119 protein-coding genes, 1 riboswitch and 3 other annotated features (2 of these 123 running past the window's edge) are annotated in these 115,343 nt (G+C 38.5%); of the genes, 94 read left to right on the top strand and 25 right to left on the bottom strand.

Translation table 11 applies throughout. The annotated features are described in order from the left end of the window. The 12 genes from kdpB to U9R83_RS15215 form a co-directional block, all read left to right on the top strand. On the top strand, positions 1–495 hold the 3' end of the coding sequence (kdpB, locus tag U9R83_RS15270) for a potassium-transporting ATPase subunit KdpB (RefSeq protein ID WP_014459429.1). 1,581 nt of this gene lie to the left of the window's left edge; the window shows 495 of its 2,076 coding nt (coding positions 1,582–2,076); its start codon lies off the left edge, out of view; its stop codon occupies positions 493–495. Positions 496–508: 13 nt separating this feature from the next. After that, positions 509–1,075: a potassium-transporting ATPase subunit KdpC gene (kdpC, locus tag U9R83_RS15265; protein WP_014459430.1), complete on the top strand. Its 567-nt coding sequence runs from the start codon at positions 509–511 to the stop codon at positions 1,073–1,075. A gap of 53 nt (positions 1,076–1,128) precedes the next feature. Continuing rightward, positions 1,129–2,277, top strand: a complete 1,149-nt coding sequence (gene kdpDN, locus U9R83_RS15260; protein ID WP_014459431.1) for a KdpD-like non-kinase potassium sensor — start codon at positions 1,129–1,131, stop codon at positions 2,275–2,277. 29 nt (positions 2,278–2,306) lie between these two features. Further along, positions 2,307–2,741: a CBS domain-containing protein gene (locus tag U9R83_RS15255; RefSeq protein ID WP_014459432.1), complete on the top strand. Its 435-nt coding sequence runs from the start codon at positions 2,307–2,309 to the stop codon at positions 2,739–2,741. Between the two features lie 254 nt (positions 2,742–2,995). Then, positions 2,996–3,550 (top strand): signal peptidase I, encoded by a 555-nt coding sequence (gene lepB, locus U9R83_RS15250; RefSeq protein ID WP_014459433.1) that lies wholly within the window; start codon positions 2,996–2,998, stop codon positions 3,548–3,550. A gap of 90 nt (positions 3,551–3,640) precedes the next feature. Next, positions 3,641–4,735 (top strand): oxidoreductase, encoded by a 1,095-nt coding sequence (locus U9R83_RS15245; RefSeq protein ID WP_243549494.1) that lies wholly within the window; start codon positions 3,641–3,643, stop codon positions 4,733–4,735. A 246-nt stretch (positions 4,736–4,981) separates the two neighbouring features. Continuing rightward, a complete protein-coding gene (locus tag U9R83_RS15240; RefSeq protein ID WP_243549493.1) occupies positions 4,982–5,869 on the top strand; it encodes a sulfite exporter TauE/SafE family protein in 888 nt (295 codons plus the stop codon). A 374-nt stretch (positions 5,870–6,243) separates the two neighbouring features. Further along, positions 6,244–6,705 (top strand): hypothetical protein, encoded by a 462-nt coding sequence (locus U9R83_RS15235; protein ID WP_013057717.1) that lies wholly within the window; start codon positions 6,244–6,246, stop codon positions 6,703–6,705. 115 nt (positions 6,706–6,820) lie between these two features. Further along, positions 6,821–7,279: a hypothetical protein gene (locus U9R83_RS15230; protein WP_115654282.1), complete on the top strand. Its 459-nt coding sequence runs from the start codon at positions 6,821–6,823 to the stop codon at positions 7,277–7,279. Further along, positions 7,279–7,599 carry a hypothetical protein gene (locus U9R83_RS15225; RefSeq protein ID WP_013057715.1) on the top strand — a complete coding sequence of 107 codons (321 nt, stop codon included), beginning with the start codon at positions 7,279–7,281 and terminating at the stop codon, positions 7,597–7,599. The genes U9R83_RS15230 and U9R83_RS15225 overlap by 1 nt, the downstream gene beginning before the upstream one ends. After that, positions 7,599–8,858 carry a glutathionylspermidine synthase family protein gene (locus tag U9R83_RS15220; protein WP_115654281.1) on the top strand — a complete coding sequence of 420 codons (1,260 nt, stop codon included), beginning with the start codon at positions 7,599–7,601 and terminating at the stop codon, positions 8,856–8,858. Before U9R83_RS15225 ends, U9R83_RS15220 begins: the two co-directional genes overlap by 1 nt. 14 nt (positions 8,859–8,872) lie before the next feature. Further along, the gene (locus tag U9R83_RS15215; protein WP_013057713.1) at positions 8,873–9,289 is read left to right on the top strand and encodes a DUF350 domain-containing protein; all 417 of its coding nucleotides are present in this window, start codon (positions 8,873–8,875) and stop codon (positions 9,287–9,289) included. A gap of 18 nt (positions 9,290–9,307) precedes the next feature. Here the strand turns inward: U9R83_RS15215 and U9R83_RS15210 are convergent, their stop codons facing one another. Beyond that, positions 9,308–9,454, bottom strand: a complete 147-nt coding sequence (locus U9R83_RS15210) for a hypothetical protein (protein WP_014459440.1) — start codon at positions 9,452–9,454, stop codon at positions 9,308–9,310. Positions 9,455–9,643: 189 nt separating this feature from the next. On the opposite strand from U9R83_RS15210, the gene U9R83_RS15205 reads away from it, so the two are divergent. Continuing rightward, complete coding sequence (locus U9R83_RS15205) at positions 9,644–10,069, top strand: DUF6843 domain-containing protein (protein ID WP_014459441.1); 426 nt, start codon at positions 9,644–9,646, stop codon at positions 10,067–10,069. A gap of 42 nt (positions 10,070–10,111) precedes the next feature. Here U9R83_RS15205 and U9R83_RS15200 read toward each other — a convergent pair whose 3' ends face one another. Continuing rightward, positions 10,112–10,564 carry a hypothetical protein gene (locus U9R83_RS15200; protein ID WP_013057711.1) on the bottom strand — a complete coding sequence of 151 codons (453 nt, stop codon included), beginning with the start codon at positions 10,562–10,564 and terminating at the stop codon, positions 10,112–10,114. Between the two features lie 172 nt (positions 10,565–10,736). Here U9R83_RS15200 and U9R83_RS15195 point away from each other — a divergent pair, with 172 nt between their 5' ends. Next, positions 10,737–12,074, top strand: coding sequence for a sodium-dependent transporter (locus tag U9R83_RS15195; RefSeq protein ID WP_014459442.1), 1,338 nt, complete (start codon positions 10,737–10,739; stop codon positions 12,072–12,074). Positions 12,075–12,379: 305 nt separating this feature from the next. After that, positions 12,380–12,781 carry a hypothetical protein gene (locus tag U9R83_RS15190; RefSeq protein WP_013057709.1) on the top strand — a complete coding sequence of 134 codons (402 nt, stop codon included), beginning with the start codon at positions 12,380–12,382 and terminating at the stop codon, positions 12,779–12,781. Between the two features lie 47 nt (positions 12,782–12,828). On the opposite strand, the gene U9R83_RS15185 is transcribed toward U9R83_RS15190, so the two are convergent. After that, the gene (locus U9R83_RS15185; RefSeq protein ID WP_243549492.1) at positions 12,829–14,523 is read right to left on the bottom strand and encodes a catalase; all 1,695 of its coding nucleotides are present in this window, start codon (positions 14,521–14,523) and stop codon (positions 12,829–12,831) included. A gap of 452 nt (positions 14,524–14,975) precedes the next feature. On the opposite strand from U9R83_RS15185, the gene U9R83_RS15180 reads away from it, so the two are divergent. Continuing rightward, entirely contained in the window at positions 14,976–16,151 is a 1,176-nt protein-coding gene (locus tag U9R83_RS15180) for a C40 family peptidase (protein WP_182420928.1), read from the top strand. A 124-nt stretch (positions 16,152–16,275) separates the two neighbouring features. Next, positions 16,276–16,590 (top strand): MTH1187 family thiamine-binding protein, encoded by a 315-nt coding sequence (locus tag U9R83_RS15175; RefSeq protein ID WP_014459445.1) that lies wholly within the window; start codon positions 16,276–16,278, stop codon positions 16,588–16,590. A gap of 65 nt (positions 16,591–16,655) precedes the next feature. Here U9R83_RS15175 and U9R83_RS15170 read toward each other — a convergent pair whose 3' ends face one another. After that, positions 16,656–18,239 (bottom strand): PucR family transcriptional regulator, encoded by a 1,584-nt coding sequence (locus U9R83_RS15170; protein WP_014459446.1) that lies wholly within the window; start codon positions 18,237–18,239, stop codon positions 16,656–16,658. A 306-nt stretch (positions 18,240–18,545) separates the two neighbouring features. Here U9R83_RS15170 and allC point away from each other — a divergent pair, with 306 nt between their 5' ends. The 11 genes from allC (at position 18,546) to U9R83_RS15115 (ending at position 30,216) form a co-directional block, all read left to right on the top strand. Further along, a complete protein-coding gene (gene allC / locus U9R83_RS15165; RefSeq protein ID WP_226555592.1) occupies positions 18,546–19,787 on the top strand; it encodes an allantoate deiminase in 1,242 nt (413 codons plus the stop codon). A 12-nt stretch (positions 19,788–19,799) separates the two neighbouring features. Then, entirely contained in the window at positions 19,800–21,050 is a 1,251-nt protein-coding gene (locus U9R83_RS15160) for a pyridoxal-phosphate-dependent aminotransferase family protein (RefSeq protein ID WP_014459448.1), read from the top strand. Between the two features lie 43 nt (positions 21,051–21,093). After that, the gene (gene ggt, locus U9R83_RS15155; protein WP_115654275.1) at positions 21,094–22,704 is read left to right on the top strand and encodes a gamma-glutamyltransferase; all 1,611 of its coding nucleotides are present in this window, start codon (positions 21,094–21,096) and stop codon (positions 22,702–22,704) included. A 24-nt stretch (positions 22,705–22,728) separates the two neighbouring features. Beyond that, positions 22,729–23,313 carry a chromate transporter gene (locus tag U9R83_RS15150; protein WP_014459450.1) on the top strand — a complete coding sequence of 195 codons (585 nt, stop codon included), beginning with the start codon at positions 22,729–22,731 and terminating at the stop codon, positions 23,311–23,313. Next, entirely contained in the window at positions 23,310–23,840 is a 531-nt protein-coding gene (locus tag U9R83_RS15145) for a chromate transporter (protein WP_243549490.1), read from the top strand. Before U9R83_RS15150 ends, U9R83_RS15145 begins: the two co-directional genes overlap by 4 nt. Positions 23,841–23,899: 59 nt before the next feature. Next, a complete protein-coding gene (locus U9R83_RS15140; protein ID WP_115654273.1) occupies positions 23,900–24,358 on the top strand; it encodes a GNAT family N-acetyltransferase in 459 nt (152 codons plus the stop codon). A gap of 200 nt (positions 24,359–24,558) precedes the next feature. Beyond that, positions 24,559–24,764: a binding site (T-box leader), on the top strand. Between the two features lie 70 nt (positions 24,765–24,834). Then, positions 24,835–25,041: a binding site (T-box leader), on the top strand. A gap of 126 nt (positions 25,042–25,167) precedes the next feature. Continuing rightward, a complete protein-coding gene (locus U9R83_RS15135; RefSeq protein ID WP_013057698.1) occupies positions 25,168–26,241 on the top strand; it encodes a bifunctional 3-deoxy-7-phosphoheptulonate synthase/chorismate mutase in 1,074 nt (357 codons plus the stop codon). Between the two features lie 6 nt (positions 26,242–26,247). Next, positions 26,248–26,448, top strand: a binding site (T-box leader). 49 nt (positions 26,449–26,497) lie between these two features. Further along, positions 26,498–27,664, top strand: a complete 1,167-nt coding sequence (gene aroC / locus U9R83_RS15130; RefSeq protein ID WP_013057697.1) for a chorismate synthase — start codon at positions 26,498–26,500, stop codon at positions 27,662–27,664. Positions 27,665–27,684: 20 nt separating this feature from the next. Further along, positions 27,685–28,542 carry a prephenate dehydrogenase gene (locus U9R83_RS15125; RefSeq protein ID WP_098625859.1) on the top strand — a complete coding sequence of 286 codons (858 nt, stop codon included), beginning with the start codon at positions 27,685–27,687 and terminating at the stop codon, positions 28,540–28,542. Positions 28,543–28,557: 15 nt separating this feature from the next. Then, complete coding sequence (gene aroA / locus U9R83_RS15120) at positions 28,558–29,829, top strand: 3-phosphoshikimate 1-carboxyvinyltransferase (protein ID WP_328575324.1); 1,272 nt, start codon at positions 28,558–28,560, stop codon at positions 29,827–29,829. A gap of 141 nt (positions 29,830–29,970) precedes the next feature. Further along, on the top strand, positions 29,971–30,216 hold the full coding sequence (locus U9R83_RS15115) for a hypothetical protein (protein ID WP_013057694.1): 246 nt from the start codon (positions 29,971–29,973) through the stop codon (positions 30,214–30,216). Between the two features lie 42 nt (positions 30,217–30,258). On the opposite strand, the gene U9R83_RS15110 is transcribed toward U9R83_RS15115, so the two are convergent. Beyond that, positions 30,259–31,803 carry an FAD-dependent oxidoreductase gene (locus U9R83_RS15110; RefSeq protein WP_182420924.1) on the bottom strand — a complete coding sequence of 515 codons (1,545 nt, stop codon included), beginning with the start codon at positions 31,801–31,803 and terminating at the stop codon, positions 30,259–30,261. A 127-nt stretch (positions 31,804–31,930) separates the two neighbouring features. On the opposite strand from U9R83_RS15110, the gene U9R83_RS15105 reads away from it, so the two are divergent. The 5 genes from U9R83_RS15105 to U9R83_RS15085 all read left to right on the top strand — a co-directional run bounded on the left by U9R83_RS15105 (position 31,931) and on the right by U9R83_RS15085 (position 35,819). Further along, on the top strand, positions 31,931–32,089 hold the full coding sequence (locus tag U9R83_RS15105) for a hypothetical protein (protein WP_189645016.1): 159 nt from the start codon (positions 31,931–31,933) through the stop codon (positions 32,087–32,089). 366 nt (positions 32,090–32,455) lie between these two features. Then, entirely contained in the window at positions 32,456–33,427 is a 972-nt protein-coding gene (locus U9R83_RS15100; RefSeq protein WP_016764703.1) for an extracellular catalytic domain type 1 short-chain-length polyhydroxyalkanoate depolymerase, read from the top strand. A gap of 340 nt (positions 33,428–33,767) precedes the next feature. Further along, positions 33,768–34,187, top strand: coding sequence for a CBS domain-containing protein (locus U9R83_RS15095; RefSeq protein WP_013057690.1), 420 nt, complete (start codon positions 33,768–33,770; stop codon positions 34,185–34,187). 263 nt (positions 34,188–34,450) lie between these two features. Further along, complete coding sequence (locus tag U9R83_RS15090) at positions 34,451–34,807, top strand: hypothetical protein (protein WP_162470339.1); 357 nt, start codon at positions 34,451–34,453, stop codon at positions 34,805–34,807. 58 nt (positions 34,808–34,865) lie between these two features. Beyond that, positions 34,866–35,819: a sporulation protein gene (locus U9R83_RS15085; RefSeq protein WP_226555304.1), complete on the top strand. Its 954-nt coding sequence runs from the start codon at positions 34,866–34,868 to the stop codon at positions 35,817–35,819. Positions 35,820–35,848: 29 nt separating this feature from the next. Here U9R83_RS15085 and U9R83_RS15080 read toward each other — a convergent pair whose 3' ends face one another. Together U9R83_RS15080 and U9R83_RS15075 are read right to left on the bottom strand one after the other, a co-directional pair. Continuing rightward, positions 35,849–37,174 (bottom strand): hemolysin family protein, encoded by a 1,326-nt coding sequence (locus U9R83_RS15080; RefSeq protein WP_014459462.1) that lies wholly within the window; start codon positions 37,172–37,174, stop codon positions 35,849–35,851. A gap of 677 nt (positions 37,175–37,851) precedes the next feature. Further along, a complete protein-coding gene (locus U9R83_RS15075; protein WP_182420922.1) occupies positions 37,852–38,484 on the bottom strand; it encodes a spore coat protein in 633 nt (210 codons plus the stop codon). A 208-nt stretch (positions 38,485–38,692) separates the two neighbouring features. Here U9R83_RS15075 and U9R83_RS15070 point away from each other — a divergent pair, with 208 nt between their 5' ends. Beyond that, positions 38,693–39,244 (top strand): hypothetical protein, encoded by a 552-nt coding sequence (locus tag U9R83_RS15070; RefSeq protein ID WP_140451414.1) that lies wholly within the window; start codon positions 38,693–38,695, stop codon positions 39,242–39,244. A 22-nt stretch (positions 39,245–39,266) separates the two neighbouring features. Here U9R83_RS15070 and U9R83_RS15065 read toward each other — a convergent pair whose 3' ends face one another. Next, positions 39,267–39,719, bottom strand: a complete 453-nt coding sequence (locus U9R83_RS15065) for a Dps family protein (RefSeq protein WP_182420921.1) — start codon at positions 39,717–39,719, stop codon at positions 39,267–39,269. Between the two features lie 192 nt (positions 39,720–39,911). On the opposite strand from U9R83_RS15065, the gene U9R83_RS15060 reads away from it, so the two are divergent. The 3 genes from U9R83_RS15060 to U9R83_RS15050 all read left to right on the top strand — a co-directional run bounded on the left by U9R83_RS15060 (position 39,912) and on the right by U9R83_RS15050 (position 41,716). Further along, positions 39,912–40,193 (top strand): hesB-like domain-containing protein, encoded by a 282-nt coding sequence (locus tag U9R83_RS15060; RefSeq protein ID WP_014459466.1) that lies wholly within the window; start codon positions 39,912–39,914, stop codon positions 40,191–40,193. A 93-nt stretch (positions 40,194–40,286) separates the two neighbouring features. Then, positions 40,287–40,460: a hypothetical protein gene (locus tag U9R83_RS15055; RefSeq protein ID WP_013057683.1), complete on the top strand. Its 174-nt coding sequence runs from the start codon at positions 40,287–40,289 to the stop codon at positions 40,458–40,460. Between the two features lie 554 nt (positions 40,461–41,014). Then, entirely contained in the window at positions 41,015–41,716 is a 702-nt protein-coding gene (locus U9R83_RS15050) for a poly-gamma-glutamate hydrolase family protein (protein WP_116739022.1), read from the top strand. Positions 41,717–41,767: 51 nt separating this feature from the next. On the opposite strand, the gene U9R83_RS15045 is transcribed toward U9R83_RS15050, so the two are convergent. After that, the gene (locus tag U9R83_RS15045) at positions 41,768–42,037 is read right to left on the bottom strand and encodes a CPCC family cysteine-rich protein (RefSeq protein WP_014459468.1); all 270 of its coding nucleotides are present in this window, start codon (positions 42,035–42,037) and stop codon (positions 41,768–41,770) included. A gap of 282 nt (positions 42,038–42,319) precedes the next feature. Here U9R83_RS15045 and U9R83_RS15040 point away from each other — a divergent pair, with 282 nt between their 5' ends. Together U9R83_RS15040 and U9R83_RS15035 are read left to right on the top strand one after the other, a co-directional pair. Continuing rightward, positions 42,320–42,880 (top strand): copper resistance CopC family protein, encoded by a 561-nt coding sequence (locus tag U9R83_RS15040; protein ID WP_014459469.1) that lies wholly within the window; start codon positions 42,320–42,322, stop codon positions 42,878–42,880. Positions 42,881–42,884: 4 nt separating this feature from the next. Then, on the top strand, positions 42,885–43,946 hold the full coding sequence (locus tag U9R83_RS15035; RefSeq protein ID WP_226701353.1) for a copper resistance D family protein: 1,062 nt from the start codon (positions 42,885–42,887) through the stop codon (positions 43,944–43,946). Positions 43,947–43,977: 31 nt separating this feature from the next. Here U9R83_RS15035 and U9R83_RS15030 read toward each other — a convergent pair whose 3' ends face one another. Further along, positions 43,978–44,190, bottom strand: coding sequence for a hypothetical protein (locus U9R83_RS15030; RefSeq protein WP_243549488.1), 213 nt, complete (start codon positions 44,188–44,190; stop codon positions 43,978–43,980). Between the two features lie 219 nt (positions 44,191–44,409). On the opposite strand from U9R83_RS15030, the gene U9R83_RS15025 reads away from it, so the two are divergent. Beyond that, entirely contained in the window at positions 44,410–46,137 is a 1,728-nt protein-coding gene (locus tag U9R83_RS15025) for an ABC transporter ATP-binding protein (protein ID WP_014459472.1), read from the top strand. A gap of 41 nt (positions 46,138–46,178) precedes the next feature. Here the strand turns inward: U9R83_RS15025 and U9R83_RS15020 are convergent, their stop codons facing one another. Together U9R83_RS15020 and U9R83_RS15015 are read right to left on the bottom strand one after the other, a co-directional pair. After that, the gene (locus U9R83_RS15020) at positions 46,179–46,844 is read right to left on the bottom strand and encodes a type 1 glutamine amidotransferase domain-containing protein (protein WP_098625848.1); all 666 of its coding nucleotides are present in this window, start codon (positions 46,842–46,844) and stop codon (positions 46,179–46,181) included. Positions 46,845–46,940: 96 nt separating this feature from the next. Beyond that, on the bottom strand, positions 46,941–47,519 hold the full coding sequence (locus tag U9R83_RS15015) for a hypothetical protein (protein WP_098625846.1): 579 nt from the start codon (positions 47,517–47,519) through the stop codon (positions 46,941–46,943). Between the two features lie 150 nt (positions 47,520–47,669). Here U9R83_RS15015 and U9R83_RS15010 point away from each other — a divergent pair, with 150 nt between their 5' ends. Beyond that, entirely contained in the window at positions 47,670–48,068 is a 399-nt protein-coding gene (locus U9R83_RS15010) for a FixH family protein (RefSeq protein ID WP_098625844.1), read from the top strand. Between the two features lie 63 nt (positions 48,069–48,131). Here U9R83_RS15010 and U9R83_RS15005 read toward each other — a convergent pair whose 3' ends face one another. Further along, entirely contained in the window at positions 48,132–49,508 is a 1,377-nt protein-coding gene (locus U9R83_RS15005; RefSeq protein WP_243549485.1) for an aminotransferase-like domain-containing protein, read from the bottom strand. 150 nt (positions 49,509–49,658) lie between these two features. Between U9R83_RS15005 and U9R83_RS15000 the strand changes: the two genes are divergently transcribed. Together U9R83_RS15000 and U9R83_RS14995 are read left to right on the top strand one after the other, a co-directional pair. Next, positions 49,659–50,576 carry a DMT family transporter gene (locus U9R83_RS15000; RefSeq protein WP_115654261.1) on the top strand — a complete coding sequence of 306 codons (918 nt, stop codon included), beginning with the start codon at positions 49,659–49,661 and terminating at the stop codon, positions 50,574–50,576. A gap of 294 nt (positions 50,577–50,870) precedes the next feature. Beyond that, on the top strand, positions 50,871–52,202 hold the full coding sequence (locus tag U9R83_RS14995; RefSeq protein ID WP_013057669.1) for a polysaccharide biosynthesis protein: 1,332 nt from the start codon (positions 50,871–50,873) through the stop codon (positions 52,200–52,202). A 35-nt stretch (positions 52,203–52,237) separates the two neighbouring features. Here the strand turns inward: U9R83_RS14995 and U9R83_RS14990 are convergent, their stop codons facing one another. Then, positions 52,238–54,028 carry a transglycosylase domain-containing protein gene (locus tag U9R83_RS14990; RefSeq protein ID WP_243549483.1) on the bottom strand — a complete coding sequence of 597 codons (1,791 nt, stop codon included), beginning with the start codon at positions 54,026–54,028 and terminating at the stop codon, positions 52,238–52,240. A gap of 822 nt (positions 54,029–54,850) precedes the next feature. On the opposite strand from U9R83_RS14990, the gene U9R83_RS14985 reads away from it, so the two are divergent. The 6 genes from U9R83_RS14985 to U9R83_RS14960 all read left to right on the top strand — a co-directional run bounded on the left by U9R83_RS14985 (position 54,851) and on the right by U9R83_RS14960 (position 60,521). Continuing rightward, the gene (locus U9R83_RS14985) at positions 54,851–55,453 is read left to right on the top strand and encodes an alpha/beta hydrolase (RefSeq protein ID WP_014459479.1); all 603 of its coding nucleotides are present in this window, start codon (positions 54,851–54,853) and stop codon (positions 55,451–55,453) included. A gap of 290 nt (positions 55,454–55,743) precedes the next feature. After that, a complete protein-coding gene (locus U9R83_RS14980) occupies positions 55,744–56,454 on the top strand; it encodes a polysaccharide deacetylase family protein (RefSeq protein ID WP_014459481.1) in 711 nt (236 codons plus the stop codon). A 15-nt stretch (positions 56,455–56,469) separates the two neighbouring features. Further along, positions 56,470–57,063, top strand: a complete 594-nt coding sequence (locus U9R83_RS14975; RefSeq protein WP_013083764.1) for a DedA family protein — start codon at positions 56,470–56,472, stop codon at positions 57,061–57,063. Further along, positions 57,060–58,193: an MGDG synthase family glycosyltransferase gene (locus U9R83_RS14970; protein WP_014459482.1), complete on the top strand. Its 1,134-nt coding sequence runs from the start codon at positions 57,060–57,062 to the stop codon at positions 58,191–58,193. The genes U9R83_RS14975 and U9R83_RS14970 overlap by 4 nt, the downstream gene beginning before the upstream one ends. A gap of 92 nt (positions 58,194–58,285) precedes the next feature. Next, positions 58,286–59,035: an oxygen-insensitive NADPH nitroreductase gene (nfsA, locus tag U9R83_RS14965; RefSeq protein ID WP_014459483.1), complete on the top strand. Its 750-nt coding sequence runs from the start codon at positions 58,286–58,288 to the stop codon at positions 59,033–59,035. A 553-nt stretch (positions 59,036–59,588) separates the two neighbouring features. Then, positions 59,589–60,521: a 3D domain-containing protein gene (locus tag U9R83_RS14960; protein WP_328575323.1), complete on the top strand. Its 933-nt coding sequence runs from the start codon at positions 59,589–59,591 to the stop codon at positions 60,519–60,521. A gap of 80 nt (positions 60,522–60,601) precedes the next feature. Here the strand turns inward: U9R83_RS14960 and U9R83_RS14955 are convergent, their stop codons facing one another. After that, entirely contained in the window at positions 60,602–61,750 is a 1,149-nt protein-coding gene (locus tag U9R83_RS14955) for a C40 family peptidase (protein ID WP_243549478.1), read from the bottom strand. Between the two features lie 194 nt (positions 61,751–61,944). On the opposite strand from U9R83_RS14955, the gene U9R83_RS14950 reads away from it, so the two are divergent. From U9R83_RS14950 to U9R83_RS14915, 8 genes are all read left to right on the top strand, one after another. Beyond that, positions 61,945–62,994: an anthranilate phosphoribosyltransferase gene (locus tag U9R83_RS14950; RefSeq protein WP_243549476.1), complete on the top strand. Its 1,050-nt coding sequence runs from the start codon at positions 61,945–61,947 to the stop codon at positions 62,992–62,994. Between the two features lie 152 nt (positions 62,995–63,146). After that, positions 63,147–63,449: an urease subunit gamma gene (locus U9R83_RS14945; protein ID WP_013057659.1), complete on the top strand. Its 303-nt coding sequence runs from the start codon at positions 63,147–63,149 to the stop codon at positions 63,447–63,449. Positions 63,450–63,463: 14 nt separating this feature from the next. Then, the gene (locus U9R83_RS14940) at positions 63,464–63,790 is read left to right on the top strand and encodes an urease subunit beta (protein ID WP_140451420.1); all 327 of its coding nucleotides are present in this window, start codon (positions 63,464–63,466) and stop codon (positions 63,788–63,790) included. 1 nt (position 63,791) lies between these two features. Further along, on the top strand, positions 63,792–65,501 hold the full coding sequence (gene ureC / locus U9R83_RS14935) for an urease subunit alpha (RefSeq protein WP_014459489.1): 1,710 nt from the start codon (positions 63,792–63,794) through the stop codon (positions 65,499–65,501). Between the two features lie 10 nt (positions 65,502–65,511). After that, positions 65,512–65,958 (top strand): urease accessory protein UreE, encoded by a 447-nt coding sequence (ureE, locus tag U9R83_RS14930; RefSeq protein WP_115654253.1) that lies wholly within the window; start codon positions 65,512–65,514, stop codon positions 65,956–65,958. Next, positions 65,951–66,637, top strand: a complete 687-nt coding sequence (locus tag U9R83_RS14925; RefSeq protein WP_243549474.1) for an urease accessory protein UreF — start codon at positions 65,951–65,953, stop codon at positions 66,635–66,637. Before ureE ends, U9R83_RS14925 begins: the two co-directional genes overlap by 8 nt. A gap of 39 nt (positions 66,638–66,676) precedes the next feature. After that, positions 66,677–67,291: an urease accessory protein UreG gene (gene ureG / locus U9R83_RS14920; protein ID WP_014459492.1), complete on the top strand. Its 615-nt coding sequence runs from the start codon at positions 66,677–66,679 to the stop codon at positions 67,289–67,291. Beyond that, positions 67,288–68,097: an urease accessory protein UreD gene (locus U9R83_RS14915; RefSeq protein ID WP_115654251.1), complete on the top strand. Its 810-nt coding sequence runs from the start codon at positions 67,288–67,290 to the stop codon at positions 68,095–68,097. The genes ureG and U9R83_RS14915 overlap by 4 nt, the downstream gene beginning before the upstream one ends. 255 nt (positions 68,098–68,352) lie before the next feature. Here the strand turns inward: U9R83_RS14915 and U9R83_RS14910 are convergent, their stop codons facing one another. After that, positions 68,353–68,991 carry a HoxN/HupN/NixA family nickel/cobalt transporter gene (locus U9R83_RS14910; protein WP_014459494.1) on the bottom strand — a complete coding sequence of 213 codons (639 nt, stop codon included), beginning with the start codon at positions 68,989–68,991 and terminating at the stop codon, positions 68,353–68,355. 272 nt (positions 68,992–69,263) lie between these two features. Between U9R83_RS14910 and U9R83_RS14905 the strand changes: the two genes are divergently transcribed. From U9R83_RS14905 to U9R83_RS14825, 17 genes are all read left to right on the top strand, one after another. Then, positions 69,264–69,725 carry a hypothetical protein gene (locus tag U9R83_RS14905; RefSeq protein WP_223260185.1) on the top strand — a complete coding sequence of 154 codons (462 nt, stop codon included), beginning with the start codon at positions 69,264–69,266 and terminating at the stop codon, positions 69,723–69,725. Between the two features lie 236 nt (positions 69,726–69,961). Further along, positions 69,962–70,729, top strand: a complete 768-nt coding sequence (locus U9R83_RS14900) for a carotenoid biosynthesis protein (protein WP_243549472.1) — start codon at positions 69,962–69,964, stop codon at positions 70,727–70,729. Continuing rightward, positions 70,726–71,436 (top strand): lysophospholipid acyltransferase family protein, encoded by a 711-nt coding sequence (locus tag U9R83_RS14895; RefSeq protein WP_140451423.1) that lies wholly within the window; start codon positions 70,726–70,728, stop codon positions 71,434–71,436. Before U9R83_RS14900 ends, U9R83_RS14895 begins: the two co-directional genes overlap by 4 nt. Then, positions 71,436–72,542 (top strand): glycosyltransferase, encoded by a 1,107-nt coding sequence (locus U9R83_RS14890; protein WP_014459499.1) that lies wholly within the window; start codon positions 71,436–71,438, stop codon positions 72,540–72,542. The genes U9R83_RS14895 and U9R83_RS14890 overlap by 1 nt, the downstream gene beginning before the upstream one ends. Continuing rightward, on the top strand, positions 72,539–73,999 hold the full coding sequence (locus U9R83_RS14885) for a phytoene desaturase family protein (RefSeq protein ID WP_140451424.1): 1,461 nt from the start codon (positions 72,539–72,541) through the stop codon (positions 73,997–73,999). The genes U9R83_RS14890 and U9R83_RS14885 overlap by 4 nt, the downstream gene beginning before the upstream one ends. 131 nt (positions 74,000–74,130) lie before the next feature. Then, on the top strand, positions 74,131–74,859 hold the full coding sequence (locus U9R83_RS14880) for a hypothetical protein (protein ID WP_014459501.1): 729 nt from the start codon (positions 74,131–74,133) through the stop codon (positions 74,857–74,859). A 157-nt stretch (positions 74,860–75,016) separates the two neighbouring features. Then, complete coding sequence (locus U9R83_RS14875) at positions 75,017–75,760, top strand: sugar phosphate isomerase/epimerase family protein (RefSeq protein WP_140451425.1); 744 nt, start codon at positions 75,017–75,019, stop codon at positions 75,758–75,760. After that, positions 75,757–76,716, top strand: coding sequence for a sugar kinase (locus U9R83_RS14870; protein WP_042992058.1), 960 nt, complete (start codon positions 75,757–75,759; stop codon positions 76,714–76,716). Before U9R83_RS14875 ends, U9R83_RS14870 begins: the two co-directional genes overlap by 4 nt. A gap of 2 nt (positions 76,717–76,718) precedes the next feature. Beyond that, positions 76,719–77,999, top strand: coding sequence for an MFS transporter (locus tag U9R83_RS14865; protein WP_013083743.1), 1,281 nt, complete (start codon positions 76,719–76,721; stop codon positions 77,997–77,999). 26 nt (positions 78,000–78,025) lie between these two features. Then, positions 78,026–78,670: a bifunctional 4-hydroxy-2-oxoglutarate aldolase/2-dehydro-3-deoxy-phosphogluconate aldolase gene (locus U9R83_RS14860; RefSeq protein WP_014459503.1), complete on the top strand. Its 645-nt coding sequence runs from the start codon at positions 78,026–78,028 to the stop codon at positions 78,668–78,670. A gap of 101 nt (positions 78,671–78,771) precedes the next feature. Further along, on the top strand, positions 78,772–79,782 hold the full coding sequence (locus tag U9R83_RS14855) for a LacI family DNA-binding transcriptional regulator (RefSeq protein ID WP_042992060.1): 1,011 nt from the start codon (positions 78,772–78,774) through the stop codon (positions 79,780–79,782). A gap of 102 nt (positions 79,783–79,884) precedes the next feature. Next, complete coding sequence (hxlA, locus tag U9R83_RS14850) at positions 79,885–80,520, top strand: 3-hexulose-6-phosphate synthase (protein WP_042992061.1); 636 nt, start codon at positions 79,885–79,887, stop codon at positions 80,518–80,520. Beyond that, a complete protein-coding gene (gene hxlB / locus U9R83_RS14845) occupies positions 80,520–81,068 on the top strand; it encodes a 6-phospho-3-hexuloisomerase (protein WP_042992062.1) in 549 nt (182 codons plus the stop codon). The genes hxlA and hxlB overlap by 1 nt, the downstream gene beginning before the upstream one ends. A 342-nt stretch (positions 81,069–81,410) precedes the next feature. After that, complete coding sequence (locus U9R83_RS14840; protein ID WP_014459504.1) at positions 81,411–82,382, top strand: DHH family phosphoesterase; 972 nt, start codon at positions 81,411–81,413, stop codon at positions 82,380–82,382. Between the two features lie 21 nt (positions 82,383–82,403). Continuing rightward, complete coding sequence (locus tag U9R83_RS14835) at positions 82,404–83,153, top strand: glucose 1-dehydrogenase (RefSeq protein WP_014459505.1); 750 nt, start codon at positions 82,404–82,406, stop codon at positions 83,151–83,153. A 468-nt stretch (positions 83,154–83,621) separates the two neighbouring features. Beyond that, the gene (locus U9R83_RS14830; RefSeq protein WP_099000308.1) at positions 83,622–84,269 is read left to right on the top strand and encodes a nitroreductase family protein; all 648 of its coding nucleotides are present in this window, start codon (positions 83,622–83,624) and stop codon (positions 84,267–84,269) included. A gap of 421 nt (positions 84,270–84,690) precedes the next feature. After that, on the top strand, positions 84,691–86,262 hold the full coding sequence (locus U9R83_RS14825) for an APC family permease (protein WP_014459507.1): 1,572 nt from the start codon (positions 84,691–84,693) through the stop codon (positions 86,260–86,262). A gap of 58 nt (positions 86,263–86,320) precedes the next feature. Here U9R83_RS14825 and U9R83_RS14820 read toward each other — a convergent pair whose 3' ends face one another. Beyond that, positions 86,321–86,884: a YdcF family protein gene (locus tag U9R83_RS14820; RefSeq protein ID WP_140451427.1), complete on the bottom strand. Its 564-nt coding sequence runs from the start codon at positions 86,882–86,884 to the stop codon at positions 86,321–86,323. 147 nt (positions 86,885–87,031) lie between these two features. Next, positions 87,032–87,211, top strand: a riboswitch (cobalamin riboswitch). A gap of 92 nt (positions 87,212–87,303) precedes the next feature. Here U9R83_RS14820 and U9R83_RS14815 point away from each other — a divergent pair. From U9R83_RS14815 to U9R83_RS14805, 3 genes are all read left to right on the top strand, one after another. Then, positions 87,304–88,830, top strand: a complete 1,527-nt coding sequence (locus U9R83_RS14815) for a cobyric acid synthase (protein ID WP_014459509.1) — start codon at positions 87,304–87,306, stop codon at positions 88,828–88,830. 205 nt (positions 88,831–89,035) lie between these two features. Next, positions 89,036–90,094 (top strand): FecCD family ABC transporter permease, encoded by a 1,059-nt coding sequence (locus U9R83_RS14810; RefSeq protein ID WP_115654245.1) that lies wholly within the window; start codon positions 89,036–89,038, stop codon positions 90,092–90,094. Further along, positions 90,091–91,374: an ABC transporter ATP-binding protein gene (locus U9R83_RS14805; protein ID WP_140451429.1), complete on the top strand. Its 1,284-nt coding sequence runs from the start codon at positions 90,091–90,093 to the stop codon at positions 91,372–91,374. The genes U9R83_RS14810 and U9R83_RS14805 overlap by 4 nt, the downstream gene beginning before the upstream one ends. Before the next feature lie 17 nt (positions 91,375–91,391). On the opposite strand, the gene U9R83_RS14800 is transcribed toward U9R83_RS14805, so the two are convergent. The 7 genes from U9R83_RS14800 to U9R83_RS14770 all read right to left on the bottom strand — a co-directional run bounded on the left by U9R83_RS14800 (position 91,392) and on the right by U9R83_RS14770 (position 96,233). Continuing rightward, on the bottom strand, positions 91,392–92,213 hold the full coding sequence (locus U9R83_RS14800; protein WP_243549470.1) for a hypothetical protein: 822 nt from the start codon (positions 92,211–92,213) through the stop codon (positions 91,392–91,394). Between the two features lie 44 nt (positions 92,214–92,257). Next, positions 92,258–92,683, bottom strand: a complete 426-nt coding sequence (locus U9R83_RS14795; protein WP_025751247.1) for an Hsp20/alpha crystallin family protein — start codon at positions 92,681–92,683, stop codon at positions 92,258–92,260. A gap of 90 nt (positions 92,684–92,773) precedes the next feature. Beyond that, complete coding sequence (locus tag U9R83_RS14790; protein ID WP_014459514.1) at positions 92,774–93,277, bottom strand: Hsp20/alpha crystallin family protein; 504 nt, start codon at positions 93,275–93,277, stop codon at positions 92,774–92,776. Positions 93,278–93,328: 51 nt separating this feature from the next. Next, the gene (locus U9R83_RS14785; protein ID WP_013057626.1) at positions 93,329–93,571 is read right to left on the bottom strand and encodes a spore germination protein; all 243 of its coding nucleotides are present in this window, start codon (positions 93,569–93,571) and stop codon (positions 93,329–93,331) included. Positions 93,572–93,678: 107 nt separating this feature from the next. Next, positions 93,679–93,921: a spore germination protein gene (locus U9R83_RS14780; protein WP_013057625.1), complete on the bottom strand. Its 243-nt coding sequence runs from the start codon at positions 93,919–93,921 to the stop codon at positions 93,679–93,681. A gap of 143 nt (positions 93,922–94,064) precedes the next feature. Then, positions 94,065–94,844 (bottom strand): STAS domain-containing protein, encoded by a 780-nt coding sequence (locus U9R83_RS14775; protein WP_116739091.1) that lies wholly within the window; start codon positions 94,842–94,844, stop codon positions 94,065–94,067. Between the two features lie 183 nt (positions 94,845–95,027). Then, on the bottom strand, positions 95,028–96,233 hold the full coding sequence (locus U9R83_RS14770; protein ID WP_014459516.1) for a TcaA 3rd/4th domain-containing protein: 1,206 nt from the start codon (positions 96,231–96,233) through the stop codon (positions 95,028–95,030). A 198-nt stretch (positions 96,234–96,431) separates the two neighbouring features. Here U9R83_RS14770 and U9R83_RS14765 point away from each other — a divergent pair, with 198 nt between their 5' ends. The 3 genes from U9R83_RS14765 (at position 96,432) to U9R83_RS14755 (ending at position 99,170) form a co-directional block, all read left to right on the top strand. Then, positions 96,432–97,577 carry an acyl-CoA dehydrogenase family protein gene (locus tag U9R83_RS14765; protein WP_208733325.1) on the top strand — a complete coding sequence of 382 codons (1,146 nt, stop codon included), beginning with the start codon at positions 96,432–96,434 and terminating at the stop codon, positions 97,575–97,577. 90 nt (positions 97,578–97,667) lie between these two features. Beyond that, positions 97,668–98,222, top strand: coding sequence for a GrpB family protein (locus U9R83_RS14760; protein WP_243549468.1), 555 nt, complete (start codon positions 97,668–97,670; stop codon positions 98,220–98,222). Between the two features lie 15 nt (positions 98,223–98,237). Further along, entirely contained in the window at positions 98,238–99,170 is a 933-nt protein-coding gene (locus U9R83_RS14755; protein WP_243549466.1) for an alpha/beta hydrolase, read from the top strand. A 122-nt stretch (positions 99,171–99,292) separates the two neighbouring features. Here U9R83_RS14755 and U9R83_RS14750 read toward each other — a convergent pair whose 3' ends face one another. Next, complete coding sequence (locus U9R83_RS14750) at positions 99,293–99,445, bottom strand: YflJ family protein (RefSeq protein WP_014459520.1); 153 nt, start codon at positions 99,443–99,445, stop codon at positions 99,293–99,295. 150 nt (positions 99,446–99,595) lie between these two features. Here U9R83_RS14750 and U9R83_RS14745 point away from each other — a divergent pair, with 150 nt between their 5' ends. The 14 genes from U9R83_RS14745 to U9R83_RS14680 all read left to right on the top strand — a co-directional run. Further along, entirely contained in the window at positions 99,596–100,459 is an 864-nt protein-coding gene (locus tag U9R83_RS14745) for an alpha/beta fold hydrolase (protein ID WP_115654238.1), read from the top strand. A 345-nt stretch (positions 100,460–100,804) separates the two neighbouring features. After that, entirely contained in the window at positions 100,805–102,148 is a 1,344-nt protein-coding gene (locus U9R83_RS14740; protein ID WP_243549464.1) for a copper amine oxidase, read from the top strand. Positions 102,149–102,255: 107 nt separating this feature from the next. Then, positions 102,256–103,218, top strand: coding sequence for a class F sortase (locus tag U9R83_RS14735; RefSeq protein WP_182421508.1), 963 nt, complete (start codon positions 102,256–102,258; stop codon positions 103,216–103,218). 209 nt (positions 103,219–103,427) lie between these two features. Further along, positions 103,428–104,966 (top strand): AbgT family transporter, encoded by a 1,539-nt coding sequence (locus U9R83_RS14730; protein ID WP_217027449.1) that lies wholly within the window; start codon positions 103,428–103,430, stop codon positions 104,964–104,966. 267 nt (positions 104,967–105,233) lie between these two features. Continuing rightward, entirely contained in the window at positions 105,234–106,460 is a 1,227-nt protein-coding gene (locus U9R83_RS14725; protein WP_013057612.1) for an ammonium transporter, read from the top strand. Positions 106,461–106,474: 14 nt separating this feature from the next. Further along, the gene (locus tag U9R83_RS14720) at positions 106,475–106,837 is read left to right on the top strand and encodes a P-II family nitrogen regulator (RefSeq protein WP_013057611.1); all 363 of its coding nucleotides are present in this window, start codon (positions 106,475–106,477) and stop codon (positions 106,835–106,837) included. A 477-nt stretch (positions 106,838–107,314) separates the two neighbouring features. Continuing rightward, positions 107,315–108,490, top strand: coding sequence for a branched-chain amino acid ABC transporter substrate-binding protein (locus U9R83_RS14715; protein WP_014459526.1), 1,176 nt, complete (start codon positions 107,315–107,317; stop codon positions 108,488–108,490). 81 nt (positions 108,491–108,571) lie between these two features. Continuing rightward, positions 108,572–109,558 carry a branched-chain amino acid ABC transporter permease gene (locus tag U9R83_RS14710; protein ID WP_209366877.1) on the top strand — a complete coding sequence of 329 codons (987 nt, stop codon included), beginning with the start codon at positions 108,572–108,574 and terminating at the stop codon, positions 109,556–109,558. A gap of 9 nt (positions 109,559–109,567) precedes the next feature. Further along, entirely contained in the window at positions 109,568–110,854 is a 1,287-nt protein-coding gene (locus tag U9R83_RS14705) for a branched-chain amino acid ABC transporter permease (RefSeq protein WP_243549462.1), read from the top strand. Positions 110,855–110,866: 12 nt separating this feature from the next. Beyond that, positions 110,867–111,664 carry an ABC transporter ATP-binding protein gene (locus U9R83_RS14700; RefSeq protein ID WP_243549460.1) on the top strand — a complete coding sequence of 266 codons (798 nt, stop codon included), beginning with the start codon at positions 110,867–110,869 and terminating at the stop codon, positions 111,662–111,664. Further along, positions 111,661–112,368: an ABC transporter ATP-binding protein gene (locus U9R83_RS14695; protein WP_042992066.1), complete on the top strand. Its 708-nt coding sequence runs from the start codon at positions 111,661–111,663 to the stop codon at positions 112,366–112,368. The genes U9R83_RS14700 and U9R83_RS14695 overlap by 4 nt, the downstream gene beginning before the upstream one ends. A gap of 528 nt (positions 112,369–112,896) precedes the next feature. Next, complete coding sequence (locus tag U9R83_RS14690; protein WP_223260186.1) at positions 112,897–113,577, top strand: hypothetical protein; 681 nt, start codon at positions 112,897–112,899, stop codon at positions 113,575–113,577. 216 nt (positions 113,578–113,793) lie between these two features. Continuing rightward, on the top strand, positions 113,794–114,891 hold the full coding sequence (locus U9R83_RS14685; RefSeq protein ID WP_243549457.1) for an acyltransferase: 1,098 nt from the start codon (positions 113,794–113,796) through the stop codon (positions 114,889–114,891). Positions 114,892–115,012: 121 nt separating this feature from the next. Further along, on the top strand, positions 115,013–115,343 hold the 5' portion of the coding sequence (locus U9R83_RS14680; protein WP_102813042.1) for a sigma-70 family RNA polymerase sigma factor. Its footprint extends 206 nt past the window's final position; only the first 331 of its 537 coding nucleotides appear in the window; the start codon lies at positions 115,013–115,015; the stop codon falls past the right edge of the window.

The raw sequence follows: 115,343 nt of genomic DNA, 5'->3' as shown, positions 1-115,343 counted from the left end.
GGTGACGGGACAAACGATGCCCCTGCACTTGCTCAAGCTGATGTTGGCTTAGCAATGAACAGCGGAACCTCAGCTGCTAAAGAAGCAGCAAATATGGTCGACTTGGATTCTGATCCCACTAAAATCATTGAAGTCGTTTCAATTGGAAAACAGCTATTAATGACAAGGGGTGCCTTAACTACATTCAGCATCGCAAACGATATTGCTAAGTATTTCGCGATTATTCCAGCGATGTTTACCCTGGCGATTCCGCAAATGGAGGCTCTTAACGTAATGAAGCTTCATTCACCTCTATCTGCCGTGTTGTCAGCGCTCATTTTTAATGCGGTCATTATCCCGCTTCTAATTCCCTTAGCCATGAAGGGTATTGCGTATAAGCCGATGAGTTCGAACGCCCTGCTGCGAAAAAATTTGTTCATTTACGGGTTAGGTGGAGTATTGGTTCCATTCATTGGGATTAAAGGGATTGACTTTATACTTTCATTTGTAATGTAGAGGAGAAGAAACGATGATACAAACAGAACGAACGGGAAGCATTATTGTTCGCTTAACGATTATGATGATGATACTTTGTGGTCTTATTTATCCTGTTGTGATGACAGGTATTGCTCAAACAGCTGTTCCAAGTAAAGCAAACGGCAGCCTAATCTATTCAAACAATCATCAAGTTATCGGTTCTAAGCTGGTTGGGCAGCAGTTTACAAGCAATGCATTTTTTCACGGCAGAGTCTCTAGTATTGATTATAACGGAGCAGGGTCTGGCTCGTTGAATTTAGCACCTTCAAATAAAGATCTTACGAATCGTATCGAGAAATCCGTAGCGGTTTGGAAAAAAGAAAACGAGGTACCAAAGGAAGGGATTCCAATTGATGCCGTCACGAATTCGGCTTCTGGACTCGATCCGGATATTACGCCACAAGCTGCATATGCACAAGTAGAGCGCGTGGCAAAAGCAGCCCATATTAAAACCCAGACGCTAAAAGAGCTAATCAAAAAACATACTCAGCAAGGGGCTTTTGGTGCAAAACGCGTAAATGTAGTAGAGCTAAATTTAGCTGTTCAACGAGAACGCTAATTACACGCACTCGCTTCATGCACTGAAGCGAGTGTGATAAAGGAGCCCGAACAATGAAAGAAAAAGAAGCTCATCCATACTTTCGAAGAAAAACTCCGGAAGAACTATTGCGTGAACTTCATGATCATAAGCGTGGAAAGCTTAAACTCTACATCGGTGCCGCACCGGGAGTAGGAAAGACTTATAAAATGCTTCAAGATGCCCATGACTTAGTCAAAGAAGGCGTAGATGTCGTAATTGGATATGTAGAAACACACGGCAGGAATGAGACTAAGGAAATGATCGGAAATCTAGAAGTGATCCAAAGAGAAACCGTTTTTTATAAAGGAAAAGAATTACAAGAGCTTGATTTACTGGCGATTGTAAGAAGGCGACCAAAAGTTGTCCTTATCGATGAACTCGCTCATACAAATGTACCGACAAGCCGCCATAAAAAACGTTTTGAAGATGTTTCTTACCTGCTCAACCAAGGTATTTCAGTTATGTCAGCAATGAACATTCAGCATATGGAAAGCGTACATGACCTCGTATATGCTGTTACCCAGGTAAAAGTTCGTGAAACGGTGCCGGATTTATTTATTCAGCAAGCAGATGAAATTCAGCTTGTCGACGTTACACCGGAACAGCTGCAAAAGCGTCTTCGTGAAGGCAAAATATACGAAGTCCATAAAATTGAACAAAGCCTGCAGTCTTTTTTTAAGCTAGCAAATCTCCATGCCCTTCGTGAATTAACGCTCAGAGAAATAGCGGATGAAGTGGACGGCAAGCTCATTCATTCCCATGAAATTGGTGTAACAGGTATTTGCGAACGTATTTTAGTGTGCATTCAATACAGTGAAACAGCTGAAAAACTGATTCGAAGAGGCTGGAGAATGGCGAACCGATTGAAAGCAGATTTGCTGCTGCTCCATGTTTTTAAAGGCGAGCAGACTGAGAGGCAGAAAACACAAATCAAACAGTGGCAGGCATTCGCTGACCGCTTTCACGCATCGTTAATTGTAGAAGAAGCTAAAAAGCAAAAACCAGCCGCAGTGATTGTGAACGTAGCCAAGCAGTATCGCGTTACTCAAATCTTACTAGGGCAATCAGCGAGGACAAGATGGGAAGAGATTCGAAAAGGCTCTATTGTAAATACAATTATGCGACAGACTCATGACATCGATATTCATATTGTTTCAGATTCAGCAAAACAACAAAAATAAAATGCATATATAACAAAAGGAGAATATGAGTGAATATTGCGTTCTTTTTACTTCCTAAAAAAGAAGTGGTTACCCTATCGACACGGTCAACAATCCGTCAAGCATTGGAGAAAATGGAGTATCATCGCTACTCTTCTGTACCGCTTATTAATCAAAAAGGAGAATATGTAGGGACTTTGACAGAAGGAGACTTGCTATGGAAGCTAAAAAGCCTAGAGCATATAGAACTCCATGAGCTAGAACATCTACGAATTGAAGAAGTCCCAAGGCATCGCGATTATGAAGCTATTACAATTAATGATGAAATGGAAAGTATTTTATCACGCGCGTCTGAACAAAATTTTGTGCCGGTTGTAGATGATCAAAACATTTTTATTGGACTCGTGCGGCGAAGAGAGATTATAGAGTATTGCATCTCCCAATTTTTTATACATGAAGAAGCCCCTTTAAATGTGAAGATTTAGTTAAGTTTGCGTAAAAAACATAATTTTTACATAAAAGGTAGTCTCTTTTTATATAATTAATGTTATAATAAGAGATGTAAAGACGAAACTTGCGTAATGTAAGCCTCTAACATTTGTTAGAGGTTCTTTTTTTACATAACATAAAACATTTGATTTCAGTTCTTTCTATGGTTAAGTTAGAATAAGTGTTAAAGTAAGAGGTTTCTTGCTTTTTTACATAAGAAAAGTGAGCTGTACAAAGGAGACAAAGTATATTGACTACGGAAAAAACAAAAAGCGATCAATTACGCAGCATATTCAAAACTATTATCTTCGCTATCGCTCTAGTATTTATGATTCGCGCATTTTTATTTTCTCCGTATATTGTAGAAGGCGCTTCAATGAACCCAACGCTGCATAACGGAGAGCGTTTGTTTGTGAATAAACTGTCGTATTCGCTCCATGATCTTCGCCGCGGAGATATTGTGATTATTAAAGATGAGGCTAAGAATAAGCATTATGTAAAAAGAGTAATCGGTCTGCCAGGTGAAAAAATCGAAATGAAAAAAGATCAGCTTTATATTGATGATAAAAAAGTAAGTGAACCTTATTTAAAAACCAATCGTCAAATTGCCAATAACATGGATATGGAGCTAACAGGAGATTTTGAACCCGTTCAAATACCCAAAAACGAAGTATTTGTAATGGGTGATAACCGTCTGTACAGTATGGATAGCCGCAACGGTCTAGGTCTCATTGATGAAAAACGGATTGTCGGAAAAAGCGAATTTGTATTTTACCCCGTCAAAAAAATAAGAAAAACGACGTAAAAAGAAATGCCGGCGAAGGTATTTCTTTTTTTGTGCCTATGTCTACTCGGCTTCTAGATGGGCAAGCTAAGGAAAAAAGGTGTGAATTAATTGAAGACAGCCTATGAAAAGTTATTTAAACATTTTAAATTTGTTGATGCTCTTGAGATGAAAAACCGATTAGCAATGGGACCTATCCTCACATACGCTTCACGGGAAAACGGGGAAATATCCGATATCGATCTGACTTTTTACGAAAAACGAGTAGGGGGCGTCAGTACGGTAATTATCGGCCCCGCGTTTATCACAGAAAATGGCCAAGTAGCACCTGGTCAAATCGGAATTCATCGTGATCAGGTCATACGAAAGCTTCATCAACTAACCCAAATGATTCATAGAAGAGGAGCTAAAGCGATTCTTCAACTATCGCACGGGGGAAGAAAGTGTGTAGAAATGGAAAATAAATGGGAAGCCATTAGCCCGAGTGAAAAGCCTCACAAACGTAAAGGCAAAAAGCCTGTTCAAATGACCGAGCGCGGTATAACTTATATTGTTCAAGCGTTTGGCGAAGCTACCACAAGAGCTATGGAAGCAGGGTTTGATGGAGTAGAAATTGACGGAGGAAATGAATGTTTACTGCAGCAGTTTATATCAAGGCAAGCCAATGAACGAAGTGATTCTTATGGTGGAAGCGCAGAAAACCGCTTCACTTTTGCACTTGAAGTTATTCGTGAAGTGACGCGTCGAGCAGCACATGCGGGCAAACCATTTATTGTGGGGTATACATTAGCGCCCAAAGAAAAAGGCTATTTAGGAAATAAAGTGGAAGATACATTTGAATGGATTGACCGTCTTGTTTATACAGAAATTGATTATTTACATATTAGTGCTTTGCATGAACCTACCTTAAGTAGTGAAGAAAATCGCTCACTGCTTTCTTCAATTATTAAGCACGTCAATCACCGGGTCCCTCTTGTGGGTACAGGAGGACTTACGGCAACAGAAGTAGCAGAAGCTTTTGAGCAAGGGCTGGCTTTAATTACGATTGAACAAGCATTAGTTGTACAGCCAGATTGGGTAGAAAAAGTGATAAATAGCGATGAACCCGCTTCTATGGATGTGACGTCATTAGATAAAGATGTGAGTTTGCCACCTGAAGTACTAGTTCACTGGAAAGATCTTCATAAAAACGACCGCCATTATTAAGACGGTCGTTTTTATGTTGTTGATTTAACAAGAAGAGTTTTATTTTACTGATACTATAACCAAGCAGCACGCATAGACTAAAAGAAAAACTAAAAACACAGTTGACTTCTAGGAATAGTTAGGATTACAATATAAACAACTTATTCATAAAACGGACAGCTGATCGGACATACCGAAGGCTTCTAGCAAACAACTGTTGGAGGCCTTTTTGTGCTTTCTAACAGAAGATGAAAGTGGAGGGACAACATGAAAAAGTTAATTACGTTTGCACTTATTGGCTTTTTAGCTCAGTTAATTGATGGATCACTCGGAATGGCATACGGCGTAACATCAACTACGCTACTTTTAACCTTTGGAATTGCACCAGCTGTGGCTTCGGCATCTGTTCACTTAGCAGAAGTTGTAACAACAGCAGCGTCTGGTGTTTCGCATATTAAATTCGGAAACGTAGATAAAGCGATGGTTTTAAAACTGATTATCCCTGGTTCCATCGGGGCTTTTGTAGGAGCCTGCTTTCTAAGTAATTTACCCGGAGATGCAGTAAGGCCTTACGTCTCAACATTCTTATTGCTCATAGGAGTTTATGTGTTATTTCGTTTTTTATTTACGTTTAAGACAAATGAAGAAAAGAACACTAAACCTTTATCAACGAAGCAGTCCATTCCGTTAGGATTAATCGCTGGATTTGCGGATGCTACAGGAGGAGGCGGCTGGGGGCCGATTGCAACGCCTGTATTGCTAGCTAAAAAAGGCACAACAGCACGAAAAGTCGTTGGAACCGTAGATACGAGTGAATTTGCTATTGCCGTCTCGGCTACACTTGGCTTTTTAATTTCTCTTGGCTGGGAGCAAGTAAACTGGTTCTGGGTAGGCGCCCTTATGATTGGCGGAATTATCGCGGCTCCGATTGCTGCATGGTTTGTTCGTATCATCCCGGCTCACTTGCTTGGTTCGCTTGTTGGTGGGTTTATCATTTTAACAAATGCTCGTACACTCTTAAACACATGGGTATCAAGCAGCTCAACTCAGATAGCTGTATATGCATTCATACTTATTGTATGGGCAGCAGCGATCATTTACTCACTGTTACAAGGGAAAAAATATAATCAAAATCGAAACGTAGAAGTTTCGTAATAAAAGGATGGAATAAAAATAGCTTAGTTAAAGGAAAATCTGAAGATGTTTGATTCTTGATGGAGAATCAAACATCTTCAGATTTTTTTATGGTTAGGGTGAATGTAAGTTTCATGTATGTAGTGGCTTCTAGCTGTTGATTGGAGGGCAAAGCGAAGTCTCAAAGCGGCCGCCCGCGGAAATCAACAGCGGTGTACCAAAGTAATCCGTACTAGATTATTTTTCTCATTCCCTTTTATCATCTAAATTCTGCAAAATAGATGAGCGTAGATATTTTTTTTGCGTCTTATGATACAATAGACGAGTTCATTCATGAGTGGGAATACTTTCTAACACATATAAAATTCATTGAATCGTCGAGGTGTGAAGAGTAAGTGGTCTATTTTATTTTAGTATTAGTAGCAGCTATCGAAGTAATTGTCTTATTGATTAATCGACCTGTATTTGCAAACATTCCGTATGTTCAAGTATATATTGTTCCTTTGTTAGTAGTAATTGTCATCACGATGTTGCTTTCGCGAAATCCAAAGAGATTTATGCGGTGGTTTAAACAAGGGCTTATTACGATTTCAGTCGTTGTGCTTGTATTCGTACCGGTTCTCTATGCCAAAAATCTCCCCCTGTATGGTTATAATGAAGCAAAAAAAATGCTTGCGCAAAGAGAACAGCTCTTGCTAAGTCAGTTCCAAAAAGGAAAATACGTATATCCAGCAAAAGACAGCCCTAAAAAATACCGTTATCTATTTAAAGTCAATCGTGGAAACGGCATGCTTGAATATGTATTCGACCCATACACAGGCGGTTATGAAGTTGTGACAGATGTGATAAAAAAATAAAGGTTTAGCTTATTTAAAGCTAAGCCTTTTAATATGAGAAAAATTGAAACTTTTTGAAAATCTGTGCGTATTTATTAAAGAACGTTCACAAAAAAGTCACAAAAGGAGTTGCACAATGGGAAAGTTAGAATACCGACTGCTAAAGCCTGATGATACATTTGTATCTATTTATCACTATCAATCTATTGAACTTGAACAAGTTTTAGCACGAAGAGAATGCGAATTTTTTGTTAAAGAAGGAGTAACGTATAAACAAACTTCATCTGCAGTCGAAGATGATATCCATATTATTTATGTAAAAGAACATGAACATGGACCGAAAGAGCAAGCAGAAGATGATCACAGAGAGATTATATTAGAAGTCCGCGAACTGAATTCTCTTCGAGGACATCCGATTTTATTCGTCTCTTCATTTTATACGCACTTGGACGTATTAAGTTATATCGGAACAGTTTATACCTACTATAATGGATGGGAATGGGAAAGAGACTCTGCGGAAATTGATGAAGATCGCAGCGTGTACAGTTTATATGTAACAAAAACAGGCGTAACGTATAAAGGGGGAAAGGCGTAATGTCAAAAACAAAAAAAATGATGGCCGGGGTTTTGACCACAGCTTTAATGACATCGCTCGTTGCCTGTGGTTCAACTGATCAGGCAAGACCAGCTAAACCGAAAGATAAATCGTGTGACAAGTGGAAATGGGATGAAGATACGCAAACGTACTACTGTTCAGATTCTTCTTCTTCGCACAGCGGCTCATATTATCACGGAGGCCGCTACTACGGCTCTAAAAAACAGTTGACCTCATCATCGGCCTATAAATCATTTAAATCAAGCAGCTCGTATAAATCTGGAATTGGGAGCGGCTCTAAAGGCGGTTTTGGCGGGTAATGCACAAAGAAAAGCGAGAAATGTTTTATAAAGAAATTGAAGATTTTTGGCACGATTTATACGGAACAGAGTATGCTCTTTATGACGTACATATAGAGTCTTCTTATATTATTGATTCTATTAAAGAAGCTGCAAATCAAATTGGGGCATTATTTTTTAAAACCGCACCTTTACTTCGTTCGTTAGATGATCAGACTCTTTTTTCTTTAGGATTTCCAAAAGACAGCATCCCGTACCTACGACTGAAAACGATGGAAACAGAAAGTGTGATTTCGCGCCTTGATTTTGCTGTTACGACTGATCAAATTAAGCTTTTAGAACTAAATGCGGATACGCCTACGTTCATTAAAGAATTATTTCATGTAAATGAGTTAGTCTGTCGTCATTTTCAAGTACAAAACCCTAATAAGCTTGAGGAAAAAAAGCTTGCTTTAGCATTAAAACACGCCATTTTTGAAGCTTATAACGAGCTCGATAGAACAAACTATCCAAACGTCGTTTTTTCTTCTCATCATACACATGAAGAAGATAAGCTAACGACTCTGTATTTAATGAAGCTAGCCGATGTAGATGCTACATACGTTCCATTATCGCAGCTTCGAATTGTCCCTTCCTCTACAGTGGAAGAAGGTGAACATATAGAAGCAGGCGTGTATGATCAATATGGACAAAAAATAGACGTACTTTATCGCCAAACGTATCCGCTTGAACATTTAATTGAAGATGAAGATCCGAGCACGCATGAAAAAGTCGGACACATGCTTTTAACATTGGCACAGCAAAAACAAGTAGCCATAATCAATCCGCCTTCTGCATTTTTACTGCAGTCCAAAGCCGTGCAAGCACTCATTTGGGCTTTGTATGAACAACATCATCCTTTCTTCACTAAAGAAGAGCATCACATCATTGAAACGTACTTTTTACCAACGTATTTAGAAGAAGATCCATTTATCGAAAGAAAACAAGCATTTGTGAAGAAACCATCTTTTGGTCGTGAGGGAGATACCGTGGAAATTTATAATGAAGATGGAATCAAAATAGAAGAAGATCAGCATAAGACATATCAAGAATACACGGCTGTGTATCAACAGTTTATTCCATTGCCAACTGCAACGATGAAGACTCAAACGCAAACAATAGAGGCTCATATCATGTACGGCTGCTTTTTATTAAATGGAAAAGCAAGCGCAGTAGGAATACGAGCTGGAAATCAAATTACGGATAACGAATCATACTATTTGCCGATTGGATTAAAATGAAAAGGGGAATAAAAATGACACAATGGATTGATTGGGCTAGTATAGGAAGTTTTTTATCTCACGTAGCAGTAGGGTTAGGGCTATTATTTATCGGAGTCATGGTATTTGAATTAACAACAAAATTTAATGACCGTGAACTCATAAAAAAAGGCAATGTGGCGGTCGCTTTGAAGTTATGGGGAAAAGGAATTGGGCTTGCTATTGTCATTTTTACTGTATGGAGCAACAGCTTAAATTTGGTAGATGCAACTCTTTGGGGAGTAGTAGGTATCATTACTCAAGTAGTGGCATATTGGGTTATTGAATTTATCATGACGCCTAAAACGAGCCTAGCCAAAAAAGTAGAAGAAGGAAATGTAGCGGTTGGAGTAACTCTTTTTGCAGCGTCGGTTGCCGTCGGCCTTATTGTGGCCGGAAGCTTAACATATTAAAAGAAGGCGATTCCTATTTTACGGGGAATCGCTTTTTTTATGTGCAGATTGCTCGTGTTCACTTAGTAATAATGTACGTGTATTTTCACGGTCGGCACGAACAATTTTTTGCTGTGTGTAAAGCGGAATGACAAAGAGCAAAATAAATAAAAAAACATAGCTCATTTTTGTTATCCTCCCATGTAAATTGTAAACGCCTGCTAATAGTGTGTGACAAACAATACGTAAATATAGCATATTTGATTGGATGAACTGGAAAAAATTGAGGGACGCAAAAAGAATATAATCTTACCTTCAACAAAAACTAAAAGCAGTATAGAGGCACGTCTTTTATTGAGAAAGGAGTTGAAAAAAGTGAAAAGGTGGCTCATTTTGTGCTTAATGATTATAATCGCAGCTGGATGTGGACGCCCAGATGAAACGTCTCAACCGAGCATTTTCCTTATACCAGAAGGGTACAAAGGATGGGTTATGGTCGAATATGATAAAGATAACGGAAATCCCAGCAAGACAGAAGGCGACTACACTGTATTTAAAGTAAATGACCAAGGAGTCGGGAAAACCAAAACGCTTTTAAGCGGCGGCGGCTGGGCAAGAAATAAATATTTCTATGTAAATAAAAATGGAGAGCGAAAGCAATTGAAGCAGGGGAAGATGATTCATGGAACGACTCAAGGTAACAAAAATCATACGGTAACCTACTTTTTTGTTGGCACCGCAAAAGAGTTCGACAAGGCCGGAGACTATCGAAGAAAACTTACCGAAGAAAGTTCTTCGTAAAAAAAGAAACGTTGCCTCTTCAGCAACGTTTCTTTTCTATCTTCATTTGAATGTGCAAAAGACGGTGTCTTTTAAACGTTGAATTTCGTTTAATGCTTCTTTCTGCTTATGAATTACCCAATCTGGCAATGAATGTTCAACCGACAGCTCGTCGAAACAAGCCCCGCATGTTTTAACTTCAATATAAGATTCAATATACTGAAGATGATCTAAGTTATAAGCCCAAAGTCGACGTTCAGGGCATATCGTTTCTAAGTAAAGCGGAAGCTGAAAAAAAGGATCTACTGCTTCAGAAAGTTCTAACGGCCCTTGGCTATCAGCATTGGTTACGTCTAGATAACCGCAGTGAGGACACGTGCATGAGTGCGTTGACCCGCTCAATTTTTTATCCAGTTTTACAACTCGCGCACATAGTTCGCAGTTTGGACATTTTACTAAGATAAAGTCAAGGAACTTATCTAAAAATTGTTGCTGTATTACTTGCTGATTTGTCATTTTTTGTACCTCTAACTGTCAAACTTTTTTTAGTTACGAAAATAAATAATGAAACCTACATACTATTCATAACACATGATGGGGGTTAAAACAACAAAAACCCTTTTCGACAGAAGGGTTGTGTGATATAGTATGACAAATCAGAATAAATAAAGAAAAATGGTGAGAAAAAATGAGTCAAAACGAACAATGGACATCAAAACTCGGCTTTATCTTGGCATCTGCCGGTTCCGCAATTGGAATCGGAGCCATTTGGAAACTGCCTTATGTAGCCGGAACAAGCGGAGGAGGGGCCTTCTTTTTACTGTTTATCTTGTTTACAGCAATTATTGGTTTGCCGCTTTTGCTTGCTGAATTTGTACTAGGTAGACATACACAAAAAGAAGCAATTCGTGCTTATGATGCAGTTGCTCCCGGTTCTCTATGGAAAGGAATCGGGTATTTAGGTGTGATTACATGCTTCATTTTATTATCTTTTTATAGTGTAGTAGGAGGGTGGATTTTACAATATATTTTTGCAAGCGTCACCGGTCAGCTGAATGGAGTAAGTGACTACGGGAGTTTATTTAACTCGACCATTGCTAATCCAACAAGTGCTGTTATCTCTCAATTTGTTTTTCTTCTTTTAACAATTGTTGTAGTCGCAAGAGGTATTCAAAATGGTATTGAAAAAGCAAACAAAATTTTAATGCCTGCTCTCTTTATTTTATTTATTATTATCATTATTCGTTCTTTAACATTAGACGGGGCGATGGAAGGCGTATCTTTCTTTTTGTATCCAGATTTTTCAAAGCTTACATCCCAAACCATTTTGTTTGCGATGGGACAAGCATTCTTTTCACTTAGCGTAGGCGTTTCAGTTATGGTTACGTACAGTTCGTATCTATCTAAGCAGCAAAACTTGCCAAAATCGGCTATTTCAATTTCAGCGTTAAATATTTTGATTTCCTTACTAGCAGGACTGGCAATTTTCCCTGCGGTCTTCTCAATGGGTGTAAAACCGACGGAAGGACCAGGTCTTTTATTCATTGTATTGCCTTCTATTTTTGAACAGCTTCCGTTCGGAATTGTGTTTCAAACTTTCTTTTTGGCGCTATTTTTATTTGCCACTTTGACATCTGCGTTTTCGATGTTAGAAATTATTGTTGCTTCTTTAGCCAAAGGAGAGCAGCATAAGCGTATAAAGCTATCTTGGATTTCGGGCTTGCTAATCTTCGTGGTAGGAATACCTTCAGCGCTATCGTATGGTTTATTAAGTGACGTGTCGATCTTTGGAAAAAGCATCTTTGACGCTTTCGATTTTCTTGTAAGTAATATCCTTATGCCACTAGGTGCTCTTTTAATTGCCATCTTTGTTCCTTGGAAAATGAAAAAAGATGTACTAATTGAAGAATTTAAGCACGGTTCAACGAATGTGAAGCGCTGGTTCTCTTTATGGCTTCTTGCCATTCGATACATTGCACCTGTTTTAATTATCATTGTATTTATTAATATGCTAGGCTTTATCTAACGAAAAAACGCTGTTAAAACGCTTGGTTTTAACAGCGTTTTTTTTTGAAGGAAGAGGAGGAGTATGATGCTTGATTTCTTGTATGATATGTTTGTAGGGGCAGGGGTATTTATTTTATTAATAATTCTGTTGCTAGTAGCGAGAACGTCAGGGAAACGCAAGAAATAGGCGGGTATAATTCCCAGTGTAAAAACCCCAAAAAAGACTAACACCACAGAATTAAACTATGATAATATATTATCCTATGAGCATAATCAATGCTCACATATGTTGTGATGAAGCGTTTTTTAGAAAGAGGGATCATCTTGAGTGGAGAAGTTCTTGTCAAGATTTTATCTCAAGCGTATGAACAAAAAAAGACATTACCAATCGTCTCATTCTCGTCTTTTTTTGAACAAAAAAAGGTGGGCTTTCGTTTAAATAACGATGTGTCCGCTGATATTATCTACCATACGCTTATGTGTATTCAGAGAAAAACGTGTGTCCAAGATGTGTTAGTGGAAGTACTAAAAGTTGATAGTCCAAACAATGACGGGGCATTTTCTGATTGTGTATATATTTTAGCAAATGGTACAAAACAGCAAGTGAAAGAATGGGTTCAACCCTTACATCCTAAAAGAGTGAAACAAGGATATCAGCACGGGACACCCATTGATGCGCCACAGTTAAAAAATGACTACCACGTGTTTGCCGTTACTTGGTCATAAGCGTTTAACCCAAAAAACATCCTGCTGTCGCTGCAGGATGTTTTTTGTTAATAAGGATGAGCATCGTTTCCTTTTTCATTAGCTTCTTCTACCGCATCAGCAGCTTTGTTGCTTCCTAACGGTGAACCGCCTTCTTTTGGCAATTTCCCGTATGCAGGAGTCATTTCTGCTCCCATTTCAATTTCTAGGGAACCATCATCATGCATCAGAAGACCAATGCCATTTGCTACTCGATTGCCGTAGTCAAAATCACATTGAGTTAAAAGATTAATCATCTTTGTTTGAACTGTATGGTGACAACATTTTAAGCCGTCTACTAAATTTTGAATAAGCTCATCACGTTCCCAGTCCTCTAGTAAACGATAGCGTTCACCAGCTTGCTTAAAGTCATTTGTACGATCAATTTTTTCTTTTTTTACATTTCCTTCAACATAAGGCTGATGAGGCTTTGGATGGTCATGCGCTTCTTGAAGACCTCCAAGAGAAGAAGGCTCGTAATTTACATGCGGGTTCTGACCCGGAGCAGCATCTACATGATAGGCCATTTGACCGTCGCGTTGATTTGTTGCTACATGTTTTTTCGGCGCGTTAATAGGCAGCTGCAAGTAGTTTGTTCCCACCCGGTGACGCTGCGTATCGGAATAAGAAAACGTTCTTCCTTGCAGCATTTTATCATCAGAAAAATCTAGCCCGTCTACAAGCACACCCGTACCAAATGCGACTTGCTCCGTTTCAGCAAATACGTTGCTTGGATTTTTATCTAGGACCATTTTACCTACTGGGAGAAATGGAAATTGGTCTTCCGGCCAAATTTTCGTGTCATCAAGCGGATCAAAATCTAGTTCAGGATGCTCTCCATCTTTCATAATTTGTATACAAAGTTCCCACTCGGGGTAGTTACCGCTCTCAATCGCTTCATACAAGTCTTGAGTGGCGTGACTGATATTTTTAGCTTGAATTTCTTCTGCTTGCTTTTGTGTCAAATTTTTAATTCCTTGTTTTGGTTCCCAATGGTATTTCACAAGAAACGCATCGCCATCTTTGTTTACCCACTTATATGTATTAACACCGGAACCTTGCATTTGCCGATAGTTAGCAGGTATACCCCAAGGTGAAAATAAAAAAGTAATCATATGCATAGCCTCAGGGGTGTGAGAAATAAAATCAAAAATACGCTCGGTATCTTGACGGTTTGTCACAGGATCGGGCTTAAAAGCATGAATCAAATCAGGGAATTTAATAGCATCGCGGATAAAAAATATTTTAAGGTTATTTCCTACTAAGTCCCAGTTTCCGTCTTCTGTGTAGAACTTTACAGCAAACCCCCTTGGGTCTCGCATCGTTTCTGGAGAGTCCTTTCCATGAATTACGGTAGAAAATCTGACAAAAACGGGCGTCTGTTTGCCTGCTCCTGAAAAAACTTTTGCGCGAGTGTATTTTTCAACGGGCTCGTCTCCAAGCTTTCCGTACGTTTCAAAATATCCGTGAGCTCCCGTTCCCCGGGCATGAACAACACGTTCCGGTATACGTTCACGATCAAAATGCGAAAGTTTTTCAATCAGCTGGTAATTTTCAAGAGTAGCAGGTCCTCTGTTGCCTACCGTTCGAGAATTTTGGTTATCACGAATGGGGTGACCTTGACGCGTCGTAAGCGTCTGCTTGTTTTCTCCTGCTGCATAGCGTTTGTCTTCCGAGTCACCTGATCCGCTAACATTTGTACCATGAATGCCTTTATGGCTCATAAAATAATCCTCCTTGTTTCAAACATAACAAGACTATTTTTTTCAGCCTTCGCTTTTTTATTCATTAATATGGAAATAATATAAATTTTTAGAAGAAAACTGTTTTACTAAAGAGGGGAACAAATCCGCTAAACGAATAAATTTTAAAAAAGTTTCACATTTCAAAAAAAAAATAAATTGTTTTTTTTGAAATATAAAGATAATGTTACGGGTGATTTTTTACCTATTATTAGTGTAGGAAAAGGAATAAAATTGGAATATATTAGCTTTTTTGTCGAACTTATTAAGTGTTAAACGACAAGAAACTACGACAATATACACCATACAGCTATGCTTCTGTCGTTTCCTGTAACATAAATGTAATATTAGTGATGTTATTTTGTAATAATGTGTTGTTACAATGTAAACGTCTTATAGATTAGTAGATTATGGCATTGGAGGAACCTTTTTTTATGAAAAAGTTGATATATTCGTTAGCGTTATGTGGATCTTTAACAGTAGTACCTACAATTAGTGAAGCTGCTTTAGGAGATGCTACGCTGCACCCAGGAACAAGTAATTCAGATGTGAAAGAATTACAACAAAAATTAAAAAACAAAGGTTATTTTACATACGGTACAACAACAAACTATTACGGTTCAATCACGACTAGCGCAGTAAAGTCGTTTCAGCGTGCAAATGGCTTATCTGCAGATGGTATTGCAGGTCCATCTACATTTAATAAGCTGCTAGGAAGCGGAAGCTCATCAAGTTCATCAATTAGCTCAAGTTCATTGCTGCGCGTTGGTTCAACTGGAGCAAACGTACAATCTTTACAGCAGCAGCTAAAGAATAAAGGCTATTTTAAAGGAACTACGACTCAATACTTCGGTTCAATTACAAAAAATGCAGTAATGGCATTTCAACGTGCAAACGGACTGTCTGTGGACGGAATTGCAGGTCCAGCTACGTTAAGTAAATTAAAGAATGGCGGTTCTAGCGCTTCAACTGGTGGTTCTAGCTCTAGCAACTCAACTATTTTACGTCAAGGTATGAAAGGTTCAGCAGTAAGCAGCCTTCAGCAAAAACTAAAAAATAAAGGTTACTTCTCAGCTGGTGTAACAGGCTACTTTGGCTCAATTACAACAAGTGCAGTAAAATCATTTCAACGTGCAAATGGTTTATTAGTAGACGGAGAAGCGGGTCCAGATACGCTGAATAAATTAAATTCAAGCAGCTCTAGCAGCTCAAAACCTTCAACATCAACAGGAAGCAGCACAAGCTCAAGCTCTGCTTCAAAAGTTATTTCATATGGTAAACGTTTTATGGGAACACCTTATGTTTGGGGTGGGGCTGCGCCTGGAGGCTTTGATTGCAGTGGTTACCTTAACTATGTATATCGCAATGCAGTAGGTGTAAGTCTTCCTCGTACAGTTGCTAGCATCTATCAAACTGGTACGCGTGTAAGCTCACCTCAGCCTGGCGATATCGTTTTCTTTGAAACGTACCAACCAGGAGCTAGTCATGCTGGAATTTATATTGGAAACGGTCAATTCATGCACGCAGGTTCTTCAACAGGCGTGACAATCACATCACTAAGCAACTCTTACTGGTCAAAACGTTACTTAGGAGCAAAGCGTTACCTATAAGAGTGTAACAAAAAGGAGTAGTTGTAGAACTATTCCTTTTTTCTATGCACCATAAACGTAAAAGTAGGAAATTTTTGTGCCGTTTGGTATGATAATTAGGGAATAAACAAAAGGAGTGTATAACATGGCTATTGTAGATGTAACCATTATTCCGGTTGGTACGGAAACGCCAAGCGTGAGTCAGTATGTAGCGGATATTCAAAAAGTGCTGGCCAAGCATGAAGATGAAATTACATATCAATTAACCCCTATGAATACATTGATTGAAGGGGAATTAAGCACGCTGCTAAAAATTGTTCAAGAGATGCATGAAGTACCTTTTGAAAATGGTATTCAGCGCGTATGCACAAATTTACGAATTGATGATCGCCGTGATAAAGAAAATCATACGATGGCTGGGAAATTACAATCAGTACAGTCTAAATTAGAAGCGAACTAAATAATATGCACTATAATAAAAAACGCTTGAGTATCCACTCAGGCGTTTTTTTATTGTATTTATACTTAATTAGCGTGCACAAGAGAAAAAATTTGAAAAGCTACGCGCAGCCGAAGAGTTTCCTCCGACGTGTGAATAGGTCTTTTTAATAACTCTTCGCATTTTTCGATTCGATAGATCACCGTGTTCCGGTGAACGAATAACTGTTTAGCAGTCTCTGAGATTTGGCAATTGGAATTTAGATATGTTTCCAGCGTGTCAAGTAAGATGGAGCGATCTTTCTTATCGTACTGCAGCAAACCTTCTAATGTTTGAGAATAGTAATCCTGTAAATCGTTTGCTGGAAGCAACCTCAGCAGTTCTTTAAACTGTTTTGGCTGATAAAATTGAATAAGCTTCGACTGATCTTTAAAATGGATGGTTTCAAGAGCTTCAACAGCTTCTTTATATGAGTCAGCGATTGTAAGTAGGGATTGGCTTTGGTTTCCAATTCCAAATGACATTCGCTTATCGTAGTGACGGTAAACAGCTTCCTGCAAGCGATGCAAGCATTCTATAATCATAGGTTGAGAATGAGGTGTAAACAAAAGAATATAAAGATTGTCATAGAAAAACAAAATGGCCTCTGTATGACCTGTAGATAACTCATATTGAAGGAGCTCATAGATCATATCATCATCGCTGTAAGGCGTGAATGTAGAGTGGATTTTCCCAACGGCGCAAATATAGCTGTTTCCTGCTGATAAGCCCATCATCTGTGCTTGAAAGGAAGCATCTTCAAGCGTTTTATAATAATTGTTAACGAGCTGATTGAAAAAATCATTTTTTCGTCGTCGTTCAGCTTCATACAAAGCCTGCTGTCTCATCATTTCGAAGGATAAAACGTTTGTCGCTTGTTCAATCGTTAGGAGCGCTGAATCGGATAAAGAAACTTGGTGTTCAATAAGTAAATAACTGTACTTTCTTGTATGAGTAGCAATCGGAAAAAGCGTAACGGTTTTTTTAGTGTGTAAAAAGGAAAAGGTTGTATATTTTGACGTTCGTAAAAACAACTGCTTAGCGCCCGCTACCGCTTCTTCCATCGGGAGTGAAAAAGGTTCGCGTTTGTTTGTATAAAAGAGTTCATGGCCATGGGTATCAAAAAGGGCAACGTGAGCATTGCATAACGTTTGAATAGATTGCATAATTTTCTCAATGCCTTTTCCTTGTAAGATGTACGAGGAAAATAGCTGATGTGTAACCATCGCTTGCTGAAGCTCAGCTGTTTTTTTATCTAAAATAAAGCTGAGAGATTGGTTAATAACCGCGCCTAACGTTTCGTCCGTTTGGAAATCAATGATTGGAAAGTGAAGTTCATCAGCTAGCTGACAAATAGAAGCAGGCACGTGTTCGAAAAAGCGCTTTGTTTTGATGGCCAATCCTGCACACTTCTTTTTAGCCATTCCTTCTACAAGTTTTGCTAAGCTTTCTTCATGTTCTTTGAAATGATAACCCGTTGTAATTAAAAATTCTCCTTCTTTTAAAAAAGATAAAATATCGGGTGCGTCCATCATATTGACGTTATGTACTTTGCGGGTGACTCCTTTTTGCCCGGCTACTACAGATGCTTTTTCATAAATTGGAATGCGTAAAAGAGTTTGTAGTTCCATTATTCATTACTCCTTTTGTTAAAAATTCTCACATTTCCCTGCGCATATCTTTATCTATCTTTTATTTTATAAGAAAGTTTAGTTAAAATAAATAAAATTTTCAGAAAAAAATGTATAAATTGTTAATGAAGAAGTGTATTCAATCCTGTAAGATAAAATAAATAACATATAATGTTAGAAAAAATGACGTATATAAAATTTTACGCATTTAGTGATAATAGCCAAAAAAACACTAAATCATTGTAGGAAGTGTCAATGAAAACAATCAGTCATTTTCTTAAAATGAAGATAGCAGGAGGGATAGCAATGGTTGCAGATATGACGGGAAAATCTAAGCTTTGTCAGCAAATCGAAGAAAACATTAGCTGGTTGTCGCAGTTTGGGTTAGATGAAAAAGAAGGCGTCACGAGGCTTTTATATACGGAACAGTGGAATGCAGCTCAAAAAGCATTGGAAGAAAAAATGAAGGGACTTCACCTCAAAACGTATTACGATGATGTAGGAAATTTATTTGGACGGTTGCAAGGAACGGGTTCAGAACAACAAGTGATTTTAACAGGATCCCATATCGACACCGTGATAAACGGAGGAAAATATGACGGGGCATTTGGTGTTGTGGCAGGTATCATTGCTCTGCAGTACCTATATGCGCATTACGGCTCCCCTACAAAAACCTTAGAGGTCGTATCGCTTTGTGAAGAAGAAGGTAGCAGATTTCCGCTGACGTATTGGGGTTCAGGTAATATGAATGGATTGCACAGCAAAAGTGATGCAAAACATGTTATAAATAAAGAAGGGGTTAAGCTGAATGACGCAATGAAACAGCTCAATTTCGGAGAAGGCCTCCACAGCGAGCCATACCGCACGGACATCGCTTCTTTTATTGAACTGCATATCGAGCAAGGAAAGCAGCTTGAAATGTCTCGTTGCGATATCGGAATTGTTTCTAGTATCGTCGGGCAGAAACGATTTACAGTATCTGTTAAAGGTGAAAGTAACCATGCGGGCACAACCCCGATGAACATCAGAAAAGATGCATTTTATTTGAGTTGCAAACTCGCTAAAGCATTTATTGAATTAAGCGAAAAATATCATAACGCTTTATACGTAACGGTTGGCAAAATTACACTTTCTCCAAATGCACCGAATGTAATACCAGGATATGTAGAATTTACGGTCGATATAAGACATCATGAGTATGAGGTTTTACAAGAAGCAGAACAAGAAATGAAGGAAATTATAAAGCGAACAGCGGGGGATTTAGAAGTGAATATCAACTGCTGGATGGATGAAAAACCTGTAGCCATGAGCAAAGAATTATCTGAACTTTCCAAAATTATTTCCTCGGAAAAGAATATCTCCTCACGAGAATTAGTAAGCGGTGCAGGACACGACTCGCAAGTATTCGGGCGAAGAGTTCCCACATGTTTGTTATTCGTACCGAGCCAAGATGGAATCAGCCATTCCCCAAAGGAATTCACCAAAGGAGAACAGTTAGAAAAAGGAGTAAAGGTCTTAATAGAACTATTATATAAACTTGCCTACTAGGAGGAATTTGACATGACTATAACAAAACAGCTTCATACACCGCCGCGTACGATTATGACACCCGGACCCGTAGAAGCAGATCCACGCGTCTTAAGAGCATTAGGAACACCTATTTTAGGTCAGTTTGACCCCGCATTTACGCACATTATGAACGAAACGATGGAAATGCTTCGTGAACTATTTCAAACCAAAAACAAATGGGCTTTTCCCGTTGATGGAACGTCTAGAGCTGGGATTGAAGCAGTTCTTGCAAGTGTAATTGAGCCTGGCGATAAAGTATTTGTTCCGATTTTCGGCCGCTTCGGCTATTTATTAACAGAAATTGCCGAGCGCTACGGAGCTGTTGTACACAATATTGAATGCGAATGGGGAGAAGTGTTTGACCCTGAAACAGTTATCCATGAAATTAAAAAAATAAATCCGAAAATTGTTGCAATGGTTCATGGTGAAACGTCTACAGGAAGAATGCAGCGGCTTAAAGAAATTGGGGCTGCATGCCGCAACCAAGATGTGTTATTTATCGTCGACGCAGTAGCCACTATTGGCGGTACCGATGTAAAAGTAGATGAGTGGAACATTGACGCATTGATTGCAGGCACACAAAAGTGTTTATCTGTTCCGTCGGGCATGGCGCCTATTACGTACAATGATCGTATTGAAAAAATTATCATGGAACGTAAAAAAGTTGAAAAAGGAATTGCCACAAAAGCAGATGCTCAAACTGTTCGTCTGCGTCCGAATATTATCAGCAACTATTTCGATTTAAGTCAGCTTCAGGACTATTGGAGTGAGCGCAGGCTAAATCATCACACGGAAGCAACGTCCATGCTCTATGCTTTAAGGGAAGGGCTGCGCGTTATTTTAGAAGAAGGATTAGAGGAAAGATTTGCAAGGCATCGCCTCCATGAAAAAGCACTTGTAGCCGGTATTAAAGCAATGGGATTATCTTTATTCGGAGATGAGGATTCAAAAGTTCCAACCGTTACTTGTGTTTTAATTCCCCCAGGTATTGACGGAGAGGCAGTTCGTTCTACGCTTCTTGAACAATTCGGGATTGAAATTGCAAGTTCTTTTGGACCGATGCATGGAAAAATATGGCGTATAGGTACAATGGGATACAGCTGTCGAAAAGACAACGTTCTATTTACATTGGCTGGTCTTGAAGCAGTGCTTATTCGAAACGGGGCAAGCGTGAATGCAGGTGCTGCTTTGCAAGCAGCATTAGAAGTTTACGAGGAAGAAGTAGCGTTGTCTAGTCTGTAAAGATTCGTTTTATTCATCATATAAAGAAAAGAGGAGATTTTCTATGAGCGAATACTTTTTTACACACCCCTATGCATCGCAGCGTACGTGTACGTTTGGAAAAAACGGAATGGTAGCAACTAGTCAGCCTCTTGCCGCTCAGGCGGGTCTTGAAATGTTGAAAAAAGGAGGCAATGCGGTAGATGCTGCTATTGCCTCCGCGGCTTGTTTAACGGTTGTAGAGCCTACGTCGAATGGAATTGGCGGAGACGCATTTGCTCTTGTATGGATAAATGAAGAGCTATACGGACTTAACGCGAGCGGTCCTGCTCCTGCTTCTATCTCTATTGAGGCGCTGCGTGCCATGGGGATAAAAGAGATGCCCGCTCGCGGTTTTGTTCCTGTTACGGTCCCAGGTGCCCCGAGTGCGTGGGCGGAGCTGTCAAAACGCTTTGGCCGGCTATCGTTAAAAGAAGTGCTGCAGCCTGCTATTTCATATGCACAAGAAGGGTTCCCAATCTCCCCGATTTTAGGGTACAATTGGGAACGAGCGTTTGAACGATTTACACACGCGTTAAAAGGTGACGAATATAAGCACTGGTTTGAGACATTTACCAACAATGGATCTGCTCCTAAAGTAGGGGAAATGTGGCGATCACCAGACCACGCTGCTACGCTGCTTGAAATTGCCGAAACGAATGGAGAATCTTTTTACAGAGGGGATTTAGCTGATAAAATAGCAGCTTTTTCGAAAAAACACGGCGGATTTTTAGCAAAAGAAGATTTAGCAGCTTTTAAAGCAGAGTGGGTAAAGCCGATTTCAACTTCTTACCGCGGATACGATGTGTGGGAAATTCCGCCTAACGGCCAAGGCCTTATTGCACTTTTAGCTTTAAATACGCTAAAAGGCTTTTCTTTCGATGCCAAAGATTCTGTCGATACATACCACAAGCAAATTGAAGCCATGAAGCTAGCGTTTGCAGATGGACAAAAATTCATTACAGATGCTGATCAAATGACAGTAGCAGTTGAAGATTTGTTGAATGATTCTTATGCAAACAAGCGCAGAGGGCTGATTGGTGAAAAAGCGCTTATTCCCGAAGCGGGACAGCCGTCTCATAGCGGCACCATCTATTTAGCGACAGCCGATGGAGAAGGAAACATGGTATCATTCATTCAAAGTAATTACATGGATTTTGGCTCAGGACTTGTTGTACCTAATACGGGCATATGCCTGCAAAACCGCGGGCATAATTTTTCGTTAGATCCACAGCACCATAACCGATTAGAGCCTGGAAAACGAACCTATCATACCATTATTCCTGGATTTTTAACAAAGAATAAAAGTGCTGTAGGTCCATTCGGTGTAATGGGCAAATTCATGCAGCCTCAAGGACATGTGCAAGTCGTCATGAATATGATTGATTTTCATCTAAATCCTCAGGCAGCTTTAGATGCACCAAGATGGCAGTGGATTGAACATAAAAAGGTTCTTGTGGAAAAAGAAATGCCTTCACATATTGTAGAAGCATTAGAACGCAAAGGGCATGATATTCATGTGGCTACGAGCAGACATACGTTTGGAAGAGGGCAGATTATTTTAAGAGATGAACAAACCGGTGTATTATACGGCGGCACAGAAGCGCGAACAGACGGAGCCGTCGTTGCTTATTAGATCACAGAGAAAGGAGCGCGAGAAATGCGACAATTGGATATTTTTATAGCGTTTTTTCGCTCAGGCATGCTCGGCTACGGAGGAGGACCTTCAGCTATTCCACTCGTAAAAAAAGAAGTGGTCGATACGTACAAGTGGATGGATGACGATGAATTTGGCGATTTGTTAGCAATCGCCAATACGCTGCCTGGGCCTATTGCTACAAAGCTGGCTGGATATATCGGCTATCGAGTCGGCGGTATTTTGGGTCTCGGGACAGCTTTATTTGCAGCCGTTATTCCAACCGTTTTTTTAATGGTATTGCTGTTAACCACTTTAACGCAATTTAAAGATCAGCCGTGGGTTATGGGCATGACCAAAGCAGTTGTTCCTGTAGTGGGAGTTATGCTCGCGGTTATGACATGGGACTTTTTTAAAAAATCAACGTCTGGTTTAGGGTGGACGCCAGCTATTATCTTACTGATTATTAGCTTAGGATTAATGGAATTTGCCCATATCCATCCAGCGGTCATTATTATTGTTCTTATGGCGGCAGCTTGGATTCCGCTAAGACGAAAAGGAAAAAAAGGCGAAAGTGCTGAACACAAGCAGAAGAGGGAATCGGTATGATTTATATTCAGCTATTTATGGCGTTTTTTGTTTCAAATATTTTAGGCTATGGAGGAGGACCTGCGTCGATTCCGCTTATTCAAAAAGAAGTCGTAGATCGCTATCATTGGCTTACGGTCAAAGAGTTTAGTGAAATGCTGGCAATTGGAAATGCGCTTCCTGGTCCAATTGCAACAAAAATGGCGGGGTTTATCGGATATCAGCAGGCAGGAATTTTAGGCTCTGTGATTGCTCTTTTTGCAACGATTGCTCCATCGGTTTTACTTTTAGTTATTTTACTTCGAATATTATTTAAGTATAAAGATTCGCCAAATGTTAAGAAAATGACGAACTACATTCGTCCCGTTATCGCCATTTTACTGGGTGTGATGGCGTATGAATTTTTTATGAATTCATACAGTGATTCAGGTATATGGCAAACTTTATTTTTAGTAGCAGCCAGCTTTCTTTTATTGGAAAAATTGCGTGTGCATCCAGCGTTCGTTATTGTCGGAGCACTCGTATACGGAGCTGTTTTTCTTGCTTAAATGAAGCTCTCAAATAATGAGAGTTTTTTTGTGTAAAAGAGACGAAAAGAGGGGAAGTCATGGTTGAAAAAGCGGCGCTAGAAAACGTTCAGGATTTGGTTAAACTGCGAATGTTGCTCATGAAAGAACTGGGAGAATTAAACGGGAACGAGGAGCTGTTTCAAAAAGCTACAGAAGAATATTTTACTGCAAATATAAATAATCCAAATAGCTATACGGCTATTTTAAAAGCGGATGGAGAAATTGTATCGGCAGGAAGCATCGTCTTTTTTATACGTCCGCCTTCACCGAGTAACCTCCAAGGAAAAGAAGCATATGTTATGAACATGTATACAGCTTTTGATCACCGAAAGCATGGCTATTCTTCAGCTATTTTAAAGCATTTGATGCAGTACTGCCAAAAAAGTGGTGTAAATCGAATATGGTTAAATGCTTCTTCCGCTGGAAAAAGCTTGTATCAAAAACATGGATTTATTGAATGTGAATCTGAAATGGAATACGTGTTTGAAAAAAATTAGAGTAGCAAAACTCTTGATAGAGATGGGTTTAAAGGAGCTATGGTTTTAAAAAAATAAAAAAAATTAATAAAAAGTGTTGACGAAGATAAAAAAAACATTCATAATACAAATCAACATCACACAACATTACACACAACTTGGAAGCGACAAACAGTTTCAAACGATCGGAACTGATTATCCAAGTACACATACATAGTCAATACTGAGCGTTGATAGGAGCACTAGTAGAAAAAATTTCCCTGTAACAGAGAGCTGACGGTTGCTGCGAGTCAGAACACAAATTTTTTCGAAGTACATTCCTTGAGCATCTTTTCCGAGCAGGAAAAGACGGCCTGGCCGTTATTTTAATGAAGAGGCAAGTGAAATGCTTGCAACTAGGGTGGTACCGCGAATTTTCGTCCCTACTGACTCTTAAGAAAAATCTTAAGGGTGAGTAGGGACTTTTTGTATTTCGGTCCATTATAATTTTATATCCATTACAAGCGATGAAAAGAGCATAGTAGCAAAATCTTCCCTGTATTCAGAGAGCTGATGGTTGGTGCGAATCAGTACAAAAGAGATTGCGAATTACATTCTTGGAGCTTTCTTTTGGCGATAGTCAAAAGCGGCAAGAGCCGTTATCTTAATGAAGAGGCAAGCAATGCTTGCAATTAGGGTGGTACCGCGATCAATTCGTCCCTACTGATACAATCAGTAGGGACTTTTTGTATATCCGCATAAGCGGCTGTGTAGGTGTAAAACGGATTTTTCAATACAAACTAAACGAGAAAGTCCGTTCGAGGTTATAAAATCAAAGGAGGATTTTTAAAATGACAAAATCACTAGAACAATTACGAGGACAAATCGACGAAATAAATTTAGAAATTTTAGAATTATTAAACAAACGCGGTGAAATCGCACAAGAAATTGGAAAAGTAAAAGGTACACAAGGTGTGAATCGCTTCGATCCAGTTCGTGAACGTAAATCGTTAGATCAAATCTTAGCTAATCATAATGGCCCATTCGAAGCTTCAACAATTCAGCACATTTTCAAAGAAATTTTCAAAGCTAGCTTAGAGCTTCAAGAAGACGATCACCGTAAAGCACTTCTTGTATCTCGTAAAAAGAAATCTGAAGATACAATTGTTGACATCAACGGTACAAAAGTAGGACCTGGAAATTTAGAATTTGTAATGGGACCATGTGCAGTAGAAAGCTACGAGCAAGTAAAAGAAGTGGGCTTAGCGCTTAAAGAGCAAGGCATTACATTAATGCGCGGCGGAGCGTTCAAACCACGTACATCACCTTACGATTTCCAAGGTCTTGGAGTGGAAGGATTAAAAATCTTACGTCAAGTAGGAGATGAGCTAGGCCTATCAATTATTAGTGAAATTGTTTCTCCTCAAGATATTGAAACGGCTCTAGACTACGTAGATGTGATTCAAATTGGTGCACGTAACATGCAAAACTTTGAGCTATTAAAAGCAGCAGGTTCTGTAGACAAACCAATTCTTTTAAAACGCGGATTGGCAGCAACAATTGAAGAATTCATTAACGCTGCTGAATACATTATGTCTCGCGGAAATGGAAACATTATTCTTTGTGAACGCGGTATCCGCACATACGAGCGTGCAACACGCAACACATTAGATATCTCAGCTGTTCCAATCTTGAAAAAAGAAACGCATTTACCAGTTGTAGTAGACGTAACGCATTCAACAGGACGCAAAGACTTACTATTACCATGTGCAAAAGCAGCGATTGCTATCGGCGCAGATGCTGTAATGGCAGAAGTTCATCCAGACCCAGCAGTAGCACTATCAGATTCAGCACAGCAAATGAACATTCCTGAATTCCACAAATTCATGGAAGAATTAAAAGGTGCAGCAGTAAAATTATCTTAATTTCATAGTGATACAGTGATAAGAAACTAGTAGCAAACATTTCCCTGTCTCAGAGAGCTGACGGTTGGTGGAAGTCAGTACACAAATGTGAGCGAATTACACTCTTTGAGTACTCTTTTACAGAGCGGTCAGCGGATCGTTAACAATTCGAGGTGGCAAGCAATGTTTGCAACTAGGGTGGTATCGCGAGAAAAACTCGTCCCTATGACGTGGGGGCGAGTTTTTTTATTTTTTATAACAGAAAGGAATCGATAATATGAGATATTTAACAGCAGGAGAATCGCACGGACCTCAATTAACAGCGATTATTGAAGGAGTACCGGCAGGGCTTGAATTAACAGCCGAACATATTAATGAAGATTTAGCAAGAAGACAAAAGGGACATGGGCGCGGACGCCGCATGCAGATTGAAAAAGATCAAGTTCAGATTAAAGGCGGGGTTCGCCACGGTGAGACGCTTGGTTCACCTATTGCTTTAGTGGTTGAAAACAAAGACTTTACTCACTGGAGAAATATTATGGGTGCTGATCCAGTTGATCATGATGAAGAAGTAAAGCGACAAATTACAAAGCCTCGTCCAGGTCACGCGGATTTAAATGGAGCGATTAAATACGGTCACAGAGATATGCGAAACGTATTGGAACGTTCATCTGCTCGTGAAACGACGGTACGAGTAGCTACAGGGGCAGTTGCCAAACAAGTACTAAAAGCTGTAGGCGTAAATATTGCATGTCACGTGCTTGAAATCGGCGGTGTGAAAGCTGAAAAAACGGCATATGAGTCACTGACAGAACTTCAGGAAAAAACAGAAGCGTCACCTGTTCGCTGCTTAGATGAAGAAGCGGGACAGAAGATGATGAAAGCAATCGATGATGCAAAAGAAAATGGAGACAGCATTGGTGGCGTAGTGGAAGTAGTAGTAGAAGGAATGCCTACTGCAGTCGGAAGTTACGTGCACTATGATCGTAAGTTAGATTCAAAGCTAGCTGCTGCCATTATGAGCATTAACGCGTTTAAAGGTGTTGAAATTGGTGTAGGCTTTGAAGCAGCTCGCAGACCGGGAAGTGAAGTACATGATGAAATTTTATGGGATGAACAAAACGGCTATACGCGTAAAACGAACAATGCAGGAGGTTTAGAAGGAGGCATGACAACAGGGATGCCGATTGTTGTGCGAGGCGTCATGAAACCTATTCCTACCTTATATAAGCCGCTGCAAAGTGTAGATATTGATACAAAAGAGCCATTTGCTGCAAGTATTGAGCGCTCTGATAGCTGTGCAGTACCGGCGGCAGCGGTTGTAGCAGAATCAGTGATCGCTTGGGAACTAGCATCTGCTATTATCGATCAGTTTGGGGCAGACCGAATTCAGTTAATTCAAGAAAATGTAAAAAAACACGAAGAATACGCAAAGCAATTTTAAAGAATAGAGGAGAATGAAAGGTGAAAATACGTGTATTACTTATTGGCGTTGGCCTTATTGGAGGATCATTAGCGCTAGCTATGAAGCAGCATCGTCACGTAACAGTCGTTGGAGCTGATATCAACACAAATGAAGTACAAGCAGCCAAACAGCTAGGTATCATTGATTATGTAGCTGAAGATATAAAAACAGAAGCAGCCCAAGCGGATTACATCGTGCTTGCTACTCCAGTAGAGTACACGACAGCATGGATACACGACCTTTCTACTTGGAAGCTTAAAGAAACGGTTATCGTAACGGATGTCGGAAGTACCAAAGGTGAAATTATGAAAGCAGCCCAAGTGCTGAATAAGAAACGCATTTCATTTATTGGCGGGCATCCGATGGCTGGTTCTCACACAAGCGGTGCAGTCAATGCACGAGCGGATTTATTTTGTTCGGCGCGCTATATTTTAACGCCGTTTGAAAATGAGCAAAAAGAAAAAATAGATGCGCTTATGTATTTGCTAGAGCCTACGGGTGCACAATTTGTACCGCTTGATGCAGCTACTCATGACCAAATCACCGGAGTTGTCAGTCATTTACCTCATGTGATTGCGACCAGTCTAGTAAGACAAGTAAAAGGATATTCAGCACAGAATCATCTTGTCACAGAAATGGCAGCAGGCGGTTTTCGAGATATTACGAGAATTGCTTCAAGCAACCCTCATATGTGGAGAGATATACTAAAACAAAATCGTTCTATGCTTTTAACATTGCTTGATGACTGGATGAAAGAAATGGAACAAGTAAAACTATTAGTAGAAAAAGGTGACGGTCACGAATTATTTGATTACTTTTCAGATGCCAAAGAATTTCGTGATTCGCTTCACGCATAAAAGGAGAGACATATTGTGACAGTAAAAGCTTTACGAGGAACGATTCAAATTCCAGGAGATAAATCCATTTCCCACCGTTCCGTTATGTTTGGTTCAATTGCAGAAGGAACAACAACAATTAACGGATTTTTGCCGGGAGATGATTGCCTTAGCACCATTTCCTGCTTTCAAAAACTAGGTGTAGATATTCAAATGATGGATGAACAAAGCGTCGTGGTAAAAGGAAAAGGTATACGAGCTCTAAAAGAGCCATCTGATATTTTAGATGTCGGAAATTCAGGCACAACAATTCGCCTTATGATGGGGATTTTAGCAAATACGCCTTTTCACTCAACGTTAATTGGAGACGAATCCATTGCTAAACGCCCTATGAAGCGTGTGACTGGCCCGCTTCGTGATATGAATATTCATTTAGATGGCCGAAAAGACGCTAATTTTACTCCGCTTGTTATTCGCGGTGGTAAAGCAAAAGGTATACACTACACATCTCCAGTTGCAAGCGCACAAGTAAAATCAGCTATTTTACTTGCTGGACTGCAGGCGGAAGGAACAACTGCTGTAACGGAACCGGCGAAATCGCGTGATCATACAGAACGTATGCTAGAGGCGTTTGGAGTTAAAGTGAAAGAAGAAGGATTAACCGTTTCAATTGAAGGCGGTCAAACGTTAAGAGGAACGCATGTAGAAGTGCCTGGTGATATTTCCTCAGCCGCATTCTTTTTAGTAGCGGGAGCCATTATTGCAAACAGCCGTATTAAAATTCAAAAAGTGGGGATGAACCCGACTCGAACGGGTATTTTAGATGTACTTTTAAATATGGGTGCTTCGATAGAGACAGTCAAAGAAACAAAAGAAACGGCAGAGCCTTATGCAGATTTAGTTGTAGAAGCTTCTCATTTAAAAGGCACAGAAGTAGGCGGCGATTTAATTCCACGTTTAATCGACGAAATTCCAATTATTGCACTAGCTGCCACACAAGCAGAAGGGATTACAGTTATTAAAGATGCTGCAGAGTTAAAAGTCAAAGAAACAAACCGTATTGATACGGTAGTAAATGAGTTAACAAAAATGGGTGCTAATATTGAGGCCACGGAAGATGGAATGATTATTCACGGAGGCACAAAACTTCACGGGGCAAATGTAAACAGCCACGGAGATCACCGCATTGGTATGATGCTCGCTGTTGCCTCTTGTATTGCAGAAGGGGAAACAATTATTGAAAATCGTGACGCGGTATCCGTCTCTTACCCGCAGTTTTTTGCTCACTTAGAGTCTTTACAGCAGTAAATTCCCTTATTATGTTAAAATAGCAGTTTGAAAGTTGTAAGGAATTTATAAAATTAAAACCAATGACTCTATATTTCGCCGGAGAAATCCGATATAATCATTACAACACCTCTAGTATTAAATAGAATTTGGTGAATGATTATGTTTTTGATGATTGTCTACATCGGGGCCATTTTATTTTTTATAAAAATGTTTATGGATCGAGATTTTATTTGGTTTTTGTTTCTATTACCATTTTTAATGTTTGTTATGTTTTTTGAAACAGACTACCTTGATCATGTCCCTGAATCTGGAAGGTTAATTATCTTTACTTTTTCTTTTCTAGTCATTTATGCAATGGTTTTGGTGTATAATCGATACTTTAGAAAAGAAGGATGTAAAGAGTAAACTCAAATGTGAATCCATTAATAATGATAAAAAAAGCATGCCCTACGGCGTGCTTTTTTTATCGCTTGAATTGACATCCACTGGTGTAAGCGGCTTTTTAGCAGGGCCTTCTACCACAGATCCGTCGTAAGAGAAACGAGAACCGTGACAAGGGCAGTCCCACGTGCGGTCACCAGCGTTCCAATTCACTTCACATCCTAAGTGCGTGCATGTAGTATCGACGCAGTGAAGCTTCCCTTGAGGATCTTTATAAGCCCCCGTACGTTTGCTGTTTACATATACGACCGACCCTTCATCATTTTGAAGCTGATCCAGTCCTTTTTCAGGCATTGAAAACTTACCGGTAATAAAGTGTTCAGCCACATCAAGATTTTGACGAAAGAAATGCTTAAGGCTAGGATCCGCATAAAAACGAGATGGATGATACAACTCTGCATAGGGGTTGTCTTTTCCGGTTATTGCATCTCGAATAATGTGTGCTGCAATCGTGCTATGAGTCATTCCCCATTTTTTAAATCCGGTGGCAATAAAGATGTTTGGCTTGCTTTCTTTAATGGGACCGATATATGGAATTTTATCAAGGGTAAATAAATCTTGTGCAGACCATTTATAACGAAAATGTTGAACAGTAAAATTTTCTTCGGCGAACCTCTGAAGGGACTCATAGTGGAACAGAGTATTAATCCCTTGTCCAGCTTTGTGGCCTTCTCCACCAATTAAGATGAGTTCTTCTCCGTCAACTTTTGTTGAACGCAGCGAATGAGTAGGCTGATCAGCACTTAAATACATACCTCCGGGATAAGCTTGTTCAACTTTTGCTGCCAACACATACGAACGTTTGGCATACATGCGCGTATAGTAAAAGCCCGCTCCATCATAAAATGGAAAGTGTGAACACGCCACTACATACTTACAAGAAATTCGATGGCCGTCTCTTGTGACAACGGTGGGCGACGTGCTTTCTTCTACGTCAGTTGCTACGGTATTTTCAAAAATCAATCCGCCGCTTTCTGTGAATTTTTTTGCTAAATGAAGCAGATATTTCAACGGATGAAACTGAGCTTGATCTTTCATAATAGCTGCTGCCCTAATATCAAAATTAAAAGGAAGCTCCGTTGCAAATTCACATGGAATATGTAATCGCTGATAGGCTCGAAATTCTTTACGAACTCGATGATCAAACTCCAGCGTTTCTCCGTATAAGTAAGCATCTTGTACCGAAAAATCACAGTCAATGTTTTCCGTTTGAATTAAGTTTTTCATAAACTGCAGAGCTTGTTCATTTGCTTTATAATACAGCAGCGTTTTTTCTTCGCCAATGTGTGAAAGCAGCTCATCGTAGATAACGTCATGCTGAGCTGTAATCTTTGCTGTTGTGTGACCGGTTGTACCATTTAAAATATTATCAGCTTCAATTAACGCCACGTTCAGCCCTTCTTTTTGTAATAAATAAGCCGTTGTAATACCGCTAATACCGCCTCCTACTACTACAACATCAACTTTTCGATTTTCTGAAAGAGATGGGTATGTTGGAAACTTTAAATGATCGCGCCAGTAGGGTTCAGTATCCTTTGGGATATTTGCCAATTTATTCACCTCCATATGATAAGTCTTATTTTTACCATAGTTTTCTAAAAAATGTATGCAAAATAAAGGAATCTACTCTAATAGCATCTCTTTGCTATACCTATTCAAGCAAAAGGAGGGGGAAAGAGTGATTGCAATCAGCCTTTGTACGATTGTTGCGAACGAAGAAGAGGTTAAACGAAAATATTTGGTCTTCAAGATTCTTCTTTTTCAACGTGGCTTCCGCACCTGCACCTTGCCGTCTGCTACGAAAGAATTGGTGAATAAAAAGCAAAGTATGAAATAGTAAAGGTTACAGATTTAAACATGAAGAGCAATAAATTCATATAAATGATAGGGAGCATCATATAATAAAAGTATAGAGTCTTAATTCGGCAAAGGGCATTGAAACATCAAGGTCCAAATAAAAGGGCAAACGGCATGTTTGTCCTTTTTTCATGATTATAGTGACAATTTTCATATATAGTAATAAAGTATATATATAGCAAAAAAATCCCAAATTTCAAGAAGATAAAAAACGACTTAAAACCAAAACAAGTTGTACTCTCAGAGTATGTAGAACGTGCAAAAAAACGAAATAATATGTAGTATTGTAATACAGGACGTAATTGGGAAGAAAAATGAAAACGTTGACAAAAAGAGGAGGGGTACCATGTTGGGTTCACTACCTAATGTTATAAATACGTCAACGCTTGTGTCTTCAAGTGAACAACAAGAAGCGTCATCTGAATCATTTAAAACATATACTCATAAAGGAAAAAAATTTAAGGTCTATTTACCTAAATCCTATCATATTTTAAAATCTTACCCACTAATGGTTATGCTGCATGGATGTACACAAAATGCAGATGATTTTGCGATAGGCACGCAAATGAATGAGCTCGCCGATGAAAAGGAATTTATTGTCGTATACCCACAGCAGTCTTCTAACTCAAATATGAATAAATGCTGGAACTGGTTTGAACCGCTCCATCAAATTAGAGGGTTTGGCGAACCAGCTATTATCGCAGGAATTGTAAAAAAAGTCCAAAACATGCACTTTATTCAGAAAAATAAAGTGTTTATTGCCGGTCTGTCGGCAGGAGGAGCAATGAGCATCGTTATGGGGGTAACGTATCCAGAACTATTTGCTGGAATAGGTGTGTCAGCAGGTATCGAATATCAGGCGGCTCTTAACGTATTTAATGCGTATTCTGTCATGGCCAGTAAAGGTCCTTCCCCCGTTAAACAAGGGAGAATTGCTTATCAGCAAATGGGAAAACGGGCAAAGCCACTGCCGCTCATTGTATTTCATGGTAACGCTGATTCTACGGTAAATGTAGCCAATGCAGATCAAGTGGTTCACCAGTGGATTACAACGAATAATCTTGCTTATAACGGAAGAATAGATGGATGGATTCAAGATAGCCCGGTTAAAACGAGAGAAGAAAAAATTCTCTTTGGACGGGATTATACCACATATCGCTACGAAAGCAGTAAGGGAGAATTGGCTATCGATAAATATATTATCAATGGAATGGGGCACGCATGGTCCGGAGGGAATTCAGCGGGCAGCTATACAGACCCTAAAGGCCCCAACGCTAGCCGAATCATGTGGGACTTTTTCATGAGTCAAAAAGTATAAACAGAGCATATAATGAGGTTCAGTTGCGTTCTTATCGCAGAGAAGAAGAGCTGAAAGTAGCTCTTCCGGCCCTTATTAGTATAAAAAAGCAGCTGTAGGAACCATCATTTTAACTAGACGTGTTTTTCTAAAAATTAGGATTTGATTATTTAGAAAACGGGTACTGTAATAAAGAAAATAAGAAGCCGAAATTACATAGCTTAGGATTGACAGCTTATAGTTGTAAATGTAAGATAACTGCGAGCTGCATTTTGTATGATTAAAACATTAAAATAAGCCGAAAACTGAAAAAATAAATAGAAATCGTAAGATGAGCGGGTAAGGAAAAGGAGATTAAAAAATGAATATTGCATTTTTCTTAGTACCAAAAAGTGATGTTGTAACACTAAATATTCAATCCACATTAAGACAGGCTCTTGAAAAAATGGAGTATCATCGCTATTCTACAGTTCCGCTGGTTGACGATGATGGTAAATATGTAGGCGTTCTTACTGAAGGAGATCTTCTTTGGAAGTTAAAAAGCCTAGGAGACTATCGCTTTCAAGATACGGAAAATATTAAATTAACAGAGATTGACCGCTATCAAGATTATAACCCAGTTGCTATATATGATGAAGTTCAAAACATCCTTTCAAAAGCAATTGACCAAAATTTTGTTCCTGTAACGGATGATCAAGGTGTATTTATTGGAATTGTGAGAAGAAGAGAAATTCTGGAGTTTTATGCAGAAAGCGCAAGTAAAGTGAAAAATCAAATATAAAAAAGGCCATCTTTAGATGGCTTTTTTTCTTGTCTTAGCTGCCCCGCATATACTCCTAAAAACAGGCTTAGGTCATGGCCCACAGCAATGCACTTCCTTGTACTAGTTTACATAATCTATTTATATATAGGTATAAAATTGCCTATATAAATCTTATTTATAGATAAGGATGGTTTATGTGAGTTACAACAACAAAAAGAACTGTTGCTGGTGTTCTAATCAGTATTATTACAAAACTTCTGGTTATGATCCAAGAAGTAGCCATGAAGGAAAATGCTGTCATAACGATTATAAGCATAACGATCATTGTCCTAAACATGATGATGATCATCGTTCAGGTCATAAAAAATGTCATCATGGCGGGGGTCACGGTGGCGATCACGGCGGTAACCACGGTGGGGGTCATGGCGACAATCATGGTGGACATCACGGCGGTAACCACGATGGAGGGCATCACGATGGTAACCACAGTGGCTGTCATCACGGCGGACATCACGGCGGTTGTAAAAAACGTCATTGCTGCAAAAGACGTAACTGCTGCTGGGGCTGGGTTTTTTAATACAGGAGCTTCAAAGCAACAGAAAGAACTCAAGAAATTGAGTTCTTTTTTTGTAAGTTGAAACTTATAAACGGTATACTTCGTATATATAGTAAGAGCATTTTGGAGGAGGAAAAAAAATGTTTAAAAAAATGTTTGCTAAAATTGGAGTTGGAGCTGCCAAAGTGGATTTACGACTAAATGAAACGGCCTATACGCTCGGTCAAGTAATTGAAGGAGCTATTGTCATCCAAGGTGGAAACGTTCAGCAACATATTAATTTAATTGATGTTGAATTTTGGCTTGAAGTTCAAATGAAAAGCGGTCAAATGCATACACATCGTGTGGAAAGCCTGCGCGCAGCTTCCTCGTTTACAATTAGTGAAGGAGAGAAAAAAGAAATTCCATTTACATATCATTTACCTTTGGATCTTCCAATCTCTGCGAGCAACGTTAGCTATTTCTTTAAGACATACTTAGATATTGAAGGAGGAGTTGACTCAACAGACCGGGACCCTGTGCGCATTAAAGCTCCAAAAAGCCTATATCAGCTAGTAGAGGGATTTGAAGCACTTGGGTTTAGAGAAAAACATCATTCAGGAAAATTTAACGGATACAAACAAGAATTTGCATTTTTTCCTACAGACTTCTTAAAGGGGTATGTAAATGAGGTTGAGTTTGAGGTAGCCATTGAACGAGAAGGTATTCGCGTGTTGTTGGAGCTAGATTTACCTTCTTTCGGCCGAGAGAGGGAAATAAAAAACGAACTCTTTTTTACAAACGATGAACTAAGCCAGCCATCCACTATCGCTCGCTTGCTGGAAGAAGCGATGGAAGAGATGATGGAAAACCCTCGAGACTATGAGTATTATAAGCCTTCTCACTATGATCAGCGTTCACACCACCCACGTATGAGCGGGTTAGGAGGAGCAATGGGAGGCTTTGCAGCAGGTATGTTAGGCGGGCTGCTCATTGAGAATTTGATGGATGATATGTTTGAAGACTCGGCTCTTGGTGAAATTGGAGAAGATATTGAAGAAGCCGGGGAGGACCTGTTGGATGGAGATTTTTTTGATGGAGGAGACGATTGGTAAAAGGAGTTTTGAATAACTAAAAAGGATGATTAATGATGATCATCCTTTTTTTCTTTCTTCTTTCTTTTTTTTACTTCTATATACTTAATGTGAAAATCTTCTATAATCAACACTTTAAAGTAAAATTGCTCATGCTGAATGATATCATTTTTGGTCACATCAAACTTTTCGGTTAACACCCACCCGGCAATGGTATCTACTTCTTCGTCGCTAATATCCGTGCCGAGTAAATCATTTACTTGGCTAATGAGCATTTTTCCGTCAAGAATATAATGATCGTCTTTAATTTTTTGTACATAAGGAATTTCGTCCGTATCAAACTCATCTCGAATTTCTCCCACAATTTCTTCAATAATGTCTTCTACTGTGACAAGCCCAGCAGTTCCGCCATACTCATCAAAGAGAATAGCCATTTGAATACGTTCTTTTTGCATCTTTACAAGCAAGTCATGAATAGGTACGGTTTCAATTACTTTAAAAATAGGCTTGACGTACGATTCCAACGTATTGGTGCCGTCTTTTTCATTAAATACAATATCGTTATAAATTTCTTTAATATTAACGAGACCGATTACTTTATCTTTATCCCCATCTTCAACAATTGGATAGCGCGTATATTTTTCGACATTTGCGATTTGCAAAAAAACCTCTACGACGTCGTCTTTTGAAGCACTCACAATTTCCGTACGAGGGACCATTACTTCTTTAGCTAAACGATCATCAAAATCAAAAATTTTACTCATATATCGATATTCGGATTGATTGATTTCACCGCCTTCAAAGCTCTCAGATAACAAAATGCGAAGCTCTTCTTCACTATGAGCAGCTTCATTTTCTGAAATCATCGTTATACCAAAAACCTTGGTCAGCATACGAGCTGAGCCGTTTAATATTTTAATGAACGGATACATAAGTTTGTAAAACACGATAATCGGTTTTGCAAAGTTCAGCGTAATTTGTTCAGACATTTGAATAGCAAACGTTTTAGGAGCTAATTCTCCCAAGACAACATGTAAAAAAGTAATAACAACAAATGCAATGACAAAAGATAAAATACCAGCAAGCGGCTCATTCGTATGGAAGGTAGTAAAAAGAGGGTGAAGCAACCGATCTAGCGTCGGTTCACCAAGCCAGCCAAGCCCAAGAGCCGTGATGGTGATACCAAGCTGACAAGCGGATAGATATTCATCTAGATGCGTAATAACATGTTTGGCAGAGATGGCTTTTTTATTTCCTTCTTCTAAAAGCTGATTGATTTTTGAACTCCTTACTTTTACAATAGCGAATTCTGTCGCTACAAAAAAAGCAGTTAATGCAATTAAAACCGCGACTAATAGTAATTTTACGGCGATCATTAAAGTCACCACCTTGTACGTAAATGTATATCTTAAGTGTTAGCCAAAGTGGAGAAAACATGTATTAAATCCGGAAAAGAAAAACGCACATAAAAAAACTGCTTCTATCTTTAAAAAGAATAAGAAGCAGTTTATTATGTTACATGTTCATTTAGGGGAATTAATCTTAACTTTACCATCATGGTCTATCACATATCGGTTCTACAGTTCAACTGACTTTTAGCAAACGTATTGCGAGCGTGTTATGACACCTCCTTTAACTGTAATCCGAGTATATATGATGCATCTCTCACTCCTTTCTATTGGTTAAATTTATTATAATACATAATTAATCAAAATACTACAAATATTCAGAAAATAATTCAAAATGCATAGTTTTTTGTCATTTTCTGAAATATATGCGCAAAAGAGATTGAGACACAACTATATTCATCGAATCTAAAAGGGAACAAATTGGATAAATGATCGAGTATGGATCGCTTGTTCCACCGCTGTTGATTTGTGTGCATGACTTCGCTTTCCGAAGAAGTCTTTGCCTTGCCCTCCAATCAACAGCTAGAAGCAACTCTAAATATATTAACATTAAACCTATATTCACCCTACCAATGAAAAGATCCGAACGATGAATCGTTCGGATCTTCCTTTAATTAAAATACGTTTGTCCCAGCCTCTTTTAATTAATGCAGCTTATGGTTATTAGGCATCTGAGGAGAGGCAGCTGCTTTTGCAAAACTTGTGATCATTTGCTGCATATCTTCTTTTGCAAGCTGAGGCACTTGATAATAATAGTGTTTATTTTGATAAAGAGAAATTTCATAAGCCATTTCAATCCAATTAGGAACGCTGTCTCCGAATATTCGGCGAACAACAGGATTTGTTATTTCTAAAGCGGTCATGGTTAAAAGAGATGCCTGAGACTTGACTAGACCTAGCATATGACCTGATATGCCTTTTTCATTAATTTCCTCAACGGACTGATTCGGCTTTTTAGGCTGCGAAGGCTTTAAGCCATAAACAAAGGTATGAGACTGCTTCATGTTATACACATGTGTAGAACCGGCCGGCTTTTGACCAGTAGAAAAAGCTTCTACGATTAAATTATATTCATTTAAAATAAACTGATATTGCCGATCAATGATATCAAGCAGCTCTTGTTCTTTTACATATTGCCTAAACATCATAAACTGATCCATTACATTAATCGAGCCGGCAAGTGTTTCATGAACGTCAAATAGTTCATGCCCTCCATGGTTCAATTGAGGGGGTACAGCTCCAGTTTGCATGTTTGTAGGAAGTTCGTGATTATTCATACTAAGTCCTCCTTAAAATCGGTATCGACTATAGTCTTTAAACTTCTTCAGGTTTTATACTTAAACTTGATTTATTCATAAAATGTTGCTCTACATAACTTAATTTACATCTAGTTATTTAATTAAAGGGTAAAAGTGAAAGGGTTTTATGAAAAAAAAGCGAATATCAATAACAATTCACGATCTATAGATAGGGGAATCAAAAAACATGAATGAGCTGCTGTCATACTCAAGTGAATTAAAACATGAAGCGCATCAACTGGTGGTATCCAATCATTTATTGGATCTGTTAAAAGAATATGGTTGTCCTCTTTCAGGGGAGAGTTTCGAGTTAAATGTCATGACAAATCGCATCCTTAATTTTTACGTAGGAAATGATGAAATGGATGAAGAATCTATTTTTCACATGGGGTATCAGCTTACAAAACGTTTTAACCCTTATAAGATGATATTTGCTAATGAAAAAGATAAGTATCAGTGGAGTGTGTATATGATTCAGAAGGGAGAAGAGTGGAAGCTTGATATTTCCGTGCTTCCAGAAAATATCGTGAAGGACAAAGTTGAGAAACAAGAGTTATTAAAATCACTTCTCACTGAAAAGAAGCGGGAATGCATTTTATTTTTCAAACAGCAAAGCGGATATAATCGCTATTATACGAGTGATCACGTCTATAAGGCTGTGCTAGAAGATGGCATTCACGATGATATGTCTTTTTTTATGTGGCTGCAAAGACAAAAAAAAGTAAATCAACAAACGTAAAAAAGAGCCGGTTAGGCTCTTTTTATGCATTTACAGATGTTTTTACAGGTAAAGCAGCTTTTAGCATCCAAATATGTTTTTCAATGTTGCCGATTGTTCCAATAAATAAGTCAGCTGTTACGTGATCATGTGCTGCTTCAGCTTTTTCAACTGCATTTTTTAAGTTTTTAACAAGTAACGTATAGTCATTAATTAAGGTTTCTACCATTTCGTCACTCGTTTGCTCGTTTCCATCTTCACAAAGAGTAGCTGCTTGTAAAAATTGCTTCATTGTAGCAATTGGGCTTCCTCCAATGGCTAGTAATCGTTCTGCATATTCATCTATATAGTCCGCCGTCTCATTATAGAATTCTTCAAATTTTTCATGAAGCGTAAAAAATTGAGGTCCTTTTACATACCAGTGAAAGCGATGTAGCTTCGTATACAATACGTTAAAATCGGCAATTTGTTGGTTCAATACGTTTTCTAAATTCATAGTTAATAGCCTCCTAATGAGTTGTTGTTATCTTATGTTTATATTATATCAAATATTAAATTAAAATCAATACTTATTTATAATAATTATTAAATGATAATCGAAATACTTTTAAATTGCAGTTATTCTCTTTAAAAACTTTAAAGATATGATAGGATAGAGCAAGAGTATGGAAAGGAAGAAGGATTAGTTATGCATATTACACCAGAAGCAAAACAATTAATTAACAATATACTTGAAGAGCAGGAGATAACAGGAATTCGCTTGTATTTCAAAGGAATTAGCTGTGAAATCCCTAATATTGGGTTAGCTTTTGAAGAGCCTTTTGAAAATGATGAAGTATATGAAGTTAACGGAGTACAAGTAGCAATGGAAGCTTCTATTGTGCCTTATACCAATGAATTAATGTTAGATGTTCATACAACGCCGTACGGTCCAGGTTTAGCATTAGTTGGGGCTAAAGAGGCTGAGTAAAAAATTTATGTAAGAGAAGCTAACAGGTTTGTTGTTTGTTTTGGTAAACCTTGGTTTACTTAATTCAAACGTTAGTGAAATGGAGGGGGACCTATGCTTCTTTCTCATCATGTAACGGTTGAACAAAGACAGCAAATCAAACGCTTTAAGCAACAAATACAAGACGCAAAAACGCTAGATGAACGCCGTTTGTATCAAGCCCAGCTAAATAAATTTGTTGAACGCCTATTTATTGAGAATCGCTTGCAGCGCAGCGGCGAACAATAAAAAACACCTAGAAAAGAAGCCTTCAAAGAAGGTTTCTTTTTTTTAGTAGATGATTATACTTTTACATCTTGTAATTATTCATTTTCTTATATATCGCCCTTTATCTACTTGAAATCCGGTTTTCTGTATGAATATAGAACTAAAAACGTGTAAGTTACTATTAAATGAAAGCGCTTTCTGTTATAGTGAAGGTATAGAATTGTACTTGTTCACCTACAATGTTCATAAGGAGTGGTTTGTATGATCGAAAGAGGAAACTTCTTAATTGGTTTAGCGTGGGGAACATCTTTGAGCATACCTTTATGGATCGCCTTCTTTGGCTGGATAAAATTAGTTTGGCGCTTGCTTTAAATAAATAAAAACAAAAAAAGTAAAAAAACTTCAGTAGATATGCGCTGAAGTTTTTTTAAATAATATAAATAGGTATTTAGAACTATTAAATAAATTATAATTTATAACGATAAGTAAATAAGACTACCGAAAATATTATTTTTGGATTTTTTAAGATTCTAATGTTTTAGGTCTTATTGCACAATGGAAAGCAGGAGTACAAATTGAAAAGCTATCGTTTAGTAAGTTTCTCTACCTTATGTATCTGTCTACTCGTTTTATTTATTTCACCTTTTCAAGACACATCTAGTGCATCAACTGATAAATATCAAAATTTCAAGCAGCTCTCACAGCACGAGTCTTCAGCTAGCTATAAAGTGACGACCAAAGAAACGAAAAGCCCTGTCCTTATCTTTGCTCCACACGGTGGAGGAATTGAAGGGGGAACAAGCGAAATTGCCAAAGAGCTTAGCAAACAAAATGCTCTTTACCTATTCGAATCGTTAAAGTCGAAAGGGTCACGAGACCTGCACCTCACAAGCACTCATTTTGATGAGCCCACAGCGCGTAAGATAGTAAGCAAGTATGATAATGTTTTATCTCTTCACGGGTATTCTGGGAACGAAAAACATATTTTTGTGGGGGGAACTGATCGGGAGCGTGCAAAAAAATTAACGCAATTATTAAATCAAAATGGATTTCCGGCGGAACTGATTACAAAAGGGCACGATGAGATTGCAGGCATTAACCCTAGAAACATTGCAAATAAAAATCGTACCGGGAAAAGTATTCAATTAGAGATTAGTCAACCGCTGCGAAGTGCTATGTTTCATTCATTCACTTCAAAAGGAAGAGCTTCGTCTAAAACTCAAACTTTTTATAGGTTTACAAATGTGCTTTCTACATTTGTTTCCACTTCTTACTGACTCCAAAAAAGAATGCTTTTGCAAGCATTCTTTTTTTATAAACTAGTTTTGCTACTCGTGACTTATAATAGGTTTCCAGTTAAAATCTTTTACATCTTGAACAGAAGGCTTTCTCACGTGCTGTAAGCTTTCTTTATTACACGCTCCAAAGACTATAAAATTTTGCTGCGCTTCTATTAAAGAAATAGAGTTGGCTCCTAATTCGTTGGCATTCAGCTTTTGGTACGGATCGTCTTCCCAAAAACATATCTCACAAATATCATAGTCACCATCACTGTCTAACGATTGATAACCACAGCAAGGGCATGTATACTTTTTCATTGTTTCTATCCTTTCTGTATGGGGTTTTAAGCTAGAAAAAAGTCAGCCATCTTATTTAACTATTTTACTATATTCAAGGATAGTCTGAAAGAATATTCAAAAAATTACATCGGCACCTTACCTAGGATTTGTGAACATTTTATAACGAATTGGTAATAGTTATTGTGAGACTGAGTAAAAAAGGAGTACACTTACTAGGAAAATAGATCGTGTTCGGAAACGTCTACATAAAAGCATTTTTGGATATGATGAAAAAAGAAAAAGAGATAGGGAGTCCTAAATATGAAAAAAATAATAGGTTTACTTTTAGCATGCTTTTTAGCTGTTCCGACAGTTAGTTTTGCGCATACACATGTGCAAACAACCGTGCCGGAAAACGGTGCAACTGTTACAGCTCCTCTAAAAGAAATTAAATTAACCTTTGAAACACCCATCGAGAAAATTAGTACTATAACCGTTACAAAAGATGGACAAAAAATTTCACTTGCATCGCAAAAAGTAGAGGGTCATGATTTAATAGCTTCTGTCGATCAGCCTCTTGAAAACGGCTCTTACACAGTGAACTGGGAAATTGTAGGGGAAGATGGTCATGTAATGAAAGATTCGATTGCTTTTAAAGTAGATGTGAAAGATGAAGCGAAAGAAGAGAATACTCAAGCAGCCGGAAAAGATAGTGAAAAAAAGCAAGACGCCAAGCAATCTGAACAACACCAAAAAAGTGCAGTAGCGAATGATGAAAAAACAGAGAACAATGATTCTTCATCGTTTTTTGTTATCATGATTATTGCGATTGTAGTGGTGGTTGGAGCATTACTCTTAATCTTTAGAAAGAAAAAGGCTTAAAAAGATGAATATTTTGTTGCCTGTTTTTGAGTGGTTCACATACGTAGGTCTTTCCTTATTATTAGGATTTGCCGTACTGCAATATGTGCCGCTTACAAAAAAGCCAACAATTTTATTATCAAAGCGATGGCTACTTGCAAGTGCAGCGGCTGTCGCTATTTTTTCGGTTGGAAATTCGCTTGAGATTATTTTATCTTTTTCAAAAATAAGAGGGTTAGGTGAAACAGTTCGTCTTGTATTATTAGAAACACGAACAGGACACGCCTGGATTTTTGTTGTGCTGATGGCTATCTTATGTATGATTGCTGTCACAATAGAGAGCCACTCTCATATGTATACATTGCTGACTTTGGCGTTGGTTGGAGGAATCGCCTATGCGAGTCACGCAGCTTCCGCTTCTGCGCTTAGTGGGATGCTTTCTCACTCCATTCATATTTTAGCAGTTGGACTGTGGGGAGGAGTGGTTCTAATTGTTGCCGCTTTTTCAAAAGAAACCTCTAATTGGAAAAATTTCTTAAGCTGGTTTACTCCTTTTGCGATCGGTTGCTTTGTACTTCTGTCATTAAGTGGATTCATTTCGATGATTATTATCATGGGTCTGTCCGACTATGTGAATTCATGGGCTACAGATTACGGACAGTCTCTTTTACTAAAGCATATTACGATTATTCCACTGCTTGCATTTGCCGTTATTAATGGCTTTCTTATGAAGAAAGCCATAAAACAGCCAGAATATAAGCCCGTGGCGTGGATTCGAGCAGAAAGCATTATTTTGCTTATCATTTTTTTATTTACAGCTATTATGGTGACGCAATCGCCGCCAGCCAATATAAGTCATATGGCAATGGATTCATCGATTCTTCCATTTATTTATGGAAAGCAAGTGACGCTTCCTTTAACCTTTCAAGTAACGGTGGTAGGAACCTTGTTCTTATTTGTCGCACTGCTGTTTTTTGTGTATGTACTTATTTGTTTTTACAAAAAGACAGTATGGCTTAGCGTATTAAGTGCAGGTTTGTTTGTTTTTGCTTTTTATATTGCGATGATGACAAGTATTCAAGTATAAAAACAGTGAGAAATCTCTCACTGTTTTTTTGTTAGGCATTAAAAGCTGTGTTATCCCTCGGGCCTTTTCCCGGAGAGGGAGGCATCGGCATTTGAGAATTAGAACTAGAACTAGAACTAGAACTAGAAGCAGAACCAGAGCTGGACGTAGAGCCGCTTGGAGGCGATATATTTCCTGCGTTTCCAAAAATAACGATACCGCCAGAAATGGTTCCAATTGAAATAGATTTAATATAAACAGACATTCTTATTCAACCTCTCATCTAGTAAAGAAATTCAGTGTACCATAGTATATGACCAGCTTGTCATTTTTGTATAGACGAGTTCAAAAAATGGGTAAAAGCTTAGAAGTTCAGGTTGAGAAAAGAAATGGTGTAAAATAAGATAGAACTTTGAAGGTAAAGTTTCAGGTGTCTACCTAAGGTATGTATATCACCTATTAAGAGAATTAGAAAGGAACTAAGATGAAAACGCAAAAAGGAATTAATTTTTCATTTAAAAAATTGTGGTTGTTAACAAACCCTCCGACAGGGAAGTTAGTCATTTCGTTTATACTGGCCTTAATCAATACGGGAGCTTCTCTTTCCATTCCTCTTGTTATTAAAGAAGTGATGGAGAAAATTTCAACAGGCGTCTCACCACAGCTTGTGACAGGACTTCTTGGCTTATTTGCTGCTCAAATGGTAACAAGCGCACTGTCTCTTTATCTCCTTGCTCAAGTAGGGCAAGGTGTTGTAAAAGAACTCAGACATAAAGTGTGGAACAAGCTCATAAAGCTTCCTGTTTCATTTTACGATCAAAATCGTTCAGGTGAAATGGTAAGCCGCATTACAAATGATACAACCATTGTGATGAATTTATTGTCAACAGAAATGATTGACTTTGTTAAAAATATTTTATCTATTATTGTTGCCGTTGTTATTTTATTTACGCTTGATGTACCCATGACGCTCATTTTATTAGCGGTTATTCCCGTTATGTTTGTACTGGTTATGCCGCTAGCGCGAAAAATACATAAAATTGCACGTGAGCAGCAGGATAAAATGTCCAAGCTTACGGCTTTTTTAGCTCAAATGCTGAGTGAAATCCGTTTGATTAAAGTATCCGGTTCAGAGAAAAAAGAAGTTGATTCGGGCTTACAATCGTTTCAGTCACTCTACCTCTTCGGTGTAAAGAGAGCTAAAATTGAAGCCATCATTACACCGATTATTAGCACGGTGATGACCGCTGTTATGATTGCCATCGTCGGGTTTGGTGCCTACCGGGTGAGTGAGGGATTTATCACTGCAGGAGAGCTGGTGGCTTTTGTTCTTTACCTTTTTCAAATTATGGTTCCAGTTGGTTCACTTACCCGATTTGTTACGAGCTTTCAGCAAACCAAAGGAGCTTCAGAAAGAATTTTTGATATATTAGCTGAGAAAGAAGAGAACTATGAAAATGGAGAAGTGCTTGAACAGGTAGGGAGTTTAAGGTTCGATAAAGTTGCTTTCCAATATGAAGATAAACCAGTATTGCAGGAAGTTTCATTTTCTGCTAAAAAAGGAGAAGTTACCGCTTTTGTTGGACCTAGCGGAGCTGGGAAATCTACTGTTTTTTCGCTTATCGAACGCTTTTATGAGCCTTCATCGGGGCACATATTCTTGGATGGAACAGACAGTCAAAACGTCAACTTACGTTCGTGGCGTCACCTGTTTAGCTATGTTCAGCAGGATTCTCCGATTTTAGCAGGAACAATTCGAGAAAATCTCATTTACGGGTTAGAGAGGCATGTGACGGATGAAGAAATAGAAGAAGCAGCGAAGTTAGCGAATGCTCATCATTTCATTCAGTCCTTTGAAGCTCAATACGAAACAATGATTGGAGAAAGAGGTATTAATCTCTCAGGAGGACAGCGACAGCGTATTGCAATTGCCCGAGCACTGTTACGCAATCCCCAGTTTTTACTACTGGACGAAGCGACAGCTAGCTTGGACTCCGAATCAGAAAAGCTTGTGCAAGAGTCATTGGAAACGGTAATGAAAGAACGCACATCACTCGTCATTGCTCATCGTCTATCTACGGTCATTAATGCAGACCAAATTGTTGTAATAGAAGAAGGGAGAGTTACAGGAAACGGGACGCACAAAGAGCTGTTAGCCTCTCATGCTTTTTACCGGCGGTTGGTGGAGCAGCAGTTTCAAACATCACTATAGAACAAACAAAAAAGACTGCTTGAAAAACAGTCTTTTTTAGTTTATTTATTTAGCTTTTTAACTAATTCATCACCCATTAGTTCCGAAGAAAAAGGATCTCGGCTTGTGACAATTTGATCATTTGCCCAAACGGCATATGCTTTTTTATCCATCTCCGGGATGTAATTAGCCACTTCACGAAGCTCTTGTTCTAAACTGTATGGTAAAAAAGGAAGTACTTCTTCCGGTTCAATTTCATCAGGATAACCGGTTACGTCTAGTCCTTTAATTAACAGTTCATCATCGGATCCTTTCAAGAAAGCAAAAACAGAAGGTCCGTGACACTCAGCTGCTAAAATACCTCCGTTGTCGTACACTTTGTTCATAAGTGCATGCAAGTCCACATTTTTTGCTAAGTCAAACATAGCGCCGTGGCCGCCTACTACTAAGATAACGTCATAGTTCTCAGCATCTACTTCTTCAAGCTTCATTGTCTGATCCGCTCTTCCTGATTCATATAATTTCTTATATGTTCCATTTGGATCAAAGTCTTCTGAAATACTTCGAACGTCTACTTCCGGCTTACCTCCAAAAGGTGAGGCTAAATCAACGGTGTGTCCTGCGCCCTCAAGCTTCTGCAGCGGAGCAAATAATTCTTCTGCCCACCAACCTGTGTGATAATCTTTTTCTTCGTATCCGCTTGATAATACAGCTAACACTCTTGCCATGTGTATACCTCCTAAATGATGTAAAACGTATAGTGATACATATCATGTACTTATTGTGAACTGTACCCTATATAAAAAAGGTTAAACAATGGCAAGTTATGAAAACGTAGCATGAACCATAAACAAAACCAAAAAAGAGATAGCAAATTTAAGATGCCACTTTTTATCTGTACGTTTATAGCGCTTTACGCCCATTACAAGTAAACAAGCTAGAACAGCCATCGTAATAATGCCTGAAAAGTACGTGAAATTTGCTTGAAATCCTCTTATTAAAGCCATATAACCATGTAAAATAACCAAGGCAGTTGATATAAGAGCAATGGGCACGTGCCACTGACGAACGTACTTGGCTAAAAATTGAATAAGCGGTTTTAACTCAAAATTTCCTTTTTTTATGTGCGATAACGGTTTCCACTTTAATAATAAAAAAATAGGATAAATGGCTAAAGCTGCAAAGAAACCAATTCTTGCAATTGAACCAAGCTCTTTAAAATTCCCTTCATATATTTTAGAATCAATCGGAAGGGAGTGTTTATAAATAGGGATGTAAATAAGCCCTGCTACAACTAGTAAAAAAGAGATAGTAAAGATCAAGATCACTTTTTTACGCTCACTTTTATTTTTGATTAATATCTGTAGCCATGATTGTTTAGCTGGAGATTTAGCTGAATTCATTTTCTTCCTCCTTGGAAAAAACTAGTTAGTATCAGTATGAACTTTTTTTCTTAAAAAATCTTTAAAAATCCTTCTTTTTTAGAAAAATTCATTTTTTTCTTTGCAATACGCGTTATAGTTAAACAAAGGGTTTAAAAAGGAGATGAATACATGAAAAAAAGAATAAGTATATCTATAATCAGCCTTTGCTTACTTTTAACGGCCTGTGGTCAGGAACCTGCTCAAAGCACAAATGCTGAACAGCCAAAACCGTTGAACGTAAATCTTCAAGGTCCAGAAGCGTTACGGAAAAATGAAAGCGGTAACTACAAAGCTGAAGTTACATATGGAAACGAAAAAGTGAATAATGATGATGTTGAACTGATTGAATTTGAAATAGAGAAAAAAGATGGCGACGGGAAAGGGAAGATGTTAAAACCTAAACAAATAGGAGAAGGTGTATATGAGATACAAACATCTTTCTCTGAGCCTGGCACATATACCGTGCAGTCACACGTTTCTGCAAAAGGGACGCATAACATGCCTCTTATAACCGTTACGGTTAAATAAAAGAAGTCAAGGATTCTAATTCCTTGGCTTCTTTTCGTTTAGTATGTCCATTGAATTACCATTCTACAGGGAGAAAAGGTTATTTGGGATAGGATGATTTTTTCTATCATCAATTAAAGTAATGCACTGAGCCAGCTGTTCAATTCCTCGTTTGATCGTATTCTTATTTACTTGTGAGATGCTTAATCGGAGAAGAGTGTTTCGTTTGTATTCTGGTAAAAAAAATCTAGAAGCATCATCAACATATATGTGCTGCTCGTTTAGCATGTGAACGATCTGTTTTGCTGTTACATGCTCAGGCAAACTAATGGATAAATAGAATCCTGAAGTTGGTTTAGAAAAATGTGTATGAGCCGGCAGCAATGAATCACAAGCCTCTACAAGAGTTTGCATTTTGGTATGGTATACCTCTTTTATCTTTTTAAGATGACTAGTAAACATGCCGCTTTTTAAATAAATTTCAAGAGCACCTTGAGAAAGCGCTGAACTATTAAAATCCGAACTGAATTTATATCGTAAAAAGTTGCTATTCATTAACGAAGGAAGCACGACAGCAGCAATGCGTAACCCGGGAAGAAAGATTTTCGAAAAGCTTTTAATGTAAATAACTCGTCCAGAAGGATTAAAAGAAAATAAAGGATCTGATTTTGCATCGGGATCAAGGTCGCCCAAAAAGTCATCCTCCACTATATATACATCGTATTTTTCGGCTAGCTCCACGATTTTTTTCTTCTCAAAATTTGTATAACAATGCCCAAGAGGATTGTGAAACCTTGGAATAATATAGAAAAATTTTATGTCATTATTTCGGAAAATGTACTCCAAACGATCAAGATCAATCCCTTCCATCGATAGCTCGATCCCAAAAGTAGTAGCGTGGTGCAGGGTAAGAGATTCAATAAAACCGAAATAAGTGGGCTGTTCAATTAGGATATTATTTTTTCCATTTGGAAAGGGCATAGAAACTAATAAGTGAAGAGCTTGCTGAGACCCGGATACAACAACTAACCTTTCAGCTTGAGTGAACACCTGTAGATTCTGCAAGTGTTTCACTAACTGTACCCGTAATGAGTAAGAGCCTTGTTGATCAGAGTATGTAAAAAGCTCTTCTTTGTAGTGTTCAATCGCTTGGTTTATACAATGCTGAAATTCAAGATAAGGCATAACGTTTTTATCTGGACCAGCAGACAAGAAATCAATCACTTCATTTTCCTTCGTCCTATGTTGAAATTCCGCCACAACGTAGTAGCCGCTTTTAGGAACAGAATAAATTAAATGCTCTTTTTCTAGTTCGCTGTACGCTTTGATAACGGTATTCTTGCTGCACGAAAAATGTTGGGAGAGTCGGCGAACAGAAGGGAGTTTACCACCTGCAATAAGCGATCCGCTTGCTAGGCCAAGCTTAATTTCTTCCATGATTTTCAAATATTTTAAACTCATAGGTCCTACTCCTTTAATTTGTACCCGTACAGATAGGTAAAAGAATGATTTATTTTACTCGTTGTCCTGCGCTATCCTTTTAATTATATCAGAACTTTTTTTAGAAAAATGGTACAGTTCTGAAAAATAAAAAGACAGGGGTAGGGTAAGATGCAAAAAGAAACGAGAGAGAAAATGGGCTTATTGCTCGGGGTAGTAGGTGTTATCTGTTTTAGCTTAACCCTTCCTTCTACAAGCATTGCAGTCGAGTATTTTGGAACGACAGTCGCCGGTTTAGGAAGAACAGCTGTAGCTGCTATTTTAGTAGCTGTGATATTGATTGTACGAAAAGAAAAAATTCCTTCTCTTCGCCAATTTAAAAGTCTGCTGATCGTGGCTTTAGGCGCAGTTTTAGGGTTTCCTCTGCTCACTTCCTGGGCAATGAAATCATTGCCAGTTTCTCACGGAGCGGTTGAACTCGCTCTTTTACCATTAGCCACAGCCGGTTTTGCGATGTTTAGAGGGGGTGAACGTCCTTCTTTCAAATTCTGGATATCAAGCATGATTGGTTCTGCAGCTGTTATCGTGTATGCTCTTCACCTCGGATTTGGTCAACTGCAGTTTGCCGATGCAGCTTTACTAGCAGCGGTGCTGATACTTGGACTGAGCTACGCAGAAGGAGGGGTGTTGGCAAGAGAATTAGGCAGCTGGCAAGTGATTGCTTGGGCCATTATCATCGGTGCGCCATTTTTTATGATTCCAGTGGGACTAAGCATTACAGCTGAGATGCTTCATGCGCCTTTACAAGCGTGGGTTAGTTTGATTTATCTCTCAGTAGTGAGTCAATTTTTAGCATACGTTGCTTGGTACAGCGGGATGGCTATGGGGGGAATAGCCAGAGTTAGTCAGGTTCAATATTTACAGCCATTTTTAATGATTCTGTTTGCAGCTCTATTTCTAGGCGAATCAATTACACTTTTTACTCTTGCTATAGCAATAATTGTTGTCTTTTCGGTTGTACTAGGCAAAAACGCCTCGGTATCAAAAAAAGAATCGCATCCACAGGAAATAATGAATAAAGACGCTTAACTAATATGTGAATTTATTACATTAAAACAACATGCTCTATTCCCGTTAGCAATCAGCAGGCTCATTGGGTCTCCTGTTTTCTCTATGTAAGTTTTGAGAGCCAAAATATAAGAAATGAATGAATTTCCTATGTAAAAAAGGTATATAACGGTTTTTTTTCACATAGGTTGAACATTATACGAGAACTTGTACACCGAAAAATACAATTAGACAAATAATTCGTATCGAGCTTGTCATATACATAGAGAGAAGAGGTAGTGATGAAAAAGGACGGGAAATAGAGGAGATAACGAGATGAACACTTTTTTGAAAGGAACGTTTATTCTAGCAGGTGCTGCCTTTGCGGGAGAGTTAATTGAATTCCTTGTAAATATGGTACTTGCTAGAGAATTAGGAAGGGAAGGTATGGGCATGTACATGACCGTTCTTCCTATCATTTTTCTTATTGCCACCGTAGCTAACTTAGAACTGCCTATTTCTATTTCTAAATTTCTTGCTGAACATCATCGCAAAGAACATCAGCATATGATGAAGCATGCCACCATTTTTGCGACTGCTGTGAGTTTGGGAATCTTTTTTATTACACTGGCCGTATTAGCAGCCTTTCCATTTTTTAGTCACTATCATCCTTACTTAAAATGGGTTGTACTATGTTTCATTCCGGTTGTTTCATTTTCAGCGGTGCTTCGTGGATATTTTACGGGTAAAAATAATATGACGACTATCGCTGTGTCTAATTTTATCCGCAAAGCCTTTCAGCTAACTATTTTATTTGTTGTTTTTCAAATGTTTGCTTTCACAGATGTTAAAATGTCGCTGTTTATTGCGATTTGTACGCTAATTGGAACCGAAGCTGTTATTTTGCTTTATTTTTTTATCACGTATGTTACTCAGTTAAGTGTTTTATCAAGAGGGCACAGACCTCTGCTTTCTCCAAGTGAGATTCGGAAAAAGCTGTTAGGCGTCTCACTTCCGACCACGGGACTGCGTTTATTTAATGCGGTATGTAATGCTATTCAGCCGTTTTTAATCAAACACGCGCTCGTTTTATCTGGAATGACTTTAACCGGGGCAACGCAGCATTTTGGTATGCTGACAGGAGTAGCGATGTCGATCGGCTTTTTTCCAGCTTTCTTTGCTCATTCTCTTTTAGTAGCACTAATACCTGCTGTATCTGAAGCTCATGCGAAAAATCAGGAAGAACAGCTTCAAAGACTTTTGACTCAAAGTATGCAAATGACATTTTTATATGGGATTCCGTCTATAGTGGCGATGTATTTCTTTGCTGAGCCGCTTACCAACTTGTTTTTTCATTCTACAGAGGCCGTGTACTATTTAAAGGCTTTATGGCCGTATTTTCTTTTTCACTTCTTTGCCGTCCCGCTTCAAGCTTATTTAATTGGCCTTGGGTATGTAAAAGATGCTTTTTACCATACGATTTGGTCTCATATTGTATCTTTTTCCCTCATGTTTTTCCTAGGATCACAAACCAATATTGGCATGCAGGGAATTATTATCGGAATGAACTGTGGCGTGGTTGTCTTGACCGTTCTGCATTATGTAACGATTTGCAAAGTCATCAACGTTTCCTTTTTTTCACTTAAGCATAAAACGCATTTATCTTAAAAAAACCTCCAACAGTGAAGTTGGAGGTTTTTTGGTTACCAGTTATTCATAATTGAGCTAAACAGTGTAGCAGGGTCTTGTCCGCCGCCGCCTGATAAATATTTCGTTGTTTGCGTAGAATTAGCATTATCAAAGCCAGCATGGATAGAAACGACTGCATCATCGGTATACCCGACAAACCAAGCATCTTTGACATCGTTGGTTGTACCAGTTTTACCTGCAGCATCTCGTGAAGAACGAGCGTTAACACCTGTTCCATAGCTTTTTTCAATCACGTCTTGCAGCATAGATGTCATTGTATCCGCATTTTCTTCACTCATTACTCGCTCTGTCTGAATGTCTGGCTTTTTCACTTCACCGTCGCGCATCTCAATTTTTCGAATTGCGTACGGCTTAGTCATGACGCCTTTGTTAGCAAAAGTTGTATATCCTTGTGCTAACTGAAGGGGAGAGAACGTTGTCGTCGTTCCTCCAAGAGCAAGCCCTAATTTTGACTTATCGTCATCTTCAAGAGGAAGTCCAGCTTTTTCCATAAATTTTGCGCTTGTATCAATACCAATTTGTTTTAAAAGCCAAACAGCTGGAACGTTGAGTGAACGAGTAAGTGCTTCACGCATTGTCACATGCTTTTGATATTCACCTTCTGCGTTTTTAGGGCTATATCCACCGCCAAAGTCTTGTCGTTCGTCACTTAAAAGTGAAGTTGGTGTATAATCTCCAGTTTCTAAGGCTGGACCATATACGGCTAAAGGCTTAATAGCTGAACCAAGCTGATAGCCGCTTGTAGCACGGTTTAAGCCGTTTCGCTCATAGCTGCGTCCTCCATACATCGCTGAAATCCCACCTGTTTTAGGGTTGACAGCTGAAATTCCAACCTCTACTTTGCTGTTGATGGCATCATCTCGGAACGTATGATTTGCTACAGAGTTATTAATCGATTCCTGTAAATTAGGATCTAAATCTGTATAAATGGCATAACCACCCTTATAAAGGTCATCAGCAGATACGCCATATTGTTGAGCAGCTTCTTTAATTACATAATCAATAAATGCTTGATTTGAGTTCGGTTTTTTAACCGGAATACTAGGCTCGACTACACGTTCATTTAACGCTTGCTGATACTGAGTATCGCTAATAACGTTTTGGTCATGCATCAGTTTCAATACAACGTTTCGTCGGGCTGTCGCTTTTTCTGTACTATTGCTTGGTGAATACGTACTCGGCGCTTTTGGCAGTCCTGCTAAAAGCGCAGCTTCGCCTACGGTTAAATCTGATACAGGCTTATTAAAATAAATCTGAGAAGCTGCACCAATACCATATACACCGCTTCCGAAATAAATTTGATTTAAATATAATTCCAAAATTTGATCTTTTGTAAATTGTCTTTCTAAGCCTAGCGATAGAAACATTTCATCTACTTTACGTTTAATGGTCTTATCACTAGATAAGTAAAGATTTCTTGCTAACTGCTGCGTAATGGTACTTGCGCCTTCAGCTTTACTCATTGTTACAATGTTCTTAAAAAGGGCGCGGCCAATACCTTGTAAATCAATCCCAAAATGCTTGTAAAAGCGACGGTCTTCCGTTGCAACAAACGCCATTTTTACATAATCGGGAATTTCACTGCTCGAAACATTTTGACGGGGAACGGTTTTATACAATTCGTCAATCTTACGGTCATTTTTGTCATAGACTATCGTACTTTGAACCGACTGCAGTTTCGAGTAAGATAAATCAGCCGTTTGCTGAAATTGCTTTAATACATAGGTAACTCCTAGCATTACAATTAAAACAACGACTAAAAAGGCTAAAATAAATTTCCTCATGTTGGTTCACTCCACTAAGTAATAATTCCATGTTCACACATAGCTACATTCTTTGTCTTTACAAGATCGTTATGTAAAGAATGCTGAAGTTTGTTGTCCCATTCAATCTTTTAACAGAGAGATGGATGATAAAGTATTAACGTTCATAAGCTGACGCGCTAAGTTTTATAAAGGCTATTATTCAAGTGCAGGTAAGTTTTTAGGGTATAAGATGATTGACATAAATAGCACTTTACGCAGTTATTTTTTGCTTACTCGCAGATGCTTCGTTTTTTTATTAAACTGAAACGAAGTGAAATACAATCATCTGAACTTAGTTTACCCATAAATTTGTGTTTGTCAAATAAAGTCGTATAAAGCACCATTCGGGGCTTTGTTCCCCTTTATGAAAAAACAAGCTGGTATTTTACGTTCTGTTTCTCATAGAAAAAAGTTGTTATAACACGTATAAGAAATAAGATTTAGTACGTTCGGGTATAAATACTGATATCTGTTGAAAGTAACGAAATAAAGCAAAAATTAACTAATTTATCAGACTAGGGCACTTTTTATACGAAGGAGGACGGGCGAGTTTTAATCATTATCCACCTTTTGACGGGAGCACTTAGCTAAAAGTGGAATATTTCTTTCCCCGCTGTAAGTCAAACGAATTAAATACCTAGCTGCATATGAGCAATGGCCATATGAAGTTATTCAGTATTATGTGATACTGCCAGCAAAACATACAGGTATTTCTTTGACAGTAGTTCCTTTACAAATGCTTCGAAAGTTCTTATAATAAAATTATCTTTAATTCGAGATATTTAAAAGGAGTGGATATACGTGAAACATATTTTTAAAAAAGGAACGGACGAGACGAAACCGACTTTATTGCTGTTGCATGGTACAGGAGGTACAGAACAAGATCTGCTCCCTGTTGCAGATATGATTGATTCCTCTTGCTCCGTATTATCTGTAAGAGGAAATGTACTAGAAAACGGAATGCCCCGTTTCTTTAGACGTTTACAAGAAGGGATATTTGATATAGAAGATTTAATTGAACGTACAAAAGAACTTCATCAATTTTTAGATGAAGCGGCTGAAACGTATTCATTCGAACGAAGCAACATCGTAGCTGTAGGCTACTCAAATGGCGCCAATATTGCAGGAAGTTTGCTATTTCATTATGAGAATTCTTTAAAAGGGGCGGCTCTTCTTCATCCGATGGTTCCAAGAAGAGGAATTGAAGTGCCTAAGACCGACGCCTCTATCTTTATAGGCGCAGGTACAAACGACCCTATTTGCCCAGCATCAGAAACGGAAGAACTTTCTGTGCTTTTAGAAAAAGCCGGAGCGGACGTACAGGTGCATTGGGAATCATTTGGACATCAGTTAACACGAACAGAAATTGAAGCAGCTGAAAAATGGTATCGGTCAAAATTTTAATTTAAAAACTTTCCGCACTCGTGCGGGAAGTTTTTTTATTTTTAAAAAATAATGACAGTTATCATACAAAAGATAGATATAAATGGTAAAAAGTACTTTTTTTACTGAATGAAGGGAAATTTTATGATATCATTTTATTTCCGGTATATCCTTGCAGAACAGCTATTTTTAGGTAAAGTATTAAGTTATTTTAAAATTCCTGGCTTCTATCACAAAAAAATGAAACCAAAGTCTGAGTAAACCGTTATAATAAATGCAGGATTTAAATTCAGAAGGATGGTTAAAAGCATATGACTCGTTTTTTTATTGTTTTACTTTTCGTTCTAATGGTTATATGTGTATATACCATTATTTCGCAAACCCTTTATCGTCGCTATCATTCATCAGTCATAATAAAAGGGGCAAAAAAGCATAAAATAGCTATAACATTTGACGATGGGCCTCATCCTGTTTATACGCCAAAAATTTTGGACTTGTTCAAACTGCATGGAATGAAAGCTACTTTTTTTATTGTGGGAGAACTAGGGGAAAAACACCCGTCTATTTTAAACAGGATGATCGATGAAGGACATGAAGTAGCTATACATCATCATCGTCATGTGAGTGCATGGACGCAAACACCTTGGCAATTAAAAAGACAAATTCATCAATGTGCACAGGTTATAGAGAAAGTAACAAATCAAAAGCCGCTTTTTTATCGTCCGCCGTGGGGACATTTAAATATGAGCAGTTTATCAATGGCCAAGCCATATTACCTTGTGATCTGGACAGGAATCTTTCAGGATTGGACACTAAAAACAACGAAAACGGCATTAGTTCAAAAACTAATGCGTAAAGTAGAAGATGGAGCCATTTTTGTTTTACATGATAATGGAGATACCCCGGGAGCAGATGAAAAAGCACCTGAAATGACGATTGCAGCACTAGAAGAATTTTTACCTTACTTAAAACAGCAAGGGTATGAAAGTATAACCATGCAGCAATTGATGAATCAATCGTAAATAGAGGAGCGAGCAGTGGACTTAACAATTATTTCTCAGTATATACATTCCTATGGTTATATTGTTATTTTACTTGTACTTTTTTGTGGGATTGTTGGAATTCCAGCGCCCGAAGAATCATTTTTAATATTATTAGGCATGTTTATTGCCAAACATCAGCTGAACTTATACGAATCATCTCTTTTTGCTTTTTTAGGTGTTATAACTGGAATGCTTACTGCTTACGGGCTAGGAAGGTATGCGGGAACTCCATTTTTTGATAAATACGGAAAATACGTAGGGTTAACCAAAGAGAAAATTGAAGCGGCAAGCGGCAGCTACCATAAATACGGGATATGGACCATTTTATTTGGTTTATATATTCCAGGCTTGCGTCAGATTAGCCCATATATGGCGGGAATAAGTCGCTATCCGTTTTTACTTTATTTATTGTTATCGGTAGTAGGAAGTCTAGTATGGGTCCTTTCTTTTCTGATTCTAGGTTACTATGTAGGAGATCGAATTCATATTTCGTATATTATCATGGGCGCTGTAGCTTTTTTCGTCATTTATTTACTTATAAAAAGAACAAGAAACCGAAAACGTCTTGAGAGGAGGGATGGTCAATGAGGAAGGTTTTATTCTTACCGCTTTTTCAGATGCCATCTGGTCATCACCAAGTAGCAGACGCCGTTATGGATGCCATCATGGAGCGTTTTTCGCACGTTATTTGTCAAAAAATTGATTGTTTAAGCTATTGGAGCAAACCGCTTGAACAAATGATTTCATCGATATACATGAAATGGATTTCTGTTTTTCCAAAGCAGTTTGAAAAATTTTATTACGGTCATGTATACAAAAAAAACGACCATACGATGGATGATTTTGTTGTGAAAAAGTGGCCGATTATCGAATACCATATGAAGAAATTAATTGATGCAGAGCAGCCGGATGTCATTGTTTGTACACACAGCTTTCCTTCCTGTGTATTAAGCGGGTTAAAAGAAAAAGGCATCATTGATCTTCCTATTATAAACGTATACACCGACTTCTTAGTCAGCGACGTATGGGGTAAAAATGGAATTGAGCTTCACTGCGTGCCTGATCAGGATACAAAAGCGTTTTTACAGAACGTTCACGGTGTAAAAGAGTCTTCTATTTATGTAACGGGAATTCCTGTTCATAAAGCGTTTTTAAAAAGACGGATTGACCATCTCATGCCACAGAAGCATATACTGATTGCCGGAGGGAATTCCGGCCTTGGAAATGTACGCAAAATGCTTCAGCAGCTTCCGCAAAACTGTACGTATATGTATTATGTGCTGTGCGGAAAAAACAAAAAGTTGTATCAAGAACTAATAAAATTAAACCATCCGAGAATTAAAGCGGTCTCGTATGTAAAATCGAGAGAGAAAATGAATGATTTATATGAAGGAGCAGATGCCATTGTCACAAAAGCTGGGGGAGTGACAATCAGCGAAGCCCTTCACAAGAGACTACCTATTTTTATTCACTCATCTCTTCCCGGTCAAGAACAAATTAACATTGAATATCTAAAAGAAAAAGAGCTGCTGATACCGCTTAATGATGCTGAAACCTTTGAACAGCAGCTTAAGAACATTTTAGAAAATGATGTAAAACGAAACCGTTTGATAAAACGGATGGACGAATATGTAGACAGCTTAGAAGTAAAAGTAGACCGCGTGCTTGCAGATCATTTTAAGCTGTATCGATATGAGACAAGTCAAAATCAATTTTAAGCAGAACATTGGTTATTTCTTTTTACATTCGATAAACTAACTGTAGAGATAACATCTGTAGAAGGTTAAATGAAGTAAAAGGAGATTATAATATGAACTCAGTTATTGAAACGATTTTAAATCATCGTTCTATTCGAAAATATGAAGACAAACCATTGTCGGAAGAGCAAATTCAGACGATTGTAGAAAGCGCACAGGCAGCTTCCACATCAAGCTATATTCAAGCGTATTCCATTATTGGAGTAAAAGATAAAGAAACGAAGCGAAAGCTTGCTCAATTAGCAGGAAATCAGCCTTACGTAGAAACAAATGGACACTTCTTTGTATTCTGCGCTGACTTTCATCGTCATGATGTCATAGCGGAAATGGAGAAAAAAGATTTATCGACAGCGCTCGAAAGCACGGAGCAGTTTATGGTAGCTATTATTGATGTTGCCCTTGCTGCGCAAAATGCAACGCTTGCTGCTGAATCAATGGGACTTGGTGCTTGTTACATTGGCGGTTTGCGTAATGAATTAGAGGAAGTAAGCAAATTGTTAAAACTGCCTCATCATGTAATCCCGTTATTTGGTCTAACGGTTGGACATCCAGCAGGTATTACGGATAAAAAGCCGCGCTTACCATTTAAACATGTGTATCATGAAGAAACATATGAGCCGAACGATGAGCAGACGAAAAAAGAATTAACGACGTATAACGAAGAAATTTCTGCTTACTACAACGAACGAACAAATGGCAAACGCCAAGACACATGGACTGGTCAAATGGCTGACATGCTTTCCAACCCTAAACGTATGTATATGAAAGAATTTGTTGAAAAGCAAGGATTTAACAAGAAATAAAAAAGCTGAGACAAAAATATTTAGACGAAGTGAAAAACGAACCATTGATCAAAATTTTTGATTAGCGGTTCGTTTTTTTTGTTATGGTGAACATAGGTTTCATTTATGCAGTTCCTTCTAGCAGTTGATTGGAGGGCAAGTCGAAGGCTCCTGCTGGAAAAGCGGAAAGCGAAGTCTGGCACGGAAATCAACGGCGGTGCCACAAACAGTTCAGCTCATGTATACGAGTTGTTCGTCTTTAACTTAGCTTCATTTTGTTATGTCTCAACCTCTTTTTTGTTATGAAAAAACTTAAATTCCACGTTAAATAATCAATAAAAAAAGAAGAGATATCCCCCAACAATGATAAAGAAATCCGGCTATTTTAGGAAAAAGAACAATAAAAAGCAGTAAAAAGTAGAAACGTTTCATCATATACCCAAATTATCAGAAATATTACGATTAAACGTTCTGTTTTGTTAAGTTTTGTAATAAAAGTAGCATGGCTCTGTAACGGCTGTGAAATGTGAGGATGATATCATTCAATCATTGAGTAAATAAGGAGGTATTCGTAATGAAAAAATTTATATTTACTCTAGGAACAACAGCAATCCTTTCAGCAGGATTTGTAGGTGCAGCTTCTGCTTCTACAAGCGGAACGTATCACGTAGAAAAAGGTGATACGTTATGGAAAGTCGCTCAAAAGCACAGCGTGAGCGTAGACGAGCTAAAAGATGCAAATAACTTAACATCTAATATTATTTATCCAAATCAAGAATTAAACGTAGCTACTATAAAAGAAATGACACACAAAGTTCAGCAAGGAAACACATTATGGTCCATCAGTCAGCAATACGGCGTGACGGTAGATCAAATTAAAGAATGGAACGGACTGACGTCAGATTTAATTTATCCTGGCGAACAATTAAAAATTCAGTCTCCAAACGGCCAAGCTCAGCAATCAAGTCCTTCAGTAGCCCAAGCTGCTCCAGAAGCTCAGCAAGCTCAAGCGCCGGCTGAACAAACTCAAGAAGAACAGCAGCAAGCTCAAGCTGAACAAACTCAAAAAGAGCAGCAGCAAGCCCAAGTTGAACAGGCTCAAAAAGAGCAGCAGCAAGCTCAAGCTGAACAGGCTCAAAAAGAGCAGCAGCAAGCTCAAGCTGAACAAGCTCAAAAAGAACAACAACAACCTGCTGAATCGTCACAACAAGCCAGCGGCAAATCAATGACAGTTGAAGCAACTGCCTATACGGCTAATTGTGCTGGATGTAGCGGTACAACTGCTACAGGAGTAGATTTAAAAGCAAATCCAAACCAAAAAGTAATCGCTGTTGACCCTAGTGTTATTCCGTTAGGTTCGAAAGTTTATGTAGAAGGCTATGGTGAAGCTGTAGCTGCCGATACAGGTGGAGCAATTAAAGGCAATCGAATTGATGTATTCGTTCCTTCTGAAGGTGATGCTCAACAGTTCGGAAGAAAATCTGTTAAAATCACGGTTATGAACTAAGAAGTTTTTTATAAAATTGCTAGTCTAGTATAGAAATACATAGCTAGTAAAACAAAAGAGGTGCCTTATGGCACCTCTTTTTACTTTATAATACGCTTTGCTCCCGCATAGCTATTTTTCCAGTAAGCTGTTGAAAGTGATTGCGTTTTAACGCCTTTGCTGCTGACATAAATGAATTCTTGTTTGTCTAGGTAAATTCCTACAACTGAAACAGACTTGCCGTTTTTAAAGAAAACTAAATCTCCAGCCTGCAGGCTGTTTTGCTTTACGTCCGTGCCGCTTTTATACTGATCTGCTACTGTACGGGGGATAGAAATATTCGAGCCCGCGTTTTTATATACATACTGTGTGTACCCTGATACATCAAAACCTTTTGGTGTTGTGCCTCCATATTTATATGGCTTTCCGATCAGTGTTTTGGCATACGATACAATTTGCTGCTGTTTTGTACTAACAGAAGTTTGAGGTGCTGGAGCCGGCGAAGGTGCGCTTGCACTTTTCACTTTCAGCACTTGTCCAACTTTTAGCGCATCTGTTTTTAAATTGTTTAATTTTTTTAATTCAGCTACCGTCATGCCATACTTTTTAGCGACTGCTGTAAGCGTGTCTCCTTTTTTCACCGTGTAGGTGCCAGTGCCAGTGCTATCAGCGGGTGTAGATGGAGCTGTTGGTGAAGGTTGAATATCTTCATCAAGCAAATAACTCATATTTGCGTTAAACGTTACTTTTCGCTTCGTTTTATAGCTCTTCGCTTTTTGCTGAAATTGCGTATTGTATGCGTTGATTTCTTTTTCAAAATTTGCAGAGATCTTATTAAATTCCGCGTCACTTACATCTCCATACGCATAGTCTTCAAGATCCACAATGTAATTGTAAAGAGCAATTAAACTATCATATAAATACCCTTGAAGCTGATCAGCTTCTGAATTAAGATGATTCATCGCGTAATTTTTATCGGTCTTTGTTAGAAACTGGTCAATTTGATCTGCAAGCTGATCATATCCAGCTAACGCTTTTTCGTCATCTTTTATTCCTTCAATTTCTTTTAGCTTTTTTTCTACGGTTTTATAAAATGGTGCGTAATAATCTGCTAGCGAATTAACGTCTTTTTGATAAACGCTGACAGAAGAAGCAGCATAAGCAGAGTGACTAAAAACAGGCGTTGTCACCGATGCTCCTACTAAAACGGATGCTGCTATAAATGGTACAAGTAGTTTCTCTTTTTTCATTTGTAAAGTCCCCCAAATATCCAAATAATAGTATAGCAGATAGATTATACTATATTAGGTTATAAAAGAACTAGTACTTTTCCTTTAATTTCATATTTTTTAGCAGTTTGCGTACCTGATAGAAGATAATCTAAGGAACAAAGAAAATATGTGATACAATGTACAAATATTCAGTTAAAAAGGAAGTGTACGATATGCAGCAATTTATCAAAGAAATAGCGCGCGGAAAAAGAGGATCAACTGACTTAACGTATGAACAAGCAAAAGAAGCAGCTCGCTTAATCGCTTCTGGAGAAGCTACGGATGCTCAGATCGCTGCTTTTTTCATCGCAGAACGTATTAAAACTGAAAATGCAGATGAACTATTGGGATTCGTTCATGCTTTTCGTGAAAAAACAAAAGAAATACCGCTGTCTCAGCCGTTAAAAGATAAATCAATTGATTTTGCAAGCCCTTATGCAGGGAGAAATTCATTTTTTGCGACCGTTCCTGTATCGATTTTATTAGCTGAAAGGGGGGTCCCTGCTTTTTTACATTGTACAGAAGCACTTCCTCCAAAGTTTGGAACAACGATTGAAGATGTACTTCATTCATTACATATCCCTCAAGCTCAAACGATTGAAGACATCGGTCATGCGTTTGAAACGTTAAAAATTGGTTTTGTAAATGCCGAAACAATCTCTTATCCTCTTAGCCGCATCAAACAAGTTCGTCATGAAATTGGCGTAAGAACACTAATTAATACGGTTGAAAAACTATTAAATTTATCAAATGCTTCTTCTTTAATGATGGGCGCTTTTCATCGCACGGCCATTAACAAAATTGTGCCCATTTTTGCTTCGCTCCCGTTTAAACATGTATACGTGGTGCAAGGTATAGAAGGATCTGAAGATGTACCTGTACATAGAAGCAGCTTTGTTTTTACTATCTCAGAAGGAGAGATGGAGTCGTTTATTGTTAATCCAAAAGAATACGGACTGTTTGTAGAAGAAGAGCACTTTGAAAAGAAAATAAGTGTTGAAAAACAAGCAGAATATGTGACGCGCATTTTAGAGGGAGAATCTTCTTCCGAACTGACTTACGTCTATAATCAAGTAGTATTAAACGCTGGCTTACGCTATTATCTATTTGGCCATGAAGCTTCTATTGAAAAAGGAGTAGACTATGCAAAACGTCAGCTAGCTGAAGGTTTGGGTTGGAAACACCTCCAGAAATGGAAAACACAAGCGACTTCAGAAGAGTAAAAGGTGAGCAAAAATGCTCATCTTTTTTTATCGGAAGAGATAAATCCTTTGTTTTTTGTCAGAAAATTTACTATAATTAGTTATGTGTTTGTGTTAGAAAATATCACATTTGATGTTAATAAGAAAATAGATTAGCAGAAAGGAAGCTTTCATTGAAACTTACGTCGAGAGAACAAGAGAAATTAATGATTGTCGTAGCTGCAGACTTAGCGAGACGCCGTCAGACAAGAGGATTAAAACTTAACTATCCCGAAGCAGTAGCTATCATTACATATGAAATTATGGAAGGAGCTCGTGATGGCAAGACGGTAGCACAGCTAATGCGAGAAGGCACCAAGATTTTAAAACGAGAAGATGTAATGGAAGGTATTCCGGAAATGATTCATGATATTCAAGTAGAAGCTACCTTTCCAGACGGAACCAAGCTCGTCACTGTGCACGATCCAATTCGTTAAGAGGAGGGGAAAATATGATTCCAGGGGAATATTTTTTAAAAAAAGACCCAATCACATGTAATAAGGGAAAGAAATCGATTAGCGTGACTGTAATCAACAGAGGCGATCGACCTGTTCAAGTAGGCTCACACTTTCATTTTTTCGAAGTGAATGCGGCGCTCGAATTCCCCCGCGAAGATGCACTTGGCTACCATTTAAATATTCCTGCCGGTACAGCCGTGCGCTTTGAACCAGGTGATGCAAAAGAAGTCGATCTCGTTGCTTTCTCCGGAACAAGAGAAATCTACGGTCTTAACAATAAAACAAACAGATCGCTTTCTGATAGAAAGGAAGATGTATAAGATGAGTTTTCAAATGTCGCGACGTCAGTATGCAGATATGTTTGGACCAACCGTTGGAGATGCTGTTCGTTTAGCAGACACAGAGCTATTTATTGAAATTGAAAAAGATTTCACCACGTACGGAGATGAAGTAAAGTTCGGCGGAGGAAAAGTCATTCGTGACGGAATGGGACAGCATCCTCTTGCAACTCGAAGCGAAGCAGCGGACTTAGTATTGACAAATGCAATTATTGTTGATTATACAGGCATATATAAAGCAGATATTGGAATAAAAGATGGACTCATTCAAACCATCGGAAAAGCGGGCAATCCCCTGCTGATGGATGAAGTAGACATCATCATTGGTGCGAGTACAGAAGTGATTGCAGCAGAAGGGAAAATTGTAACTGCCGGCGGTATTGATGCACATATTCATTTCATTTGTCCGCAGCAAATTGAAACTGCTCTTGCCTCTGGAGTTACAACAATGATTGGAGGAGGAACGGGACCGGCTACAGGAACAAAAGCTACCACTTGTACACCCGGAGCGTGGCATATTGAACGAATGCTTGAAGCCGCTGAAGCATTTCCGATGAATATTGGCTTTTTAGGAAAAGGGAATGCAAGTGCGAAAGAGCCTTTAATTGAACAAATTAAAGCAGGAGCGATTGGACTAAAGCTTCATGAAGACTGGGGAACCACGGCATCTGCCATTGATACAAGCTTACAGGTAGCAGACGAGTACGATGTTCAAATTGCAATTCATACAGATACTTTAAATGAAGGCGGCTTTGTTGAAGATACCATTGCAGCAATTGGTGATCGAGTCATTCATACCTATCATACTGAAGGGGCTGGAGGCGGACATGCACCTGATATTATGGAAATGGCAAGCTTTCCAAACGTGCTTCCATCATCAACTAATCCAACAAGACCCTATACTGTCAACACGCTTGAAGAACATTTAGATATGCTCATGGTATGTCATCATCTTGATCCAGCTGTACCAGAAGACATCGCTTTTGCTGATTCCCGTATTCGTAAGGAAACGATTGCAGCTGAAGATATTTTACACGACTTAGGTGTATTCAGTATGATTTCTTCAGATTCTCAAGCAATGGGACGTGTAGGCGAAGTGATTACAAGAACGTGGCAAACAGCTGACAAAATGAAAAAGCAGCGAGGAAAACTTGATGGTGACAGTGAAGCTGGCGATAACGCACGTGTCAAACGCTATGTAGCTAAATATACGATTAATCCAGCTATTGCTCATGGAATTTCCGAATACGTAGGGTCGGTAGAAACAGGTAAAATGGCTGACTTAGTCCTATGGGAGCCAGCGTTTTTTGGAATAAAGCCTGACCTGCTTGTAAAAGGCGGTTTGATTGCACATAGCTTAATGGGAGATCCTAACGCTTCAATTCCAACCCCGCAGCCGGTTTTATACCGTCCGATGTTTGCTTCTTATGGAAAAGCACGAGCTAAAACGTCTCTTACGTTTGTGTCAAAAGCAGCGTACGAGAACAAAGTGGGCGAGAAGCTAGGGTTACAAAAGCAGCTTAAACCGGTTGAAAATATTCGTCAGTTAAAAAAAACAGATATGAAGTTAAACGGGGAAATGCCTAAAATTGAAGTTGATCCCCAAACGTACGAAGTAAAAGTAGATGGACAAATGATTACATGTGAAGCAGCAGAAGTTGTGCCTATGGCGCAGCGATACTTTTTATTTTGAGGTGAAAGAAATGGTAATCGAAAAAATTATCGGAAATATGGCAACATTAGAAAAACGGGCTCCGCATATAGAAAAGGTATATATCGAAAGTGATCACTTAGTAAAACGCGTTCAGCGCGTTGTAACAGATCACGGTAAGGAACTAGGAATTCGCCTAAAAGAAAACCGCGAGCTCACTGATGGCGATGTGCTGTTTATGGATGAAAGCAATATGATCGTTGTGCAGGTGCTGGCAGACGATATTTTGACCATTCAGCCGATTGATATTCAGCAAATGGGAGAAATTGCTCATCAGCTTGGAAACCGACATTTGCCGGCACAGTTTGAAGATGGAGACATGCTCGTACAGTACGATTATTTAGTCGAAGAATTGCTTCAGCAGCTTGATATTCCCTATAAGCGCGAAAAAAGAAAAGTAAAACAAGCTTTTAAGCATATCGGACACAGTCATGACTAATTCATTGCTTTCGCTGATTCAACTATGTGATTCAAATTTTCCATCCGGTGCATTTTCACATTCGTTTGGCTTTGAAACGTATATTCAGCGAGATCAAATTTACAACACAGAAACTTTTCAAGAAGCGCTTCGTACATACCTTGATGTTCAGCTGACGTATACGGACGGCTTAGCATGCAGACTGGCTTATGAGTATGCTGCTCATGACCATTTTACCGAAATTATGAGAGTGGATCATGAATTATACGCTCTTGCTTTGTCAAAAGAAACAAGAGAAGGGACAAGACGCGTGGGCCAGCGCATGTTAAAACTTTGCTTAGAGTTATTTCAAGGCTCTTATTTAGAAAAGTATATGAGGGAGGTAAAAGCAAAGAAGGCGTATGGACACCCTGCTGTTGTATTTGCATTAGCCAGCCTGCAGTTAAACATTACAAAAGAAGAGGCAATTTTAAGTCACTTGTACGCTAGCATTTCGTCGTTAATTCAAAATGCTGTTCGCGGCATACCGATCGGTCAAACGGATGGACAAAAAACGCTCGTTCTTTTTCAACCGCTGCTGCAGCAAGCACTTCATCATATTTTACAAGCAGATCAAGAGGAATTTGGTGCGATGACACCAGGGTTAGAAATTGCTCAAATGCAGCATGAACAATTGCATGTTCGATTGTTCATGTCATAAAAAAGGAGGGAAGGCCTTCTAACGATGAAGGCGTAAAAAATGGATGCAATTAAAATTGGAATTGGTGGCCCTGTTGGTGCAGGGAAAACAATGTTAGTAGAACGATTAACGCGTGCACTAGAAGGACAGCTAAGCATGGCGGTCGTTACAAACGATATTTATACAAAAGAAGATGCGCAATTTCTAGTAAAAAACAGTATCTTGCCAGAAAATCGTATCGTCGGAGTAGAAACAGGAGGGTGTCCTCATACGGCTATTCGGGAAGATGCATCTATGAACTTTGCTGCGATTGATGAGTTAGTAGAACGTCACCCCGATGTTGAACTTATTTTTGTAGAAAGCGGAGGAGATAATTTAGCCGCAACGTTTAGCCCAGAGCTCGTTGATTTTTCGATTTATATCATCGACGTAGCACAAGGGGAAAAAATCCCGCGTAAAGGCGGGCAAGGAATGATTAAATCTGATTTATTCATTATCAACAAAACAGATTTAGCCCCCTATGTAGGAGCTAGTTTAGAAGTAATGGAAAAAGATACAATTCAAGCGAGAGGGCCCAAGCCTTTTGTTTTCACCAATTTAAAAGAAGATAAAGGGCTCGACCAAGTGATAAAATGGATTAAAAAAGAGGCCTTTTTAATCGGCCTTGAATCATGAGCTACACGGGTTATTTAGAGCTTCGAGCAGAGAGAAACAGTGAGCGAACCGTCATTAAAGATACTTATCATTACGGGGCTTTCAAAGTTGCCAGACCTATTTACATGACTCCTGAATCCCCTTTTGTTTATATGCTTCACGTAGGCGGAGGATACGTGAGCGGAGACAAGTATAAAACGATGATAACGGTAGAGAAAAATGCCCAGCTGACGACTACTACTCAATCTGCGACAAAGGTGTACAAAACACCGAACGAAGCGGTTTTACAAGAAACGTGTATAACCCTTGAAGAACAAGCAATTATGGAATATATACCAGACCCGCTTATTTTGTATGAAAATGCTGCATTTGTACAAGAAATAACGGTTCATATGGCACAAAACGCTGCTTTGTTTATGTGTGACAGCATCACCCCGGGGTGGTCGCCGGATGGGCAGCTGTTTCAATATACCTCTATGCGTTCCAAGCTTAAACTGTATGTAAACGAGCAGCTGAAGGTATACGATCACTTATACTTGAAGCCAGAAAGCCATTTGCACGGTATGATGAAAATGGAAGGGTCTACTCATTTTGGATCGATTATCATTGTCCATCCAAACGCCGACGACGCATTTATAGCGAAAGTACATCAGCTGTGCGAAGAGGCAGGCTGTAAAGTAGGAGCTTCCGCCCTTTCGATCCCGGGATGTGCTATTCGAATATTAGCTGCTAGTACACAAGAAGTTGAAGACATAACCGCTAAAGTATACGGATTGTTCCGACAGTATTTACTAAAAGCTGACGTATCACTTTTGCGTAAGTATTAAAGAGGCTAGGACAAAAGTGCTGTAGTTGAAGGAAGATCCGAACGAGCTGGGTTCTTAATGGAGAATCAAATTCGTTCGGATTTTTTATGGGTGGGGTGAACGTAGGTTTCCTGTACGTAGTTCCTTCTAGCCGTTGATTAGAGGACAAAGCGACGTCTTGCACAGAAACCAACAGCTGTGGAACAAGCAGTCCAGATCATTTATCCTACTTATTCGTCTTTAGATTGAATTGTTTTCGTTATGTCTCATTCGCTTTTAGAACCACAGACTAAATAATCCGTCGCTTACACCTAAATTATACATATAATAAAGGCCAAATATAATGCTGACAGCGCCTGTTACCTGCATTAAGAAGCGGTTTAACGTGACTTGCTTTTTAGTTGTAACGAATGGAATCCCAATAACTGTTGTAAATAACAGCATACCAAGACAAGTACCGATTCCAAAAATGATAATGTAAAGAGCACCCTGCCATACGTGAGTAACGGTGCTCATCGTTAACACAACCATCGCTGCGCTTCCGGCCAGTCCATGAACAAAGCCAACGCCTAATGACTTTAAATAAGACGTTTTTTCGTGATGCGTATGTACTTGCTTTTTGTAAGACAGAAACGATGTAAAACCGAGGTAAACGAGCATAATGCCCACTAAAAATTCAAGTGACATGCTCATACGTTCAGAAATACTGCTTTTTAACACCATTAAAATGATGCCAAAAATAAACAGCGTAAGCGTATGGCCGATCCCCCAGTATACTCCTGCAAGCGAAGAGCGCCACAGCTTTTTACTTTTTGAAGCAATGGTTGATACAGCGATAATATGATCTGGTTCTAAAGCGTGCTTGATTCCTAAAAAAAACCCTAATATTAAAATCGAAAAAAAACTTGTTTCCATGTGAGCTTTCTCATCCTTTCGTACGTATAAAACTAGTATACCGTACGCTTTTGTTTTAATAAACAGAAAATTCTAAACGAAAATGCCTGGTTGAATAGCTAAACTTTTTATTAATTTACAATAAGTTACAAATATTAAAGGAGATGTAGTATAAAAATTTTACATTTACAAAAACTATGAGTAAATTATTGTGAGGTTGATAACTATGGACAAAATTTCTACTGATATCATGCTGTGGAGTTCTTTCATACGTCAAAATGTTAGGACAGAACGTGACTAGACTAGAAGCTCTTTTATGGAGCATTGCGTTGCCGGGCTTTGGACAATTACTAAACAAAAAACATATAAAAGGAATTTTGTTTATTGTACTTGAATTTCTCATTAATATGGGGGCAAATTTTAATGAAGGCATTCGCTTAAGCTTTTTAGGAGAAACAAGGCAATCCCTAGAGGTAATGAACATGCAGTGGTTAATGTTTTATCCATGTTTATATTTTTTTGCAATTTGGGATGCTGTTAAAGAATCAGAAAACGGCGCATCGAGATTTACATTTATTCCTTTTGTCTCCTGTGCTTATTTTGTTACAGTAGGGATTATGTATTCCTCAGTAACAACCATCAACGGTGTTTTTATAGGGCCAATTTGGCTTCCTATGCTGTCTGTTATACCAGGACTTGTTGTCGGACTCATTGTCAAAAAGCTATTAGAAGTGTATATACATAAGAAAAAATAAACGTCATTACAATCTATACATCAGTAGATTTTAATGGACGTTTATTTTATTTTTGTTTATAAATAAGTAATAAAGTCTCTTATTTAGGGAACGTACTAACAGTGGCTGTTTTTACATAACTTTAAGAGAGCGCGGACTACTCACAAAAAAAGAGCACATTGAAAATGGAGAGAATGTGTACAAGCTTATATAATAGCACTTTGACAAAAAGAAGCTGGAGAGAAGGTGGATAGAGGATGATCACAAATGGTATTTATCGTTTTTTTCTTGTTTGGTACGTATGCGGAGTCGGCTTGCTTTCCTTCGATTTGCTGCCTTTATGGTTAGAATGGGCAAACGCGGTTTTTTTACACTTGAGCAGTCTTCTTGCTCTTATTTATCTAGCTAAGGCCTATGGAGTAAGGCGGGCACTGCTCGTTGCGATATTTGTGACAGGTGCATCTATTTATGTCGAAAGCCTAGGTGTTAAGTATGGATTTTTATTTGGATCCTACGATTATGAAAAAGATTTTGGCGCCAAAATTTTAGGGGTTCCTCTGACCATTGGTTCGGCTTGGTTTATGGTTGTGATCACAAGCAGAATATTAGCTCTGGGAATTATGAAACGTATGGAACTGCCGTTTATTGTCCGTGGAATTGCCTATGCAGTCATTAGTTCGCTTTTTGCTGTTATTATGGATTTGGCTATTGATCCCGTTGCCTATGTTGTTAAACAATATTGGGTGTGGGAAGGGGACAGCTTTTATTATAATATTCCTTTATCCAATTTCTCCGGCTGGTTTTTACTATCTTTCTTCATTCAGCTGGTCGTATATTTCTTTTTAGCTAAGGTTCCTAAAGAAGAAGAGCCGGTATGGGAAAGAAGAATGGTGTTTTTGTATAGTGCAGTCGTCATGATGTTTGTAATTGTAGCGTTAGTAAATGGCCTGTGGCTTGTGGTATGGCTGACGATGATTCCTTTTCTTATTCTTTATATTGTGTATAAAAAGGAGACTCGCTTATGATTTATCCGAAGAAAAACTCACTATTTGAGGGATTTTTTGAACTCTTTGTCACATATCAGCTCAAAAAACAGTTTTATCGTATTCATTTACATATAGAAGAGCTCCCGAAAGATAAAAAAATTTTATTAATTGCTAATCATTCCAGCTGGTGGGACGGTTTAGTGACATTTTATTTAAATAACGCGGTATTAAAAACAGATCTATACGCTATGATGTCTGAACAAGGAATGAAGGATTTTCCTTTTTTTCAACGAATCGGGGCTTTTTCAGTAAATGCAGCGTCTCCGAAGCATACGGTGGAATCGTTAAGGTTTGCTAGTAAGCTGTTAGAAGAGAAAAAAACCGTGCTTATTTTTCCTCAAGGAAAAGAAGAGCATCTTGAGAAAAGACCGTTAGCTTTTTCTGAAGGACCTGCTTTTCTTTTAAAGAAGCATTCTGACGTTGAAGTTATTCCCATTACATATTACTATACATTTCGCCATGATCAGCGACCGGAGCTTTTTATCTGGGTAGGGCAAGCTGTTTTTTACGACTTAGCCAATGCAAGAGAAGATATAACCAAAACGCTAGCCGGTGCAGTCACTGCTCAGCTCGATCATCAAAAACAAAAAATCATTCAAGAAAACGACGAGGAATTTACGACTTTATTAAAAGGAAAAAAGACGCTTAGCGAGTGGTTAACGTGGTGGAAAGCGAAGGTGAAATAATGATTTACTATATGCTTTTATTTATTTTTATGCTGCTTCTAACCATTGTAAATATTCAAGCAATGCCCAAATTAAATAGATACAAGTTGGATTCAAAAACACCTCAGCCTCTCATTTCTATTTTGATTCCAATGCGAAACGAAGAACGAAATGTAAAGCGAATCATTTCTTCTGTTAAAGGATTAACGTACAGCAATCTAGAATGTGTCATACTAGACGATCAGTCCACAGACGAAACACGAACACAGCTGTTGAGAGAAATTCACGGGGATCCGAGGTTTACCATCATAGGTGGAAAAGAGCTGAGAGAGGGTTGGGTCGGAAAAGTTCATGCTTGTCACCAGCTGTCGCAAGCTGCAAATGGAGACTATTTATTGTTTGTAGATGCAGATGTAGAACTAAAAGAACGTACGCTAGAACATACTTTAGCCACCGCACAAGCGACAAAGGCCGCTCTTTTAACAGGATTTCCTCGTTTCCCCGTAAAAACGTGGTTAGAAGCGTTGGTTGTTCCGCTTCAGCATGTGGTTGTTTTTAGTTATTTACCGGTTGTCGTAGCTAATCGTAACAAGATGAGCAAAGCTTCAGCGGCTCACGGTGCTTTTATGTTTATAAAAAAAGAAGCATACGAGGCTGTAGGAGGACATGAAGCCGTCAAATCTTCACTAGTAGAAGATGTCCACCTAGCCCAGCTTTTTAAGCAAAAGAAACACCGCGTCATTTTAGCCAATATTACCTCTCATGTTAGCTGTTATATGTATGAAACAACAGAAGAAGTATGGAACGGTTTTGCTAAAAACATCTTTGTAGGTCTGGGCCGCTCCGCAAAAGCAGTTTGGGTACTAAGCGTTTTTTTTGCCTGTTACTATGTGCTGCCGCTTCCTTTTTTTATAGCAGGAATATTCACAGGCAACATGCTTTGGATTATGCCTTTTTGCATCATGCTTTTTCAGCGGTTTTTAATTGACCGATCGGCTCAGCAAAAAGGGCTTTTGTTTCTTACTATGCCGGCATCGGCAATTGCGCTGATGCTGCTGATGAACCATTCTATGAAGCGTGAACGAAAAAAGCAGGGATATGAATGGAAAGGAAGGCATTATCAATGAAAAAAGTACTAATTGTTGGGGCAGGATTAGGTGGATTAGCTGCAGGAGTTCTTCTTCAAACAAAAGGGTTCGATGTCACCATTGTGGAAAAAAATGAGCACGTAGGCGGAAAAATGATGCCTGTGGAGCTAGGAGAATATTCTTTTGATTTTGGGCCTAATACCATTACAATGCCAGAAGTTTTTCAGTGGTTATTTGAGCAAGCGGGCGAACGTGCAGAAGACTATATGCCTCTTGTCAAACTAAGGCATCATACGAATAATTTCTTCACCGACGGTTCACAATTTTCTATGTCTATCGATGAACGAAAAATGATTGAGCAGCTTGAACGTCTCGATCCCTTTGCTGCGGAGCAATACCCTGCCTATTTAAAAGAAGTAAAAAGAATATATGACATTGCAAAAAGTCAATTTTTCTACCGGACATTTTCGTCATGGAAAGATTACACAAACCCTTCTCTATTAAAAGCGTTGCTGCAGGTAAGGCCGTTTGAAACAGTAGATACGTTTCATCAGCGCTTTTTTCGAAATGAAAACATTCGAAATGCATTTAATCGATATGCAACCTATATTGGATCTTCACCTTATACATCGCCCGCTACGTTTTCACTGATTGGACACTTAGAAATGAATGATGGGGTGTACTATGTAAAAGGAGGAAATACTAGAATTGCAAAAGGGCTGGGACATGTGTTCCAAAAAGCCGGAGGAAAGCTGTATACAAACTGCAGCGTTACTGAAATAATAGTAAAAAATAAACGGGCTGTCGGAGTGGAAGTGAATGGAGAAGAAAAGATAGACGCGGATATCGTTATTGTAAACGGGGACTTGCTAAAAGCCTATCCGGCACTTGTAAAAGAGCAGGATAGACCTCATTTTAAAAACAAAAAAGCAGCTGAATTTGAGCCTTCCATATCAGCCTATGTAATTATGGCAGCAGTTAAGAAGCGCTTTTCTCAGCTGATTCATCATCAAGTGTACTTTTCTCAGGATTACAAGCAGGAATTTTATGAACTATTTCAGCAAAAAACGCTTCCAACCGACCCTACCATTTACGTTTGTAATTCTTCGTATACCGATAACACGGTAGCTCCGGGTGATAATTTATTTATTTTAGTGAATGCCCCTGCTGTAAAAGAAGAGAATCAAGAAAAAATGAAAGCTTACAGAGAAGTTGTCTATCGCAAGCTTTCTCAGTTTGGTTTAGATATTAAGCCCTCGATTGTACATGAACGAATTGTTACTCCATATGAAATTGAACAAACGTTTGGTGCATTTAAAGGCGCTTTATATGGCGTGAGTTCAAACCGGAAAATGGATAGTTTTCTTCGTCCAAGCAACGTCTCAAAAGATGTTAAAAACTTATATTTTGTAGGAGGAACGACTCACCCTGGAGGAGGATCTCCTATGGTCACAATTAGCGGTATTAATGTAGCTACGCTTATTTCATCTTCCTAATTGATAAATCAGGATTGTCAAAAAGTTTAGTTTTTTGGTACTATAAGAAAGGACAGAAGCTGTTAACCACCTGTTCTTGCGGATGGAAAAAATGTTACATAATGAAGTTGAAAAGGTGATTACATAACTATATGATTGTATTTACGTGTCTTATTATTATCATAAGCATTATTCGTCCGTACTTGGAGAGCGTGACTGTTAAGCGAATTGCTTCAGAAGGCAAAAAGATTCGCTACTACAAAGAACAGTTCTTTTTTTATGTGCTAATTTTACTATTTTATATTGCGGTGATGGTATACCATGCGGTTCCATTTTCTATGTTAGGGTTGCAGGGAGTGTATCTAGATACGATTCACCGGACGGCTCCGTATCCAGCATGGATTGAATATTTGCTGCTTTTAATCTTTGCAGGCTTTATCATTCTTTCCATTATGATTCAATGGATGAAAGATCATGGAGAAACGGTTTTCGTGGAACAGGAAATGCCCACGTCAATTGAGGCAACCGTTCCTAAAACGGAAAGAGAGCAAAAGTGGTGGCTTGCATACAGCGGTATTTCCAGCTTCGTAGAAAGCACCGTCTATTTTCCTAGCTTTTATTTATATAGTCACTATATATTAGCCATTGAAAACACATGGCTGTTGGCCGTCTTAATTGGTATTGGTTATTTCCTGTCACAGCTAGCTTTCCAGCGTGACCGCTTAAGTGTCCAGACGCTGTTAGTTGGTATCGGGCTAGGCGCTTTATTTATCATGACAAAGTCAGTTGTCATCATGGTCTTGTACTATGGTTTTAGTTTCTTAATCTATGATATTTACCAGCAAGATCGCAATCTAGTAAAAAGCACAGATGATCACTAAGAAACAACACGGCATAAAGCTGTGTTGTTTCTTTTTTTTATAATTTATAAAAAAAGCTTGAAAAGCGCTTTCAATAGTCTTATAATTTAGATAAATCGATTTACTAAACCGGTTTAGTAAGTGGTTAGTTAGTATAATAAGAAAGGTAGGTCGATTTATGAATCGTATCATTATCCCGTTAAATGCATTTGAAACAACAGGCTTTCAGCACACCATGATTAGGAAAATACATGAGCAGCAAGTACATGGAGTGGAAATTCGAAGAGAGTTAATGAAAAAAGTAGATCAAGAAATTGAGCTTATTACTGAAGAATTAAAAAAATACCCGCTTTTTACAGTATATTCGGCTCCAATTGAACTGTGGAAAGAAAATGGAGAGTTAAACAAACAAGAATTAAAAACTATTCTTGAAGAAGCCGTATCACTTGGCGCTCAGTGGGTAAAAGTTTCTCTTGGTTTTTATCATCCCCAATCGTCTATGGCAGATTTACAGCAATTATTAGAGGCATTTCCAGCTTTACGTCTATTTGTAGAAAACGATCAAACCAGTTACGGAGGCAATATAGCATCTCTGCACGCATTTTTTGATAACGCTTACGAAGTTCCTGTTTCCATGACGTTTGATATTGGTAATTGGCTTTATGTACAAGAACGACCCGAAGAAGCCATCAAAAAGCTAAGGTCATTTGTGGGCTATATTCATATTAAACACGTAATAAAAAGCAGTGGAAAGCTAGTGACAACCGCTATATCAATCGATTCAAATGAAATGTGGAAAGATATTTTGAAAGGGTTTTCTCATTCGGTTTTTAAAGCTTTAGAGTTTCCAATCGATGAACCGGAACAAATCCCCGGCTTCATTTCATTGGTGCAAGCAGCAGAACAGGAGGAAGTTCAATGAATTCATTAGACGTTATTACCTTCGGAGAAGCAATGGCGATGTTCATGGCAGAACAGCCAGGACCGCTGCATGAGATTAAGCATTATACGAAGGAGCTGGCCGGAGCAGAAACAAATGTAGCAATTGGTCTCGCTCGTCTCGGTCTGCGCGCAGGCTGGGTGAGCAAAGTCGGCAACGATCCTTTCGGTACGTTTATTATGAAACGGCTACAAGAGGAGTCAGTCAACACCGATTGTGTACTAGTAGATAGCGAACATGCAACAGGCTTTCAAATTAAATCAAAAGTGGAAGTGGGAGATCCGGAAGTTTGTTATTTCCGAAAAAATTCAGCAGCCAGTCACTTGCACCCATGCGATTTTAACCGAAACTATTTTTTAGCAGCAAAACATATGCATATGACAGGAATACCGCTTGCTGTGTCAGCAAGTATGCGAGATTTTGCTCTACATGCGCTTACATCGATGAAAGCAGCTGGAAGAACGGTTTCCTTTGATCCGAATCTGCGACCCACTCTTTGGACATCAAAAGAAGAAATGGTTATTACAATCAATGAAGCTGCTAAACAAGCAAACTACGTTTTGCCGGGCATTGAAGAAGGAAAAATCTTAACCGGCTACGAAAATCCAGAAGACATTGCTTCTTACTATTTAGATGCAGGAGTAGAGCTTGTCGTTATTAAACTAGGTGAACAAGGAGCCTTTTTTAAGACGGCTAAAGAGCAAGGAATGGTTGAAGGAATAAAAGTGAAACAAATAGTGGATACAGTCGGAGCAGGAGACGGTTTTGCAGTAGGACTGTTAAGCGGCCTTCTTCAAAATGATTCTCTTACTCAATCTGTAAGGAGAGCAAATGCCATTGGGTCATTAGCTGTACAAAGCCCTGGAGATAACGACGGATATCCAACTGAACAGCAGTTGCAAAGATATATGGAATCCCAAAAACAAGGAGTGAAGTGATAATGAAACAGCAGCTAGCAAAAAAAAGATGGCTTCGGTTAATTCCTATCGTATTTATTACGTATAGCCTTGCTTATTTAGACCGTGCAAACTATGGGTTTGGAGCAGCGGCAGGGCTGGCAGAAGATCTTCATATTACGCCAGGTATTTCGTCTTTATTAGGATCGCTCTTTTTCTTAGGTTATTTCTTTTTCCAAATTCCAGGCGCTCACTACGCTGAAAATAAAAGTGCCAAAAAGCTGATTTTTTGGTCTCTGATTTTATGGGGAGCACTTGCTACAGCTACGGGTATGGTAAGCCACGTTGGATTTTTGTTTGTTATTCGATTTGCTTTAGGAGTAGTCGAAAGTGCCGTTATGCCTGCTATGCTCGTGTTTTTAAGCCACTGGTTTACAAAAGCAGAACGTTCTAGAGCCAACACGTTTTTAATTTTAGGAAACCCGGCAACCGTTCTTTGGATGTCGATTGTTTCTGGGTATTTGCTAGAATCGTTTGGCTGGAGATGGATGTTTATTTTAGAAGGTTTTCCAGCTGTTATTTGGGCGTTTTTATGGTGGAAACTAGTAAACGATGAGCCAAAAGATGCAGGCTGGCTGTCAAAAAAAGAAAAAGCAGATTTACACGATGCGCTGCAAAAAGAACAAGAAGGAATCAAACCTGTTAAAGGCTATAAAGAAGCTTTCAAAAATCGTACCGTTATTTTATTAAGCATTCAATATGCTCTATGGAGTATTGGCGTCTACGGATTTGTTATGTGGCTGCCGTCTATTATTAAAGCAGCGCCTAACATGAGTATAGTAAAGACCGGTTGGTTAGCATCCGTTCCTTACGTATTAGCAGTCGTATTAATGTTAACGGTTTCATATCTGTCAGATAAGTTTTTAAAACGAAGCGCATTTGTATGGCCGTTCTTATTAGTAGGAGCTCTTGCCTTTTACGGATCTTATTTAGTTGGCACAAGCAACTTCTGGCTTTCTTTTACTTTACTCGTTATTGCCGGAGGAACGATGTATGCTCCGTACGGACCGTTCTTTGCGATTATACCTGAAATTTTACCGCGTAATGTTGCCGGAGGAGCGATGGCTTTAATTAATAGCATGGGCGCACTTGGTTCATTTGCCGGTTCTTATATTGTAGGATTTTTAAATGGATCAACAGGAGGATTTGGCGCTTCCTATATCTTTATGGCTGGATCATTATTCCTTGCGGCAGTTTTAACCATTGTCGCAACGAAAAAGCCAAGAGAAGTTCAGAGTGTGAAGCCAGTTGAAACAACGGCTTAATGTAACGATAGAAAAGGAGAATTGAGATGCATATTGAGAAAATTACAAGTAGCGGTATTGTAGCGGTCATTCGAGGAGCAAGTGCTGAGCGAATTATTCCGCTTGCCTACGCGTTAAAAGAAGGCGGAGTAACAAACCTAGAAATCACAATGGAAAACCCTGCTGCCGTAGAGGTTATTAAAGAGTTAAAAAATGAATTTGACGACTCGATGTTTATTGGAGCAGGAACTGTTCTAGACGAAGAAACAGCACGAATTGCTATTATGGCAGGAGCGTCATTTATTTTTTCTCCTACGGTGAATGAACGAACAATTAAAACAGCTAAAAGGTACGGGGTCATTAGCGTCCCGGGCGCTTTTACACCTACTGAAATTTTAACAGCATATGAATGCGGCGCAGATATGATTAAAGTCTTCCCGGCAAGCGTAGTAGGTCCCGCCTATTTTAAAAATATAGCAGGACCGCTTCCTCACATTCCATTAATGCCAACAGGCGGCGTTACGGCTGAAAATGCGGGCGCTTATATTAAAGCTGGAGCGGCTGCTATTGGAGCAGGAAGCACACTAGTAGATGGCAAGCAGCTTCCAACTCCTGAATACTTACTTCAAGTAACAAGGGAAGCGAAACGTTTTACTCATGAAATTCAAGAAGCTAGGCTTGCGTACGCTTAATAAATAAAGCCTTCTACTAGCAAGAAGGCTTTTCCTTTTTCGTTTTTTTCGTTTACACTAGGAGTAGCATAATTTTAGGGATTGAATGAAAAGGACGGATCATGATGCAAAAAGTTACTATGCTGGACGTTGCAAAAGCAGCAAATGTCTCCAAAAGCACCGTATCACAATACATTAACAAGCGATACGAATATATGGGCGAAGAAACGCGAAAGAAAATTAAAGAAGCGATTGATACACTGGGCTATCAGCCCAACTATCTAGCACGAAGCTTAAAACAAAAGCGAACGTCGATGATTGGTATTATTGTGGCGAATATTATGCACAGATTCTCTACGGAAGTCATTCGTGCAATTGAGGATTACTGCCATTCACAAGATATACATGCCATCATCTGTAACGCAGATGATGACCCTGATAAAGAAAAGAAATATATTAATATGTTAAAAGCAAAGCAAGTAGATGGTCTTATTTTATTTCCAACGGGTGCGAATACTTCTCTTTATGAACAGATGATTAAAGAAGAATATCCCGTTGTTATTATGGACCGTAAAATTCAGGATGTAAAAGGAAAAATTCCGTCCGTAGTGGCAAACAACCAAGAAGCCACAAAACAGGCTATTTTGCATCTTCTCAAGCTTGGACATAAGCATATAGCAATCATTACAGAACCATTAACTATTACACCTCGGATCGAACGTGTAGAAGGATACAAAGAAGCGTTAACATCAGCCAATATGCCTGTAAATGAATCGATGGTTATTAACTGTAAAAAAGCGGACATGCAAAAAGCGCTTGAGAAGCTATTTTCAGCCGACAGTCCGCCGACAGCGCTGCTAGCTGGAAACGATTTAGTGTTCATTGAAGTACAGAAGTTTATTAAACAAAAAGGCTTTAATATCCCAAATGATTTATCTTTAATTGTTTACGATAATATTCCTTACGCAGATGTAGCAACGCCTGCCGTTACGACGATTTCGCAGCCCGCTTTTGATATGGGAACAAAAGCAGCAGATTTACTTATTAAACAAATTTTGAAAGAAAAGATAGCTTATGAAGAGTACCAGTATGAGTGTGAATTAATTATTCGAGAAACAACTTTGTCGCATTAAGCTAAAAAGAGCGCCTATGGCGTGCTCTTTTTAGCTCATCAAAATATTGGTTTTTTTTACGTTGTTACTAAACCGGTTTAGTAGAAAGTGAGGAGAAAAAATATGAAGATACAATTAGCATTAGATCGCGTCACAATTGAAGAAGCTATTATCCTTGCCAAGCTGGCAGAACCCTCTGTTGATTGGATTGAAGTAGGTACATCTCTTATAAAAGAGTATGGAGTTGAAAGTATTTATAAAATCAAACAGGCATTTCCGCACAAGACGATTGTAGCAGATATCAAAACGATTGATAACGCAGAGTATGAATTTACCATGTGCTATCAAGCAGGAGCAGATATAGCAACAGTCATGGGCGTATCACCTTTACCTACGATAGAGACTTGCGCAAATGTCAGCGAAAAATGGAATAAAAAAATGATGGTGGATTTATTAAACACGTCAAGCAGCTCTCAAAAACAAGTAGGTACTTATAGAAACGCTATTTTTTGCCATCATATCAGCAAAGACGAGCAAGAAAAAGAAGGGAAATCGCTGAGTCAAATAAATTTGCGGCAGTATTTTCATTCAGATGCCCAAATAGCAGTAGCAGGAGGAATTAATCCAACCTCAGCAGCATCATTACTTCAAATGAAAGCGGACGTCGCGATTATTGGATCAGCGATTACAAAAAATGCGGATGTGGCAAAGGCATCTGCTGAATTTCAAGACTTATTTATGAGCAGGGGGAACGTATAATGACAAAAACACAAACAATTTTAGACGAAATTACGGCCGTAATAAATCACATAAAAGAACCGCAAATAGAAGAAGTAGCGTTTTCACTTTACCAAGCGAAACGAATTTTTGTTATAGGCGAAGGCCGCTCTGGGCTAATGGGCAAATCATTTGCGATGAGACTGATGCATTTAGGTGCGACAGTATATGTTGTAGGGGAAACCATTACTCCTTCGATTGCAGCAGGTGACGTGTTGGTGGCCGTATCTGGTTCAGGAAAAACACAGCAAGTGGTGAGTGTAGCGAAAAAAGCTAAAGAAGTAGGATGTTCAGTTATCGGCATTTCAGCTAGTACAGAATCACCGTTAACTGCTCATACCGATGAGCTGCTGCACATTCCCGCTGCAACTAAATATCGAAGCGAAAATGAAGCAGCTTCCATTCAGCCACTTGGCTCGTTATTTGATCAATGTGCTCACGTTGTATTTGATACCATTTGCTTAGAATACGGGAATTTGAATCACACCGATCATGAACAAGCGTTTAAGCAGCATAGCAATTTAGAGTAAGTGGAAAGAGGCTAGAACAAAAGTAGGTTATTTAAAAGAAAATCCGAACGATGAATCGAGATTCTTGATGAAGAATCACATTCGTTCGGATTTTTTCATTGGTATGGGTGAGCGTAGGTTTCATGTGTGTAGTTGCTTCTAGCTGTTGATTGAATCGATGTAGTTATGTCTCACTCTCTTTTGATACAGGCAAGTCTAAGTCTAAACGTTTACTTCGCTTTTGTTTATTGCGAATATATTCCTTCTCTTCAAAGTAAATGACAGCATTTTTATGCTGAAATTGCTATAATATACAAGCCGGTACATATACTAAGGCGACTGAAAATAAAGGAGTTTTGATTAATGACAAAAATAAAATTAATTTCACATAACGATTTAGACGGGGTAAGTCCAGCACTATTGGGTCGGTTAGCGTTTGGCGACGACAACTTTGATTACAGCACGGTAAGCATTGGCCGCATCAATGATACAGTGACGCATTTTATTGAAGAAGAAAACGATGGAGACACAGCTTTATACATAACGGATATTAGCGTAAATGAGGAAGTAGCGGAAAAATTAAATGAACTGGTAAAAAAAGGCCAGCAAATCACTCTTATTGACCATCATATCTCTGCTCTTCCACTAGCTGAGAAATACGATTGGGTTCATGTTATTGCAGAAGATGAAAACGGTAAAAAGACCGCAGCTACATCTCTTTTCTATGACTACTTAGTGCGCCACAACATGCTCCAAAAAACGGTGTTGCTTGATGAGTACGTAGAACTTGTGCGTTTATTTGATACGTGGGACTGGTTCCATGAAAATAACTTGAAAGCAAAGCGCCTTAATCACCTATATTATCTAATCCCGCATGAGGAATTTAAAGAAACCATTCTAGAAACGCTTCGTGAATCTTATCATTCTGAAAATCAAGAATTTACGTTTACGGACAAACACGAAATTTTACTAGAAGCAGAAGAAAAAAAGATTGAAAAATATATTTATGACAAACAAAAACAAATCATAAAAGAAAGTGTTGAAATTGATAAAACAGCGTACAACGCAGGGATTGTATTTGCAGATACATATCAGTCTGAGTTAGGAAATGCACTGTGTCTAGAAAACGAAGATATCGACTTTTCCGTTATGGTGGACATGGGACGGCAAAAGATTGGGTTCCGTGCAGTAAAAGACGAAATCAACTTAGCAGAAATTGTTGGGCACCTTGGAGGAGGAGGTCACCCAAAAGCTTCTGGATGCAAGTTAACGGCTGAAACGTTTGCTCTTTTCGTCACGGATCACTTGTTTAAAGACGAAGAAAAAAGTGAATAAAGCGTATAAGGAGGAGATGATATGTCGTTTAAAGATTTAGTTGTTATTGTTACTGGAGCTGCGAACGGAATAGGTAAAGATGTATCCCGCGCATACGCGAAACAAGGAGCAAAAGTGGTATTGGCAGATGTGGACGAAACCGAAGGAGAGCGTCACGCAGAAGCTATTCAAAGACAAGGCGGAGAAGCCATTTTTGTGAAAACAGACGTCCGAAAAGAAGACGACATTTTAAATCTCGTTGAGAAAACGGTCAGTACGTATGGAACGATACATATTTTGATTAATAATGCAGGCGTTTCCCGCTGGAAATCACCGTATGAGCTAACCATTGATGAATGGGATGACATTATCAATACGAACTTGCGCAGCGTGTTTCTATGCTCTCGCGAAGCAGCTAAGGTGATGAGAAAAAACGAAAGCGGAGGCTCCATTGTAAACTTAGCTTCTACGAGAGCTACAATGTCTGAACCTCATACAGAAGCCTATGCGGCTACAAAAGGAGGAATCGTTGCTTTAACTCATGCACTTGCCATTTCACTTGGTGATGACAACATCACAGTAAATGCTATTTCTCCAGGATGGATTGAGACATCTGATTACGATGGCCTTCGTGAAATCGATCATACGCAGCATCCGTCTAATCGGGTGGGGACGCCAGCCGATATCTCAAGAGCGTGTATGTACTTAACAAACGTTGAAAATGATTTTGTCACAGGAGCTAACCTCGTAGTAGACGGGGGAATGACGCGAAAGATGATTTATGAACATTAAGCATCTATAAAAAAAAGGCTAAGACAAAAGTATTTTAGACGAAGTGAAAAAATGAACCATTGATCAAATTTTTGATTAGTGGTTCATTTTTTTGTTACGGTAAACGTAGGTTTCACCTGTTTCGTTCCTTCTAGCAGTTGATTGAAGGGCACGACGAAGACTCCGGCGGAAAAAGCGGTTCAGCTCATATATCCCATTTGTTCATTTTAGATTGGATTCATTTCGTTATGTCTCAACCTCTTTTGATAATCAACAGAAGAAATAATAATTTTTCTGTTGACAGATAATAATAATCATTGTAAAGTAAGTTACATAAAGTAATTAAATTTCAATTAATATTTTTTTAGTTTAATATCTCGAATTAGAGATATAAGAATTCATTATATCTTGTTTATCTCCTTTTATCAGGGGGAAGGGTATAAACATGCAATTTAAGCTTAAAAAAACAAACAATTAGGAGTGTTGAAAATGGGTTTTTTAGATAAATTATTTGATAAATCAAGTGATCAACAACAGGTTGGAAAAGATTTTTATGAAGCAATTAAAAACCGACGTTCTATTTATGCAATTGATAAAAATGTAAAAATATCAGAAGAAAAAATTGAAGAAATTATTAATTTTTCGGTAAAACATACTCCTTCATCATTTAATTCTCAAAGCGCACGTGTAGTTGTTTTATTTGGTGAACAGCATGATAAAGTATGGGATATTACGAGAGAAACGCTTCGTAAAATTGTTCCAGCTGAAAATTTTTCAGATACGGATCAAAAAATGAACTTATTCGGAAGCGGCTATGGAACAGTTCTTTTCTTTGAAGATCAAGAAGTAATTGAAGGATTGCAAAAGCAGTTCGCATCTTATAGCGAAAACTTCCCGGTTTGGTCTAACCAATCATCAGGCATGCTGCAGCATGTGATCTGGACAGCACTTGAGCTAGAAGGCCTAGGAGCAACTTTACAACATTACAATCCATTGATTGACGATGAAGTAAAAGCAACTTGGAATATTCCAAGCTCATGGAAATTAATTGCTCAAATGCCATTTGGTAATCCTGTGTCACCTGCGGGAGAAAAAGAATTTCAACCGCTAACTGAACGTGTAAAAGTATTTAAATAAGCAAAAAAAGCACGGACAAAATTATTTTATTTGAAGCAAGGTCCGAACGATTCATCGTTCGGTTTTTTTTATTGGTATGGCAAGCGTAGGTTTTGCGTATGTAGCTGCTTCTAGCGGTTGATTTCGTTATGCCTCAGCCCTTTTTTAAAATAAATAGTTTGAATATTCTTTTATGTTTAATCTAAGAAAAATGCGGTTAAATAGGAGGGGTAGTCCTCAAATCTTCGGTGGAATTTATGCGCTATACATAAGCAATTCAATGATGTTTTGTAAAAAAATAAAGTTTTTAACTTGGTTTTTTAGAGAATATTTGTTAACATATCCACTTGTGAGGTCTTAGTAAGAGGAGGATGATGTAAAGAATCCCATATCGGACGCAAGGGCGTAGATATGTGGAGTGGGAATTTTAAAGGAGGATTTTATGTCTGATCAAGGAAATCAAGGAAAATTTAAAAAATCAATATCGTTACTTGACCTAACGTTAATTGGGATGGGAGCTATTTTTGGTTCCGCCTGGTTATTTGCGGTTAGTAACGTGGCGTCAAAGGCTGGTCCAGCCGGAAGTTTTTCGTGGCTGATTGGCGGAGTCATTATTTTACTTATCGGCTTAGTGTATGCTGAACTTGGAGCAGCGCTGCCGCGTACCGGTGGAATTATCCGTTATCCGGTTTATTCACATGGTCATTTAGTAGGTTACTTAATTTCATTCATTACCATTATTGCTTATACAAGTTTAATTGCCATTGAGGTAACAGCTGTACGTCAGTATGTTGCTGTATGGATTCCTGGTCTAACTAAACATGGTTCTGAATCGCCTACAACGATTGGATGGCTATTTCAGTTCGCGTTATTAACACTATTTTTCATTATTAACTACGTAAGTGTAAAAGCATTTGCTAAGTCAAATGTCATTATATCTGTGTTTAAATATGCGGTTCCTCTTACAATTATCGTCGTGTTAGCTTATCACTTCAAATCAGCTAACTTTACAACTGGCGATTTTGCTCCGTTTGGTTTTAATGGTATTCAAGCAGCCATTTCAACAGGTGGCGTTATGTTTGCTTACTTAGGACTTCACCCTATTGTTTCGGTAGCCAGTGAAGTTAAAAATCCGCAGCGTAATATTCCAATCGCGCTAATTATCTGTATTGTACTTTCAGCGATTATTTACACAGCACTGCAAGTATTGTTCATCGGTAACATCCCGGCTGATATGCTATCAGGAGGATGGGGAACAATTCAAGAGCAATTCTCTTTACCATTTAAAGATATTGCACTTATTTTAGGCCTTGGCTGGTTAGTAACGCTTGTTATTTTTGATGCTATTTTATCACCAGGCGGTAACGGAAACATCTTTATGAATACAACTTCTCGTCTAGTTTATGCTTGGTCTCGTAATGGAACACTATTTAAACGTTTCTCAAAAGTAGATAAGAAAACAGGAATTCCACGTGCGTCACTATGGCTATCATTTGGAATGTCCGTATTCTGGACACTGCCATTTCCTTCTTGGGAAGCGCTAGTAAACGTATGTTCAGTAGCACTTATTCTGTCTTATGCTATCGCACCAATTTCAGCTGCAGCATTCAGAGTAAATGCAAAAGATCTTAAAAAACCTTTCAAATTAAAAGGCATGAGCATTATTGCTCCTGTTTCATTTATCTTCTGTTCATACATCGTATACTGGTCAGGATGGACAACAATTTCTTGGCTGCTAGGATCACAGCTTCTAATGGTTGTTATCTACGTAGCGTTTAAGAAATACGTACCAACTGACGTTGTGAAATTTGCACAGCAGCTTAAATCTGCTTGGTGGCTAGTTGCTTATTATATTATTATGCTTGTTATCTCTTATCTAGGTTCATTTGGCGGAGGACAAGGTGTGCTAAGCAACCCACTTGACTTAATTTTAATTGCTCTTGTTTCACTCGGTATTTTCTACTGGGCGAAATACACAGGTTTACCAAAAGCAGTTATCGATACAGATGATTAATAAAAAACACGGCATGAATTCATGCCGTGTTTTTCGTTTGTATAGGCGTGTACTCTATTTATTTATCAAACAGCCATGTTTTTAATATAGCAGCATACTCACGAAAGTAGGCTTGAAGTTTAATTGAATTTGGTGTCTTTGCGCCTAAAGGATAAACATCAAAACCTTGGCGCTTGGCAATAATAGAAGCGCGAAACAGATGAAAATCACTGCTAACAAGCACGACTCGTTTATCTTGAATATCAACTTTCTTTTTGGTGAAAATAAAATTCTCAAAAGTAGAAGTTGACTGATCTTCTTTTATAATGCGATTCTTTTTAATTCCTGCTTTTCGTAGAAAACGGTAGGCTGCCTCTGCTTCAGAAATTTCTTCATCAGATCCTTTTCCACCCGTTACGATAACTTTTGTTTGTTTATGAGTCTTTAAATAAGATAAAGCTGTTTTTGCTCGCTCTTTTAAACTAGGAGACATTTGATCACCATCTACTTTAGAACCTAAAACGAGGACATAATCTGCGTTTTGTGGAACAGACTTGTGGGCAGTTTGATACATACAAAAAGATATAATTACTATATAAAGAACAAGCGAACCAATAAAGGTATAAATCATTTTTTTCTTCAACTGTGAGCACCTTCCTAGCTATTTCATAAGATGTTTGGAAAATAATTGTTATTATAGCATACGAGACCCAAATAAGTATAAACACAGTAATATATAATAATAGAAGAAAATCGTTATTGTGAATGGTTATAAAATTCGTTACAATAAAGAATAAATGATTTTAAAAGTGCCTCTAAGGAGGATAATAGGGAAATCGGTGAGAATCCGGTGCAGCCCCCGCTACTGTAAATGTGGATGAACCTGCAAAGACCCACTAGTCAAACTAGGAAGGGTGCAGAAGTAAAATGAAGCATAAGCCAGGAGACCTGCTTTTAAAAACCCCTTATTTTTCGGTGGGAGAAATAAGTCAAGACAATGTGTTAATGAGCGCATGACCAAACCTTGACTTTTACAGTTAAGGTTTTTTTATGTGGTAGGGAGTGGATAAAGTGAAAAAAGGAAAACCTCTTATGATTCAAGGAACGCACTCAGACGCTGGAAAAAGCATGATTGCTACAGCATTTTGCCGTATTTTTAAAGAAGACGGCTATCAAACTGCACCGTTTAAATCGCAAAACATGGCGCTCAATTCATACATTACAATGGATGGAAAAGAAATTGGCAGAGCGCAGGGAATTCAAGCAGAAGCTGCTGGAGTAGAAGCAACAACTAATATGAACCCTATTTTAATTAAACCAACTCGTGATCATGAATCTCAAATTGTCGTTCATGGAAAGCCGCTTCGTAATATGTTTGCTTTTCAGTATCGGCAAGAATTTTTTAATGAAGGTTTGAACGTTATCACTGAGTCTTATAAAGAGCTTGCCAGTCATTATGATCGAATTGTGATTGAAGGTGCTGGAAGTCCTGCTGAAGTCAATTTGAACGATCGGGAACTGGTAAATATGCGCGTAGCAAAGATAGCCCAAGCGCCTGTTGTGTTAGTAGGAGATATTGATAAAGGTGGAGTTTTTGCGAGCCTAGTAGGAACTCTTCAATTGCTTCCAGCTGAGCACAAGCCCAGAGTTGTCGGGGTGTTAATCAATAAATTCCGAGGAGATTTAGAACTGTTAAAACCGGGGCTAAAGTGGTTTGAAGAATACACGGGCGTTCCGGTCCTAGGCGTTATTCCTTATATGCACGACGTGGAAATTGACGCAGAAGATTCATTATCCCTCAGAAATTACTCAACCCTTGTGAATCCGTTAAAAGAAATTGATATTGCGGTTATTTCGTACCCACGCATCTCAAATTTTACAGACATCGATCCTTTAAGCTTAGAAGAAGACTGTCATGTGAGGCTTGTAACCAAGCCATCACAACTAGGTACGCCTGATTTAATTGTTTTACCAGGAAGCAAAAATACGATTGAAGATGCGCAGTTTTTACAAGAAAGCGGGCTGGCTCTAGCCATTAATCAAGTCTTGAACGCAACGAACGCTCACGTTATTGGCATCTGCGGGGGATATCAAATGTTAGGCGAGACGATTACGGACCCCGATGCAGTAGAGTCCCGGATTGAATCTATTAAAGGGCTGGGTTTGCTTCCAGTGGAAACCGTTATGACAACCAGCAAAAAAACAGAAAGAGTTTCTGGATATGTTCAGTTAGAGAGTGAGAAGGTTTCGATTGAAGGCTATGAAATTCATATGGGAAAGACGGTTTCTAAAAGCATGACGGAAGCCTTTGCGGTGGTAGATGATCAAAAAGAAGGAACGGTTAAAGAAAACATCATTGGCACGTATGTTCATGATGTGTTTCATAACGATGCTTTGCGCAGAGCTTTGCTTAATCAAATTCGCAAACATAAAAAATTGCCACCTATTACGGATACATTCAACAGCCGTCTGCAAAAAGAGGAGTCTTTTTCAAAAGCAGCAGCATATGTGAGAGAAGCTGTAGATATGGAAAAGCTGTATCATTTAATAGACAACTATAAAAGCCCGGAGCAAGCACAAAAAGTATAGCTTGTAGAGGCTTTCGCTTGTTTTTTTACCGAGAACTTTAGTACGCTGTGCTACGTTGCCTAGTTCAACAGTCTAGCACTCGCAACAAATAAAAGATAATTGTTTCCCACTCTATATAGGGTGGAAACATGGTTTATGGACAGGAAAATGAATGGTTAATGTAATGTAAAACATCATGCCTCGTTTCCTAGAGGAGCTGAAAGTATTGATTTTTAAACGTATTTTTTTAAACAAAGCATCTATCTTATACATAGTTAGTTTATTTATTGTATGTGTTTCGGTGATTATGGGCGTATTTATTGGTACAGTTTCGTTAACCGTAGGAGATACAATTAAAATTATTATTGGTCACCTTACCGGACTATCCTTATACCATGGTCCAGAGAACATGGATTTAATCATATGGCAAATTCGATTTCCAAGAGTACTGGTGGCATTTTTAGTAGGAGCGTCGCTTTCGATAGCAGGGGCTGCCTTTCAAGGGCTATTAAGAAACTCTCTTGCCGATCCTTACACGATCGGAGTTTCCTCAGGTGCGACCCTTGGCTCTGTCATGGCAATTTATTTTCATTGGAGTATTTTTGGTTTATCTATCTTCACGCTGCCTGTAGTCGGTATTGTATCTGGATTTATTACTCTTCTTTTAGTTTTTGGTATTACAAAGCTCGCAAGCGGCAATTTGGCCAATGAAACCATCATCTTAGCGGGGATTATTTTATCATCCTTTATGAGCGCGCTTATTTCATTAATTGTGGCTCTGTCTCCTGAAGAAGATGTAAGGCAAGTTTTATATTGGCTAATGGGAAGCGTATCAATGAGAGGATGGTCGCATATTCAAATTTTAGGGCCGTTCTTTTTAGCCGGTACGATTATGCTGCTGTTACATGTAAAAGAGCTGAACGGTTTAGCATTTGGCGATCAATCCGCTCAGTTTATGGGAATAGACGTAAAGAAGAAAAAAAGAATGATTTTAATAGGAGCATCCGTATTAACAGGGGCTGCGGTATCAGTATCTGGGGCAATTGGATTTGTTGGCTTAGTTATCCCCCACGTAGTGCGTCTCGTAGCGGGAGCTAACCATAAGCATGTACTACCGCTTTCTATTTTAATCGGAGGAAGTTATTTGGTTTTAGCCGATTTATTGGCACGAACGATATTAGAACCTCGTGAACTGCCGATTGGAGTCGTAACCGCCTTAATTGGTTCGCCGATTTTTACCCTGCTCCTTGTAAAAGAACGTATGCGGAAGAGAGGAATATCATGATTGAACTATATAATGTGACAGGAGGATACGATAAACAGCAGCCGACCGTTCGTGACATCACGTTCACCGTAGACAAAGGTTCTTTTGTCGCTTTACTAGGACCAAATGGGAGCGGGAAAACAACGCTTATTCGCTTAATTATGAATGTATTAAGCATTCAATCAGGAGAAGTGAAGGTAGAAGGAAAGTCAGTGAAAGCTTATTCACCAAAACAACTGGCGCAAAAAGTCGCAGTTATGACGCAAGAAAATCAAATTGGATTAGAATTTACGGTTCAAGAAATTGTTTCACTTGGACGTTATCCTTATCAGGCAAAAGGTTTGTTTAGCACCGTATCGGCACAGGATGAAGAAGTGGTGGAAAGCGTGATGAAATTAACAAACGTCTGGCACTATAGAAACCATACCTTTCAATCGCTGAGCGGTGGAGAAAAACAGCGGGTTTTACTTGCTAAAGCACTGGCGCAAGAACCTGACTACTTACTTCTTGATGAACCAACAAATCACTTAGATGTGAAACATACGATGGAACTGCTTCAGCTGTTAAAAACTTTACAGCAGGAAATGAGCTTAACGGTTCTGGCTATTTTGCATGATCTCAACATTGCCTCGCTGTTTGCAGATAATGCCGTATTATTGAAAGATGGAAGAGTAGAAGAAACGGGGATGGATGCCATTTTTCATGATGCAGCTACGTTAAAAAGAGTATATGGCGTTGATTTGCATGTATTTCACCATCCTGCTGTGAACAAGCGGCAAGTTGCTTTTGTGCCGCCGCATCAATATCCCGAAACGGACTTCCATGAATTGTACCAGTTACAAAAGGAACCCGGCCTGTTGTCTTTATCATTTGTGCGTCCTCTGAGAACTCTTTCGCTTGGTTCAAACGAAACGGGTCTAGACTGGTGTCAAGAAATTGTTCAACAGCAAAGCAGTGCTAACGCGGCGTGGAAATCTTCGTCTTTATCTAGTCATGAAGTTCGCTTAAAAGACGATAAAGGTTACTCATGGCTGGCTGTGCTGACATATGGACAAAAAGAAAACGAAGTAAATATTGTTCTACTAACAAATGCACCGCTTTCGGACGCGAACTTACTTCATGCTGCGATGAAGGTAATTGAGTACCGGGCTTTCTTAGGAAAAACAGGACGTATTGTTATAGCATCATCTCATCATAAAGAAGAAAATCAAGAAGAAATTTCAGAGTTCTTAATGGAACGCCTCCAGAAAGAATTACAACTATTTATGGAAACAAAAATGACCGACAATTGCTTTAAATAAGCAGTAGCGGTCATTTTTTATTCTTCGGAGTGATCATCAGGTTTTTCTGTTTCACCTCCTGAACTCATCGTTGTCTCAGTTGTATGTTCATCAATCTTTTTTTCTTTTAGCTTAACAGAAAACAAGTCTTTGACTTCTTCATCTACTTGATCAGAGTCAGCGCTGTAAGTGGTACCGATGTTTAAGTGACCGGTCAAATCTTTAATGCCTAGCTGGCCGAAATTATTACTAAGATCAATTTTGTCTAATAATACTTTTTCGACCATGATTTTTTCAACAACAATGGACTGCTTTGGCTGAGCTACTTCATCAATCTTTTTGTCAAGAGTTTTCATCATCTCATATAAGGCTGTATCGGACGATTCTTCCTTTAACGCAGAGAGCTGATTTTGAATAGCTTCGAAATTAGGAGCTGACTGCATAGCCGATAGTAAATGAGCTGTTTGCTCGTGCAGTTGAGACAGTGATTGAATAAGGTGAGCTGATTCATTTAATTGCTGATGTAGCTCTTCTATTTTAGGGATCGCGTCGGTTAAACGCGTCACTTGATCAATAATTCCCTGCAGGTTCAGCGTTGAATCTGACGAAAGAGCAGGTTTTGTGAATTCAGCTTCTGCAGAGGTCTTAGGCTCCATTTGGCTAGGCAACTGCTTTGACTGTTGAGGGGGTTTTTTTAGATTAGACTGTTTTTTAGCTTTCATCTTTTCGGGTAATTCTTTCCGCTTTTGATTAGAACGTTGATCTATGGCACTTACTTTTTTGTGAGTTGGAAGGGAAGACGGATTTATTTTACGGACTGTTTCAATTTTAGGCGATTGTTTAAACCACTTAGAAAACATGAAATTCCCTGCCTTTCATGCTACGTATAGTTCTGCACAATAAATTACAAATCAAATTTCACATGCAAAAGACCATCTTTAAATGATGCGTGACACGGCGCTTCACCTACAGCAGGCGGAAGGATAATTGATCGCTGAAACGTTCCTTCACGTCTTTCTTTGTGAAGAACATTTGCATCCTTCACGGTTAAAAGAGATGAACCGGATATGTGTAAAGTATTTTCGTGCATGGTCAATTCGACGTCTGTTCGTTTAGCACCGGGTATTTCAATCACAACTAACAGCTGATTTGCCCATTCGTATACATCAATTAAAGGATAATCTCGATACTCATTTACAATTTGAGGAGAAGCATCTGCTTCCGTATCATTCTTTTCTTCATGATCATCATCAAAAATCTTTTCCCAAAATTTTGTATGGTTTTCTTCTTGTAACGTTTCTGCCCACTTTTTAAACTTTCCGTGATTCATATTTGTCACCTTCTTTAAAAGAAATAAAACAAGGCCTTTTGCAGCTTTCTATTTTATATGTATGCATGAAAACAGAAAAAAACGTCCACTTTAATCTAAATCGTGGACGTCTATTTGAGACATAGGAATATTAACATGTTTAGGCATCCGGATTTCCAACACTCCGGAACGATATACGGCGCGTGTACCTTTTTTACGAACCGAACAAGGAAGCTGAATTTCTTCTTTGAAGGATTCTTCTCCATCTATTCCTTCAATCGTACACAGATATGGAGTATGATAGACTTTAATGCTTGATACAATATCGCGGTTAGGAATTTTTAACTGCACAATGCATTCATCTAATGTATTGATGACGTTTGAATCAAATCTTCTTAACTGTTGTCCATGACCTTCATTTCCCACATCCTGCTGTTCTTTCATCATGTCTTGGGCTTGCTTAAAGAATTCATTTCCTTGCATAAAATCCGGAAAAGAATGGGACATTGTAGAAGAAATCATTTGCTGAATATATTTATTCATGTCTTTAGATGCCATTCCTTTTGGGATATTTTCCATCATTCCTTTAAAAGGAGACTTTCCAAATGGAAACATATTTACACACCTCCTTGTAATGTGCCAAGTAAAACGACAAAATTGTTAAAGCTAAATTTGATTTCCAATTGGAGCTGAAGGGTTTGCAATTTGATCTTGATCGCTTACATCAGGATCTAACACGCCTGTATTCATTTGAGAGCAAGTAGGAGAGAAGTTACCTAGAGAAAAATTCGCTCCGTTAAATTTTGAGTTCGCCGTGTGACTGTTTTGAATGGTGGAACCAAAATCAATATTTGCGTTTTGCGTGACACCGTTTGTTACGATATTAAAAACGTTAATTTGAAGAGGCATAAAGAGACTCCTTACTGTTTTTATTCATTCTACTCCAACGGCCTATTGCGTTTAGAGAGAATGTATTCACCGTTTGTCGTCATGTTGTTGACAAGCATTGCCCTATATCACTGCTGATAACCATTGACATGATCAACGTTTGCAATATCTGTTTGGTCATTTGTATCAGGATCGATATAAATGTTTCGCATTTTCGAGGAAGCAGGTGAGACATCGCCATAAGAAGAGTTCGTACCAGTGGATTTTGAATGGGCCGTGTGACTGTTGTGGAGTGCTTCGCCAATGTTGACAGAACCGTTGCTTGAGATACTGTTGATCTTTAAATTATAAATGTTAATAACACTTGGCATATGCTCTCACCCTTTTCTATGGTTGATTAATGTATCCTATGATGATAAGTGCCTAAACGTTCACAATTCCTCATAACTAAAATCGCCTTTTCCGATTGAAGGAAAAAGCGATTGAGAGAGGATTACTTAATGATATGATGGGCTTATGAAATGGGTGCAATACGATAATTCTTTTTTTCTAAAATGTAAGAGATGCTTTGTTGGACAGTGGAAAATGTCCGCCAATTAAACTGAGAATCTACAAGCGAGAGAGCCATTTTTGAAGAAAGACCAACAATAAGGCAAGTGGTACCAATCAAACGCAAAGCATCGTGGAGCGTGTTAATATAATAACCGTGTTCTTCATCTAACGAATGAAGGGAAGATAAATCAATAAGCAAATAGCGCGCCTGTTCTTTTACAACTGCCTCCAATACCGTTTCAGTTAGCTTCTTTCCACGTTCTATATCCATCTTACCGGTAATGGGCACAGCTAAAACCTCGTCCCATATCTTTAATAAAGGAGTGGACAAATCCTCAATTAACCGTTCTTTTTCAAGCTCTGCTTCGGCTTGATCTGTAAAGTCTAATAGCATAAGTAAGTAGCCATAACGCTCGCCGTCTTTTGTATCAATGGGGTGAATCACAGCTTCTGCTACATATTGAGTTCCAATTGTTATACGCGTTCTGTAGGTTGTATGAAGAGAGGTGAGTAATTTTTCCGCTTCTTCAGAATTGGAATGAAAGAAGTCCATATGCTTTCCAATTAACTCTTCGATACGAGATAACTGGTAGATTGGGAGTACTGGTTGGAGTGTTTCAATTGCTCTTGCATTCATCCACTGCACACGATAGTCTTTATCCGCAATGATCATGGTTTCTTGAATATTTTCTAAAATCAAATGTCCATTAAGCTTTTGTGGAAGTCGTCCAATTCCATTCATTCTCCATCTCTCCTTATGCGTGTAGTAAGTTTATGTACATCTACTTTATATTTTACAGTGAAAAGAATGAAGAAGGCTATAAGAGATTTAGTAACGTGTATAGGGATCATGGTATGTAAAAAAACGTAGGAGTAAGCACTCGCTTCAATCAAAAAACTCCCCTGTGCAAAAGGAGAGTCCACCTTACTCATATGATTTAATAAAATCAACGTTATATTTTTCAACGCTTGATAGGTAGGAATCTCTAAATGATGAATCAGGCGTATACCATGACTTTTCATAAAAATAGGCTTGAAGATCTTTCGATTTAAATACATACCCATGCCGCGCATAGATTTCATTTCGAGCTAGTCTTAGTTCACTCGAGCTCAAACTGCTAATATCACTATAGCTTAATTTGTAAGAATCCGAACCAGGAAGAATATAAGGGCTTGAAGTAGCATAAGAGCGCGGCCCAGGCACGATCACTTCTCGTTCTTTTATGACGGTTTTTTCCTTTTCAACGGGTGGCGTTTGTATATTTAACATAATACTTTCTTCACTTTGAATAGTGTAGGGACTGCTTTTGAACGTTGTGCCGTCTTTTTGCACTTCTGCATGAACAGTGACGCTTCCATCCGTGGCAACAGGCCCTATTTGTGATGAGCTATTCACCTGCAGCCCCGTGCTTTTTCCATTTACGAATAAAATAGCGTCATCTCTATTTGATGAGATTGTAACGTAAGCCCCTTTAAATACCACAGATATATTTTCTTCTTTTTGCCGGTGAAAATTTACAGTGGTTTGGTCTGTAAGTTTTCCGTAAGAGCTTTCATAAGAAGCCGTAAGCGGGTAATTCCCAATCATAAAAGGCCCTATTTTTTGCGTTTGATTCTTGGATATCGATTGTTTTGTATCATTGACTGTAACCGTTGCATCCTCTGGCGTGGTGAGGGAGATATAATATGATGACGGCACAACCACGTATTGTTTTTTGAAGAGTAGTGAATGTTTCTGTTCTTTTATTGTAAAGTAGATACTCGATTTATTTTTTAAATCATTTTCAACGTCTCGTAAAATAGAACCATCGGAAGTTGCATCTAAGAGAGCTTGAATAGATGTGTCATTAATAACTATAGTAGACTGCGAAGAGTCTAATAACTCTCTTAACACAGCTGTATCTTTCGATTCTAATGCCTCAATAAAGCGGTCAGCCGTCTTTTCTTCTGAGCCAGAGAAAAAGAAATAAAATACAAAAGTTAAAAGAAGTATAAGCGCAATACCCCCGCCAATATACCAGCTCTTTTTATACTTAGCTGCAGCTGGCGACACGGTGAAAGAAAAGCCGCAGTTATTGCAAAATAATTGGTCTGTGCTTGCACTGGCTCCGCATTTTGGACATTGATTCATTCACACCATTCCTTTCTTTTTATTCCATTAAATGTATGGAGTGTGTAGGTAAAACAGACCATTAAATTGGAAAAAGAATAGATTCAACAAGAAAGATAAACACACCAAACATGCACAGAAAAGGTGAGGTATGCTATGATAAGAACTATATATTAATCCGATAGGGACACTCTGTCATATAAAAAGGAGATGAAGCAAATGAGTGTTTCATTTGTAAATAAAAATCAAAAGTCTACGTATGAAAAATTGCTGCCTCTAGTCGAAAAATTTAAGAAACGAGCTTTTAAAATAGATGAAGAAGGTACGTTTCCGTTTGAAAATATTCAAGAGTTAAAAGAAGCGGGCTATACACGTCTTTCTCTCGAAAGCAAATATGGCGGAGATGAATTGCGCCTTTATGATTTTTTATTATTTCAAGAATTAATTGCTCAAGGAGACGCTTCTACAGCTCTTAGTATTGGATGGCATATGGGGATTACAATGGACTTGCGTGAAAAACAGCCTTGGAATCAGCAAATGCTCGATTTTATTTTTAAAGAAATAGAAAAAGGTGCACTTATTAACACCGCCGCTACTGAACCGAAGACAGGAAGTCCTACTCGAGGAGGAAAACCGGAAACGACAGCCGTAAAAACAAAAGAAGGCTGGCGAATCAATGGCCGAAAAACATTCACCACGATGTCTCCAGTGTTAAATTACTTTTTGGTAAAAGCAAGCATTGAAGGTGAAGAAGAGGTCGGCTTGTTTTTAATTCCTCGTGAAACAAGCGGACTTTCAATAGAAGAAACATGGGATATGATTGCAATGCGCGGGACAGGAAGTCACGATCTTGTGCTAGAAAACGTCGATATTAAACACGACTTTCTTGTTGAACGCCTCGGTGGTTTTAAAAAGAATGAGCCAAGCGGCTGGCTGCTTCATATACCAGCTTGCTACATGGGTACAGCCATTGCAGCAAGAGATTATGCTGTCACATTTGCTACAGAATATTCGCCTAATAGTATTGAAGGAACGATTAGCGAGTTGCCAAATGTGCAGCGTTTAGTAGGGGAAATGGAACTTGAACTTATGCAAGCGCGTCACTTTATGTACAGCGTGGCAAGTAAATGGGATGAGACCAGCGACCGAGCAGCATTAGCGGGAGAGTTAGCAGCTGTCAAACACGTGGTGACTAATAGTGCCTGTACGGTCGTCGACAAAGCAATGCGCATTGTCGGGGCGCGAAGCTTACAGCGGAGTAATCCGCTGCAGCGTTATTATAGAGATGTGCGTGCCGGGCTTCATAACCCTCCTATGGATGATATGACGATTGTTAATTTAGCGAAGCAGGCGTTTACTAGATAAAACTTAATAACATGTTAAATGATGAAAAACTGCTTATTATAGGCTATTCTATAATAAGCAGTTTTTTCGTTGCAAGAGGAGGGATTGAAGATGAAATGTATAAGAGAAATTCAGCTGACACCCTATAATATTGCATGGGAAAAGGAATTTACAAAAGAAGCTGCCACCTTAACAACTACAATGTCAGCTCAAGTTTTAGAGGTTCATCATATCGGAAGCACTGCTGTTCCCGGCTTAAGCGCAAAACCGATTATTGATTTACTTATTGAAGTGAAAGATATAAAAAAAGTAGATACATATAATCAGAGGATGGAACAGCTCGGTTACGAAGCGAAAGGTGAAAACGGCATAAAAGGAAGACGATACTTCCAAAAAGGCGGAAATGAAAGAACGCATCATGTTCATATTTATGAAAAAGGCCACCCAGAAATTAATCGGCATCTATGGTTTCGAGATTATCTGCGTACTCACCCTGATGCAGCAAAAGAATACGAAACGTTGAAAATAGAACTAGCGCAGCGCTATCGTTTTGAACCAGAAAAATATGTGGAAAATAAAACGAATTTTATTCATAAAATAGATGGGCTAGCTTTAAAATGGAGAAAGGGAAGCAGCAATAAGAATAGGAAAGATGATCTTAGATAAAAAGGAGGAACGAGCTTGACTCCAGTTCTAAATCGACAGACAAATACAGGCAAAAAGAAAAAAACAATATGGATCAGCCTAATATCCTTTGTTATTCTTTGTTTTGTACTTTGTGCGGCAATTTCTCTTTATGTAGGCATAAGCCTGACAAAACTAGATAAAAATCCTGCTGTGAAAAATCCTGGTGATTACGGCATGCACTATAGCAATCAAGTATTTTTGAGCAAAGACGGAATAACCCATTTAAAAGGATGGATGATTAAACCAACGGAACAGCCAAAAGCGACCATTATTATGTCACATGGATACGGAAATAACCGTGAAGCACAAGGAGCTGGCTTTCTGCCGCTGAGTAAAGAGTTTGTAAAAGCGGGATATCGAGTAGTCATGTTTGACTTTAGAGATTCAGGAGACTCAGAAGGAAATCAAACGACGATTGGTGTAAAAGAACAGCTCGATTTATTAGGCGTTATTCAGAAAATGAAAGAAACAACAAAAGAGCCAATTGTGCTCTACGGCATTTCAATGGGAGCAGCCACTTCTTTATTAGCAGCTTCTCAAGATGACGACGTAAAAGCAGTGGTAGCCGATAGTCCTTTTAGTGATTTAACCTCTTATTTAAAAGAAAATCTATCTGTATGGTCTCATTTACCAAACTTTCCGTTTACGCCGCTAACCATTGCTATTCTTCCTGTTATTGCAGATGTAAATCCTGCTGAAGCTAGTCCTATTAAAGCAGTCGAGCATATTTACCCTCGACCAATTTTATTTATACACAGCACAGGAGATACAAAAATTCCTTACACTGAAAGTGAAAAAATGGCTAAAACGCACTCGGATGCTTTTCACTTCTGGAAAACTGATAAAGCAGAACATGTTCAAAATTACCATGTATACAAAAAAGAATATGTAAAGCGCGTATTAACTTTTATTGATCAATCGCTGTAAAAAAATGAAGCTGGGACAAAAATATTTTAGACGAAATGTAAAACGAACCATTGATCAAGACTTTTGATTAGTGGTTCGTTTTTTTGTTGGGACAAACGTAGGTGTCATGTGTGTAAATCTTTCTAGCAGTTGATTTTACCTTGTTCTATAAGCTCAGCATATAAATTACGAAGAATATAGGTTTTGTAACTTTCTAGCTTTCTTCCATCGATTTTAGAGATATTGGCCGCTTTTAACTGTTGAACAAACCAGCCCTTGGAATAGATATAAGCCATCGTTAACCACTCCTTCAAAAAGATCCACTCTAAATAATTAACTATATTCATAAAAGGAGATAAAAAGAAGTGAACGAAGCAAATGAATTGACGTTCATTTTTTACAGCGTTATACTGCTCTACAGCTACTTATAAAGGAGGAAATGAACAATGAGTAAACAGTATATAAATGTAAATGGCGTTAATTTGCACTACATAAGCAAGGGGCAGGGAGAGCTTATGCTATTTCTTCATGGCTTTCCTGACTTTTCGCATATTTGGCGACATCAGATAGAAGAATTTTCTAATGATTTTCACACAGTTGCTTTGGATTTAAGAGGATATAACTTATCTGAAAAGCCAAGCGGACTAGAATCATACGAGATTGATGTATTAGTAGAAGATATTCGCCAAGTGATTGAAGGTTTAGGATATAGCTCCTGCACGCTAGTTGTACACGACTGGGGAGCAGGAATTGGGTGGACATTTGCTTATCGCTACCCGGAATATGTACAAAAATTAATTGCTTTTAACGGTCCGCATCCTTATACATTTATGCGTGAGCTTAGAACAAATAAAAATCAGCAAAAAGCAAGTGAGTATATGAAATGGTTTCAAAAACAAGAAGCACAGGACTATATGGAACGAGACAACTTCTCCGGTTTGCGTAAGCTTGTGATCGACCCAGGTGTAAAAAAAGGATATCTAACAGCTGATGATGTTCAAGCATACATGAACTCTTGGGAAAATGGCTCTGTGCTGTCAATGCTAAGTTATTACCGCAATTTAAAAATCTTCACGGAAGAAGATCTTCAAAGAAAATCTTTGTTTCCGTTAGAAGAGGAAGTGTTAAACATCCCTGTACAGATTATTTGGGGAAATCAAGATCCTACGTTTATGCCTGAAAACTTAGATGGCATTGAAGAATATGTGCCAAACATATCTGTTCATCGATTGGCTGAAGCATCTCATGCTCCTCAGCATGAAAAGCCTCAAGAAGTAAACGACGTGATGTGGAATTTTTTAAATAAGTAAAGAGAAAAAGAAAGGTTTCCTATAGAAACCTTTCTTTTTCTTTTGAATTTAAAATAATTTTTTAAAAAGTGATCCAACAGAATAAGGTGATCGTTAGGTAAGTATAAAAGGAAGGAATTCTTGAAAAAAGGCGGGTAAAAACTTTTTAAAAAAAGTGATCCAACGTCACTCAGCAATCGTTTAGTAGATAGAAAGAGAATACTTCCTAAAAAGAATCATTAAATGTGAGGGAACATGAAGGTTTAATATATAGAATATTCAAAATCTTCAATCTATTTAATGGTTTAAGATGTAGTAAGAATGAAAAAAGTGGCGTATATCAACTAAAAATGAGGAGAGTGGAAAATGATGAAATTAAGTAAAAAATTAATGATCCCTGTACTAGGAGCTTCACTATTGATGCCGACTATTGCAAATGCAGAGGAAGCAAAACCAACGGCAGTAACAAAATCTTCAGATCTACGAGCGAACTTAGACTACTTATTATCTGAACACTTTACGCTTGCCGTTGCCGCTATGACAACAGCCTATGACGGTTCTAAAGATGCTGACGCTGCGTTCAAAGCACTCGATCAAAATGCCGTCGACATGGAACCAGCTATTGCTTCTATCTATGGTGATAAAGGAGCGGCTGAGTTTGAACGGATTTTTAGAGAACACAACAATTACACAGATGATTTTGTAAAAGCAACAAAAGAAAACGACAAAGAAGCCATGGCGGAAGTAGATAAAGAAGTAGATCAATTCGTGAATGAATTTGCTAAATTTCTAAGCACTGCTACGGAAGGTAAACTACCTGAAGATGCTGCGAAAGAAGCGCTTCGCGTGCACGAAGATCAAGTAAAAGAAACGTTTGAAGATTATGTAGAAGGTGACTATGAGGCAGCCGCGAAGACATACCGCGAAGGATATCAGCAAATGTTTGCCATTAGTAAAGCGTTATCAAATGCAATTGTAACGCAGATGCCTGATAAATTTGACAATACCAAAGTAGATACACCAGCAGCAGATTTACGGTCTTCATTAAACAGCTTAGCAGCAGAACATTTTGCGTTAGCAACAATGGGAATGGAAAAAGGGTTTAACGGTTCAAAAGATTACGACTACGTCAGCTGGCTAGAAAATGCTAACACAGCAGATTTTAAAGCTGCAATCGGCTCAGTATACGGCGATGAAGGAGCTGCACAATTCGAAAAAATTTGGCAAGGAGATCACATCAATGCCCAAGCTGAATTAGTAAGTGCACAAGTAAAAGGTGATGAAGCAGGAGAAAAAGCTGCAAAAGATAAGCTCCATAAATTCGCGCAAGAATTTGGTACATTCTTAGGAACAGCAACAGATGGAAACCTTCCAACTGCAGACGCACAGGCAGCTATAAAAGCACATGAAGATACAGTTATTAAAACATTTGAGCAATATGCATCCGGTGACTACGCTGGAAGTTATGATACGTATCGTGAAGGGTATAAATTAATGTTTGGTGTTGGCCAAGCTCTAGGTGAAGCGATTGTAAAACAAAACCCCGATAAGTTTGCTGAAACAGCTATGCCAACAGATATGCCGAAAACAGGTATGGGCGGGGCATCTGAATCAACGATGAACCCACTAACAGCGATCTATATTGCACTAGGTTCATTAGCCGTATTAACAGCTGGAGTTATTTTACGCAAGAAACCAGTAAGCAAATAATATTTTTTCTCCTTTTCCCTATCGATTACAAGTCAAGAGTCCTGAAAAAAAGAAGAGAGGTTGTTCTCTCTTCTTTTTTATAAACAGCTGTGAAATGAGGTGACGATGTGAAAAAAGCGATTGTTTTCGCCTATTGTATATTAAGTTTAGTCCTGCTTGTTAGCGGCGGACTATATTTTAAAGAACAAATGGTAGAAGCAAAAGAAACAAAGCAACAGGCTGCAGCTAAGCAACAAGAGAAAGAAGCACAATCAAAGGATCTAAAAAGCCGGGTAACGCTTGAAGAAGAATTTGCTGTATTAAAAAAACATAAAACAGAAGCTAAACAGTTAAACAAAGAATTCAAAGGAATCATCCCTGAAAAAGTGTCCATTCCTGCTATTGGTGTGGAGGCTTCAATTGAAGAAGTAGGATTGTTAGATAACGGTGAAATGGCAGCACCATCTACAGAAAATGGAGTTGCTTGGTTTGAACCAGGAGCTAAACCTGGCGTAAAAGGAAATGCTGTATTAGCAGGACACGTAGACAGTAAAACCGGCCCTGCCGTCTTTTACAATCTAAAAAACTTAAAAAAAGACGATGAAATTACCGTAAGAGATGCACAGGGGACCACGCTTACTTTTGTTGTTAAACGTATAAAAAGCTATCCGCGAGATAAGGCACCTCTAAACGAAATTTTTGGGTACAGCAACAAACGTAATTTAAATCTGATTACGTGCACAGGCACGTTTGACCGTGGGGAAGGAACCCATCAAGAGAGGTTAGTTGTCTATACAGAACTAAAAGCTGACCAAGCAAAAGAATTGGAGCGTGAAGCAACTGCCCCGCAACCTCCTACAAATGTAAAGATGAGCGGTAATTTGCTTACGTGGTACGCGGTACGAGAAGGCAATATTATCGGTTATCGAATTTATAAAAAGAAACCAGGCGGAACATTTGTCCATATTGGCAGCGTTTCGGAATTTGAGCGAAAAAGCTTTGCTGATTCCGACGCATCTCAGTCTCGTTACTATGTAACAGCTGTTAATGAGTCAGGAAAAGAGTCTGCTCCGTCTAGTATAGCGAAATAACAAAAAGCTCTCTTCAAACGGAGAGCTTTTTGTTGTCGATTAAAAAGATATCTTCTGCCTTTCTATTTATCTAAATGCTATTAGTTTTAATAGATAAATAAAAAGCCCTTAAAAATAATACTTGAATAATATAAATATTCAGATTATTATGTACTAATAGTGTTTTGGTAATTAAAAGGAAAGAATCTAAAAGAAAAAGGAGAGAAAGCATGGCACAACCTAATTTGCAAACAGAGCAAAAATCACACCCAACAACCTTTCTAGACAAACTATTAGGAAGAGTAGAAGTGTTCGGAAACAAACTACCTGATCCTTTTATTTTGTTTGTATGCCTAGCGCTTATTATCGTAGTAGCATCTGTTGCTATTAATAGTATGGGAGTAACGGTGGTCCATCCTGGTACTAATAAAACTCTTCCAATTAAAAGTTTGTTGTCGCATGAAGGCATTCAGTATATCTTAACATCGATGCTGACCAATTTCACTGAATTTAAGCCCCTAGGACTTGTACTTGCTATGATGCTTGGAGTCGGACTTGCAGAAAAAGTAGGTCTGCTTGAAGTGGCCATAAAAAAAACGATTTTAAATGCTCCAAAAGCTCTTATTACATACGCCATCATATTTACAGGGATTATGGCCAACTTAGCGGCAGATGCTGCTTTTGTCATCGTGCCTCCGCTTGCCGCAATGATTTTTTATACAGTAGGAAGGCACCCGCTTGCTGGATTAGCAGCAGGATTTGCTGGGGTGGGATCAGGCTTTACAGCGAATCTTATTATATCTGGAACCGACGGATTGTTATCAGGCATTTCGACTGAAGCTGCCAAAACAATTGACCCAAGCGCTGCTGTCAGTCCTGCAGCAAACTGGTACTTCATGGCGGCTTCTGTATTTGTTTTGACCGTTATAGGGGCGGTCGTCACCGAAAAGATTGTAGAACCTAGGCTGGGCAATTATAAAGGGAAAAAACGCAATGATTTTGGTGAAATTAGTGAGGCAGAAGCAAAAGGATTAAAAAACAGTATCGTTGCTACATGTATTTATGTCGTTGTACTAGCTGTTTTCTTATTTTGGCCCAACTCTCCTCTACGAAATGAAGACGGTGGAATTGTTCCATCTCCTTTTTTAGATGGTATCATTCCGATTACGCTGCTGTTTTTTGTGGTAGTTGGCTCTGTTTACGGAATAACAGTAGGGAAAATCAAAAGTTCTAGAGATGTACCTGCTTATATGACTGATTCGATGAAAGATATGGCTAGCTATATTGTCCTTATTTTTGCGGCTGCTCAATTTATCGCTTACTTTAATTGGACTAATATTGGAACGTGGATTGCAGTAGAAGGAGCGGATGCATTAAAAGCACTAAATCTAACTGGACTTCCAGTTGTGGTTGGTTTTGTATTTTTAACTGTTGTTCTAAGCCTTCTTATTTTTAGCGGCTCCGCTCAATGGGCACTAGAAGCACCTATTTTTATTCCATTGTTCATGCTGTTAGGCTACAACCCTGGATTTATTCAAGCAGCTTACCGAATAGCGGATTCGTCTACGAATGTAATCACTCCTTTAAATCCATACATGATTGTCATTTTAGCCTTTATGAAAGAATACGAGCCGAAAGCAGGGCTTGGAACCATCATTTCACTTATGCTCCCTTATACTTTAGCCTTCTTAGGAATTTGGATTATAATGTTGATTGTTTTTGCTGTATTCGGTATTCCTCTAGGACCAGGAGTATATATGTATTTGTAAAGAAAAATCCTCTTCTACTCCAAGAAGAGGATTTTTTTGTGTTAGAAATTCTAACACATATAACAAATATTTCAGTTTATGTGTACATAGGAGAATAAATAACAAAAAGAAAAGTGTATAAAAAAACAAAAGTTTTCTGAAAAAATTTGCAAAAAGTAGTTGCTAAATACATACAAATCAAATATGATAGTAAACATAACAAAAGATGTTATATAATCTAACATTGAATTTAGGGGTTATTTATTCGTACTTAAGGGGGAAATCATCATGCAAATGGGCGATTCAGTATTTATGTTTTTTTCAGCATTATTGGTTTGGATTATGACACCAGCTATTGCATTGTTTTACGGAGGCATGGTTCGAAGTAAAAACATGTTAAGTACCGCGATGTATAGCGTAGGTTCATTAGCAGTCATATCTGTTCTTTGGATAGTAGCTGGCTATTCTCTAGCATTTTCGACCGGTGGCAATGCTTTTATTGGTAACTTGGACTGGGTAGGATTAAAAGGAGTCGGGTTTACTCCAAACGGGGACTACAGTGCTACGATCCCGCATAACATGTTTATGATGTTTCAGCTAACATTTGCTGTGTTAACAGTAGCTATTATCTCCGGTGCTTTTGCAGAGCGCATGAAGTTTTCAGCATTTATCTTATTTGCTATCCTATGGTCATTATTTGTATATGCACCCGTTGCACACTGGGTTTGGGGAGTTGGCGGATGGCTTCGTGAACTAGGAGCAATCGACTTTGCCGGAGGAAACGTCGTTCACATTTCGTCAGGTGTAGCAGGATTAATTCTAGCTCTTGTTGTTGGAAAACGAAAAAATGCCGATGCCGCAGCACCTCACAATTTACCGCTAACTCTTTTAGGCGGAATGCTGATTTGGTTCGGGTGGTTTGGTTTTAACGTTGGAAGTTCTTTAACAATTAACAGCGTTGCAATGACGGCTTTCATTAACACGAATACAGCGGCAGCAACAGGAATTATCGGCTGGCTTGTAGTAGAGTGGATTATCAATAAAAAACCTACGCTGCTTGGAGCCGTTTCAGGAGCGATTGCTGGACTTGTAGCTATTACACCAGCTTGTGGATTTGTTACACCGTTTGCTTCTATTGTAATTGGTTTTATCGGCGGAGCCGTTTGTTTCTGGGGTATCTTCTCACTTAAAAAGAAAATCGGTTACGACGATGCGTTAGATGCATTTGGTCTTCATGGTATTGGGGGAACATGGGGAGGTATCGCAACAGGTTTATTTGCCACAACGTCTGTAAATGACGCCGGTGCGAATGGTTTATTCTACGGAGATCCAAGTCTGCTTTGGAAACAACTGGTGGCTATCGTAGCAACGTATCTATTTGTCGGTATTGCTACCTTCATTATTGTTAAAGTGGTTGGATTAATTGTATCTCTGCGTGCGACACAAGAAGAAGAAACGCTTGGGCTTGATATTACGCTGCACGGTGAAAGAGCGTATCACGAATCGAATATGTAAAAGGGGTGGGCACAGTGAGTGATGTTTTAACAAAAATTGAAATTATTACACGCCCTTCAAAGTTTGAAGAGCTTAAGCAAGAACTGGCAAAAATTGGCGTTAGCGGTATTACAGTTACGGATGCGCTGGGGTGCGGGTTGCAAAAAGGCATTACGGAACTTTATAGAGGCGTTAAAAAACAAGACAATATGCACGCACGAATTAAAGTAGAAATTGTGGTATGCGAAGTTCCAGTATCTGACGTTGTTGATAAAGCAAGAAAAGTACTAAATACAGGTCAGCCCGGAGATGGGAAAATATTTATCTATGAATTAAAAAATGCGATTAAGATCCGAACAGGGGAAGAGGGATCACAGGCATTACGAAATAATAGTTAAACTTAGGGAGAAAGAGAAAACAAAGGGTCATATAAAAGGTGCATAATATGCACCTTTTTTTAGGTTGAATAGTTACACGGCATGTTTCCTTAGGGTGACATGCTTTTTTGTTATATATATAGCCAAAAAGTATATCACAAAAAACAAGTGAATATAATTAAAATTATTTTTATAAAATTTAGAAAATTATAAAAATACGTGTCATTATTACTGACAAGTTTGGTGAAATACTGCTGTTTATCCTTTTATAATAGTAAAAAATAACTATATTTTTACTTTTATTAGTGTCTCTTTATATATGAGAGTGAATCTATTATGAAAGGATGTGAAAAAAGATGTACATAAACAGCAAGCTGTTTCACCGTTTTCAGAAATGACATTTGTTGCAAAGATAAAAAGCGTTCTAGACGCGAACAAAGGGAGGGAAAATCGTTATAAAAGACTAGCCGCTATTAAGCGTTTTATAACGATTACTACATGCTAAGTAAAAAAATGTTATCTATTTTAGCAACAACGGTCTTATCGGTAGGATTTGTAGCTGGCTGTGGGAGCAACAGTACATCAGGAGAAGATAAAGGCAGCAATGTTATTAAAATTGCTACGCAAAGCCCTTTGTCAGGAGGTAGTGCGACGTTGGGTGAAGCGATCAAACTGGGAGCTCAGCTAGCTCTTGATGAAGAAAAAGACACGTTTGAAAAATTAGGATATAAACTTCAGCTTGTACCGTATGACGATCAGGGCGATCCTAAAAAAGGCGTAGCGAACGCTCAGTTAATTGGATCCGATAAAGCCGTCTATGGAGTGATAGGACATTTAAATTCAGGGGTTACCATTCCTTCATCTGAAACGTATGAGAAATATTCAATTCCAATGATTTCTCCTGCAAGTACAGCAACGGACGTAACAGATCGAAAGTTAAAAACGGTTAACCGCATTGTAGCGCGCGATGACTTCCAAGGACCTGCAGGAGCTGAATATGCTGTTAAAGAGTTGAAAGCAAAAAATATTTTTGTCATTCAAGATAAAACTGCTTACGGACAAGGGCTTGCAGATGCTTTTAAAACAGCAGCTGAAAAAGAAGGAGCAAAAATTGTTGGATTTGAAGGAATTACGGTTGGAGAAAAAGATTTTAACGGCGTGTTAAATCAAGTCTCTAAAGAAAAGCCGGATCTCGTTTATTTTGGTGGTCTTTATGCAGAAGGCGGACTTTTAATTAAACAAGCTCGTGACAAAGGAATTACCGCTAAGTTTATGGGAGGGGATGGCTTAGACTCATCAACTTTGGTTGATATTGCTGGAGATGCTGTAAAAGATACGTATCTTACGTCAGTAGCAGGCGATGCTTCCAAGACGCAATTTGCTAAAGATTATGAGAAGAAATTCAATAAAAAAGTAGAGTCATATTCTGTATACGGGTATGATTCCATGAAAGTTATGCTTCAAGGTATTCAAAAAGCAATTGAAGACAATGATAAAAAGCTTCCTTCTCATGAAGCAGTACGTGACGCCGTACGCGGTATTAAAGAATACAAAGGAGAACTTACACAGGTAGGATTTGATGAGAAAGGAGACAATAAATACGCTAAAATCTTCATCTATAAGTTTGACGCTCCTTCGTACCCAGCTAAATTAGAAGGAGAAATCTCACAGTAAACCTTAGAAAAGAAAGGTATGGATGTTCCGTACCTTTCTTTTCTTAAAATCGATTTTATAGGACGAAAGGGACGAGGTTATATGTTTGCTCATATTATACAAACGCTGCCGCAAGTGTTAATTGACGGACTAACATTAGGAGCTGTATATGCAATTATTGCCCTAGGTTATACGATGGTATATGGCATTTTAGAACTCATCAATTTTGCACACGGCGAAATTTTTATGTCAGGCGCCTTTATCGGAACCGCTATTTTAATAGCGTTAACAGGCGTAGGTTGGATTGCAGCTTTTCCAGCTGTTGTGACGTTAATTTTAGTTCTCCTTATTACGAGCGTTGCGACTGGGTTTCTTGGTATGGGAATTGAAAGAGTAGCTTACCGCCCCCTGCGCAAGTCTTCTAAACTAATTACACTTATTACAGCTATCGGAATGTCGTTTCTATTACAGGATTTTGTGCGCTTCATTACGGAACTTAAGAATGGTAACTATATTGTTAATACCCCTGCTTTATTTTCAGGAAAAGTATCGGTTAGTGCTTCTTCTCTTTCATCATCATTTGATGATGCTACATTTAAAGTAACGTTTATAGTAGTGTTACTTGTTGCTTTTTGCTTAATGATCGGACTTGAAATTTTCGTCAATCGGACCAAATGGGGAATGGCAATGAGAGCTGTAGCTCAAGATCCTGATACAGCTTCATTAATGTCCATTAATGTAAACAAAGTTATTTCTCTTACTTTCTTTATTGGTTCGGCTCTAGGAGGCGCGACCGGTGTGTTATTTGCGCTTCATTACGGAACAATTGATCCTTACATTGGGTTCATATTGGGATTAAAGGCTTTTACAGCAGCTGTTTTAGGAGGTATAGGCAATATACGAGGCGCAATGTTTGGAGGCCTAATGCTCGGCATTCTTGAAATGTTTGCAGCTGCGAATTTATCAACAATTACCGGCAATGTTTTAGGAGCAGAGTATAAAGATGTATTTGCATTTGCCATTTTGATTTTGGTGTTAATTTTTAAACCAGAAGGCTTATTTGGAAAAGCCGTTACAGAAAAAGTGTAGGTGATGACGATGAAAAAATTAATGAGTAGGTTTGAAGGAAACAAAAAGGCGCAAATCATTTTATTTTTTATATATGTAATTGCAACAAGCGGTAGTTTAATGCTTGCCCAAAAGTCCGTCGTCGCATTTTTACTTCTTTTATTTTCATTATTACTTCTGTACTTTATGTCTCTTTCTACTAAATTAAAATGGCTAATAGCAGGGGTCATTTTAATTGTGCTGCTTCCTTTTTCAGCTAGCCAAGGCCCTGCTTATGAATCATATATGGAAGTATCTACACTAGTAGGCATTTATGTTGCTATGGCACTTGGGTTGAACATTGTAGTCGGATTGGCCGGATTATTGGATTTGGGATTTGTTGCTTTCTTTGCAGTTGGGGCTTACACGTATGGAATTTTCGCGACCAATCAAGCTGCTAATTTTATGCCTTTTGGTACGTACCCATTATCAGGAGAAAGCTTTTGGTTTTTTATTATTGCAGGGTGCCTAATAGCCGCTTTATTTGGAGTTTTGCTTGGCATACCTGTGCTGCGCGTAAAAGGAGACTATCTAGCTATCGTTACGCTTGGATTCGGGGAAATTATTCGAATTGTGTTTAACAATTTGGATAAACCAATCAATATTACAAACGGGGCAATGGGGCTGTCCTCCGTGACGCCGCCTTCTATTTTTGGGATTAACTTAGTATATCCAAGTCAGTTTTATTATGTAGTATTAGTCATCTTAGCTGCGGTTATTTTTATTGTACGGCGATTTGAATATTCTAAAGTAGGACGATCGTGGAAAGCGGTTCGTGAAAATGAAATTGCAGCTCAAGCGATGGGAATTCACCTTGTCAGAACAAAGCTGCTTGCGTTTGCTATTGGTGCCTCTTTTTCAGGGATGATGGGAGTTGTTTTTGCCGCTAAGCAAACGTTTGTCGATCCAACCAGCTTCACCCTGTTAGAATCGATTACGATTTTAGTGATGGTTATTTTAGGAGGGATGGGGAGCGTTCCAGGCGTCATACTTGGAGCGGCGGTTGTAACCATTCTTAATCTTCAAGTATTAACGGAGCTCACTGATTGGTTTAATCAACTGAGTTTAAACGGGGTTATCTCTATACCAGATGCACTTTCGCCAGCTAAAATGCAGCGATTTATTTTTGGCGGACTTCTTATTCTATTTGCTCTATACAGGTCTCAGGGGTTGCTTCCTGCTAAACAGCCTACGTTCGATTTGAAAGAGCTGAAAGAAGAAGCTGAAGAAGAAATACAGCCTGTGATTTCAGCGGCTAAGAAAAACGTCAATCTATAGAGGTGAAAGAAATTGTCTATTTTAGAAGTGAAAAATGTAACCAAGACCTTTGGCGGTTTAGTTGCCAATCAAGACGTAACAATGGATATTCAAAAAAATTCAATAACAGCTGTAATAGGACCAAACGGCGCTGGAAAGACCACGTTTTTTAATATGGTGACAGGTGTTTATCAGCCAACCTCAGGTGATATTATGTTAAATGGTCAATCCATAACAGGGCTAAAACCTCACAGCGTATCAAAACAAGGGATTTCTCGGACATTTCAAAACATCAGGTTGTTTAGTAATATAACGGTTTTAGAAAATGTGTTAGTTGGGATGCACAACCATTTGAAAGCAACCACTTTTGAAACGCTGTTGAATTTACCTCGAGCAAGAAGAGCAGAAAAATTAGCTAAAAAAGAAGCGTATAAGCTGTTAGAATACGTTGGGCTAGAAGCTTTATATAACGAAGTCGCCAATAACTTATCGTATGGAGCGCAGCGCCGACTCGAAATTGCCAGAGCGTTAGCTACTAGACCCTCACTGTTATTATTAGACGAACCGGCTGCTGGTATGAATCCGCGTGAAACAAAAGAGCTGACGGATCTTATTCACACGATACGAAAAGACCGGGAAATAACTATTTTATTAATTGAGCATGACATGAAGCTCGTCATGGAAATTTCTGATCATATTATTGTATTAGATCATGGGATAAAAATTGCAGAAGGAAACGCTGAACATATCCGTACGCACCCGAAAGTGATCGAAGCCTATTTAGGAAAAGGAGCGGCAGAGGAGATAGAGAGAAAGGAGAAAAGCACATGACTCTATTAAAGTTAACTGAAGTTGACACCTTTTACGGAGGAATCCAAGCGCTTAAAGGAATAACGATTGATGTAGAAGAAGGAGAAATTGTGACTCTTATCGGAAGCAATGGAGCCGGTAAATCTACCACACTAAAGTCCATTAGCGGTCAAGCTCCTGTCAATGCAGGTAGTATCGTGTATAAAGGCACCCACATCACGAAATTCCCTCCTCACCAAACGGCCCGGCTAGGAATAGCTCACGTACCAGAAGGAAGAAAGATTTTTCCTAAGATGACGGTAAAAGAAAATTTAACGATCGGAGCATTCTCACTTTCTAATAAAAAAGTAATAGAAGAAAATATGGCTAGAGTATTCACGTATTTTCCAAGGTTAAAAGAAAGGTTGACTCAAAAAGGAGGAACGATGAGCGGCGGTGAGCAGCAAATGCTAGCTATCGGGCGAGCGCTTATGATGAACCCTTCTATGCTTATGCTAGATGAACCTTCTATGGGGCTTGCTCCTATCATTGTAGAACAGATATTTGAAATCATTATGGAACTAAATAAAAGCGGAATGACCATTTTACTCGTTGAACAAAACGCTTATCAAGCGCTGCAAATCGCGCACCGAGGCTATGTGATTCAAACGGGCGAAATTATTCTGCAAGGGAAAGGACCGGAATTAATTCATAATGAAAAAATAAAAGAAGCTTATTTAGCTTAAAAAAACAAACCGCATCGCGTTTTAACGCTGCGGTTTGTTTTTTTTCACAATGGATGATTTGGATAAAGCAGGTAAGCATTGCTATTATCTGGTTTAGTTTCTTAATTAAGTAGGGAACGTTTAAAATAAGATTATTGAATAAGTGAGTAATTAGATAACCTCCTAGATGAAAGGAATGCTTCAATTTAAAGCTTTTTTATAAAAAACAAAAAAAGTTGAAACTTTTTTCATTAAAAAACGTTTATAAAGTAATAGAAAAAAATGGGTACGGTTATTTACACTCAAAAAGGAAGTGAGAGCGTGGCGACGCTGAAAACTAATTATTTGACTGACTTATGCTTAATCTATAGAGAAAGTCAATTTTATGTAATGCAAATACCTAGTTTCTACAAAAAAATGGCTAGCAAATACTTTCAGTTTCAGCCCCAAGAAAAAATAATTGCGTATTTACACAGCTCTTTTATAGCAGGCCTAGATAAAAGGGGAGTTTGCTTTACAAATAAGGGGATTTACTGGAAAAGCAGAGGGATGAAAAAAGGAAAAATGTTATGGGAAGAGTTCGCTAACATTCAATCCATTACCATTCGAAGAGAAGAAATGATTTGTTTTAATGACGTGGAGAAGTTTCAAGTCAATCAAAACGATTACTCAGCTAGAAAGCTAGTATCTCTATTAAAAAAAATCAAGAAATTTATTCGCACTCATTCCCATGAATATATGTGTCAAGACTATATATATCCGTGTGTGTCCTCAAAAGAATTAACTTCTATTTGTTCATCTTTTCAAATTCATCAAACCCCTGATCCAAAAGATGTGTTGTCGGTAGAAGGACAACTATGTGAAGAAGTTGAAAAAGAGATGCGAAACAGGCTCTATTTACCTGCTAAAGAAAAAATTGTAGCTCATTTAAATACATATCCTCTTCAAAAAACCGAGGGGATTACCGTTTGTTCTAAAGGGATTTATTTCTCAAAATCTTTTAAAACAGTTTACTACCCTTGGCACTTATTTCGACACGTGAGTATTTCAGTGGAAACCGAGGAATTAAAAATTGCTAAAAAACATTCGTTATCTCTCAACTCAGCTGCAGTATCAAGCGGGGAAGTAATGCTGTTTCTCAAACAAATTAAACAGCATGTGCAAGCTTTGCATGAAAAAGAAGTCGATATTAAACAAGATAATAAGTTTGCATGGAAAATGTTAATTTAAAAAACAGGTTACGCGTAATCTGTTTTTTGTTTTGTAGTTCTTTAGAATCATTTATTTGGAATATTGAAAGACATCATACAAGTAAACAAGACTAGAATATTGGAAGTTAAGAAATTTTTTCCATGACTATAAGGTTAATTTTACCAAAATATCTTTTTCGTTTGGATAATTATGCTAAAATAGAGCTCGAGTTTATTTTAAGGAGCTGACAACAAGATGGAACGTAATTATTCAATTGATTTTATTAAGTTTTTTGCTACAGTGTTTGTGGTTTGTATCCATGTTAATCCATCACATGACGATTTCTTTTTAGGGAACCAGGAAAATGTGCTAGATGTCATTGTTGACACATTTGCACGATTCGCGGTTCCTTTTTTCTTTATTGTATCAGGTTATTTGTTTATGAATAAAATTCAAAAACATCCAAAGCCTTCTGCATACTTAAAAAAATACACGTGGAATATTTCAAAGCTTTATGCATGTTGGTTCATCTTTTATTTATTGTTTGGTGTAGTTCTGCGCTTATTTCAAAACCACGGAACATTGGCAGAACGAAAAGGTGCAGTAGCGGATTATTTAACATCATCCATCACATTTAAAGATATCTTTTATTATGGAAGTGACACAAGTGGATTTCAGCTTTGGTATTTGATTGCATTAATTTGGGCTGTTGTTATCGTTTTCTTATTTCAACGATGGAAAAAGATTGGCTTATTAATGCTTATCAGCACCGTATTATATGTAACTGGGTTATTTGGGCAGTCTTATTCTTTATTTTTCCCCCTTTCTTTTCAAACGAGAGATGCCCTGTTCTTTGGTTTGTTCTATACAGTATTAGGAGCTATGTTTGCCCTTTATGGCAAGCAAATTCTGTCAGTACTAAATGTAAGGCCAATGATTTATTTAGCCAGCTTTTTTGTGTTTTCAGCGCTAGAGATCGTCGAGCGTTACTGGTTGGTTAATATCCACCACAGCAAGCCCGGAGACTATTTTATTTCTACGATCTTTTTATCGGCATCATTGTTTTTATTCGTATTGAGCAGTCCAAGTCTTGGTAAAAACTCATTCTTTTCAAAGGTTGGGAAAAATTCAGTTGGCATTTATGTCGTGCATATATGTATATTAAATGAGACCTATCGATTGCTTCGTTCCATAGATTCTTCTTTCTTTACAAATAGTATCGTCGCATATTTACTTATCGTCCCAGCAGTTTTTTGGTGCTCGTACTATTTATATAGAGGGATTCAATGGACAAAGGGAAAATTACATGCAAAGCCGCACAAACATTCGTTTACAAAGCTACAGCATAAATAAGAAAAGCACCGGAGCAAGGGACTGACCCCAAAGCTTCCGGTGTTTTTTTGATAAAAAATGAGTAATTTAAAACCTAATTGGCTTGAGCTTCGTCTAATGTATTGAAAAAGAGGTGAGTGAAGTGAACGATTTGCTATTTGCATTAGTAGAGCAAGAAGAGTATGAAATTCTTTTAGAAGAGGCTATGAATGAATATGGTCAATCCATCTTGCAGCTTGTATATTCTTACGTGCGAAATTCTACTGTTAGTGAGGATTTGACACAAGAAATTTTTGTGAAGTTTTATAATTCTCTTCCTACGTATTCTAAGCAATCTAGTTTGAAAACTTGGTTATGGCGCATTGCTATTAATCACTGCAAAGATTATTTAAAAAGTTGGTACGTGCGAAAAATGCAATTTACAGAACATATACATACGATTTTTGAATCGAGCAAAGAAATGATCGAAGAAG

The sequence above is a fragment of the Priestia sp. LL-8 genome (genome assembly GCF_036227845.1).
GTDB classification, from domain to species: Bacteria; Bacillota; Bacilli; order Bacillales; family Bacillaceae_H; genus Priestia; species Priestia zanthoxyli.
The sequence above is the reverse complement of the archived record's forward strand: the minus strand, read 5'-3'. Positions and strand labels throughout refer to the sequence as shown.

What these genes read in the sequence shown, in the direction of transcription:
- kdpC (WP_014459430.1), top strand. Translation starts at nt 509, where the DNA reads ATGATACAAACAGAACGAACGGGAAGCATTATTGTTCGCTTAACGATT.
- kdpDN (WP_014459431.1), top strand. Translation starts at nt 1,129, where the DNA reads ATGAAAGAAAAAGAAGCTCATCCATACTTTCGAAGAAAAACTCCGGAA.
- U9R83_RS15240 (WP_243549493.1), top strand. Translation starts at nt 4,982, where the DNA reads ATGAAAAAGTTAATTACGTTTGCACTTATTGGCTTTTTAGCTCAGTTA.
- U9R83_RS15230 (WP_115654282.1), top strand. Translation starts at nt 6,821, where the DNA reads ATGGGAAAGTTAGAATACCGACTGCTAAAGCCTGATGATACATTTGTA.
- U9R83_RS15225 (WP_013057715.1), top strand. Translation starts at nt 7,279, where the DNA reads ATGTCAAAAACAAAAAAAATGATGGCCGGGGTTTTGACCACAGCTTTA.
- U9R83_RS15220 (WP_115654281.1), top strand. Translation starts at nt 7,599, where the DNA reads ATGCACAAAGAAAAGCGAGAAATGTTTTATAAAGAAATTGAAGATTTT.
- U9R83_RS15215 (WP_013057713.1), top strand. Translation starts at nt 8,873, where the DNA reads ATGACACAATGGATTGATTGGGCTAGTATAGGAAGTTTTTTATCTCAC.
- U9R83_RS15210 (WP_014459440.1), bottom strand. Translation starts at nt 9,454, where the DNA reads ATGAGCTATGTTTTTTTATTTATTTTGCTCTTTGTCATTCCGCTTTAC.
- U9R83_RS15200 (WP_013057711.1), bottom strand. Translation starts at nt 10,564, where the DNA reads ATGACAAATCAGCAAGTAATACAGCAACAATTTTTAGATAAGTTCCTT.
- U9R83_RS15195 (WP_014459442.1), top strand. Translation starts at nt 10,737, where the DNA reads ATGAGTCAAAACGAACAATGGACATCAAAACTCGGCTTTATCTTGGCA.
- U9R83_RS15185 (WP_243549492.1), bottom strand. Translation starts at nt 14,523, where the DNA reads ATGAGCCATAAAGGCATTCATGGTACAAATGTTAGCGGATCAGGTGAC.
- U9R83_RS15180 (WP_182420928.1), top strand. Translation starts at nt 14,976, where the DNA reads ATGAAAAAGTTGATATATTCGTTAGCGTTATGTGGATCTTTAACAGTA.
- U9R83_RS15175 (WP_014459445.1), top strand. Translation starts at nt 16,276, where the DNA reads ATGGCTATTGTAGATGTAACCATTATTCCGGTTGGTACGGAAACGCCA.
- U9R83_RS15170 (WP_014459446.1), bottom strand. Translation starts at nt 18,239, where the DNA reads ATGGAACTACAAACTCTTTTACGCATTCCAATTTATGAAAAAGCATCT.
- allC (WP_226555592.1), top strand. Translation starts at nt 18,546, where the DNA reads ATGGTTGCAGATATGACGGGAAAATCTAAGCTTTGTCAGCAAATCGAA.
- U9R83_RS15160 (WP_014459448.1), top strand. Translation starts at nt 19,800, where the DNA reads ATGACTATAACAAAACAGCTTCATACACCGCCGCGTACGATTATGACA.
- ggt (WP_115654275.1), top strand. Translation starts at nt 21,094, where the DNA reads ATGAGCGAATACTTTTTTACACACCCCTATGCATCGCAGCGTACGTGT.
- U9R83_RS15150 (WP_014459450.1), top strand. Translation starts at nt 22,729, where the DNA reads ATGCGACAATTGGATATTTTTATAGCGTTTTTTCGCTCAGGCATGCTC.
- U9R83_RS15145 (WP_243549490.1), top strand. Translation starts at nt 23,310, where the DNA reads ATGATTTATATTCAGCTATTTATGGCGTTTTTTGTTTCAAATATTTTA.
- U9R83_RS15140 (WP_115654273.1), top strand. Translation starts at nt 23,900, where the DNA reads ATGGTTGAAAAAGCGGCGCTAGAAAACGTTCAGGATTTGGTTAAACTG.
- U9R83_RS15135 (WP_013057698.1), top strand. Translation starts at nt 25,168, where the DNA reads ATGACAAAATCACTAGAACAATTACGAGGACAAATCGACGAAATAAAT.
- aroC (WP_013057697.1), top strand. Translation starts at nt 26,498, where the DNA reads ATGAGATATTTAACAGCAGGAGAATCGCACGGACCTCAATTAACAGCG.
- U9R83_RS15115 (WP_013057694.1), top strand. Translation starts at nt 29,971, where the DNA reads ATGTTTTTGATGATTGTCTACATCGGGGCCATTTTATTTTTTATAAAA.
- U9R83_RS15100 (WP_016764703.1), top strand. Translation starts at nt 32,456, where the DNA reads ATGTTGGGTTCACTACCTAATGTTATAAATACGTCAACGCTTGTGTCT.
- U9R83_RS15095 (WP_013057690.1), top strand. Translation starts at nt 33,768, where the DNA reads ATGAATATTGCATTTTTCTTAGTACCAAAAAGTGATGTTGTAACACTA.
- U9R83_RS15090 (WP_162470339.1), top strand. Translation starts at nt 34,451, where the DNA reads ATGAAGGAAAATGCTGTCATAACGATTATAAGCATAACGATCATTGTC.
- U9R83_RS15085 (WP_226555304.1), top strand. Translation starts at nt 34,866, where the DNA reads ATGTTTAAAAAAATGTTTGCTAAAATTGGAGTTGGAGCTGCCAAAGTG.
- U9R83_RS15080 (WP_014459462.1), bottom strand. Translation starts at nt 37,174, where the DNA reads ATGATCGCCGTAAAATTACTATTAGTCGCGGTTTTAATTGCATTAACT.
- U9R83_RS15075 (WP_182420922.1), bottom strand. Translation starts at nt 38,484, where the DNA reads ATGAATAATCACGAACTTCCTACAAACATGCAAACTGGAGCTGTACCC.
- U9R83_RS15070 (WP_140451414.1), top strand. Translation starts at nt 38,693, where the DNA reads ATGAATGAGCTGCTGTCATACTCAAGTGAATTAAAACATGAAGCGCAT.
- U9R83_RS15065 (WP_182420921.1), bottom strand. Translation starts at nt 39,719, where the DNA reads ATGAATTTAGAAAACGTATTGAACCAACAAATTGCCGATTTTAACGTA.
- U9R83_RS15060 (WP_014459466.1), top strand. Translation starts at nt 39,912, where the DNA reads ATGCATATTACACCAGAAGCAAAACAATTAATTAACAATATACTTGAA.
- U9R83_RS15055 (WP_013057683.1), top strand. Translation starts at nt 40,287, where the DNA reads ATGCTTCTTTCTCATCATGTAACGGTTGAACAAAGACAGCAAATCAAA.
- U9R83_RS15045 (WP_014459468.1), bottom strand. Translation starts at nt 42,037, where the DNA reads ATGAAAAAGTATACATGCCCTTGCTGTGGTTATCAATCGTTAGACAGT.
- U9R83_RS15040 (WP_014459469.1), top strand. Translation starts at nt 42,320, where the DNA reads ATGAAAAAAATAATAGGTTTACTTTTAGCATGCTTTTTAGCTGTTCCG.
- U9R83_RS15035 (WP_226701353.1), top strand. Translation starts at nt 42,885, where the DNA reads ATGAATATTTTGTTGCCTGTTTTTGAGTGGTTCACATACGTAGGTCTT.
- U9R83_RS15030 (WP_243549488.1), bottom strand. Translation starts at nt 44,190, where the DNA reads ATGTCTGTTTATATTAAATCTATTTCAATTGGAACCATTTCTGGCGGT.
- U9R83_RS15025 (WP_014459472.1), top strand. Translation starts at nt 44,410, where the DNA reads ATGAAAACGCAAAAAGGAATTAATTTTTCATTTAAAAAATTGTGGTTG.
- U9R83_RS15020 (WP_098625848.1), bottom strand. Translation starts at nt 46,844, where the DNA reads ATGGCAAGAGTGTTAGCTGTATTATCAAGCGGATACGAAGAAAAAGAT.
- U9R83_RS15015 (WP_098625846.1), bottom strand. Translation starts at nt 47,519, where the DNA reads ATGAATTCAGCTAAATCTCCAGCTAAACAATCATGGCTACAGATATTA.
- U9R83_RS15010 (WP_098625844.1), top strand. Translation starts at nt 47,670, where the DNA reads ATGAAAAAAAGAATAAGTATATCTATAATCAGCCTTTGCTTACTTTTA.
- U9R83_RS15005 (WP_243549485.1), bottom strand. Translation starts at nt 49,508, where the DNA reads ATGAGTTTAAAATATTTGAAAATCATGGAAGAAATTAAGCTTGGCCTA.
- U9R83_RS15000 (WP_115654261.1), top strand. Translation starts at nt 49,659, where the DNA reads ATGCAAAAAGAAACGAGAGAGAAAATGGGCTTATTGCTCGGGGTAGTA.
- U9R83_RS14995 (WP_013057669.1), top strand. Translation starts at nt 50,871, where the DNA reads ATGAACACTTTTTTGAAAGGAACGTTTATTCTAGCAGGTGCTGCCTTT.
- U9R83_RS14990 (WP_243549483.1), bottom strand. Translation starts at nt 54,028, where the DNA reads ATGAGGAAATTTATTTTAGCCTTTTTAGTCGTTGTTTTAATTGTAATG.
- U9R83_RS14980 (WP_014459481.1), top strand. Translation starts at nt 55,744, where the DNA reads ATGACTCGTTTTTTTATTGTTTTACTTTTCGTTCTAATGGTTATATGT.
- U9R83_RS14970 (WP_014459482.1), top strand. Translation starts at nt 57,060, where the DNA reads ATGAGGAAGGTTTTATTCTTACCGCTTTTTCAGATGCCATCTGGTCAT.
- nfsA (WP_014459483.1), top strand. Translation starts at nt 58,286, where the DNA reads ATGAACTCAGTTATTGAAACGATTTTAAATCATCGTTCTATTCGAAAA.
- U9R83_RS14960 (WP_328575323.1), top strand. Translation starts at nt 59,589, where the DNA reads ATGAAAAAATTTATATTTACTCTAGGAACAACAGCAATCCTTTCAGCA.
- U9R83_RS14955 (WP_243549478.1), bottom strand. Translation starts at nt 61,750, where the DNA reads ATGAAAAAAGAGAAACTACTTGTACCATTTATAGCAGCATCCGTTTTA.
- U9R83_RS14950 (WP_243549476.1), top strand. Translation starts at nt 61,945, where the DNA reads ATGCAGCAATTTATCAAAGAAATAGCGCGCGGAAAAAGAGGATCAACT.
- U9R83_RS14940 (WP_140451420.1), top strand. Translation starts at nt 63,464, where the DNA reads ATGATTCCAGGGGAATATTTTTTAAAAAAAGACCCAATCACATGTAAT.
- ureC (WP_014459489.1), top strand. Translation starts at nt 63,792, where the DNA reads ATGAGTTTTCAAATGTCGCGACGTCAGTATGCAGATATGTTTGGACCA.
- ureE (WP_115654253.1), top strand. Translation starts at nt 65,512, where the DNA reads ATGGTAATCGAAAAAATTATCGGAAATATGGCAACATTAGAAAAACGG.
- U9R83_RS14925 (WP_243549474.1), top strand. Translation starts at nt 65,951, where the DNA reads ATGACTAATTCATTGCTTTCGCTGATTCAACTATGTGATTCAAATTTT.
- ureG (WP_014459492.1), top strand. Translation starts at nt 66,677, where the DNA reads ATGGATGCAATTAAAATTGGAATTGGTGGCCCTGTTGGTGCAGGGAAA.
- U9R83_RS14915 (WP_115654251.1), top strand. Translation starts at nt 67,288, where the DNA reads ATGAGCTACACGGGTTATTTAGAGCTTCGAGCAGAGAGAAACAGTGAG.
- U9R83_RS14910 (WP_014459494.1), bottom strand. Translation starts at nt 68,991, where the DNA reads ATGGAAACAAGTTTTTTTTCGATTTTAATATTAGGGTTTTTTTTAGGA.
- U9R83_RS14900 (WP_243549472.1), top strand. Translation starts at nt 69,962, where the DNA reads ATGATCACAAATGGTATTTATCGTTTTTTTCTTGTTTGGTACGTATGC.
- U9R83_RS14895 (WP_140451423.1), top strand. Translation starts at nt 70,726, where the DNA reads ATGATTTATCCGAAGAAAAACTCACTATTTGAGGGATTTTTTGAACTC.
- U9R83_RS14890 (WP_014459499.1), top strand. Translation starts at nt 71,436, where the DNA reads ATGATTTACTATATGCTTTTATTTATTTTTATGCTGCTTCTAACCATT.
- U9R83_RS14885 (WP_140451424.1), top strand. Translation starts at nt 72,539, where the DNA reads ATGAAAAAAGTACTAATTGTTGGGGCAGGATTAGGTGGATTAGCTGCA.
- U9R83_RS14880 (WP_014459501.1), top strand. Translation starts at nt 74,131, where the DNA reads ATGATTGTATTTACGTGTCTTATTATTATCATAAGCATTATTCGTCCG.
- U9R83_RS14875 (WP_140451425.1), top strand. Translation starts at nt 75,017, where the DNA reads ATGAATCGTATCATTATCCCGTTAAATGCATTTGAAACAACAGGCTTT.
- U9R83_RS14870 (WP_042992058.1), top strand. Translation starts at nt 75,757, where the DNA reads ATGAATTCATTAGACGTTATTACCTTCGGAGAAGCAATGGCGATGTTC.
- U9R83_RS14865 (WP_013083743.1), top strand. Translation starts at nt 76,719, where the DNA reads ATGAAACAGCAGCTAGCAAAAAAAAGATGGCTTCGGTTAATTCCTATC.
- U9R83_RS14860 (WP_014459503.1), top strand. Translation starts at nt 78,026, where the DNA reads ATGCATATTGAGAAAATTACAAGTAGCGGTATTGTAGCGGTCATTCGA.
- U9R83_RS14855 (WP_042992060.1), top strand. Translation starts at nt 78,772, where the DNA reads ATGATGCAAAAAGTTACTATGCTGGACGTTGCAAAAGCAGCAAATGTC.
- hxlA (WP_042992061.1), top strand. Translation starts at nt 79,885, where the DNA reads ATGAAGATACAATTAGCATTAGATCGCGTCACAATTGAAGAAGCTATT.
- hxlB (WP_042992062.1), top strand. Translation starts at nt 80,520, where the DNA reads ATGACAAAAACACAAACAATTTTAGACGAAATTACGGCCGTAATAAAT.
- U9R83_RS14840 (WP_014459504.1), top strand. Translation starts at nt 81,411, where the DNA reads ATGACAAAAATAAAATTAATTTCACATAACGATTTAGACGGGGTAAGT.
- U9R83_RS14835 (WP_014459505.1), top strand. Translation starts at nt 82,404, where the DNA reads ATGTCGTTTAAAGATTTAGTTGTTATTGTTACTGGAGCTGCGAACGGA.
- U9R83_RS14830 (WP_099000308.1), top strand. Translation starts at nt 83,622, where the DNA reads ATGGGTTTTTTAGATAAATTATTTGATAAATCAAGTGATCAACAACAG.
- U9R83_RS14825 (WP_014459507.1), top strand. Translation starts at nt 84,691, where the DNA reads ATGTCTGATCAAGGAAATCAAGGAAAATTTAAAAAATCAATATCGTTA.
- U9R83_RS14805 (WP_140451429.1), top strand. Translation starts at nt 90,091, where the DNA reads ATGATTGAACTATATAATGTGACAGGAGGATACGATAAACAGCAGCCG.
- U9R83_RS14800 (WP_243549470.1), bottom strand. Translation starts at nt 92,213, where the DNA reads ATGTTTTCTAAGTGGTTTAAACAATCGCCTAAAATTGAAACAGTCCGT.
- U9R83_RS14795 (WP_025751247.1), bottom strand. Translation starts at nt 92,683, where the DNA reads ATGAATCACGGAAAGTTTAAAAAGTGGGCAGAAACGTTACAAGAAGAA.
- U9R83_RS14790 (WP_014459514.1), bottom strand. Translation starts at nt 93,277, where the DNA reads ATGTTTCCATTTGGAAAGTCTCCTTTTAAAGGAATGATGGAAAATATC.
- U9R83_RS14785 (WP_013057626.1), bottom strand. Translation starts at nt 93,571, where the DNA reads ATGCCTCTTCAAATTAACGTTTTTAATATCGTAACAAACGGTGTCACG.
- U9R83_RS14780 (WP_013057625.1), bottom strand. Translation starts at nt 93,921, where the DNA reads ATGCCAAGTGTTATTAACATTTATAATTTAAAGATCAACAGTATCTCA.
- U9R83_RS14775 (WP_116739091.1), bottom strand. Translation starts at nt 94,844, where the DNA reads ATGAATGGAATTGGACGACTTCCACAAAAGCTTAATGGACATTTGATT.
- U9R83_RS14770 (WP_014459516.1), bottom strand. Translation starts at nt 96,233, where the DNA reads ATGAATCAATGTCCAAAATGCGGAGCCAGTGCAAGCACAGACCAATTA.
- U9R83_RS14765 (WP_208733325.1), top strand. Translation starts at nt 96,432, where the DNA reads ATGAGTGTTTCATTTGTAAATAAAAATCAAAAGTCTACGTATGAAAAA.
- U9R83_RS14760 (WP_243549468.1), top strand. Translation starts at nt 97,668, where the DNA reads ATGAAATGTATAAGAGAAATTCAGCTGACACCCTATAATATTGCATGG.
- U9R83_RS14750 (WP_014459520.1), bottom strand. Translation starts at nt 99,445, where the DNA reads ATGGCTTATATCTATTCCAAGGGCTGGTTTGTTCAACAGTTAAAAGCG.
- U9R83_RS14745 (WP_115654238.1), top strand. Translation starts at nt 99,596, where the DNA reads ATGAGTAAACAGTATATAAATGTAAATGGCGTTAATTTGCACTACATA.
- U9R83_RS14740 (WP_243549464.1), top strand. Translation starts at nt 100,805, where the DNA reads ATGATGAAATTAAGTAAAAAATTAATGATCCCTGTACTAGGAGCTTCA.
- U9R83_RS14730 (WP_217027449.1), top strand. Translation starts at nt 103,428, where the DNA reads ATGGCACAACCTAATTTGCAAACAGAGCAAAAATCACACCCAACAACC.
- U9R83_RS14725 (WP_013057612.1), top strand. Translation starts at nt 105,234, where the DNA reads ATGCAAATGGGCGATTCAGTATTTATGTTTTTTTCAGCATTATTGGTT.
- U9R83_RS14715 (WP_014459526.1), top strand. Translation starts at nt 107,315, where the DNA reads ATGCTAAGTAAAAAAATGTTATCTATTTTAGCAACAACGGTCTTATCG.
- U9R83_RS14710 (WP_209366877.1), top strand. Translation starts at nt 108,572, where the DNA reads ATGTTTGCTCATATTATACAAACGCTGCCGCAAGTGTTAATTGACGGA.
- U9R83_RS14705 (WP_243549462.1), top strand. Translation starts at nt 109,568, where the DNA reads ATGAAAAAATTAATGAGTAGGTTTGAAGGAAACAAAAAGGCGCAAATC.
- U9R83_RS14695 (WP_042992066.1), top strand. Translation starts at nt 111,661, where the DNA reads ATGACTCTATTAAAGTTAACTGAAGTTGACACCTTTTACGGAGGAATC.
- U9R83_RS14690 (WP_223260186.1), top strand. Translation starts at nt 112,897, where the DNA reads ATGAAAAAAGGAAAAATGTTATGGGAAGAGTTCGCTAACATTCAATCC.
- U9R83_RS14685 (WP_243549457.1), top strand. Translation starts at nt 113,794, where the DNA reads ATGGAACGTAATTATTCAATTGATTTTATTAAGTTTTTTGCTACAGTG.